We start from the raw sequence: 115,343 nt of genomic DNA on the forward strand, positions 1-115,343 counted from the left end.
TGCCGCCCTGGAACACCTTGGCGACAAATGTGCCGCCCGGCGCCAACACATCGAGCGCGTAGTCGGCGGCTATTTCGACGAGTGCAATGATCCGCAGATGGTCGGTCGGCTTGTGGCCCGTTGTCGGTGCCGCCATGTCCGAAAGGACGATATCGGCCTTGTGCCCGCCCAGAAGGTCGAACAGGGCCTGAGGCGCGTCCTCGTCGGTAAAATCCTTTTGCAGCAGCGCGGCGCCTGTCACGGGGTCCATTTCGAGATAGTCGATGCCGACCACGCTGGGGTTTTCGGGATCCGATTTGACCGCCTTGACCGCCACCTGACACCAGCCTCCGGGCGCCGCCCCCAGATCGACCACCCGCATGCCGGGTTTCAGCAACTCGTATTTTTCGTCGAGTTCGAGCAGCTTGTAGGCCGAACGCGCCCGCCAGCCCTCTGCGCGGGCCTTGGCCACATATGGGTCGTTGAGCTGGCGTTGCAGCCACCGTGTGGATGAGGTGGTGCGCTTCTTGGCTGTCTTGACGCGGGTCTTGAGATCGCGGTCACCGCGACGGCCTGCGCCCTTGCCGGTCGGCTTATTTGGCATTGCTGGCTCCCCTGCGCCTGCGTCCGGGCCGGCCGCGCATCCAGACGCGATCCTCCGACATCATTGAAATCAGGATGCCCTCGCGCAACCCGCGATCGGCAACCCGTATGCGCTGGCACGGCCATTCGCGCCGGATTGCCTCAAAAATGGCGCAGCCGGGAATGACCAGATCGGCGCGTTCCTTGCCGATGCAGGGATTGGATGTGCGCTTGTCGTAGCTCATGGCCAGCAACACACGCATCGTGGCATCAACATCGTCGGCATGCATCCAGAGCCCGTCGACCTTGGAGCGTTCGTAGCGTTCAAGGCCGAGATAAAGCCCGGCGAGCGTGGTGACCGTGCCCGACGTGCCCAGAAAATGCACCGGATGGCTGGCCAGCATGCCGCGCAGTTTTTCGCGGCCGCGAAAATGGCGAAGCTGGTCGGTGACGTGATTGACCATGGCCTCGAAGATTTCCGGCGTCACATCGACACCACCGAATTTTTCGGCAATCGAAACAACGCCCACGGGCAAGGACTGCCATGAGCGAATGGACGCCGCCGTCTTGCCCTGATTGCGCGGGCGCCCGCCGCGGAAATCGAGCCAGGCAAGTTCGGACGACCCGCCGCCAATATCGAACAGGATGGCGCCGGGCGCATCGGTTTCAATCAGATCGGCGCAGCCGGTTACGGCCAGTTCGGCCTCGGTTTTGCGATCGACCACTTCGAAGGTCATCCCGAGTTCGCGCTTGACGCGGGCGAGGAATGCCGCCGAATTTGTGGCCGAACGGCACGCTTCGGTGGCAATTATACGCGCCCTCACACCATCATGCTGGGCAAGCTTGCTCTTGCAGATCCTGAGCGCTTCAATCGTTCGGTCCATGGCGGCTTCCGAGAGCCGCCCGGTCTGGCTCAGCCCCTCGCCCAGCCGCACAATGCGCGAAAACCCGTCAAGGACGCGGAATCCGTTTTCCGTCGGGCGGGCGATCAAGAGGCGACAATTGTTGGTTCCCAGATCCAGCGCCGCATAAGTGGGCGCGCGCTTTTTGCGTTGCCCTGCGGATTTGGGTTGGGACGTCCACCGCGTTGCCCGCTTGGCGCCCGGTTGCGCCTTGGCGTCTTCGCGTTCGTGCCGGACAGGCTCATTGGCGCGCTCGCGCAGAGACGCAGGAGCCGCCGACACGGCGGTGGACCGACTTGAATCGGTCAACTCGGTTCTCCGTACCGCCCGGTCGCCGGTTGGAGCACAAGGCAGGCAATTGGCCCGCAATGGCTCGAAGGAAAGGCGCCCGAGGCAGATCATTTCAGTTTCGGATCAACGGTAGTCCATCATGGCCGTCAACGCAACGATTGCCGCATTCCACCTCGTTCGTGCCGATGTGCCCAGATATCGCCATAAAACTCCAGTTTATGCCCGCATCACGGGAGAGCGCCCCAAGTGAGCGTGGCCGCGCGCAGCGTCGCGATGTAATGAGCCCGCCAGCATGGCGAAATAATCCCGCATCGGTTCGTCTGCCTGTCGCGCGGATGTTGTGCCGATGACTTGACCACAACACAGACCGGCCGCGTCAGTGCATTGGCTTTACGTGCCGGGTCCAACCAAGGACAAAACTAAAGTGATGCGTATTGTTTTGCCGCTTCTGCTTGCTCTGTGCGCCGCGTCGGCCATCGCCGTTCCGGCCAGCGCCCGCGACCCCCAGACAGTCATAAATGTCATGCTCAGCGAATTGGGGAGCGTGCGCCCCTCGGGTTGCCCGGGCCGCTGGTGCGCCTGCTATCTCGATACCGTTCTGGCTCGCGCCGGGCTGCTTCCTACCGGCTCGAACAAGGCACGCGACTTCGCCCATTACGGCGAGCAGGCCGATCCCGGCGCAATCGGCGCGATCATGGTGATGTCCAACCATGTGGGCGTGGTGGTGGGCGATTGCGGCAACGGCCAGGTGCAGATCGTTTCCGGCAACTACTCCAACACGGTTGCGCTTGGCTGCTACAGCCCCAGCCGCGCCATCGCCTGGCGTGCCCCGGTCACCCACTAGCGCCGATAGCCGCCCCTGGCGCATCCCGTCGCCGCGTGACAAAGAAGTGAAATTGCGGGCTTGAAATCGCCACCATGTGCCGCTAAACAAGCGCCACTTCCTTCGGCGGCCTGCCGAAGCGAACCGCGCGGGCAAGCCCGCCTCTGCTGGGGAATAGGTTAACGGTAGACCCACGGACTCTGACTCCGTTAGTCCTGGTTCGAATCCAGGTTCCCCAGCCAAAACTTTCCAGAAAACTAAACGTCCCAACAAATTAGCGCCAACGCCGCCCCCCAGATCGCGTGAGTTTCCACCGGTTTGGCCATGGGAATAGCTGCTGCAGCGCCCCGCGACCTCGCTGCAACTCGTGCAGAGTTGGCCATAACTCTGATTGTGCAGGCGGGAATGGGCCGAGGCGCTTTTGTCGACTGCGCGTCCTCCGGATCCGTCAGACTTCTGCCCGATCATCAAGAAGGTGAGTTGCGCAGGCTGCATCTGTGATTACGACATTGACATGCCCGGCGGCAACGACCGCGCGCATGATGGCGTGCTTATGCTGTCCGCCCGAGGCGACGATGCGGGTGGGGATTTTCCTGAAATCGTCGAGTTCCGGTGACATGACCTGATGGTTGAGCGGGTGGTCGATCTGCCGCCCTTCGCTGTCGACATAGCGGCCGATAACATCGCCTACGGCGCCGGAACTCACCAGATCATGGGGGCTGACACCGTCGGGAAGGCCGTAACGGACCTGTAGCGACTTGTCCGAAACATCACCGACGCTGACCAGTCCCACATCGGCATTGCAGATTGCCTGGAGAGCCTTGCGGAAGCTGCTCTGGGCAACGATGGCCTCGCGCGCCTCGGCGCTGTCCATATAGATCGGGGCGACCAGGTAATTGCCGCTGGCTCCAAAACGTTCGGCAAAGCTGCGCACGATCTCAAAGGTGTTGATCTCGGTGCCGTGGGTCAACCCGCCCATTATCGAATAGACTTCGAGGCCTTCGAAGTTCTGCGGCCGGGCCGACATTATGGTCTCGCGAAGGGTGGTCCCCCAGCCAAGGCCAATGGCGTGCGGTTTGCGGGCATTGATCAGCCGCGTGAGATAGTCGGCAGTTGCCTTGCCCAAAACCTTGTGCACGAGCGTCGGTTCGGACGGGGTGGGCACAACGACCGCGGCCTCCAGCCCGAACCGGTTGCACAGCCGCGCTTCGAGTTCGGCGCACAGGCTGAGCGGAGAGTTGAAATGCACAGAGACCAGGCCCGTCTCGTGCGCCTGCGCCAGCATTTCGTTGACACGCCTGCGCGTCAGATTCAGCCGCTCGGCGATGCCCGCCTGGGTCATTCCCTCGACATGGTAATACCACGCCGCCTGAACCATGAGATCTTCGCTCTCGTCCTGCATCGTCATCCCTCTTTGTTACATATGTCACGCGACCGTAACATATGTAACGTAACGGTATCGAGCGACCGCAAGGCGGCATGAGTTCAATTGCCGTGAACGGCGAAAAATTCAACCCGTTTCATTCAGGGACGGATCGAAACAAGGACAAGGACGATGAACACGATTTTCAAGGGCGCCGCTCTGACGGCCCTCGCGGGATCGCTTGCCGTGATGGCGCTGCCCGCACTGGCCCAGGACAAGACGACCATCGAATGGTGGTACGCCAATGGCGGCCGCATCGAAGAGGCCATTCAGGACATGATCGCCGACTTCAACACCACTCAGGACGATTTTGAAGTCGTCGGTGTCCGCAAGGGCAATTACGAAGAAACCTTCGCCGCCATGATCGCCGCCTATCGCGTTGGCCAGCATCCCACCATCATCCAGGCCACCGAACGCAGCTTCCTCACGATGCTCTATTCGGACGCCGCGGTTCCGGTGAACCAGCTTATGGCCGAGCAGGGCTATGATACCGACTGGAGCGATTTTATTGCCCCGGTCGCCGATTTCTACGTGGTCGATGGCGCGCCAGCCGCGCTGCCGTTCAACTCCTCGACCGGCATCATGTGGTTCAATGCCGATCATTTCGAGGCAGCCGGGTTCGACAAGCCGGCCGAAACCTGGGACGAATTCGAAGAACAGCTCTACGCGATTAAGGACCAGGGCATTTCCGAATGCGGCATGGTGCTGAACTCGGATTTCCCCTGGAGCCTGCTCGAGGGCTATTCGACAATCAACGACTACCCCTTCGGGACCGAAGCCAACGGCTTTGACGGGCTTGGCACCGAATATGTCTATAACACCACCCCGGTGGTCCAGCAGGTCGAGCGCCTCAAGCGCTGGATCGATGACGGGATCATCCAGCTCTCGGGCAATGGCATGTCGCCCGCCCAGCTGTTCAATTCGGGCACCTGCTCGACATGGTCGGCCTCCACCGCTTCCCATGCCGGCGTCGAGGCCGAAGCCCAGTTCAACTGGAGCGCCACCCTTCAGCCGCACGAAGCTGGCGTCGAACCGCACAATTCCAACATCGGCGGCGCGGCCCTCTGGGTTCTCCAAGGCAAGGCAGACGAAGAATATGCAGCAGCTGCAGCCTTCATCGACTTCGTTGCCCAGCCCGAAACCCAGGCCTGGTGGAGCGAACAGACCGGCTATGTCCCAGTCACCAACGCGGCCTACGAGCTGATGGCCGATCAGGGCTTTTTCGAGGAATATCCGACCCGCGAAATCGCGTTGCTCCAGCTCACCCGTCACGAACCGACCGAAAACTCGCGCGGCATGCGGTTTGGCAATTCCAATCAATGGTGGGCCGTGCTGCTCGAGGAACTCGAAGCGGTCTGGACCGACCAGAAGTCTGCACAAGACGCGCTGGACAGCTCGGTTGCCCGTGGCAACGAAATCCTGCGCCAGTTCGAGCAGCTCCATGCCGGCAGCTGACGTCCTCATCCCTGCAGGGGTGCCGAAAGGCACCCCTCTCTTCGACGGCCGCCGCCTGTTCGAAAGGCTCACGCGGTCCAGCGAAGACGGCCTCAAGCGCGCGCACTTCAAGAACCACTGGATCGCTGCGGCGCTGCTCTCGCCGCAACTGATCATCCTTTTGTTCTTCTTTTTCATTCCCTCCTGGAAAGCACTCTCACTCGCTTTCGTCCAGGTCGACCCGTTTGGCGGCAAATCGCTGTTTGTCGGCTGGCGCAATTTTACCGAGCTGTTCGCGAGCCAACCCTACCGGAATAGCGCCTGGCTGACCTTCTGGTTCACCATCGTCCAGAACATCGCGACGCTTGCACTGGCCGGCGCATTGGCGTTCGCCACCGACCACATCATTCGCGGTCGCTTCGCCTATCGCAGCATCCTGTTACTGCCCTACGCCATCGCGCCGGTGATCTCGGGCGCCATCTGGGCCTATCTGTTCAACCCGACCGTCGGCCCCGTCGCCATGGGCATCCACGCCATGGGCCTGCCCTGGGACCCGAACCTGCGCTCGGGCGACGCGCTCATCCTGATCACCATTTCGGCGGTCTGGAAGCATATCTGTTACGATTACATATTCCTCGTGGCGGCCATGCTGGCCGTGCCGCAATCCCTGCGCGAGGCAGCCGCCATTGACGGCGCCGGCCAACTCAAGCGGTTCTTCACGATCTCGCTGCCCCTCATCACGCCCACGATCATGTATCTGTTCATCATCAACATGGTCTACGGCCTGTTCGACACCTTCCCGATCATCGATGCGGTAACCAGCGGCGGCCCCGCAGGCTCGACCACAACGCTGGTCTACAAGGTCTATCAGGACGGCTTCGTCATGCTCAATCTGGGCTCTTCGGCGGCCCAGTCAGTCATCCTGATGATCCTCGCCGTCACCTTCACCGTGCTGCAGTTCCGCGCCATGGACCGCAAGGTCAACTACCAGGTATAGCCATGATCGAGCGTAGTCCCATCCTCACCGTCGTTTGCCACATCATCCTGATCGTCGGCGCGATCATAGTTTGCGCGCCGCTTTATTTCGCCTTTGTGGCGGGCTCGCACACCGGGCAGGCCATCCAGCAGGTGCCCATGCCGATCGTGCCGGGGGAGATGTTTTTCGAAAATCTGGCGATTGCCTGGGAAACTGCCGATTTCGGGCAGTCTTTCCTCAACACGCTGATCGTTACCAGCGGCATCGTCGTGGGCAAGATCGTCCTTTCGATCCTTGCCGGCTTTGCCATCACCTATTTCCGGTTTCCCTTCCGGCTGACGGCCTTCTGGCTGATTTTCATGTCGCTCATGCTGCCGGTCGAGGTGCGCATCCTGCCCACCTATGAATCGGTAGCCGACGTGGCCGGGCCGATCCGCTGGCTGATGGACATCACCGGCATCTCGTTTCTGATCGAAATGCTGACCGGATACACAATCGATGCGCGCTTTAACTGGAACCTGGTCAACACCTATCCGGGCCTGACCCTGCCGCTCATCGCCTCAGCAACGGCGGTGTTCCTGTTCCGGCAATTTTTCATGACTGTGCCCGAAGATCTGTGCGAGGCCGCCAAGCTCGACGGTACCACGCCCATGAAATTCCTGCGTGATATCCTGCTGCCTCTCTCGCTGCCCAACATCGCCGCGCTGGCCATCATCCTCTTTGTCTATGGCTGGAACCAGTATCTCTGGCCCCTGCTGTTCACGACGCAAAAGGACATGATGACCGTCATCATCGCCCTCAAGGGTCTGATGCCCGGGCCAAACGATCCGGCAGCCTGGTGGAGCTATGCCATGGCCGCCTCGTTCGTCGTCATGCTCCCGCCCACCGTCGTCATTCTCGTTCTTCAGCGCTGGTTCGCCAGAGGGCTGGTGGATTCGGGAAAATAATCTCAACCCAAAGGTTCTCAAAAATGACTCAGATCGTAGGCCATCGCGGTGGCCGCAATCTCTGGCCGGAAAATTCGCTGACCGGCTTTCGCAACGTGCTCGGCACGGGCGTCGATGCCGTCGAATTCGACGTGCATCTCTCCGATGCCGGCGAACTTCTGGTGATCCACGACGCGACGCTGGACCGCACGGCGGAGGGCACCGGTCCGGTGCGGCTCGTCACCCCCGAACAGCGCCGCGCGCTGCGCCTGAAGGACAGCCCCGACACCCTGCCGACCCTGGCCGAGGTGCTCGAAGTGCTGGCCGAAGGCAGTTGCCATCTCCATGTCGAGCTCAAATCCGACGAAACGGGCACCCCCTACCCCGGTCTCCCCGAGCGGGTGGCTGCAACCCTTATCCGGTTCGGACTGGCCGGCAGGAGCCATATGACCAGCTTCAACCTCGAGGTGCTGGAGGCCTGCAAGGCTACCGCGCCAGCCATTCCGCGGCTCTGTTCGGTCAACCACAAATCGGCCCAAGCGCTCGGCCTCGAGCAAACGCTGCGAGCGGCTTTAGATCGCGCCGACATCATTGCCATCGAAAAATCCCTGCTCGCCGAACACTGGGACGCGGTTCTCGCCATGGTGCCGCTCGAGCAACTCGGCGCCTGGGTGCCCAATAGCGAAGAGGATATCGGGTTCTGGCTCGAGCGCCGCACCGGCTATCTGACCTCGGACGATCCTGTGCTCGCCCTGTCCATCAGAGACCGGCTTGCCCTTTCGGCCTGATCGCCGACAGCAATTGTGTGGAGACCTTCGTGCCTTTATTGAACCGCCGCCTTTTTCTCGGCACCGGCCTGGCCGCCGCCGCTGTTTGGCCCAGCCTTGGAAGCGCGCGTGCGCAGACTTTCGATACCGATCCGTTTACGCTCGGCGTGGCATCAGGCTGCCCGACACCCGACGGCGTCATCCTCTGGACGCGGCTGGTCTTTCCGGTCGAGGCGGTCCCGCTTGCCGATCCCTTCGCGCCGATCCCTGAAGTCGCCATCCCCCCCATGGATGTTTTCTGGGAAGTGGCCGAGGATGAATCGTTTTCGCGGCCGGTGCGCTCCGGCATCTACCGGGCGGTTCAGAAATGGGGGCATTCGGTCCATGTGGCAGTGACCGGACTTGAGGCCGACCGCTGGTATTTCTATCGCTTCCGCTGCGGCAATGCCGAAAGCGGGGTCGGGCGCACCCGCACTGCGCCCGCCGCCGACGCGACCAATGACCGTTTCACCTTCGCCTTCGCGTCGTGCCAGCAATATGAGCAGGGCTATTACAGCGCCTATCGCGACATGGCCCAACGCGACCTCGATCTCGTCGTCCATCTGGGCGATTATATCTACGAGGTCAGCTACGGCAGCCATCTCGTGCGCCGGCACGGCAATGGATGGCCGCCAACCCTTCTAAGCGAATACCGGGACCGACACGCCCAGTACAAGTCCGATCCCGACTTGCAGGCCGCCCACGCCAATTTCCCCTGGCTGGCCGTCTGGGACGACCATGAGGTCATCAACAATTACGCCGATGACGACGCCCCCAATGTCATCGGAGGCGAAAAATTCCTGCGCCAGCGGGCTGCGGCCTATCAGGCCTGGTACGAGCATATGCCCGTTCCACCCATTGCTGGCCGCGACTTTTCCAATTTCACAATCTATGGCCGGCACGGGTTCGGGCGCTTGCTCGATATCGCCATGCTCGACACCCGCCAATACCGCTCAGTACCGCTTGAAGGCTCCGATGATGCGCCCGAGCGCACCATGCTCGGTGACGCGCAGGAAGCTTGGTTCGATGCCACCCTTGAGGCCTCGCGGGCCAAATGGACGGTCATCGCCCAGCAGACGCTGCTCTCCGAACGCGACACCAAGGCAGGAGACGCAACCGGCTATAATCTCGATGGCTGGGACGGATACCACTCTGCCCGCACCCGACTTCTCGACTCGGTGCGCGCCTCGGGGGCGGCCAATCCGCTGGTCATCGGTGGCGATCTGCATGCGTTTTACGCCGCCGACGTCAAAGAGGATTTCGAGGACCCTGACAGCTCCACCCTCGCCACCGAATTTGTGACGGGGTCGATCACCTCCGATGGGCCCTCCGAAGCAAGCATTGCAACGGCGCTGGCCGAAAACCCGCACCTCAAATTCGCCAGCAGCCGCGAGCATGGCTATTCCATTCTCTCGCTCTCGCCCAAACAGGCGCAGGCCGATTTCATCGCGGTGTCCGATCGCAAGGACCCCAACGCCAGCGCTGCGATCTTTCAGAGCTTTGCCGTGCTGGACGGAATGGCGGGAGTGAACCGCCTATGACCCGGCCACTCGATCTCGTCATTTTCGATTGCGACGGCGTGCTCATCGACAGCGAGCCGATCGCCAGCCGCACGCTGGCCCGGTCCCTCAGCGCCGCCGGACTTTCAATGACCGCCGAAGAGGCCCATCGCACCTTCACCGGCAAGTCCGAAAGCGATTTGCGCTTCCATTTCAAGGCGGCGGGCATCAGCGCGCTCGATACCCTGTTTTCGAGCTGGCATTCCGATGTGTACGCGGCGTTTGCGCGGGAATTGCGGGCGATGGCCGGAATAGAGCCGCTGCTGCGGGCCCTCGATGTCCCCAAATGCGTTGCCTCGAACAGCACAATGGCACGCCTCGAAAGGAGCCTCGGACTGCTTGAGCTATGGGATATTTTTGCCCCTCATATCTTCAGTGCCGAAATGGTCGCCAGGCCCAAACCGGCGCCCGATCTGGTGCTCTACTGCCTCGCAGCTTTCGGGGCCCGCCCGGAGCGCTCAATCATGGTCGACGATAGCCATCATGGCATCCAGGCCGCCTGCGCCGCCGGGGTCAAGGCCATCGGTTTTGTCGATCCCAACGATCCGCGTCCCGACCGGCGTGAAGTGTTGCTTGCGGCCGGCGCCGCCGGCGTGGCCGTGGGCACGCAGGATCTGGCCGCACTGATCATCGCCGATCTGGCGCCCTCAACCCTTTAGAGACGGAAACTGCAAAATGGCGAGCATTGCAATCAATCAGGCCCGGAAAGTCTATTCGGGCAATGTCACGGCCCTGCACGGCATCGACCTTGCCGTCGAGCCAGGGGAGCTCATGGTTTTGGTCGGCCCGTCAGGCTGCGGAAAATCGACACTTCTGCGCATGATTGCCGGTCTTGAAACCATCACCAGCGGGACGATCGCCATTGACGGGCGCGTGGTCAATACGGTCGAACCTGCCGCCCGCGACATTGCCATGGTGTTCCAGAATTACGCGCTCTATCCGCATATGAGCGTGCGCGGCAATCTCGAATACGGATTGAAGAACCGCGGTGTCGGCAAGCAGGACCGTCAGGCGCTCGTGGCCGAGGCCGCCCGCATCCTCGAACTCGAACCCTATCTCGAGCGCCGCCCGGCAGCGCTATCCGGCGGGCAACGCCAGCGCGTCGCCATGGGTCGTGCCATTGTTCGCAAGCCCCGCGCCTTCCTGTTTGACGAACCCCTCTCCAATCTCGACGCCAAGCTGCGCGGCCAGATGCGGGTTGAAATCCGCCGGTTGCAAAAAGCACTCGATACGACGGCGATCTACGTCACCCACGACCAGCTCGAGGCCATGACCCTGGCCGATCGCCTCGTTGTCATGAACGGGGGAAACATCGAGCAGGTCGGCACACCCACCGAACTCTATGAACGGCCCCGCACGACCTTCGTTGCGCGCTTCATCGGCTCACCGGGCATGAACCTGCTCAATTCGGCAGCGCTTGCCGCGCAAGGGTTCCGACTACCCGATTTTCTCCCTCAATCGGGCTGCACCATCGGCATTCGCCCTGAAGACATCTTGCTCGACGACGAGACCGAACCAGGACTGGCTCTGAACGGCCGAGTCGAGGCCGTGGAAATACTCGGCAAGGAATCACTGGTCTATTTGGCTCTGGGCGGGATGGAGGATCTGGTTACCGTGAGGGCTGTTGGCAGTCGATGGCACACCGGGGCAACAGCGACACTTCATCTGCCCTATGCTCACCTCCATCTGTTCGACACTGACTCCGGTGAGCGTTTCGATGCGCGTTAGGTGAGGCCATCGATCTGGTTGGGGCTTTGATCGCGCCCGCCAAGGCGCAGCGTAGGGCGCGCAAGCGTCCTCACCTGAAATACGTCGAGGATTTTTTGCCGATATGGCGGACTTCGGATCAGTCAGAGCAATTGAACACGCGGTCGCTCTCTTCGGAGAAGGCCCCGGCAATTCACTCCGATCGCCGCTGCTGCGGCATCAGGGAGTTGCGTGACGCGAGCTTTCCAATAATTCTGGTCCGACACGGGGACCAGTTTCACGGAGATCTTCTTGGGCATCGACTATGACTATTGCGTCATTGGTGGCGGCATTGTGGGAGTGGCAACGGCCCATGCGCTGGCCGATCGTTTTCCCGATGCGGGCGTGGTTCTTGTGGAAAAGGAGGCCGAACTCGGCCGGCACCAGACAGGACACAATAGCGGGGTCATACATTCCGGAATCTACTACGCGCCAGGGAGTCTGAAAGCCAGACTGTGTGCGGAAGGCGAGCGCCGGACCAAAGCGTTTTGCCGTGAACACGGCATCGCATTCGAAGAGCGCGGCAAGCTGATTGTCGCAACAACTTCTCTCGAAGAACAGCGCCTCGATGCCCTTTGGCACCGCGCCAAGCTGAACGGTATCGTGACTGAATCTCTATCGGCAGGTGACATCGCCGAGCGCGAACCTCATATCGCGGGCACAAAGGCCCTGTTTGTTCCCGCCGCGGCGATCGTGGACTATCTCGAGGTGGTCAAAAAGCTGGCTGATGCCTTTGTCAAAATGGGCGGCTCGCTCCTGCTCAACAACTCCGTTATGGCCATATCAGAGGATGACGATGCGGTTCGGGTGGAGCTCAACGACCGGACAATTCGGTCGAACAAGTTGGTCGCTTGCGCAGGCCTGCAATCGGATCGCCTTGCCAGAATGGCAGGGCTCAATCCGACCCACCAGATCGTGCCGTTCAGAGGCGAGTACTATAAAGTCCGTCAGGAGCGCTCCGACCTTTGCCACGCCATGATTTACCCCGTTCCCGATCCCGACCTGCCGTTTCTGGGCATCCACCTTACCCCGATGATCAATGGACGTCTCACGGTCGGCCCAAATGCCGTGCTGGGATTTGCGCGCGAAGGCTATCCGAAATTTTCGGTCTCGATCCGTGACATCGCTTCATATGCCAGTTTTCCCGGCTTCTGGCGCTCAATCAGGGCAAACCTGAAATCCGGTGTCGCCGAAATGATGGATTCGGTTTTCAAGGCGCGCTATCTGCGCGCCTGCCAGAAATACTGCCCCTCTCTTGATCTGGACGACCTGCAGCCGATGAGCGCGGGAATCCGGGCACAAGCGGTAGCGACAGACGGAACGCTCATCCATGATTTTCTTTTTCTCGACAGCCCACGACAGCTTCATGTCTGCAACGCGCCCTCCCCGGCCGCAACATCGGCCTTGCCGATCGCCGACATGATTGTCGACCGACTACAGGCCGACCGTCCTACCGCCACCTCACGCCGATAAGAGCGCTTCTCTGCTTGTCAAAGGTGCTGCCGCACAGAAATTCAGCACGCACTTGCTTCAGATACACTAATGTGCGCGTTCTCGCGGAAACCGCAAACAAAGCAGCTGTTGCTGACCTGCGCGCCGCCAATGCCGACGTCCGCGACAGAGCCAATCAGAAGGAACACGCTGCGTTCCTGATCGCAGACCGCGAGTTCCACCACGCGATCTTCCGTCACGCCGATATCCTCGAACTCTGGCCGATCCTGCGCCGCCACAGTGGCCATCTCGACCGCCTGCGCATGCTCAATCTGCCCAATATCGGCATGGAACGTGTCGTCGCCCTGCATGAAAAAATCATCGACGGCATTGCTGCCGAAGACCCCGCGGCCGCCATCGAGGCCATGCGGGAACACCTCTCCAAAACGCTTTCAATGCTTGATTGGGTCGGCCAGCAATATCCTGAATATCTCGAAATCTGATTGCAGCTATCTGTTTGCGCCATCAGCCAGTGACACATCCTGTGGGACGGCCCGCCTCACCTGCCCGTGTCGCGCCATGCACGTTGGGCTAGCAGGGCCGCTTCCACGCGATTGCGCACCTCCAGCTTGTCGAAAATGTTCGAGAGGTGGAACTTGACCGTCTTTTCCTGCACCTCGAGGGTCTTGCCGATCTCGGCGTTGCTGAAGCCCTGGCTGACGAGCCGGAGAACCCGGGCCTCCTGATCGGTCAGCTTGGCAATAGCCTCCTGCTCGGGCGAGAGGGCATGGATCTGTTGCTGGCTCATGAGATCGCCAAGCAGCCGAGGCGATATCTGCACGCGACCGTCAAAGATCTCCTTTATGGCATGGAGCAACTCGTTCGCCGTGGTGCCCTTGAGCAGATAGCTAACGGCACCCAGATCGAGCGAACGGGAAACGTCATTGACCCTTGCCGATGCCGTTAGCATGACAACCAGCGTGTTGGGACTGACCTTAAGCACGTCGGCAATGGCATCTACGCCACCTGTTATCATGGCCACGTCCAGCAGGAGCATATCGGGCCGATGGCGCCCAGCAAGCGTAACTGCCTCGGTGCCGTCTTCGCCTTGCGCGACCACATCGAAATCTGGCTCGAGTTCGAGTGTCTGTGTCAATCCCGACCGGAAGATCGGATGATCGTCGACAATGACGATACGCCGCTTAGACATGAGCCGCCTGTCCCCGCAGATCAATCGACATCTCGAGCACACTGACCTCGTCCAGCCGCGAAAAGCGCAGTTCGCCACCAAGCGCGTTGATCCGGGCCTTGAGCCCCTTGAGGCCGATCCCCGGCAGGGAAACCGACCCCGGTGTTGACTTGCGTCCATAAGACACCACCCGGATATCCAACATATCCCGGGCATCCAGGGTTGCCTCTACCCGCGCGTTGTCGCCGACGCCGTGACGATAGGCATTGTTGAGCCCCTCCTGAACAAATCGAAACACACAGATATTGATCGACCGGTTGGATCGGCTCGACCGGTCCGGCCGTGCGTCACCCAATGCCAGATCGGCCTCTACCGTCATGTTTGTCCTGTCCTTGTGGATATGAATTGCGTGAGCAACCGCATCCGCCAATGTCCCTTCCTCGATCTGGGGCAAGACCAGACCGTGGGCGATATTGCGCACATCGTTGAGGGCCGACGTCAGATTGGTTTCGATTTCACCAAGCTCCGAATACAGAGCCTCCCGAGTTTTTGCCCTTCGGGCCTTTTCGACCTTGAGAACCGCGTAGCTGATCAACTGACTGGGTCCATCGTGAAGATCGGCTCCCAGCGCGCTGAGAAAATGGTCATTGTGTTCGGTCAGCAGACGAGAGGCTGAAAGGGCCTGTTCGCGCAGAGCCTGGTTGCGGTCGGCAAGAATCTGGGTTTGCACCAATTGCGCAGACAGGGATTTTTCCTGCCGCTCGAGCCTTTGGGAAGCGCGCCAGACCAGCGCGAACAGCGCCAGATAGAAGGCAAGACAGGCAAAGCCCACCGCGGCCCAACTGCGGATCGAAGCGGCGGCCAGTGTCTCCCCGATATCGCTCGAGGCTTCGTGAATTTCCGACACGGCAATAATCTCTCCATCCGCACCGTGTATCGGGGTGTAGATTTCAGTATATGTGCGCTGGAATCCACGCGAGACGTGCTCTTGTGCCGAAAGGTCGGTCTCAAGCGCGACCACCATGCCATTGAAGGCCCGCACGGCGCCGGGCGGCAATTCGAACTGCTCACCGATCAGACCTTCGGAATTGGAATAGAGCACCGTCCCGTCGGCGCGCCAAATGTCCAGATAAGGAACCCGATCGGCAAATGCGCTCGTATCGAACAGACTGTCGAGTTGGGCATGCGCCTCGTCAGTGATGTCTCCCCCACTCCGCAACTCCCCCAGATGACTGACGATGGAACTGTCGACGAACAGAGCCGTCGCCACTGCCCGATGATAAAGCGCGTTCGAGCGCACGAAGTTCGCGATGACCGTTCCAGTGATGATCATGACCACAATCATCACAGCGCCGCCCGCCAGGCTGAACTGCTCAATCAGGCTGCGCCGGCCCCACAAACCGAGCCAAAGCCTGTGCCACGAGCCCGGCGGTCTCGCCACCGTTTGTGCGTGTTCCAAATCCTCCCCCACTCCCGTCAAGCCGCTCGATGCCGTCTGAATGGTACATCCTCCAACTACTGAATTACTTCAGTTTTACCACCGCAGGCAAACATTCCTTGACAAAACGCAAGTGAAACCCGGAACGCTGGACCAAGGTCCAGTATAATTTCGGACCTAAGCCCCCCTACTCCGTCAGACCATCTGTCATTACCTAAGGCCGCCATTTCAGCGAACATCCAGTCCAAGATGAACAATTTGGGCGTGGTGCAACCACGACAAAGGACAGGGGACTGAAATGGCTAAGCTCGATCGGAACGACCTCGACTTCATTCTCAAACAAATCAAGATCGCCGAAGAACATTCGGCGCTGATCGAACAAGGTGTCGATCCGCGCGAAGCCCTTGAGCAACTGGTCTCAAGCCCGTTGCTGCCCTTCGGGCTCCGTACGGTTGATGGCAGCTTCAACAATTTCCAGCCCGACATGATCCAGTTCGGTGCGGGCGACGAAGCCATGACACGGCTGTTGACACCCGATTACAATCCGGCCGAAGCCAACCCGCGCACCGGCCAGCCCACCAGCTATGAGCAGTTCGACGGCTCGGTTTACGACAGTCAGCCGCGCGTCATTTCCAATATCATTACCGATCAATCGATCGACAACCCTGCCGCCATAACCGCAGCTCTCGCCTCGGTCGGCATCACTGGGGCCGAGGCCCTGCAGATCACAGGCTCGGTCATGGCGCTGCGCGCCGAGGCCCTCGCGCTGCGCGCCGCCATCGGCGATGCGCAAGCCGATGCGCAAGCGGCGTACGATGCCGCAGACGCGGCGCTCACGGCCGCGATTACGGCCCAGACAGACGCGCTGGCGGCTTACGATCAGGCCGTCGCAGATCACGCCGCTGCGCAGTCTGGTGCCGACGGTGCCGGCGCCGCGCTGACATCGGCCATCGCCGCGCGGGACGCCCATCTTCCCACGGTGACCTCGGCCCAAGCCGATGCGGCCGCCAAGCTTGCTACGATGCAGACCGCCCAAACAATGGCGGCGACCACCCAGGACGCGGTAACGCTGGCTGCTGCGCAGCTTGCATCCGCCCAGGCGATCGAGGCTGCGGCCTTGGCGACATTCCAGGCCGATCCCACGGTGGCCAACGCCAACGCCTATGCCGCGGCAGTCGACGTCCGCGAAGATGCGGCCTTGGCCCATGGACTGGCTGTCGAGGCCGACGAGGACGCCGATGCTGCCCTGCTTGAGGCACAGGCCGAGCACACGGCGGCAGTAAATGCGGTGCAGGATGCACTTACAGAGCTTCAGCAGCTCGAGGCGGATGTGGATCTGGCCGAGGCCAATGCGCAATCGGTCCAGGCGCAGCTCGATCTGGCCAATACAGCCCTTCAGGCCGCCACCGAGACTCTCGAACAGGCAGATGAAGCCGTGGCGGCCGCAACCGCCGCACGCGACGCTGTTCCCCTTGGCGAAGCAGCAACCGCAGCCGCCAAGGCCGCCGCCGATGCGGCCGATGCCGCCACGATTGCCGAATTGACCGAACACGGCGTCAGCATGGATGAGGCCAACGTGTTCATCAAGAACATCGCCGCCGACCTGGGCGACACAGCCTCCTTCAATGGCTTCATGACGATCTTCGGCCAGTTCTTCGATCATGGCCTCGACCTCACCGCCAAGGGTGGATCGGGCACGGTTTACATTCCGTTGCATCCCGATGACCCGCTCTACGATCCGGAAAGTTTTACCAATTTCATGGTTCTGACCCGCGCCACCAACGAGCCGGGCGCCGATGGAATTGTGGGCACCGAGGATGACGTCCGCGACCACCGCAACGAAACCACACCATGGACCGATCTCAATCAGGTCTATACCTCAAACCCGTCGCACCAGGTTTTCCTGCGCGAGTATGTCATGGTCGATGGAAAGCCTGTCGCAACCGGTCTCATGCTCGAGGGCGAAGCGGGTGGACCGCCGACCTGGGCCGATATCAAGGAGCAGGCCCGTGAAATGCTGGGTATCGCGCTCGATGACCTCAACGTTCACAGCGTTCCCCTGCTCGCCACCGATCTCTATGGTGAATTCCTGCGCGGGGCCAACGGGTTACCCCAGATCGTAACGGCGAACGGCCTGGTCGAAGGCAATCTTGATGCACCCATCGACGCGCTGGACAGCCTGAGCGCCGGACGGGCCTTCCTCAACGACATCGCGCACAACGCGGTGCCGGGATCCTATACGGTCAGCCAGGGCGCTGGCGGCACCGTCACCGGCATCAAGACAGCTGATCCCGATGATGAGATCGGCAACGAGATCATTCCTAACATGTTTGGCGGCAACGCCACATATGACGACGAATTGCTTGACAAGCATTTCATCGTCGGCGACGGGCGGGGCAATGAAAACATCGTGCTGACTGCAGTGCACACGATGTTCCATGGCGAGCACAATCGCCAGGTCGATGCCATCAAGGCCAGCGTGATTGCAGAAGGCGATCTTGCCTTCCTCAACGAGTGGCTGCTTGTCGAAGTTACCGAAGTTCCGGCCGATCTTTCGTCGCTCGTCTGGGATGGCGAGAGACTTTTCCAGGCCTCGCGGTTCTCGACCGAAATGGTCTACCAGCACCTTGTGTTTGAAGAGTTCGTCCGGGCGATCGCACCGCAGATCGATCCCTTCGTGTTCTCCAACAGCGTCGAGATCGATGCGGCCATCTATGAGGAGTTTGCCCAGGTCGTTTACCGTTTCGGCCACTCGATGCTCGCAGAGAACGTCGAGATGCTCAAATTCGCCGGTGGCGCCGCATCGCCCGAAGAGATGAGCCTGATCGACGCCTTCCTCAACCCGATGGCCTTTGCCGAAGCGGGAGCCTCCGCCGAAGAAGCTGCGGGTGCGATCCTGCGGGGTATGACCCGTCAGGCCGGCAACGAAATCGACGAATTCATGACCGGCGCGCTGCGCAACAATCTTGTCGGCCTGCCACTCGATCTGGCAGCACTCAATATTGCCCGCGCACGGGAAACCGGCATTCCATCGCTCAATGAAGCGCGGCGTCAGATCTATTCGCAGACCAATGACTCCTATCTCAAGCCCTATTCAAGCTGGGCCGACTATGCCCAGAACATCAAGAATCCCCTCTCGATCGTCAATTTCATCGCCGCATACGGCACCCATACGTCCATTCTTGAGGCGACGACGGCCGAGGAGAAGCGTGATGCCGCATGGGCGCTGGTGTTCGGCGAAGAAGGCGCGCCGGCCGATCGGCTGGACTTCCTCAATTCCACGGGAGCATGGGCGACCCAGGAAACCGGCCTCAATGCCGTCGATTTCTGGATCGGGGGCCTGGCCGAAGCGCTGATGCCGTTTGGCGGAATGCTCGGCTCGACCTTCACGTTCGTGTTCGAACTGCAGATCCAGAACCTGCAGAACGGGGACCGCTTCTACTATCTCAGCCGCACCCAGGGCCTCAATCTGCTGACCGAACTGGAAAGCGACAGTTTTGCCGACCTGATCCGGCGTAACACGGACACCGAAGATACGGGCCTGCATATCAATGGCTCCGCCTTCCAGACGGCCGATTACGTCATCGAAATGGACCAGTCCAAGCAATACAACGAGGGGCTGGGCACGGCCGATCCGACGCGCGAAACCGACGTCATCTCGGCCGTTACAGGTACCGATTCCCTGGTCGTTCGCCGTGATCTCGACAATGACGGCGATATCGACTTCATCCAGTACACCGGCGGAGAACACGTCGTTATCGGCGGCACCAATGAGGACGATTCGATCATCGGTGGGGCCGGCGACGACACCATCTGGGGTGAAGGCGGCAACGACACCATCGAGGGCGGATATGGCGTCGACCACATCCATGGCGGTGACGGCGACGACATCATCACTGACAGCGGCACCGATATCGGCGATGCCGATGTGATCAAGGGTGAAGGTGGCGATGACGTCATCAATGGCGGCATGGGTCTCGACCTGATCTTTGGCGGCGATGGCCAGGACGTTCTCTCCGGCGGCTCTGAAGACAAGGCCATTTTCGGGGGCCAGGGTGACGATTTCATCCGCTCCGCGTCCGGCGGCGGCGGGGTGATCTTTGGCAACGAGGGCAGCGACTGGATGGAAGGTCAGGGCAATATGAACACCCTGTCCGGGGACAATTCCGAATTGTTCTTCAATTCGCGCGTCATCGGTCACGACATCATGCTCTCGGGCGAAAACGATACCGATTTCGATGCCGAATCCGGCGACGACATCATGGTTCAGGGCATCGGCATCAACCGCAGCAACGGCATGGCGGGCTTTGACTGGACAACGTTCCAGGACAACAACTACGCCGCCGATGCGGACATGAACGTGTCGATCTTCGTCAACCAGCAGAACAACATCCTTCGCGATCGCTACGATCTGGTCGAAGGACTTTCGGGCTGGGACCATGATGACAAGCTCACCGGACGCGAAGTGGTGACCGGGGCTTATGACGCCTTTGGCAATGCCGCCCAGGTCGACCCGGACGCCCCGATCGAAAGCTTCTCCAACGCATTGCTGGAAAAGAACCTGCACCTCATCGACGGGCTGGCCGATCTTGTCGCCCATCTCGAACGCTTCGAGGTCTGGAACCCCCACAATCTCGACATACCCACCGACGAAGAGGCCGATGACGGGGCTGTGCCCACTGTGATCGACCCGAACGGCCTCCATGAGACCGCAGTCATGGACACATCGGACGGCTCGGACATTCTGCTTGGCGGTGGTGGCTCGGATGAAATCCGCGGCATGGCGGGCAACGACATCATCGATGGCGATAAATGGCTCAGCGTTCGGATCGCCATCAGCGACGAAAACGGCGTCGAGTTCGCAACGGCTTCGCGGCTTACGGGTCAGGTTCATGATCTGACCGGCAATGTACTCTTTGAAGGGCAGACGCTGGAATCCCTTCTCTTTTCCCGCGAGATCCGTCCCTCGCAGCTGGAGGCCAAACGGGAAATTCTCGACGGCGGACAGCAGGGCGACATCGATACGGCCGTCTATTGGGACGTTCTCGAGAACTACGAGATCACCCGCAACGACGACGGCAGCATAACCGTCGACCATGTGGAACAGACCGCAGGGGCCATCGATCCGGCCTCGGGCCGCAACCTCGAAGCCGAAGGCACCGACCGTCTGTTCAACATCGAACAACTGCGATTTGCGGACGGCACCTTCACCATCGACCAGTTGCTGCCACCGCCCAACAGCCCGGCAACCGGCTTGCCGGTCATCAGCGACACGACCCCGACCGAAGGTCAGGTTCTCACTGTCGATACCTCATCGATCGCAGATGCCAACGGGCTGGGAGCGCTGAGCTATCAATGGCAGGTCTCGGACGATGGCGGCACCAGCTGGCAGAACATCTCCGCCGTCGTCGGGGGAACGTCGGCGCAATTTGCTCCCAATAACGGCCTGTTCGGACTGGGTGGCCAAGTCGGAGACATTCTCCGCGTCCAGGTCAGCTTCACCGACGCTCTGGGCAATCCCGAAGTGCTGGTGTCGCAAGCGACGGCGGTTGTCGGCGAGGACTGGGACGGCACGCCGCTGTTCAACAACACCTTCGATGGCACGGCGGGCGACGATATCGCCGATGGCGTCAATCCGCAGAACTTCGGGTTCTTTACTTTGGGTGGCAACGACACCCTCAATGGCAATGGCGGCAATGATGTGCTCAACGGCCTCGGTGGCAATGATGCCATCAACGGCGGTGCCGGAGACGACATCATCAATGGTGGTGCTGGTACCGATACCATCACCCAGACCAGCACGGACGGTCGCGACCGCATCAACGGCGGTGCCGGGACGGACAATTATGTCCTGAACGGTGTCGCGGGTTCAGAAACCTTCCGCATCTATGCGGTAACCGGTGCGCAGAACGCGGCCATAGCCGCAGCGCTGTCCACTTCGCTGGGCGTCTCGTTCGCAGCGGGAACAGAAATCGTCGTAACCCGGACCGTTGGCGGGGTCGAAACGCTTATCGCCGAACTCGACAACATCGAAGAAGTCCGGGTCAACACTCTCAATGTCACCGTAGACAACAACAATGGCGGGCTCGACACGGGGGGCAATGGCGGCGACACCATCGAGGTAGTGGGCAATTTCAACCCGACCAGCCTCGACTTCAGCACCATCACGATCGATGGCATGGCCGGAAACGACATTGTCGATATCACCTCTCTTCAGTCCGAGCACCGCATCGTCTTCCGGTCCAACGGGGGCAATGACACCATCGTGGGCGCACTGCGGCCCCAGGACGTCATCGAACTGCCCGAAGGGACAACCGAGCACACATCATCAACCGCGGATGGCGTCACCACGATCAGCTTCGGCGAAAACACCGTCACCTTTGCAACGCCGACAGATGGTGATCCGGAGGTACGCACGGCAACGGGCCATGAGGATGCAGAAGAAGACGACCATAGCGACGACGACTGCAATTCCGACGACGATGACGCCATCCAGACCCCCGATGCCGGAACACCGCCGACTGCTGCGGGACCAATTGTCGGCAGCGCTTCTGCGGACGTGCTCGTCGGCACGATGGGCAAGGATCTGATCTTTGGCCTGGGCGGCGTCGACTATATCGTCGCTGGCACCGATGCCGACACCATCCGCGGCGATGAGGGCGACGATTTCATCTACGCCGAAGAAGGACGAGACGTGGTCTTTGCCGGTGACGACGACGACGATGTGTTCGGCGGCGGCGGCGATGACGCCCTCTATGGCGAGGATGGAGACGATTGGATCTCAGGCGACGCCGGCCACGACATGCTCGATGGCGGCATGGGCGACGACACCGTGTTTGGCGGCGGCGGCACTGACATGTTCATCGCCAGAAATGGTGACGGCGACGACCACTACGATGGCGGCGCCGGCTCGGATACGCTGGACATGGGTTCGATGACGGGCAATCTCAGCGTTGACCTGGGAACCGGGACCGGTGGCCGCGGCAGCGTTGTCGGCACCAACTCGGGCACCGATACCCTCTATGGCATCGAGAATGTGACAACGGGTTCGGGCAGCGACACGATCACCGCCAGCACGGCCGTCAACGTGATGGACGGCGGATCGGGTGAAGACATCTTCGTCTTCAGCTCCATTGCCGCGGCAGACGGTGACACCATTGTGGGCTTCGAGGCCGGCGACCGGCTCGACCTCTCTGGAATAGACGCGAATGGTGGCCTCGCCGGGGTACAGAGCTTCACGCTGGTTTCTGGCCAGGCCAGTGCTCCTGGACAGCTGACCGTCAGTCATGAAAGCCGCGAAGACGGCGACTTCACAATCGTCTCAGGCAACACCGGCGGCGATGAGGACCCCGAATTCCGGATCGAGCTGACCGGAAATCACGCGCTCACGGCCTCGGACTTCAACATCTAGCACGTCCCTGTCCGGGGTGGGATCACCCGCCCCGGACACAGCAACCAATGCCGGGCCGCGTTGCTGATCGAAAAGCAGCGGCTCCATCAAGAAGGGGGAATTGCGATGGCCAAGTCCAAAGCCGACAACCAACTCGCCGAGCATCGCGGAGACGACATGCTCAAGAGCCGATTCAAGGGCATCGGCGTTTTCGTGTTCTGGATATCGGGCATAATCAACGTCTTGGCGTTGACCGGCTCGTTCTACATGCTTCAGATCTATGACCGGGCGTTGACGAGCGGTTCGATACCAACCCTTGTCGCTTTGTCGGTGCTTGCCATCGGGCTGTACCTCTTTCAAGGCGTGTTCGACGCCATCCGCAGCCAGATTCTCGTGCGCATGGGCGCCCGGTTCGACAAGATGCTGGCGCCGATAGCCCACAAGGTGAGCGTGGACATGCCCCGCTTCGGCTTTTCCACGTCCGAAGCCCTCGAACGCGGGCGTGATGTCGATACGGTCCGCAGTTTCATGGGCACGCAGGGGCCCGGCGCACTGTTCGACCTGCCCTGGGTGCCGCTCTATCTGGTCTTTGTATATTTCCTCCATCCCATGCTGGGCAACGTGACGCTTGGCGGCATCGTCTTTCTGGCCCTCCTCACCGCGCTGACTGAACTCAAATCGCGCAAACTCACCCGAACGGCGCAACAGGCGGCCGTCACGCGCAACACCATTGCCGATTCCAACGCCCGCAATGCAGATGTCATCAGGGCGATGGGATTTTCCGGGCGTGCGGTGGCACGCTTCAATGCGGCCAACGACCAGCATCTGGACCTTCAGACCCGGGCGAGCGATGTCGTTGGGACCTTCAGCGCCTTCTCGCGGGTGGCGCGCATGCTGCTGCAATCGGCCCTTTTGGGGCTCGGCGCCTATTTCACCATCCAGGGGCAGATGTCGGCCGGCGCCATCATCGCCGTTTCGGTTGCGTCCGGACGAGCGCTGGCGCCCATCGACATGACCATCGGCAACTGGAAGGGCATCGTTGCCGCGCGCCAGGCGTTCGGCCGGCTGCGCGACACCATGATCGCGCTCGATACGGCGGACAAGCCTCTTAATCTGCCAGCCCCATCGATGGCGCTTTCGGTCGAAAAGATCACCGTAGCCGCCCCGACCACCGGCCAGATCCTGCTCTCGGAGGTCTCGTTTAACATCCAGGCCGGACAAGCACTCGGCATTATCGGCCCCAGCGGCGGTGGTAAATCCACTCTGGCCAAGGCCATCGTGGGCATCTGGCCGACCCTGCGCGGCGGCGTTCGCATCGACGGCGCGGAACTGGGCCAGTGGGATGAAGAAGTTCTCGGACACCAGATCGGCTACCTACCCCAGGAAGTGTCGTTGCTCGATGGCACGGTGTTTGAAAATATCTCGCGCTTCGCCCCCGAACGCGATTCCATGGCCATCGTCGAGGCAGCACAGGCCGCCGGCGTGCACGATATGATCGTACGCCTTGCCGACGGCTACGATACCCAACTCGGCCCTATGGGCACCGCCCTTTCGGCCGGCCAGCGCCAACGGATCGGGCTGGCACGCGCGCTCTACGGCAAACCGTTCATGGTCGTGCTCGATGAGCCCAACGCCTTCCTCGATGCCGAGGGCGAAGCCGCGCTCAACACTGCTGTGCGCAGCGTACGCGAACGCGGTGGCATCGCCATCGTCATCGCGCATCGACCAAGTGTGCTGGCCGAAGTCGGGCTCGTTGCCGTCATTCAGAACGGCAAGCTCTCCAATTTTGGTGCCAAGGAGAAAGTGATCGGCGGGCCACGCGCTGTCCGGACCGACGAACCGGCCTCCGATCCTGTCAGGGCCACGCAACCTCTCAAAACGGCGGGTTGATCATGACAATCGAGGTCAAGGGAACACGATCGGAAACACAGGCCCAGCCGCCTTCGGAAAAATTCGATTTCTTCAATCCAAAGCGGCGCCTGACAATGCTCCCGGTTCATGCCGGGGCCGTCATCATCATGATGGCACTCTATGTCCGCAGCTTTTTCGACACCGCGGTGACAAGGAGCGCAGCGGAACCCTCTGGGGCAAAAAACAAACCCGAACCGGAGCCCGATGAGCACAGAATGCGGGAACACGCCAACGAGCGTGACCACTCGGATCGGGATGGATCTTCGCGGGCCGGGCGGGTCGCTGATTTCGGCAAGGACGACTCCAGTCACACGATCGACTGGTCGCCCAACGTCCTGCTCGCAGACACAACCACACCGTTCCAGTTCACTCAATTTTCATTCGAGATTGCCGGACTTTCAGCATTTCCGTCAGCCTACGGCATCGTGTCGTCCAACGATAACCGGCAGACGCAATCGCCCGGTAATGTGGTCCCATTTCCAACCGCTGCCGGTCCCGGAAGCGATCGGAACGAGCCCGGCGACGAGAACACCGACCCGCCCGAGGCCACAAAGCCCAATCGCGCCCCGAGGCTCGACGGCCCCGTGCGGCTCAACGATGTCTTTGCCGGTCAGGCTGTCCTGTTCAGTCTCTACCACCTGCTTTGGGGGGCAACCGATCCCGACGGAGATCAGCTCGCCGTCGGAGATGTCAGTGCAGATGCCCTCTCGCTCGAGGCCGTCGAGGGTGGTTGGCGCGTGACGACCGAGGCTGGCATGCTTGGCCCGGTGACGCTGACCTATTCCATCACGGATGGTGAAGCCGTGGTCTGGCAAACGGCCCGTTTCGATATCGTGCGCAAGACCCAGACCCTTACGCCGGGCAATGATCTTTTTGTCGGATCCCCTTTCGACGATGACATCGACGCCCTGGCCGGTGACGACATCATCGACGCCATGGGCGGCAATGATCTTGTGGTCGGGGGCTCCGGCCATGATCACATCATGGCCGGAGCGGGCGATGACGTTCTATATGGCGGAACGGGCAACGATATGATGTTCGGCGGCGAGGGCGACGACATCCTTTACGGCGGCCATGGCGCCGACCGTCTTTTCGGCGATCAGGGCGACGACACCCTCTATGGCGAAGACGGCGACGATTATCTCGACGGCGGCGAGGGCGACGATATTCTCGAAGGCGGCGCCGGGCACGATTTTCTTTCCGGCGGCACGGGCCACGACGTCCTCGTCGGAGGGGCCGGCAACGATCGTTTGCACGGAAATGACGGTGATGACTTGCTCGATGCGGGCACCGGCAATGACCGCCTCGAAGGCGGCATCGGAAACGATGTCCTGCGCGCAGGCGCGGGCGATGACGTTGTCGAGGCCGGCCAAGGCAACGATGTCGTTATCGGAGGGGCCGGAGACGACACCAATGCCGGTGGTGAGGGCTATGATGTCCTCGATTATTCCGAAAGCGCCGAAGACCTGCTTATTCACACAGGAACGGGCCAGGCGAGTGGCGATTCCATCGGCGACGATGAGTTCAACGGCTTTGAGGAAATTACCGGAGGAGCCGGCGACGATCTGTTCGTGATCACCGGATCGGCGCATGTGCTATCCGGTGGTCGCGGTCGGGATACGTTCGTTTTCGAGGTTACCGACGACAGCCCCATCATGAGCGACGATCTGGTTCATGACATTTTGGATTTCGTTGTCGGCGATCGGGTGCGGGTGCGTGATTACGACATCAGCCGGGACGTCCGCGCCACAGAGCGTGACATGTTCCGCACGGTCTATGGCGATGATGACGACAACTGGTTGCGCTCGGAGTTCCCGCTGCTCGTCACCCACGACCAGGTCGATGGAACCGACGTGACGGTCGTGGCAGCCGACATCAATGGAGATGCGGTCATGGACTTCACCCTCAACATTTTCGGTCTTCATCTCAACTACGCCAACGACACCCTTTCGGCATGAGTAACGCGTACCCAGGAGCCAGATCATGAGTGCCATCGAAATCGCCAACCTCAATCATCGGCGCGCCAGAAGCGGCGCTGACGACAAGCGCTACTCGTTCAGGGGTCGGGTGGTGTTCGCTACCATCTTCGGCGTTCTTCTCATTGGCGGGGTCGGTGGCTGGGCGGCTACCGCCCCGCTCTCGAGCGCTGTCATCGGGGTCGGCACCGTTCTCGTCGATCAGGACATCAAGCTCGTCCAGCATCCCGATGGGGGCGTAGTCAAATCCATTGCCGTCCGCGAGGGTGACTTCGTCACCGAGGGGCAGGTGCTTGTCCGCCTCGATGACGCGCAGATCCGCGCCGAGCGCACAATCCTTCAAGGACAGTTGTCGGAACTCGAGGTACGCCGCGCGCGCCTTTTTGCGGAGGCCAACAGTACGCCCGACATGACGCTTTCTGAAGAATTGCTGACCGCCTTTCCCGCCGTCGCCCAAATCTTTGAAGGCGAGCAACAGGTCTTTACGGGCAATCTGGCGCGCCACCAGTCTCAGCGTGAGCAACTGGCTCTCCAGATCGATCAGCTCAACCAGGAGATCGAAGGCCTCGAATTCCAGGTCACCGCCACCCGTTCGGAACTCGAACTTGCCCGCGCCGAACTCGACCGATTCCGTCGACTGGCCGAAAACAACCTTGTCGAAACGGCGCGGGTCTCCGCCGCCGAACGGGACGTGGTCAGGCTTCAGGGACAAACAGGTGACCTCAATACGTCCATTGCCCGGGCGCGCGTGCGGATCGCCGATGTCGAACTTCAGATTCTCGATCTCGATGGCACGCGTCAGACCGAAGCCCAGCGCGAATTGCGCGCCGTAGAGGCCCAGATCGCCGAAGTCGAGGAGCGCCTGGGAGCCGCCGAAGCCCAGTTTGCGCGCACGGAAATTCTTGCAACCGCAACAGGCGTGGTCAACGAACTCAACATCGCAACCATCGGCGGCGTTATCTCCCCCGCCGAGCGCATTGCGACGATAGTGCCCGAGGATGCCGATCTTACCATCGAGTTCCGCGTGGCGCTCAACGACATCGACCAGATCCATGTCGATCAGCCGGCGACACTGCGCTTCAGTGCCTTCAATCACCGCACAACGCCCGAAGTCGAAGGCACGGTCACCAGGATATCCGCCGCCGCCCAGCAGGACACCCAGACCGGCGAAAGCTTTTACGTCGCCCAGGTCCATGCCCAGGACCCCGAAGTGGCGCTCGGTGCAGGCCAGCTCGTACCCGGCATGCCGGTAGAAGTTTTCGTCGAAACCGAGCGACAGACAGCGCTTGCTTACTTCCTCAAGCCGTTCACCGATCAGGTCACACGCGCCTTCCGGGAAGAGTAAGACAATCAAGTTTTGATTTTTGTCAAAAAGGCCTAGTCCAAGGTCCAGATTAATTTTCGATAATTAATCAACTTTCAAGGAACAGGTCTCCGGTTGCTTATTTACTGTTTGTTTACGGTCAAATATAGTTTTCTATATGAGGAGGGGCAGAAAAAACCAAGGGGGAGCGGTGATGACACATCGTCTAAAGCTGGCATTTGCGGATGATCACCCGGCAATGTTGCGCGGACTTGTTTCCGTGTTTGAAGACTATGCCGAATATGAGGTGATCGCGACCGCCGTCACAGCAGACGACGCGCTCGAAATCGTGAAACTGCAGGCGCCGGACGTCATCTTCCTGGATCTGTCGATGCCGGGGGATGTTTTCGGAACCATCAAGTCGATAGCAAGCGGGCACCCGCAAACCAAGGTCATCATCTATACGGCTTTCTCCAGCACGGAGTCGGCAGTCAAGGCGATGGACATGGGCGCTATCGGTTTTGTGCTCAAGGGCGGCCCCATGGCCGAGCTCACAGAAGCGCTTCGGTCCGCGGTTTCCAGCGATTTGTATATCAGCCGACAGTTCGCATCCAGCGTGCTCACCGGCCTGCGCGAACGCAGCAAGCGGCGTGAGATCAACGACGCCGTTCGGCTAAACCTTCGCGAAAAGCAGATCGTCGCCCATCTTTTCGAAGCGCAAACCAACAAGGAAATCGCTCGTCACCTCAATCTGAGCGAGAAGACGATCAAGCACTACATGTCCAGCCTCATGCAAAAGCTAAAGGCCCGCAATCGCGTGGAAGTCGTGATCGCCGCCCGCCGCCAACAAGAGGCCCAAAGCCCCAGCGCCACGCAGTAAGGCCTTTGTTTCTATCTGGGTTGGTCGCCCGACACCTGCCGCCTGTTCATTCGGTCGGAGACCTCGAGCCGTTCAGGATTTGCTTGAATCAAATCCTCGGCTCTAACCCCTTGTTTTGTCGCGTGTCCGAACCGCAAAACCGTGCCACTTTTGCTGGACACGCTCTAGAACGCGTGCCGCAGGAGGGGAACGGGATCGATTTCGGGAAAGAACGCCGTCTCGAACCGCTCGACAGGTGCAAGGCAGGGATCTGATCCTGCATTGCCGGCAAGCGCTGCGTGCAGCGTGAAGGGCGGCAGCAGGAAGACGAAAAGAAATGCCCAAAGGGGGTAGCGCATGGCACCGGTTCTCCGGCTTTATCCAACGGGATGAAGCGGAAACATCATGACCCCTGGTGAACCAACGGGCGCTTTAAGAAGTCGGTTGCATTTTATCTTGTGTTGCAGATGGAGGCGGGAGCAGGAGCGCACCTTCATGTGACGCCGTCTGGCTGAAGGCGATCGAGAGTACGGATTCGAGCGTCAGATAGGATCTTACCAGCCTGAACACCACATATTCGGGCAACCCGATCAGTGCGCCGATCCGGCCATTGGCCAGAGCCGCAAAAGCCGCCATAAGCGCTGGGGCACCCAGAACGACAGCGACAACCGCCTGAATGGTCAGCGGGCTGAGGGGGTTGAACCCAGTGAAATAGTAGAGCACGCCAAAGATCACCAACGGCACCGTCATGGCCCGGCGGCCTGAATTGAGCAGCATGAAGGGCAAGATGATCTTGCCACGCACCGAGGGCATCCAGCCGTCCAGGTAATCGCGGTTGCGCGAAGAGACATGGTAGACCGAGCGGAACCAGCGCATGCGCTGCTCGCGCAGATGCTTCCAGCTTGCGGGCACCTCGGAAACATAGGTCACGGTCGGGTCGCCGACGATGCGAAAGCCCATCTCGCCGATGCGCAACGACATGTCGGTGTCCTCCCCGTTCATGCCGCCGGTAAAACCCCCGGCGTCGCGCACGGCCTCTGTCCGATAAACGGCAAACATGCCCGGCACACCGACAATGGCGTCAACCGCTCCGTGCGCCACCTGATAATAGCCGTGCTTGAGCAGCGTTTCGAGATTACGGGCCCTATCGAACTTGCCGGTCCCCGGAGCAATCGGCAGTCCTCCCACCACACCGACATCGCCGCGCCAGAAATGGCGCACCGCGCGCCAAACCGCAGCAGGGGAAACCTGGGTATCGGCATCGATACGGATGACGATTTCGGTGGCGGTCAGGCCGATACCCGCATTGAGCGCATTCGACTTGCCTGGCACCGGCACGTCCACCACCCGCCCGTGCAGGTGCGGCATCTCCGCAAAGGTTCGCGCTGCCATTTGGGCGGTCCCGTCAGTCGAGCAGTTATCGAGCACCAACACATGCACGGCGCCGTCATATTGGGCGGCCGCTTTCTCAAGCGCGGCCAGCGTGTGCGGCAGGATGTGGGCTTCGTTGTGGGCAGGAATGATGACTGTCACCGGCGGACAATATTTGGGCCTGCGCCGTATCAAGGCGCGGATCGTCCCGAGTACGTAAAGCAGGAAGAACAGCACCGGCAGGAACAAGAAGACCCCCGGTCCCGTCCCTCCCAGCAGCGCGACGGAGCGAAGATCGCCCACCAGAGGCAGATCAAGCGTGTCGATCCACAGCGAAACTGCAATCGCCGCCCCCACGGCCAGCACGATCATGACGAACGAGGTCGCCTTGAAGCGCGCACTGAAGGGCGCGAAAGGAGCTCTGCGGGGCATCGTTCCCTGGTCGAGCAGGCGGATCGAAAAGATATAAAAGCCGAACAGCCCGGAGAGAATTTCAACCACATGGATCGAATAGACGAAGCCGGTCAGTCGATAGGCCGCTATGTTGATGAGATCGAATGCAGCGCAAACAACGATGTAATAGAGCGTGACTTCCAGGAAAAAACGGAGCCGCTGGGGTGCTCTGGCGCCAACCACAGCCGAAAAGGCGACGATGAACGAAACGATAAAAATGCGTAGGGGAATGGAGTGGGTGCCCAGATAGGGCGAGAACACAACGTCGCCATTGGGGAAAAACGTGGCAAACGGTTCGGCGCTGACAACGGCCAGCAAAGTCGCGGCCATCGCAGTGAAAATCAGCAACAGGCTCGGCGCCGCCCAGACGGATAGCGGCCGCGTCAGTTTTGCCGGCGCGCTGTCCACCGACCAATAGTCGTGATCCCGTGAAGCGCGCTGCAGCATGGTCAGAGGTCGATCAGAATGACCGCTGCGTTGTCATCCAAACGTTCGATCAGCGCAGCGGCGCGCGGGTCGGCAATCGCGATCAGGATTGGGTCCCTGTCCCCATCGGGTACCGCCAGCCAGATCGTGTGCGCACCGGCCCCGAACTCTCCGGCAAGACGCAGCGCCGATCTCAGGCCATCGGCTGTGGTGATTTCGATGCTGGCGGTCGCGGTATCGCGTTCCGTGCCAAACACAGCGTCGCTCCCGGCCGGCAGGAAGCGTCCCAGCATCGCAGCGGCAGTGCGCGCTTCGCCGCGCGTCAGCGGGGTCGTCACACCGAGCCCGATGGCCGGTTCTGCGGCCAGCGCACGCACCATTTGCGGCCAGCCGCCAGTGGGCTGGACACCTTGCGGGGTCAGGCGCGAGGTGGGCAGCAATTGGGCCTGGGCATCGGGGCCGACCCGGCAAATGGAATCATTGGGGGTGGTGTCGATAAGTTCGACAAGAATGGTGTTCGACAGGGTCTGGATACCGGACGGCAATGTCACATCGAGAGAAATGGTATCGCCCTGCCCGTTAAAGCGCCCGGTCTCGAGCAGATTGCCATTGAGCGAAACGCGCACCACCCAGTCATTGCCTGGAGCAAGCGTCGACGTCTTGAGCTCAAGGGCAAAGCGCCGTGGCATCAGGCCGCCGGGCAGATCGGCAAGGGCGTAAGGGATTGTCCAGCGCCGCGAGCCGCGGAAATTCTTGAGCAGGGTTTCGGCCGAGAGCTTGTCGACGGTTACTGGCCATGCGTCGGGCACGGGCCGTATCGCTGCCGGCATGCGCGCCGCAAGCACCCCTTCGATCCCCGCTTCCCCAGCTATCGCTACATGGCCCTCGGCGTCGAGCGCGAGAGCTGGCTGGGTGCCTTGTGCCATGACGATGTCGGGCACTGTGTCATTGGCGGCAAACCGCACTTCCATACCCTTGCGGGCGAAATCCTGCCGCGCCCAGATCGCCAGCGCCTGTGTGCCTGTCTCGGCTCCCAGGTCCAGCCAAGCGGGATCGGACATCGTGGCAATCCTGACAGCCCTTGTATCGACCGGGTCGTCGGTCAACAGGGCCAGCCCGCTGTCATCGCTCAGGGTGACCGCCGCGCCTGAATTGGCGGCATCCGCCGGGCATATCTGTCCCGTGCTGGTCGTACCGCGTCCCTCGAATGTCACGACCACGACATCGGACAGCAAATCGTTCTGTTCGAGGGCGATTTCGACTTCGTGACGTGACTGTCCCGGATCGAGCACCACTTCGCCCCGGCGTACGCCATCGACGTTGATGGTCATGCGCCCGTCGCCTTGCATGCCCAATTGCACATCAAAAGCGAGGCGAAGCGCGCCGGCAGTAAAATTGACGCCGGCGGGCAAAGCAAAGCGGATTTCGGTCGAATCGGGAAAGCCGGCCAATCCGATCCATTGATCGGCTCGGGGGCGAGGAATCCAGATTTCGGTGGCGGACTCCTGCTCGGCCGATTCGGGTTCCGCGACCGATAATTCCAGCTGCGGCAGTGCCGCTGTGTCGACGGCCGAGGTTAGCCGGCCCAGCACATCGCTATCGCGCGTATAAGCCACCGCGAGGCCGACGATCATGAAGCTCAGAACTGCGATAAACAGCAGCCGCAGAAGGTCTTTCATCGCTGGGCGATTTGCGGTGCGTCGAGCTGCGAGATTTCACGCTCGGCCCGGCCGGACCACAGCGCCGTTGCCGGAATCGTGTTGAGATTGGCCCGCTCGATAAAGCGCAGGGCAATATCGACGGTCTCGGTCAGCAACGCATCGCGCAACAGGATCGGCTCGAGGCCCAGGTTTTTCAGCGTTGCGTTGGAGACGACCAGATCGTTTTCGGCCGCCTCGCCGCGCGGATTATCGACATATTCGATGTCCGCCCCGGTGAGTTCGGAAACCAGTTCGGCAAGATCGCGCACGCGGCGGGTTTCAGCGACCTGATTGATGATACGGACCTGCTCGCCGGCAGCGGGCGGATTGGCCAGCGCCAGGGCAATGCAGCGTACGGTGTCCTGAATGTTGATGAAGGCACGGGTCTGCCCGCCCGTCCCATGGACGGTCAGCGCATGGCCGGCGGCGGCCTGCATCAGAAAGCGATTGAGTACGGTACCGAAATCGCCGTCATAGTCGAAGCGGTTGATGAGTGCGGGAGCGAGGCGGGTTTCTTCGGTCTGGGTGCCCCAGACGATGCCCTGATGCAGATCGGTGATCCGCAAATGGTCATTGCCGGCATAGAACTGAAACATCAACTGATCCATGGACTTGGTCAGGTGATAAATGCTGCCCGGCTTGGTGGGATAGAGGATCTTGCGTGGATAGCGGGCGCCATCGGGGCCATCGATCGTGACGTCGAGATAGCCTTCGGGAATTTCCAGCCCATCGCCCCCGTAACCATAGACCCCCATCGTCCCGAGATGGACAAGGTGGGTGTCGAGGCCCAATTCGGCCATCGCCGCCAGCAAATTGTGGGTGCCGTTTACATTGTTGTCGACAGTATAGGCCTTGTGCGCGGCGTCACGCATCGAATAGGGCGCGGCACGCTGCTCGGCGAAATGCACGATTGCATCGGGCCTTACCGAGGCCAGCAAGCGGCGGAGTTCGGGATAGTCTTGAGCGATGTCGAGTTCGACGACGTCGATATCGTGCCCGCTGACATCTTTCCAGGTGTTCAAACGTTCATCGATGCTGGCGATCGGTGTCAGACTCGGTGCATCAAGTTCTTTCGCAATAGTACGGCGCACGAAATTGTCGACGATGACGACTTCATATCCAAGAGCCGAAAGATGAAGCGAAGTCGGCCAGCCACAAAAGCCATCGCCACCGAGAACAAGAACCGTTTTGGACATAGAAGAGGCCTTCCTTCGCAAAGCCTTTCAACTCCGCGAACTGAAAATTCGTCTGACGGTTTCAGCTGTCCCCCAAGACTATTGGCTCGTGGCCAATGTACGCGCTTTTACAAAACCAGCCCCGTTGATAACCCTTACGCGATTTAACTCAAGTTGGGATTTTGTGAACGGTACGTTCTTGTAGCCAGTCAAATCGGCCAAAGTCGGCCAGAAAAAAGGCGCCACCCTGGGGCAGCGCCTTTTTTTCAAGTCCTGGTTTCTTCAGATCAGTGCCCGGGCACCGGCTCGGCGCCCATGGGCTGTGCCGGCGGGCGGCGAATGAAAAATGCCGCCACGATCGCAAACATCGAGATGATTGCGCCGCACAGGAACGCCAGTTGAATTCCCTGCGCCATGGCCGGGAGAGCCTCGGCGCCATCGGCGACCAGGTCGGCAGTACGCAAGGTCATAAGCGAAACGAACAATGCGATGCCTGCCGCGCCGGCGACTTGCTGGATGGTGCCGATCACCGCGCTGCCGTGGGAATAGAGATGCCGGGGCAGCGAACCCAGGCTTGAGGTGAACAGCGGGGTAAACATTAGCGCCAGCCCCAGGCTAAGCGTGATGTGAAGCCCGAGGATGAAATAGATCGACGTGAACTGATCCAGCGTCGTCATGCCCCAGAGCACCCCGCTCACCAATGTGGCTCCCGGTACGAGCAGCACTGTCGGCCCGAACCTGTCGAACAGACGGCCAACGAAGGGCGACATCAGGCCCATGACCAGACCGCCCGGCAGCAAGGTCAGCCCGGTCTGGGATGCATCGAGCCCCAGCACGTTTTGCATGTAGATGGGCAGCAGGATGAGTGAGCCGAACATGGCCATCATTGAAATGCCCATCATGATGACGCTGACCGTGAACACCGGCGTCGCGAAGGTCCGCAGGTCGAGCAGCGCTGCCTCGCGCTTTTGCAGCGCAAACTGACGCGCGATGAACAGGCCGAGCCCGATGACACCGACGACGACCGGCACCCATACAGGGAACACCGTCGCACCGCCGCCATGGGAGGCGTCACCGCCCAGGCTGCTCAAGCCATAAACCAGCCCGCCGAACCCCAATGCCGAAAGGATGATCGACAGCACGTCGAGCGGCGCCCTTGAGGGCGTCGTCACGTTCTGAATCCGGGTGGCACCGAGGGCCAGGGCGGCAAGCGCAATGGGCAGCACCAGGAAGAACATCCAGCGCCACTCGAGGTGCTCGAGAATGAAACCGCCAATGGTCGGCCCCAGGGCCGGCGCCACGGATATGACGATGGAGATATTGCCCATCGTGCGGCCCCGCGATTCAGGCGACACAAGGTTCATGACAGTGGTCATCAGCAGCGGCATCATGATCGCCGTGCCGCAGGCCTGAATGATGCGCCCCACCAGCAACACCTCAAAGCCCGGCGCCATGCCCGAAAGCAGAGTGCCGGCGCTAAACGCGGACATGGCCAGGATAAAGACCGGGCGCGTGTTCAGCCTTTGCAGCAGATAGCCAGTAATAGGAATGACCACCGCCATGGTCAGCATGAACGCCGAGGTCAACCATTGCGCCGCGCTGGCGCTGATCTCCAGGTCCACCATGAGATGGGGAATGGCCACGCTCATGATGGTTTCGTTGAGGATCACCACAAAGGCCGAAACCAGCAACAGGCCAATGACGAGCCTGTTGCGGGCTGTATTGTCGGGTTCGCCCAAAGGCGCTTGGGGCGCGGATGCGCCGTTCACATCGGTCGGTGACATTGGATATCTCTTAGTCTGGCGGGCCCGCCGCTCCAGCGTGCACGCAAAATTGGGCCGTGTTCCTTCAGCCCGTTGAAATGGAAAGTCAAGCCATCGGCTTTCACCCCCCTTATTCGCCGCGCGCATGACGAACGAATAACGCTTGCCCTCTCCCCCATATCGGCCTTCACTGAACGAGCTGCCCATCGGGCAGCCACACTGTCAGAACAGGGCCGCGGTGCCGACTTGGGGGAGTTGGAGCGACTCGAAACAAAGGATGAGGATTATCATGCATTTTCTACGTCACGGTGGAGCACTGTTTTCCGCCGCTCTCCTTTCGTCAGTACCCGTCTGGGCACAGGACGCTCCCCAACCAGAAGATACGACAGCCATTGCCGATAACGAATCCGTGATGGCAGAGGATTTCATGATCGCCTCGGCCCATCCGTTGGCCACACAGGCCGGTTACGATGTTCTCGCCGCTGGCGGTTCAGCGGCCGATGCAGCGGTCGCTGTCCAAACCATGCTCGGACTGGTCGAACCGCAAAGTTCAGGGCTGGGCGGCGGCGCGTTCCTGCTCTATTGGGACGCAGCAAGCGGCGAACTCACCACTTACGACGCCCGCGAAAAGGCGCCGCTGGCGGCCGATGGCGATTACTGGCTCGACGAGAATGGCGAACCCATGGCCTTCATGGACGCTGTGATCGGTGGGCGCTCGGCCGGAGTACCGGGCACACCGATGCTGCTCGAAACCCTCCATTCCGATCACGGCACCATGGATTGGGCCGAATTGCTCCAGCCCGCCATAGATACCGCCGAAAACGGCTTCACCGTGACCCAGCGCATGGCGGATTCGGTTGCCGGGGCAACCGGGCTCGATACGTTCGTAGAAGCATCCGAGTATTTCCTGCCCGGCGGCGAACCGATTGCCGAAGGCTCGACGCTGACCAACCAGGCGTACGCCGACACGCTCAAGCTCTACGCCGCCGAAGGCGCGGCGCCTTTTTATACCGGCGAGATCGCCGAGGACATCGTTGCGGCGCTCAACACCAACATCAATCCCGGGATCCTTACCATGGAGGATTTCGAGGCCTATGACGTGGTCATGCGCGATCCCGTCTGCATGGACTATCGTGGCTATGAAGTCTGCGGCATGGGCCCGCCGTCCTCGGGCGCGTTGACCGTCGGCCAGATCATGGGGATGCTCGAACCGTTCGACATTCCGGCTATGGAAGATGGCGTTGAATTCCGTCACCTGTTTGCCGAAGCCTCGCGTTTGGCCTTCGCCGATCGCGGGCTCTATCTGGGCGACAGCGACTTCGTCGATATTCCCGAAGGCTATCTCGATGATGCCTACCTGGCCGAACGCAGCGCGTTGATCGATGCGGAGACATCCATGGGCAGAGCATCCGCCGGCGTTCCTCCGGGATGGGACGAAGCCCTTTTGGCGTCCGATATCGAGCGCCCGCGCGCCGGGACTTCACATTTCGTCATCGTCGATGCCGATGGCAATGCGATTTCGGCGACAACGACAATCGAGAGCGGTTTCGGTAGCCGGGTGATGACACGCGGCTATCTGCTCAACAACGAGCTCACCGACTTTTCGTTCGCACCTGAGGCCGATGGCGCGCCCATCGCCAACAGGGTCGAACCTGGCAAGCGCCCGCGCTCTTCGATGGCCCCGACCATTGTTCTTGAAAACGATGTGCCGGTGCTCCTGACCGGTAGCCCCGGCGGGGCGGCGATTATCCACTATACGGCGCTTTCGCTGGTCTCACTGCTTGATTGGGACATGGATCCGCAGGAGGCAATCGATCTGCCGCACGTGACCAATTTCAATGGCGGCACCAATATCGAAGAGGGCGAGGGTTCTGCCGAACTGGCCGGCGGACTGGAAGCTCTGGGCCATGAGGTCAATATCACCAACCTCAACTCCGGCCTGCACGTCATCAAACTCACCGATGAGGGCCTGATCGGCGCCGCCGACAAGCGCCGCGAAGGCGTCGTGATGGGAGACTGATCCCTGTCAGCGCTGGCGGGCCCTGGTCCGCCAGCCGCTTTCGTCAGCCGCCTCTCCACGGGTCATCCCGAGGCCACAGACGGAGGCGAGGCAAAACGGTCAGTCAAAACCAAATGTCATTCTGTCATTTCGGCATTTATTGCCGGACCCAGCCAAGGCTTTGCCCCAAACAAATCCGGTCGCGTGTATATCACCGTCCCGGTGACTGCCCGCCCAGAGTAATTGTCAACTCCTTGGCCGCCTCGGCGATCAAGCGTCCAAGCACATGCAGACGTTCGTCACTGACGCGCACCGCAAGCCCTGAAATCGAAATGGCACACAGCGCTTCGGCCTGTGCGTTATAGACCACCGCCGCCGCGCATCGGAGCCCGGTCACGAACTCCTCATCGTCCAGCGCATAGCCGCGCTCGCGGATGGCAGCGATGTCGGCGTGCAACTGCACCGGCCGCGTTATCGATTTTTCCGTCACCTTGTGCAGACCGTGTCGTGAAATTGCCGCATCGATGTCGGCGTCGGGATAGCTGGCGAGGATCGCCTTGCCCATGCCTGAATTGACCACGGGCGCCCTGCCCCCGACCCTGGTAATGGCGCGCATAATTTCCCGGCTTTCCACCTGGGTCAGCACCACGACCTCCCCGTCATCAACTATGCCGAGATTGACCGTTTCGCGGGTCTGGTCGCGCAGGCGACGCAGAAGCGGCAAGGCTGGTGCCACGAAATTGCGCTGGCGCACGAACGCCGAGCCGACGGTGAACGCACCGCGTCCCACGTGCCACATGCCATCGGAGCGGTCGAACTGCACAAAGCGGCGCTGTTCGAGCGTTGTCAAAAGCCGGTGTACTGTGGAAACCGAAAGGCCGGTGCGCTTGGCAAGATCGGTCAGCCGGTAACCTTCCTCGTCCTCACCCAGAACTTCGAGGATGGACATGGCACGATCGATCGACTGCACGATGCCCGAGCGGGGCGGCGGGCTGGTTACCATTTCATTCATGGCCACGTCCTTTCCAGCATTTGCCTGCCTTTATCGCATCCACAATACCCGATGCCCCGACAATAGGCGTATTTTGCCCACCAACCAGTCACAAGCGGCGACACCCCCCATGCCCAACCGATCATTCGGCCGGGTGTCATAAGCGGCCTGCTCCTTCGCTCCAGCTGGGCAAAAGCACTTTGGTCCCTTCAAACCAAAAGGGCCCGCCGAAGCGAGCCCTTTCCGATCGTGCGTCTTGCAATGTCAGCGCTTGCTGGCAACCTTGCCGGCAATGGCCGCCGCAGGCGGCGTCCAACCATCGAAAGAGAGATCGCGTTCGCCCTTCTCGTCGCGGATCGAGGTCTGAAGCCCCATCTCGTTGAGCAGGCCCAGGAAGGGCTGCGGCGGCAGTTCCTCGACATTGACCATCTTGTGGCAATCCCATGTGCCCTTGGCGACAAGGATCGCAGCGGCCACCGGCGGAACGCCGGCCGTATAGGAAATGCCCTGGCTGCCCACCTCGTTGAACGCTTCCTTGTGGTCGGCGACGTTGTAGATGAAGACCTCGCGGTCCTCGCCGTCCTTCTTGCCCTTCACCAGGTCTCCGATGCAGGTCTTGCCCTCATAATTGGGCGCCAGCGATGACGGATCGGGCAGCACGGCCTTGACCACCTTGAGCGGCACCACTTCGAGCCCTTCGGCCGTTGTCACAGGCTGCTCGGAGAGCAGGCCGAGTGAATTGAGCACCGTAAAGACGTTGATGTAGTGCTCGCCGAACCCCATCCAGAAGCGGATATTGGGAACGTCGAGATTGCGTGACAGCGAATGGATCTCGTCATGGCCGGACAGGTAAGAGGTGTGCGAGCCCACGACCGGCAGATCGTCGGTGCGCGAAACCTCGAACATCTTGTCGGTCTGCCACTGGCTGTCCTGCCAGGAATAGACCACGCCGGTAAATTCGCGGAAGTTGATTTCCGGGTCGAAATTGGTGGCGAAATACTTGCCGTGCGACCCGGCGTTGATGTCGATGATATCGATTGAATCGACAGTGTCGAAATACTCGTCCACCGCCAGCGCCGCATAGGCATTGACGACACCGGGATCGAACCCGGCGCCCAGAATTGCCGTCACGCCGGCCTTCTCGCACCGCTCGCGCCGCTTCCATTCGTAATTGCCGTACCAGGGCGGCGTCTCACAAATCTTTTCGGGCTCTTCATGGATGGCCGTGTCGATATAGGCCACACCCGTTTGGATGCACGCCTCGAGCACGCTCATGTTGATGAAGGCGGAGCCGACATTGATGACGATCTGCGACCGTGTCTTGGCGATCAGCGCCTTGGTCGCGTCGATATCGAGCGCATCGAGACGATGGGCTTCTATAACACCGGGCTTTTTGAGGGACTTCTTTTCGAGCACGCTCGAAACGATGGCCTGGCATTTGTCCAGCGTGCGCGACGCGATATGGATGTCGCCCAGCACGTCATTTGCCATTGCAGCCTTATGGGCGACGACCTGCGCCACACCTCCAGCACCGATAATCAGCACGTTCTTTTTCAATTTTCACGAAACACCTTTTCAGAGGTTGAACCAAGCTACGCACGCTGTTCGAAATCGGGATCTCACCCCAGGTTACGACAGGCTCTGCGCGTAGTCCTCAAACGTGAACTCTTTTACGAGTTCCACTTGCCCGTCCAGGTGACGTACCGCGATAGACGGCATCTGGACCCCGTTGAACCAGTTCTTCTTGACCATGGTGTAACCGCCGGCATCGAGGAACGAGATGCGGTCCCCAGCCTTGAGTTCGGTCTCGAACTGGAACTCTCCAAAAATGTCTCCGGCAAGGCAAGTTTTGCCGCAGACAATATATGTGTAGGGCCCCGTATTGGGGGCTACATTCGTGTATTCGCTATAGGTCAGCAGATCGAGCATATGCGCTTCGGTCGACGAGTCAACGATAGCGACGTGCTTGCCGTTATAGACGACGTCCAGCACGGATACTTCGAGCGTGGTCGATCCGGTGACCGAGGCCTCGCCTGGCTCCAGATAGAGCTGGACACCAAAGCGCTCGCTCATTTCCCGCAGCCGCGCGGCGAGCTTGTCGATCGGATAATCGGGGTTTGTGAAACGGATTCCGCCGCCAAGACTAACCCATTCCAGATCATGCAGAATTTCGCCGTAACGGTCCTCGATGGTCTTGAGCAGCATATCAAGGCTGTCGTACTCATCGTTCTCACAGTTGAAGTGGAACATCACGCCCGAGATGCGGTCGAGCACGGGGTTGACCCGCTCCATGTCCCACTCGCCCAGCCGCGAAAACGGCCGCGCCGGATCGGCGAGGATGAAGTGAGAATGGGACACGCCCGGATTGAGCCGCAGCCCGATCGCCTTGCCCTGCGCCTTTGCCTTGTCGGCATAGCGCTCGAGCTGGTTGACCGAGTTGAAGATGATCTTGTCGCAGTTGTTGATCGCCTCATCGATCTCGTGGTCGGCCCAGGCCACCGAATAGGCGTGGGTCTCCCCGCCGAATTTTTCGCGGCCGAGCTTGACTTCATTGAGCGATGAGGAGGTCGTGCCGTCCATGTGTTCGCTCATGATGTCGAACACCGACCATGTCGCGAAAGCCTTGAGCGCAAGCACGCATTTGACGCCGGAAGCCTGACGCAAATACGATATTTTTTCCAGATTTCGGAGAAGTACCGATTTGTCGAGCAGATAGTAAGGTGTCTGTAGCGTCAATTCTTGCGTTCGAACCTCCTTGGTCCCCAAGGGTGGGGATGAAAGCGATCAGCCTTAAGGCCATAAAAAAATCCGCGCCGGACGACACGCGGAAGACGGCTCATTTAGCGATTGGAGGTTCCGGACACAAGTCCTCACCCGGAAAATTTTCAGAGTCTTTTCCGGCGGGCAATCTCATGGTCTATAGCGCGCCATGAAAAAACTCTTCGTTATCGGCATTGGCACTGGCAATCCCGAGCATCTGAGCATGCAGGCCATCGCAGCGCTCAATCGGACAGATGTGATCTTTATTCCTACCAAGGGCGAAGAGAAATCGGCGCTGGCCGCGATCCGCACAACCATCTGCGAACGCTACATCTCGCGCCCTTACGAACTTGTCGAATACCCCATTTCAGCCCGCAACGAGGCCATCGGCGATTACACCCAACGGGTGCTCGACTGGCACGATCTGATCGCCCAAAGCTATATCGAAATGTTCGCCAAAGCCCCCGAAGACGCCACCGGCGCCCTCCTGGTCTGGGGCGATCCCGGCCTGTACGACAGCACGCTGCGCATCCTGGAATTGGTCAAGGCAAAGTCCGATCTCGCCTTTACCATCGAGGTCATCCCCGGCATCACGGCAATTGCCGCGCTGACCGCGGCTTTTACCATCCCCCTCAACACCATCGGCAACCCGGTGACCATCACCACGGGGCGCAAGCTCGCGGCGGGCTGGCCCGAGGGGTCCGATACGGTCGTTGTTATGCTCGACGGCAACAAGACCTATGCCAGCATCGACCCGAGCGACCTTCATATCTATTGGGCCGCCTATGCCGGGATGGACGACCAGCTCCTCATCGAAGGCCCGCTTCTTGACGTTCGCGACCAGATTTCGGCGGCCCGCGATGCCGCCCGCGCCCGGCACGGCTGGATCATGGACATCTATTTGCTGCGGCGGACCTGACAGGGCCGCCGCAAAGTCCCGCCAACCCCTATCTCGCCCCGCCTGCGCTTGCTATGAGACGCACATGACAGCATCTCCAGCACCGCGCGGCGCCTGCCCGACCCTAGAAAACCCCATGGCGGTGGCCGATGGCCTGCTCGCCCGCTTTCGCCCTGAAACAGGGCTTTCGCCCGACCAGCTCACGGCGCTGGCCGACGCGGCGGACACGCATGGCAACGGGCTGATCGAGGTCACGGCGCGAGGCAATCTGCAGGTGCGCGGGCTTTCCGAATCGTCGGCCGCTCCCTTTCGCGACGCGCTTGCCAATGCCGGTATCGCCGCCCAGCCCGCGCCTGCCATCGAAATCTCCCCGCTGGCCGGCGACGATCCCAAGGCCATGGCCGATCCACGCCCGCTGGCCCGCGCCCTGCGCGCCGTCTGCAACGATGCGCTCGCCCACGGCTCGCTTTCGCCAAAGCTTTCCATCGTGCTTGTCACCGGCGGACAGGTCCTGCTCGATGGCCTCAAAGCCGATATCCGGCTCATCGCCCGCCCCGATGGCTGGGCGCTCGAATTGGGCACCGACACGCTGGGCGAACTCAACGAAGCCGATATCCCCACAGCCGTGGCGGTCATACTTGAGGCGCTTCAGGCCGAAGGCCCGCGAGCCCGCGCCAGCGATCTTGCCGCTCCCCCGATTGCCGCGAAAATCGAAAACCTGCGCCCGCTCACCCATTCCAGCGTCCGTCCATCGAGCTACATGGTCGGCCCCCTGAGCCTTTCGGACCATGCCCCGGCCCTGCGCGTCGGCTTGCCCTTTGGCCAGGTGCGCGCGCGCCAGGTTCGCGATCTGGCCCAGATCATGGCCGAACAGGGCGTGGCGGAAGCGCGCACGGCGCCGGACCGCTCGCTCGTTCTTGTCGGGTTCGATACCTCGACCCTGCGGGCCCTCGCTCCGGCCCTTGCCCGTGTGGGCTACTGGACCCGACCCGATGCAACCGGGGTGAAACTCTCGATCTGCTCGGGCGCCGAAGATACCGACGCGGGCGTCATTCAGGCTGCCGAACTGGCGCAGGGATTTTATTCCGCCGCACCTGAACTGATCGACGGATCGTTCCACATTCACGTTTCCACCTGTGCCAAAGGCTGTCCCCATGCGGGCCGTCCGGGCATTGTGCTCGATGGCAGCCAATTGACGCTTTACCGCGCACCCGACGCCAAACCGCTTGCAACGCTCGATCCTGCCGCTATTGAAACCGGCATCGTTTCTTTGGCCGATCGAATCCGCGATACTCGCCAGCCCGGCGAGACGACGCTTTCGGTTCTTGGCCGGCTGGGGCAGTAATGACGCAATATGACTATATCCGCGATGGGCAGGAGATCTACCGCCAGTCCTTCGCCACCATCCGCGCCGAAGCCGACCTTTCGCGCTTCTCGCCCGCCGAGGCCGAACTCGCCGTTCGCATGATTCACGCCTGCGGCATGGTCGAGGCCGCCAACCATTTCCATTTCGCCCCCGGCTTCGTCGAAGCGGCGCGCGGCGCGCTCGAACGCGGCAAGCCCATTTTCACCGATGCCGAAATGGTGGCGCGCGGCGTCACCCGCGCTCGCCTGCCGGCGGACAATGAAGTGATCTGCGAGATCAACAATATCGAGACGCCGTTTCTGGCGCAGGACCACGGCAACACCCGCTCCGCCGCCGCCATCCACATCTGGCTGCCGCGCCTTGAAGGCGCCGTGGTCGCCATCGGCAATGCGCCGACGGCCCTGTTCCATCTGCTCGAACTGCTGCGCGACGGCGCGCCAAAACCCGCCGCCATCATCGGCATGCCGGTCGGTTTCGTGGGCGCGGCAGAGTCAAAACAGGCACTTAAAGACAATTCTTACGGTGTTCCTTTCGCCATCGTCGAAGGCCGTCTTGGCGGAAGCGCCATGACCGCCGCCGCGCTCAATGCGCTTGCGAGGCCCGGCATATGAGCCAGACACAAGGCAGACTGATCGGGGTGGGCACCGGGCCGGGCGATCCCGAGCTTTTAACGCTCAAGGCCGTGCGCGCCATTCTCGATGCCGATGTCGTGGCCCATTTCCTCAAGCGCGGCCGCCCCGGCAATGCCCGCGCCATCGTCGCGCCCCACTGGCCGGAAAACGCCATCGAATTGCCGCTGGAATATCCGGTCACCACCGAAGTGCATCGGCACGATCAAAGCTACAAGAGCCAGATCGCTGCGTTCTTTGACGATGCGGCGCTGCACATCGCCCACCATCTCGATCAGGGCAAGACAGTCGCCGTGCTCTCGGAAGGCGATCCGTTCTTTTACGGCTCCTACATGCACATCCATGTGCGCCTTGCCCCCGCCTACCCCACAGAGGTGATCGCGGGCGTCACCTCGCTTTCCGGTTGCTGGTCGCAGGCGGGCGTGCCGCTCATGCAGGGCGACGATATTTTCACCGTGCTGCCCGGAACGCTCGATCTTACCGACCTTCAAACGCGTCTCGGCTCAACCGATAGTGCCGTCATCATGAAGGTCGGCCGCAATCTGCCCAAAATCCGCGAGGCGCTCAAAGCCGCCGGCAAATTCGACAGCGCCATCTATGTCGAGCGCGGCACCATGGACAACGCAGTCGTCCTGCCGCTTAAGGACCGTGACGATAGCCCCGCCCCCTATTTCAGCCAGATCCTGGTTCCCGGCTGGAAGGCGCGCCCATGAGCGGCACGCTGTACGTCATAGGCACGGGTCCGGGCAGTCCCGAGCAGATCACGCTCGAGGCGCAGGCGGCCATTGCCGCATCGAGCCATTTCTTCGGCTACAAGCCCTATATCGAGCGGCTGAACTTGACGCCCGATCAGGTCGCCGTGCCCTCGGACAACCGCGAGGAACTCGACCGCGCCCGCGCAGCGCTTGCGCTGGCCACGGAGGGAAACACGGTCGCCATGATTTCGGGCGGCGATCCGGGGGTCTTTGCAATGGCCGCCGCGGTCTGCGAGGCAATCGACACAGGCGCACCCGAGTGGCGTGGCATCGAACTTATCATCGTCCCCGGCGTCACCGCCATGCTGGCAACAGCGGCCCGGATCGGCGCCCCGTTGGGCAATGATTTTTGTGCCATTTCGCTTTCGGACAATCTCAAGCCGTGGGCGATCATCGAAAAGCGCATCCGCGCCGCCGCCGGCGCCGGTTTTGCTATCGCATTTTACAACCCCATCTCGAAATCGCGGCCCTGGCAACTGGGCAAGGCGCTTGAAATCCTGCGCGAAGTTCTGCCCTCTGAAACGGTGGTGTCGATTGGGCGTGGCGTGGGAGTGCACCGAGGGTCCATTGGGCATCAGGCGCTCTCCGAGGTGAAGGCCGAGACCATCGACATGTCGACCTGCCTTATCGTCGGCAATGCCCTCACACGGGTGATCGAACGCCCCGAAAAGCCCGATCTCATTTACACGCCGCGCTGGGTGCCCGAACATGGCTGACCGCTGGCTCACCATCGTCGGCATAGGAGAAGACGGGCTCGACGGTCTCACCGATCTCACCAAGTCGTTGATTGCCAATGCGGAAGTGGTGTTTGGCGGCGAGCGGCATCTGCGCCTCGTGCGCAACATGAACCTTGCCGAACAGCGCCGCTGGCAGAGCCCGATCGAAACCTCGATCGAAGAAGTCGCCCGGCTGCGCGGCCGCAAACGCGTCTGCGTGCTGGCCAGTGGCGATCCGTTTCATTACGGCATCGGCGCTACTCTGGCCCGCCGCATTCCGGCGGCAGAAATGCTTGTAGTTACAAGCCCTTCCTCGTTCTCCCTCGCCGCCGCCCGCATGGGCTGGCCGCTGCAGGACGTGACCACATTATCTCTGCATGGACGCCCCATCGAGCTCGTTCTGCCGCACCTCCATCCCGGCCGGAAAATCCTCGCCCTGACCTCCGATGAGACCGAACCGGCCCGGATTTCCGCGCTTTTGACCGGGGCCGGGTTTGGCCGCAGCGCGGTGACGGTACTCGACGCCCTTGGCGGCCCGCACGAGAAGGTTCGCACCACGCTCGCGCAATCGTTCGATCTCGAAAACATAAGTCCGCTCAATGTTCTGGCAATAGATATTCTCGCGGACGAAAATGCGCGTATTGTTCCGCTCACGCCCGGCCTGCCCGATTATTGGTTCAGCCATGACGGGCAGATCACCAAGCGCGAGATCCGGGCACTGACCCTTTCCTCCCTTGCGCCGCGTCGTGGCGAAATGTTGTGGGATATAGGGGCGGGTTCGGGTTCGGTCGGCATCGAATGGATGCTGTCGGACCCCTCGCTTTCAGCCATCGCCATTGAGGCCGATCCCGTGCGCGGTTCCCGTATTGTGGACAATGCAGCGCTCATGGGTGTTCCGGGGTTGACAATCAGAGTCGGACGCGCGCCGCAAGTCCTTGAAAAACTTGAACAACCCGATGCAATTTTTATCGGGGGCGGCGGAACCGACGATGGCGTCGTCGATGCCGCGATCGCGGCTCTCAAACCCGGTGGCCGTTTGGTCGCCAACGCAGTAACCTTAGAAATGGAAGCGCTTTTGGCGCTACTTCATCAGCAGATGGGCGGCAGTCTTGCCCGCATCCAGGTCGCCCGCGCCGAACCGCTGGGCACCATGAGCGGCTGGCGCCCCGCCATGCCGGTCACCCAATGGGTGTGGGTCAAATGAGCGTCCATTTCATAGGCGCCGGTCCCGGCGCGGCGGACCTGATCACGGTGCGCGGGCGCGACATCCTAAGCCGTTGTCCGGTCTGCCTTTATGCCGGTTCGATTGTCCCAAAAGACCTGCTCGACTGGTGCCCCAAAGATGCCCGTCTGGTCGATACCGCCCCCCTCTCGCTCGATGAGATCGAGGCCGAATATCTCGCCGCCCACGCCGCCGGTCTCGACGTCGCACGCCTGCATTCGGGCGATCTATCCATGTGGAGCGCCGTCGCCGAACAGATCCGGCGCCTCAGCATCCATTCCATCCCCTACACCCTCACCCCGGGCGTTCCGGCATTTGCCGCGGCAGCGGCGGCGCTGGGCCAGGAACTGACGAAGCCTGCGCTCGCGCAAAGCCTTATTCTGACCCGGGTTTCCGGCCGCGCCTCTGCGATGCCGGAGCGGGAAACGCTTGCCAATTTCGGCGCCAGCGGCGCCACCCTCGCCGTCCATCTGGCCATCCATGCGCTCGATGACATCGTTGCCGAACTTACCCCGCTTTACGGCGCCGATTGCCCGGTTGCCATCGTCGTCTGGGCGAGTTGGGATTCCGAAAGAATTGTCCGGGGCACGCTGGGCGATATTGCAGGCAAGGTTGCCACCGACCCCATAGAGCGGACGGCGATCATCTTCGTTGGCCATACCCTTGCCGCTGAGGGGTTTTCCGACAGCTCGCTCTACGATCCCGCCTATCAGCGCCGGTTCAGGGGACGAGACTGACCGACAACGCGTCCACGGCGTCGTGATGGCTCAGGAAAACCCTGCCGTTGAGATGGTCGAGGAAATCGGAGCGTTTGAGCCGATCCATCACCGGCCCCTTGACCTCGGAAAGGTTGAGGCCAATGCCTTGTTCCTTGAGGCGAATATTGATCGCTTCGAGGCTTTCAAGCGCCGACATGTCGATTGCATTGACCGCCGGACACATCAAGATGACCTGCGTTATGCCCGGTCTGCCGGAAATCTCGCGTGCGATCCGCTCTTCGAGATAGCGCGCATTGGCAAAATAGAGGCTCTCATCGACCCGCAGCGCCAGAATATGCGGATCGGTCCGAACGTCATGGCGGTTGATATTGCGGAAATGCTCGGTTCCCGGTACCCGGCCAACAATCGCCATATGAGGACGCGAACTGCGGTAGAAAAACACCAGCACCGAGGCCGCAACACCAAGGGAGATACCGGTTTCCACTCCGAAGATCAGTGTCCCTGCAAGGGTTGTCGCAACGGCTGCAAAATCGGCTTTTGAATAGCTCCAGGATTTTTTCAGGATCGAGAAATCGACCAGCGCCAGCACCGCCACGACAATCGTCGCAGCTAGCGTCGCCTTGGGCAAGAGTGCCAGAAACGGGGTCAGCAAGAGCGTTGCAAGGGCAATTCCGACAGCGGTGAACATTCCAGCCGCCGGGGTTGCCGCCCCGGCGTCGTGGTTGACCACCGAGCGCGCAAAGCCGCCGGTCACCGGAAATCCCGAACCGAAGGCCGATGCGATATTGGCTGCGCCAAGCCCCACAAGTTCCTGATCGGGATCGATGCGCTCGCGTTTTTTGGCGGCAAGGGTCTGGGCTACCGAAATCGACTCCACGAAACCGACAATTGAAATGATAAAGGCAGGAACGATCAGGGCGCTGACAATATCGAGATCAAGATCGGGAAGCGACAACAAGGGGATGCCCTGCGGCACCTCGCCGACCAGAGCCACCCCTTTTGTACCGAGATCGAAGGCCGCGGAGGCGGCAATGGCCAGCAGTACCACAACCACGGGCGCGGCCCGAACGGCAAGAGTAGCGATTGTCGAAGGCAGACCCACCGAAACCAGCATCCCCTTCATGCCCGTCCGCACCCAGACCAAGGCTGCAAGCGAAGCCGCGCCCACCGCAAATGTATAGGGATTGAACTGTTCAAGATGCCCGGCAAGAGAGGCCAGCAATTCGGGCATGGCATGGCCCGTGCTGGAAATACCAAGCAGACCCCCGACCTGGCTCGTCGCAATGATCAGGCCCGACGCGGTGATGAAGCCGGAGATCACCGGATGAGAGAGGAAATTGGCGATAAAGCCCAAACGGAATAGTCCCATAAGGGTAAGGATGCCGCCAGAGAGCAGAGCGAGCACTATGGCTGCACTGGCATAATCGGCAGTTCCTTCCTGTGCGATGCGCCCGATGGCCGCCGCCGTCATTAGCGAGACGACAGCGACAGGGCCGACGGCCAGCGATGTCGAAGAGCCAAAAACGCCATAGGCCACAAGCGGCAGGATGGAGGCATAGAGCCCGACTTCCGGCGGCAATCCGGCCAGCAGCGCGTAAGCAAGCGATTGTGGGATCAGCATGATCGTAACGATCACAGCAGCCAGAAAATCACGACCGAACTTGTCCCGCGAATACCGCCTGCCCCAATTGAGAATGGGGACGTATCTTTCAACCATGTCCATGCGCCCTATTGGTCGAGCGTGGCGTAAAGACTGCCGGCACGGGCACCCGAGCGGCAATAGCCGAGAACAGGCCCCTCGATATTGGCCATTGCGTCATGAAAGCGGATGATCTGGCCCTCCGTCAGTGGGCCGGATACCGGTACGTGAAAGGCCACAAGTCCTGCGGTTCGCGCGGCGGCCTCGATCTGGGCAAAGCTTGGCTGACCCGGCTCTTCCTCATCGGGACGAGCGCAAACGATGCCTACAAACCCCATATCCTTGAGCGCTTCGATGTCGGCGGGCATAATCTGGCCCGTGATTGAAAAACGGTCGTCTATCTTCTTGATGTTCATGGAAATTACCTCGCGGTCTGGGGTTCACGGTTGGTCAGAAACTGGCGCGCGCTGCGCGCCAGCACGATGCCGCCAATCATCGCGGCAACGAAAATGAAGGCGTCGGGCTCTCCGAGGCCAAGCGCCGGAATCGAGCCTCCGGGACAAAACCCCGTAATTCCCCAGCCAATGCCGAAGATCGCCGAGCCGGCCACCAGTGGCAGGTCGATCTCCCTTGACGTCGGCAGATGGAAGGTCTTGTCAAAGACTGGCGCGGGTCGCTTGAGGACGAAGAAGTATCCGATGGCGGTCACGGCCAGAGCGCCACCCATGACCAGAGCCAGGGACGGATCCCAACTACCGGCAAAGTCGAAGAAATTGAGAACCTTGGCTGGGTTGGCCATGCCCGAAACCGCGATCCCGGAGCCAAAGATCAGCCCGATAAGGCCGGCAAAAACAATCCTGCGCATCACAGACCTCCGAGTATGTGGCGAATGACAAATACCGTCGCGGCGGTTGAGGCCATAAAAACGACGGTGGCCACGATTGAACGTGGCGAGAGACGGGCAATGCCGCAAACGCCGTGCCCCGAGGTGCAGCCAGAGCCGAAATAGACCCCGACGCCTACGATAAGCCCGCCGACAATCAGCCAGGGCGCGGGGACCGGGCTATGGAAACTGACGACATCGCCGAAAATGGCAACGATAGTGATCGGGGCGACAATGGTGCCGCCAAGAAATGCCGCCCGCCAACCCCAATCGGCGCCCATTGGGGGAATGACAGCGGAAAGAATGCCGGTCATGCCCGCAACGCGGCCGTGGAGCGCCATGAGCAGAACGGATGCCAGCCCGATCAGCGCCCCGCCAAACAGCGAGAGCAGTGGAGTGAATTCGGTCATCGAATATACCTTGATAGACTTAGGACAAAGGGAGGAAGATCATTGTGCATCCGGCCCGCAGAACAGGTCGTACATGGTGGACACGATTGCTTTTGCCCTGGGGTCGGCCAGCCGGTAAAAAACGGCCTTGCCGTCCTTGCGGCCCTCGATCATGCCGGCGCTGCGCAGTTCGGCGAGTTGCTGGGAAAGGCCGGGCTGCCGGATATCGAGCAGACCCTCGAGCTCACGCACGCTACGCTCACCCTCGACCAGCGCGCATACAACGAGCAGACGGTCCCGGTTCGCCAGTTTCTTGAGAAATGCGGTCGCTTCGTCGACCCTGCTCTTTATTACCCTCCTCTGGGAGGCGAGCTGTTGTGTCCCGGTTGCGATCACCATGGAGCCCCTCCCAACGCGTCGAGCGGGATCTTGAGATAGCGCCTGCCATTCGATTCAGGTTCGGGCAGCCGCCCGCCATTGGTATTGATCTGCAGGGCGTGCAGGATCAGTTTTGGCATGGGAAGGGTCTTGTCGCGAGCGTCCCGAACCGCCTTGAAAGCATCCATGGACTTGCATTTCGACATGTGAATGTTGGTGGCCTTCTGCTCTGCTACCGTCGATTCCCAGCGCGGTTCACGGCCACCGGGCTGGTAATCGTGGCCAGTAAAAACGCGGGTCTCTTCGGGCAGGGCCAGAATGGCCTGGATCGAATTCCAGAGCGCTTGCGAACTTCCGCCAGGAAAATCGGCCCGGGCCGTGCCACTATCGGGCATGAACAGCGTATCGTGAACAAAAGCGGCATCGCCGATCACATAGGTGATGGACGCCAATGTGTGTCCCGGTGAAAACATCACCCTTGCCGAAATGTTGCCGACAGTGAACTCTTCGCCATCGGCGAACAGCTTGTCCCACTGACTACCGTCGGCCCTGAAATCGGGCCAGTTATAGATACCCTTCCAGAGCTTCTGGACATCGACGACCTTTTCGCCAATTGCGGTTTTTACGCCAGTTTTTTCCTTGAGGTACTGGGCCGCAGAGAAATGATCGGCATGGGGGTGGGTGTCCAGTATCCATTCGAGCTCGTACCCCTTGCCCTCGATGAAGGCGAGCAATTTGTCGGCCTGAACGGTGCCTGTGCAGCCGGATTTTTCATCGTAGTCGAGAACCGGATCTATAATGGCGCACTTCCCGGTTTCCGGGTCGGCGACCACATACTGGATAGAAAATGTGCGCGGTTCAAAAAATCCGGTGACTTCGGGTCTTGCAGACATAGGCAGGTTTTCCTGGACGGTCAGATATCAACTGCCTCCCTAGATAATAATGATTGCATTTTCTTGCAAGCAAAAACCTGAAACTTAACGTTTCGGTCCGGTTCGTCTATTCAGCTGCCGCCGCCATCACCTTGTTGCGCCCCGCTGCCTTGGCCGAGTAAAGGGCGCCATCGGCACGGCGAACCAGGCCCTCGGGTGTCGTTGGCCCTTTTGACAGATCGTATTCCGCCACACCGAGGCTGGCAGTAACCGCACCGCCTGGATCGTCGGCACTCGCCTCAGCAATCGCATTGCGAATGCGCTCAGCCACAGCCCGGGCGCCGGTCAGATCGGTATCAGGCAGGATGATTGCAAATTCTTCGCCGCCATACCGCGCGGCAAGGTCGGACGGGCGGAGCAGACTGGTCTTTATGGCGTTCGCCACCAAAATGAGGCAGCGATCGCCAGCCTGATGGCCGTACACGTCGTTGAAATGCTTGAAGCGATCCACATCGAGCAAAACAAGGCTGAGCGGCGTCCCGGCGCGTCCGCACCGCGCCATGTCACGCTCCAGCACCTCATCGAACACCCGCCGATTGGCGAGCCCGGTCAGTGGGTCAGTCGATGCCTGCCGGGACAGATCGGCATTGGCTTCGAGGAGAGCGCGTTCTGCCAGTTTGAGATCCGTCACATCGGTAACAATGACAACTGCGGAATCATTGCTGGCTGGCTGGTTGCGCAGTTGAAGATAGGTGCCATTGAACAGTTCGACGGTCACCACATTGGGCACGCGAAGCAGGCTGCCGACCCGTTCGGCCCAACCCTCGATATCGTCTTCGGGAATACCGAGCTGTTCGCCTGCGCGTGCGCATTCGAGCAGGATTTCGTTGATGTGCCTGCCCGGCACGCGTGCATGCGCCGACCGCGGAAACGCGTCCCGATACTGGTCGTTGCAAAAGACGAGATACCCGTTGCGATCAAACAGCGCGAGGCCGTCGCTCATTTCGGACATGGCCAGCGAGAGACGGTCGCGGCTTTCGGTCAGTTCGCGTTCGAGTTTTTTAACAGCCGTTGTATCGACGGTCATCCCCGCCAGCCCGACAATCCGGCCATCCTTGCCGGTCAGGGGGACCTTCGAGGTTTTGTACCAGCGCCACTGCCCGGAGTTGTCGACCACCTCTTCCTCAAAATCAAGCAGTGCGGTCCGGCTCTCCATGATGGCGCGTTCCTGCTCATGGAGTTCTTCAGCCCGCGCCCGATCGGTAGTATCGAAATCTGACCTGCCGATCATTTCCGCCGGCTCGGAATATCCATGGTGATGGACCACCGCTTCGTTGACCGTGAGAAACCGACCATCGGTGTCCTTGACGTAGAGGAATTCAGGGGCCTGAGCGAGGGCGGCCCGCAGAATGGACCGGTCGTAGCCGGCCCGGCGGGCGGCAAGTATGGTGAACCCCATCATGAGGGTTGCCAAAAGCGTCAGGACCGTACCAGGCACAACAAGATCTCTGGCCTCCTCCAGGCTGACAACCCGTGTCAGCAGGAAAACAACCAGCAGCAAAAGCAGGGCCATGGCGGCGGCCAACAACACGATCCAGAACGGATTGGGCAAAGGAGAGCGCGCCGCTGAACGAACGCCAAGTCCCACAAGAGCGGCGGTACCCAGATGGAAAAAGGCCAGCCCGACCCCTGCCCCGCCTTCCAGCAGTCGGAACGCTCCGGACATGAGAATGGCAATGATGGCCACAACCGGGCCGCTAAAGAACGCACCGACCGCCACAACGCAGGTCCTGAGGTCGTAAACTACGCCCGGCACGATCTCGACGGTCAAAAGCATCGTGGAAACGGCTGCGCTGCCGACCAGAAGTCCGATGCACAGCTTGCGAATGATCCAACGCTGCTTGTCCAGCCAATCGGACGCCAGAGACCAAATGGAGGAAAACAGGGCGACGACCGCCAGGTTGGCAATGAGGGGTTGCCAGATTTCGGACACGCTACGCACAAACCTCTCGGTCGTTGTCGGAGCCCCCGCAGTGATTATGCCCTACCCCGCTCTTCGTGCAACCGGCGTTATACAAATCGTTAAAATACCGGTTTTTACTGTGATCGACCGGAAAAATTCGGTACCGCTGCCACGCCCTTATGGCCATTCAACCGCCCTTCGGAGATTCCATGTTGCCCGGATTTTTCAAGCAGCACTTCTCATCCAGCCGGCTTAAGCGCTTGCGCGATTTCGTTTTCGCCGAGCAGGCGGTATTGATCGCCATCGGCATTGCCGCCGCTCTGGTCTTTGCGTTTCTCGAAGTCGCCGATGAAGTGAGTGATGGAGAAACCCACGAGATCGACATCGCCATTCTCGAGATATTCAGGGTTCCGGGCGACCCCAACCAGATGATCGGGTCATTCCAGTTTCAGGAGGCCGTGCGCGATATCACTGCACTCGGCAGCTTCTCGGTTCTGACGATCGTCGTTTCCAGCGTCGTGATCTATCTGCTGCTCACACGCCGTGCGGCTGCGGCGGTCCTCGTTGCCGGCGCGGTCATCAGCGGCGCGTTGCTTTCCGATCTGCTCAAGGAATTTTTCGACCGGCCCAGGCCAGAATTCTCGGCGGTGGCGGGGGAATTGTCGGCCAGTTTTCCCAGCGGGCACTCGATGATCTCCGCCGTAACCTATCTCACGCTCGGCGCGCTGCTGGCGCGATTATCGGAGCGATGGCGGGAAAAGATATTCTTTTACGGCGTCGCCATCGTTCTGACGATACTGGTCGGCACCTCCCGTGTCCTTCTGGGCGTTCACTACCCGAGCGACGTTGTCGCCGGTTGGGCGCTGGGGGCAGCATGGGCCCTCGCAGCAACCGCTCTCGCCTCCCTGCTTCGCCGCCGGGGTGTCGTCTGACCTTGCTACCCAGTTTTACGGGCAAAAGTACCGTTTTTGCGAATCCGGTTCGGCGATTGCTTGCTGTTTGCCTGCACGCGAACTAGCGGTACTATCGATAAAAACAAAACCCTTCCGTGGGAGGAGGAGCGAAATGCGCGCGCTCGCTTTAGCTGTTCAGGCCATTGGTGGCTTGAACCGGCTCGTCGGCACCGTCGTTTCATGGCTGGCGGTTGGCGTTGTCGCCATCTGTTTTGCGGTGGTTGTCCAGCGATACATTTTCAACACGACCTTTCTGTGGATGCAGGACCTTTATGTCTGGCTGAGCGGTGCGATGTTCACGGCGATTGCCGGGTTCGCACTGTTCCGTGACGATCACGTCAGGGTGGATATCTTCTACCGGCCGGCCTCGACCAAACGGAAGGCCCTGCTCGACATCGTCGGTGTCGTCATCTTCCTGCTTCCGTTCATGTACGTCGTCTGGAACTGGGGCTGGATCTATGTGATGCGCTCCTGGAGCTTTTTCGAGGCATCCCAGAACATCGGTGGTATGCCGGGACTGTTTGTTCTCAAGACTTTCATTCTGGTTTTTGCCGCTCTGGTCGGTTTGCAAGGAGTAGCGATGGTCGCGCGCGCCATCCTGGTGCTCGCCGACAAGGAAGACCTGCTTCCTCCGCTGTACCGCTACAAGGTCGAGACCGACGAGGAGACGCCAGTTGTCTAGCATTCTGATTGGTGAGGTTCTCGCGGGCCTCCTCTTTTTCGGCGTCATCGGCTTTCTGCTGCTGGGCTTTCCAGTGGCCTTCACGCTGGCGGGCACATCGCTGATCTTTGGCGTGATCGGGTATTTCTTCGGCGTGTTCGACTTCTCGAACATGGGTAACCTCATGGGCCGTTATATCGGCTACATGACCAATGAAGTGCTGGTGGCGGTACCGCTGTTTATCTTCATGGGCGTGATGCTTGAGAAGTCCAAGATTGCCGAGCAGCTACTGCTGACCATGGGCAAGCTGTTTGGCCGTCTTCGCGGCGGGCTCGGCATTTCGGTCATTGTCGTGGGCGCATTGCTGGCGGCCTCCACCGGTGTCGTGGGGGCAACAGTGGTCACCATGGGGCTCATATCGCTGCCGGCCATGCTTCGGGCGAAATATGACCCCAAGCTTGCTTCGGGTGTGATCTGCGCGTCCGGCACGCTGGGACAGATCATTCCGCCCTCGACGGTATTGATCTTCATGGGCGACATGCTCTCATCGATCAATGCGCAGGTGCAGATGGAGCAGGGCAACTTTGCGCCCGTGCCCGTAACCGTGGGCGACCTCTTCGCCGGCGCGTTCATTCCCGGCCTGATGCTGGTCGGGCTCTACATCTGCTTTATGATCTACAAGGCAATCACCGAACCGGAAAGTTGCCCGGCAACTCCCATGACCGAGGAAGACCGCAAGGGCATCGTCAAGGATGTGGTCGTTGCGCTGGTCCCGCCCCTGCTTCTCATTCTTCTGGTGCTCGGCTCCATCCTCACCGGCATAGCCACGCCGACCGAGGCAGGCTCGGTGGGGGCTGTGGGCGCAACGATTCTGGCTGCGTTGCGCTGGCGGCTTTCATTCAGGGTTTTGCGCGATGCCGCCATGGCTACGGCAACAATCACCTCGATGATCTTCATTATCCTGTTTGGCGCTTCAGTCTTCTCCATCGTGTTCCGCGTCATGGGCGGCGACAATCTTGTGCACGAGTTCCTGGCCAATCTTCCGGGCGGAGCCATCGGGGCGATGATCGTTGTCATGCTTATCATGTTCGTGCTCGGGTTCATTCTCGACACGTTCGAGATCATCTTCATCATCATACCGATCACTGCGCCGATCCTTCTGGCGCTCGGCATAGATCCGATCTGGCTCGGTGTGATGGTGGGCGTGAACCTGCAGACCAGCTTCATGACGCCGCCTTTCGGGTTCTCTCTATTCTACTTGCGGGGGGTCGCGCCAAGCAGGGTGACGACCGGCATGATCTATCGCGGTGCACTTCCCTTCGTGGGGCTGCAAATTTTGGCGATAGCCTTGCTGTTCATTTTCCCGCAGTTGATTACATGGTTGCCGTCAGTCAACTGATTGGGGCGAACCGATCGAGTCCAAGGGCCCGTCGACACAGTCGGCGGGCCCTTCGTTTTGGCAGCATCCGCATCTCTGGAGCGCGCCGACAAAAAAGGGTCCGAACCGAGGTCCGGACCCTGATGCTTGAGGCTATAGAGGGGATCAGTCGAGCGTAAAATACTGCTCGCGGGCCCGCAGGAAGAGCGAGTCGGTGCCGTCGGTCTTCTGGCGGACGATGTTGAAGGCCTCGACATAGCTTTCTGCAACGCGCTTGGTGAGCTCGTCGCCATTGTCACGGATGTCGGTAAGGATCTCCTTGGCCGCGACAGCGCCGGCTTCCATGATTTCCTCAGGGAACTGGCGCACCGTAACGCCGTGGTCGTTGACCAGCGTCTGAAGGGCGCGCGGGTCGTTGGCGGCGAAGTCGGATGCGACTTCGTCATATTCGGCCTGACAGACGAACTTGACGAGTTCCTGCAGATCCTGCGGCAGTTCCTGATACTTGGCCTTGTCGACCACCAGCTCGGTCGCCAGTCCCGGCTCGATAAAGCTGGGGAAGTAATAGTTCTTGGCGATCTGGTAGAAGCCAAGCGCAAGATCGTTATAGGGGCCAACGAATTCGGCCGCATCGAGCGTACCGTTCTGCAGTGCGGCGAAGATGTCGCCGGCAGCCAGATTGGTAACCGAGGCGCCAAGCTTTTCCCAGACCTGGCCACCGAGGCCGGGAGTGCGGAAACGCAGCCCCTGGACGTCGGCGACGCCGGTCAACTCGTTGCGGAACCAGCCGCCGGCCTGTGTACCGGTGTCACCCGAGAGAAAGCCCTGAACGCCGAACTGGTCGTAGATGTCGTCCCAGATTTCCTGGCCGCCCATGTGGCGAACCCATGCGGCGAGTTCGCGGTTGGTCATGCCGTAGGGAACGCCAGTGAAAAACGACAGGCCCTGGCTCTTGTTCTGCCAGTAGTAGGCGGCGCCGTGGCTCATCTCCGCCGAACCGTCGATGACGGCATCGAGCGCCTGAAGACCCGGAACCATTTCACCAGCAGCAAAGACCTGAATCGACAGACGCCCACCCGAAGCGGCGGTGATCCGATCGGCGAGGCGCTGCGCGCCAACGCCCAGGCCAGGGAAATTTTTGGGCCAGGTGGTGACCATACGCCAGGTGATATTGCCTTGAGCGATGGCCGGCGCAGCCAGCGTTGTGGCTGCCGCTGCGACACCTGCGGTCGCCGCGCCGGCCTTCTTGAAGAAGTCGCGTCTTTCCATAAAATCCTCCCAATGGTGCATTTTGCACCGGATAGAAACGGTTAAAAGGCTGCACTTCGAGAGCTGCCACCGTTTTTTCGAGCGCATCTTCGAAGCGCAGGGCAAAAAAGACTGCATTTGCCTGCCTCCGTCGAGGGCCCGGTTCCTCAGGGTACCTGCTTTATTCACAAAGGCTACCCAGTTTTACGCAGTAGATGATAATGGACGCGCGCGCTATCGGCTACAATCGCCCGTGGCCGGCCAACGATCCGGTTGGAGGAGAGTTTTACCAATGCAGTTCAGGCACCAGATTCTGGCGCTCGCCATCGTTCCGCTGATCCTTGCCATCGTTGCCATAACCTGGCTGGTGACATGGCAGTCGGCCAGCCTGGCGCGCGCGAGCATTGATACGTTCGAGCGCAATATGGTCCAGGCCAAACAGGACGAGCTGCTTAACCTGACCAACATGGCATTGTCGGCAATCGATGGCATTTATCACGACGCGGAGCCGGACGATGAAGCGGCAAAGTCCCAGGTCAAGGCCATCCTCAACGCGCTCGATTACGGCGAGGACGGATACTTTTTCGTTTATGACTATGACGGCGTAAATATCGTTCACCCCAGGCAGACATACCGGCCCGGCCAGAACTGGCTGAACCTGACCGACCCCAATGGCGATCGGGTGATCTACAATCTGATCGAAAAGGCCAAGGAGGGCGGAGGGCTCCATTCCTATCTGTGGGAAAAACCGTCGGCCGGAACCATTGCCGAGAAGGTCTCTTTTGCCGTTGGCCTGGATAAATGGGAATGGATGCTGGGCACCGGCGTCTATCTCGACGATGTCTTCGCCCAGACCGCCGCCGCCCACGAAGACCTCCGCAACACGATCAATTCAACCTTCTTTACGATCGTCCTTATCGCGGTCCCTGCGGTGCTGCTGGTGTTCGGGAGCTGGATGGTGCTCAACCTCCACGAACGCAGGTTGGCGGACAGCAAGCTCAAGGAATTGACCCAGCGCGTCATCGATACGCAGGAAGAGGAGCGCACCCGCATCGCGCGCGAGCTTCATGACGGCATCTCGCAAATCCTGATCGGTGTGCGCTACGCCATCGACCTGGCGAGGCGAAAGGTGGAGAATGGCGCCGACGGTGCCTCGGACGCCATCGGCAAGGGCGCCGATGCGCTCAACGGGGCGATCAAGGAAGTACGGCGTCTCAGTCACGATCTGCGTCCAGGCGCCCTCGACGATCTGGGGCTTTCAGCGGCGCTCGAGGCTCTGACACACAATTTCGCCGAGCGCACGGGGATCAAGGTCACGCTCGAGGCTGTTGCGTTCAAGAACATGCTTCTGCCCGAGGCCCGTACAGCACTTTATCGTGTGGCCCAGGAGGCGCTGAACAATATCGACCGCCATGCCAACGCCAGCGAAGTCACGCTCGCCCTGTCGAGCCCTCACGGTCGTGTCCAGATGGTCATTGTCGACAACGGCAAGGGCTTTTCGCGCGATACGGGCACAAAACGCGGATTGGGCCTGCGCAACATGGCGGAGCGCATGGCGCATTTCGGCGGCACAATGCTGGTAGAACCCTCCCCCAACGGCACGACGCTCAGGGCCACTCTTCCCAAATCCGTGTTCATCCGCCAGTCAAAGCTTGCCGAGGTCGCATGAGCGTTCCCAAACCCATCAAGGTCCTCCTCGTCGACAATCACCCCCTGGTGCTCGACGGGCTCAAGGCCATTCTGGAAACTTACGACCATATCGACGTGGTGGGCGCTGCGCTCAGTGCACGCGCCGCCCTCGACATCGCTCGCAAGGACGAACCGGACGTGGTTCTCATGGACATCAACATGCCCGAGCTCAACGGTCTGGACGCGATAGAGTTGTTCAAGGAACAATCCGCGGCGACCAAATTGTTGATGCTTTCGATGCATGACAGCCGCGAGTACATCTCGACATCGGTGATGTATGGCGCCTCGGGCTACATCCTCAAGGACGTTTCGACCGAGGAGATCATCGAAGCCATAGAGACTGTGGCGGCGGGCGGAACGTTTTTTTCTACCGGCGTCTCCGATGTGTTGCTCGAGCGCGGCGACAAAGCCCAAAAGAGCAAGGCGCTGACGACTCGCGAACAGGCGATCCTGCTGCTGATTGCGGCGGGAAAATCCAACAAGGACGTGGCGGCAACCCTCGATATTTCTGCCCGGACGGTCGAAACGCACCGCAAGAACATCAAGAAAAAGCTCGGCATTGCCACCACCGCCGGGCTGACGCGCTACGCCATCGAGAATGGGCTCGTGGGAGGATAACCGCGAAGTCGTGACCGCACCCGGCACACAAAGCACTTGGCCATCGGTAACAAAACCGACATGGTCGGGCATCTGACTCGCTGACCTGGACCGCCTATGGCCGCCTATATCCTGCGACGCCTGCTTTTGATGATACCGACGGTATTCGGGATCATGGTGGTGTCGTTTCTCGTCATCCAGTTTGCACCGGGCGGGCCGGTGGAACAGGCGATTGCGCAATACTCGGGAACTGACGTTTCCGCACTGTCGCGCATTACCGGAACGGCGCAGGGCGATTTTTCCGGTCAGAGTGGTCTCGACAACAGCGCGGCCAGCAGTTCGGACAGTGAGCCGCAAGGCGTATATCGCGGCGCACGCGGCCTTCCGCCGGACTTCATTGCACAACTTGAAGCCCAGTATGGTTTTGACAAGCCGCCGCTCGAGCGGTTCTTTTCGATGATCTGGGATTTTCTGCGGTTCGATTTCGGGGAGTCGTACTACCGGGACATTTCGGTGATCGATCTGGTGGTCGAAAAGATGCCAGTGTCGATTTCGCTCGGGTTCTGGATGATGCTGATTTCGTACGGCATCTCCATACCGCTGGGGATTGCCAAGGCGGTACGGGACGGGTCGCGTTTCGATGTCTGGACCTCGGGCGTGGTCATTATCGGCTACGCCATTCCAGGCTTTTTGTTCGCCATTCTTCTGATCGTACTGTTCGCTGGCGGGAGCTTCTGGTCGCTCTTTCCATTGCGGGGACTGACTTCATCAGGATTTGCATCGATGCCCTGGTATCAGCAGATCCTCGACTATGCCTGGCATCTCGTCCTGCCCATCGCGGCGATGGCCGTGGGGGCCTTTGCGACATCGACCCTGCTGGTCAAGAATTCGTTTCTCGATGAGATCCGCAAGCAATACGTCGTGACAGCCCGTGCCAAGGGTCTGACCGAGAACCGGGTGCTCTATGGCCATGTTTTCCGCAATGCGATGCTGATCGTGATTGCCGGCTTTCCCGGGGCATTCGTGGGCGCGTTCTTTGGCGGGTCGCTGCTGATCGAGACGATCTTCTCGCTCGACGGCCTCGGCCTACTCGGCTTTCAGTCGGTCGTGACGCGTGACTATCCGGTGATCTTTGCCACACTCTACATCTTCTCGCTTGTGGGCCTGGTTCTGGGCCTGATTTCCGATCTCACCTATATGTGGATCGACCCGCGCATCGATTTCGAGTCGCGAGAGGTTTGAGCTTGGCCATCTCGTCGATAAACCAGCGTAGGCTTGCCAATTTCCGTCGCAACAGGCGCGGATATATCTCGTTCTGGATATTCCTGATCCTTGTGATCGCCACCCTTTTTGCCGAAGCCATCAGCAACGACAAGCCGCTGCTCATCTCCTATCAGGGCGAACTGCTATTTCCTGTGGTGATCGATTATCCCGAAAGCAAATTCGGCGGGTTTCTGGCGGTGACGCAATATCGATCTTCGGTGATCCAGAACGAGATCGAAGAGAACGGGTGGGCGCTCTGGCCGCTGTTCCGGTTTTCCCATCGTACGGTCGATACCGCCCTGCCCGGTCCAGCGCCAACGCCACCGAGCTGGCTGATGAGCGAAGAGGAAAACTGCGCGCGCTATCGTCAAGGCGTTGACGATCCGGGGTGTATTTTCGGCAACATGCACGTTCTGGGCACTGACGATCAGGGGCGCGATGTGCTGGCGCGGCTGATTTACGGGTTCCGCATTTCGGTGCTGTTCGGGCTGACGCTGACCATCCTGTCTTCGGTGGTCGGGATCGTGGCGGGAGCGGTGCAGGGCTATTTCGGCGGCTGGACGGATTTGCTGTTTCAGCGCTTTATCGAAATCTGGACCTCGATCCCCTCGCTCTACCTGCTGCTCATCATTTCGAGTGTCATCGCCCCGAGCTTCTGGGTGCTGCTCATCATCCTGCTGCTGTTTTCCTGGGTTGCCCTGGTCGGGGTGGTGCGTGCGGAATTCCTGCGCGGGCGAAACTTCGAATATGTCAACGCCGCCCGTGCGTTGGGGGTAGGCAATCGGACGATCATGTTCCGGCACCTCTTGCCCAATGCTATGGTCGCAACCGTTACCTTCGTGCCCTTCATTCTTGGCGGATCGATCACGACACTGACGGCGCTCGATTTTCTGGGGTTCGGTCTGCCCCCGGGCTCTCCCTCGCTTGGGGAACTTCTGGCGCAGGGCAAGAACAACCTTCAGGCGCCCTGGCTTGGATTGACCGGGTTCGCGGTGATTTCGGTGATGCTGAGTCTTCTGGTCTTTGCCGGAGAAGCGGTGCGCGACGCTTTCGATCCACGCAAGACGTTCGGGTGATGGCATGACCGATCCGATGCTTTCCATCCGCAATCTCGATGTTTCCTTCCAGTTGGGGGAAAGGCGGATCGATGCCGTGCGGGACGTCAGCTTCGACATCGCACCGGGGGAAACGCTGGCACTGGTTGGGGAATCGGGGTCGGGCAAATCGGTAACCGCATTGTCGGTGTTGCGGCTGCTGCCCTACCCTTCAGCGTCCCATCCCAAGGGCCAGATTCTGTTCAAGGACACCGATCTGCTTACGGCGGGCGACAAGATGCTCCGCACCGTGCGTGGCAATGAGATTTCGATGATTTACCAGGAGCCGATGAGTTCGCTCAATCCGCTCCACACCATCGAGCGACAGGTCAGCGAAGTGCTGTCCGTGCATCAAGGGCTGGGTCGGAGCGCAGCACGCAAACGCGTGCTGGAACTCCTTGATGCTGTGGGCATTCCTGAGCCTCAAACGCGCCTCGCGTCTTTCCCGCATCAGCTATCGGGTGGCCAGCGCCAGAGAGTGATGATTGCCATGGCGCTGGCTTGCGAACCCGCCTTGCTTATTGCCGATGAACCGACAACCGCGCTCGATGTAACAGTGCAGGCACAAATTCTCGATCTGCTCAAATCGGTGCAACGGCGGATGGGCATGGCCATGCTGTTCATCACCCACGACCTCGGGATCGTGCGCCGGATGGCCGACAAGGTCTGCGTGATGCAAAATGGCGAAATCGTCGAGAGAGCCGATACCGAAACGCTGTTTGCCCAGCCCCAGCATGCCTATACCAAACACCTGCTTTCGTCCGAATTATCCGGCATGGAGCCAGGTGTCGCCATGATTGGCAAGCCGGTTATGGCAGTGAGTGACCTCAAGGTCTGGTTTCCCGTAAAGCGCGGGCTGTTCAAGCGGACCGTCGGCCATATCAAGGCCGTCGACGGGGTCGATCTGATCGTCAGGCGTGGCGAAACGCTTGGCGTGGTGGGAGAGTCCGGATCAGGAAAAACCACGCTGGGGCTCGCCATGCTCCGCCTGATTTCATCGGAGGGAAGGATCGTTTTCCTGGGCGACGACATCGCAGGAAAGAAGTCGCGTGCAATGCGGGACTATCGCGCCGATATGCAGGTGGTCTTTCAGGATCCCTACGGCTCGCTTTCGCCGCGCATGAGTGTTGGCGACATCATCGCCGAAGGCCTGGCCGTCCATTTCCCACACATCAAGGCGCGGGAGCGGGACGAGAAGGTCAAGGCTGTGCTGACCGAAGTCGGGCTGGAGCCGGAAATGCGGCATCGCTATCCGCACGAATTTTCCGGCGGGCAGCGCCAACGGGTCGCCATTGCCCGAGCGCTGATCCTCGAGCCCAAATTCATCGTATTGGACGAGCCGACATCGGCGCTCGACATGAGCGTTCAGGCGCAAATCGTCAAGCTCCTGCGCGACCTGCAGGCGCAGCATGGGCTGACCTATGTTTTTATTTCGCACAATCTGAAGGTTGTGCGGGCGATCGCCAACGCGATCATCGTGATGCAGGATGGAAAGATCGTGGAACGGGCTGAAACCGAGACATTGTTTGCCGCGCCCGAGCACCCCTACACGCGTACGCTGCTGGCGGCCGCACTCGATGTGGCCATCCAATGAAATATTATCGCGGCCGCCATCGCCGTGACGCATGAAACTTGCGCCGCGCATGGCCCGCTCCCGCAAAAGTGGTATCCACTTTTGGACAAAGCACACTAAGATCGACAGGAAACCACCTTCGCCTTGAGAGGGGATCAAAGCCATGAAGACCTTTGTTGTTGCCGCTGCGCTACTCGCCGTCTTGCCGCTTTCGACCACGGCATTTGCACAGGAGGAAGAGGGCTGGGTGCACGCCGTCGCTCTCGATGGCACACCCAAATACGAAGCCGGCTTCGAGATGTTCGACTACGTCAATCCCGATGCGCCCAAGGGCGGAACGGTCCGGCTTTCAGCCCTTGGCGGGTTCGATACCTTCAATCCAATTCTGTCGCAGGGGGAGGCGGCCACCGGACTGGGGCTCGTCTACGAGACACTCATGACGCCCAGTTCAGATGAGAGCTCGGTTTCCTACGGATTGCTGGCAGAAGCCTTGCGCTATCCTGAGGATTTTTCTTCCGTAACCTTTCGGCTCAATCCGCGCGCGCACTGGCAGGACGGCGAACCCGTCACGGCCGAAGATGTGCTCTGGAGCTTTGAGCAGGTGGTGGAGATTTCTCCCATCTATTCGGAATATTACGCCTCGGTCGACGATGCCGAGATCACCGGCGAAAGCGAGATCACGTTCTATTTCAGCGAGACTGGCAACCGCGAGTTGCCTTACATCATGGGGCAACTTCTGGTGCTGCCCAGGCATTGGTGGGAGGGGGAGAATGCGCAGGGCGAGCCCCGCGACATCGGCGCCTCAACTCTCGAATTGCCAATGGGATCTGGCTCCTATGCCCTCTCCAGCTTCGATGCCGGCAGGACGGTGACCTTCACGCGCGATCCCGACTATTGGGGCGCAGATGAACCGGTCAATGTGGGAATGTCCAATTTCGACGAGTACCGCATTGAATACTTCCGCGACACAACAGTCATGTTCGAAGCCTTCAAGGCCGATGAGTTCGACTGGTGGACCGAAAATATCGCGCGGCGCTGGGCCACGGGCTATGACTTCCCGGCCGTCAATGACGAGCGTGTCGTGCTCGAGACCTTCGAAAACGGATACAATGCCTCCGGCGTGATGTGGGGCTTCGTGCCCAATCAGCGCCGGGAGAAATTTCAGGACCCGCGGGTTCGTGAGGCGCTCAATTACGCTTTCGATTTCCAGGAATTGAACCGGACGCTGTTTTACGAGCAGTATCAGCGCATCGATTCCTATTTCTTCGGCACTGACCTCGCCGCACCTGACGGCCCGCCAGCAGGTCTCGAGCTTGAAATTCTCGAGGAGGTGCGGGACCTCATTCCAGCCTCGGTGTTCGATGCGCGCTTTACCAATCCCACAGGGGGCACCGAGCAAGCTCTTCGCGACAATTTGCAGGAAGCGCTGAGGCTGTTCAATGAGGCAGGATACACGCTCGATGGGACGCAGTTGGTCGATGCCAATGGCGAGCAGTTCAGCTTCGAAATTCTCTCTTACGACAACACCATCGAACCGGTGGCCTTGCACTGGGCCGAAAATCTAAACGCGATCGGCGCCAATGTGACCCTGCGGGTCGTCGATACGCCTCAATACACAAATCTCGTGCGCTCGTTCGATTATGACGTGATCTATACGCGCTGGGCGCAATCGCTCTCTCCCGGAAATGAGCAGCGCTATTTCTGGGGCTCTTCATCGGTCGATGAACTCGGTTCGCGCAACTATGCGGGCATCTCCGATCCGGGTGTCGACGCGCTGATCGACAGAATCGTTCTGGCGCCGGACCGCGAAACCCTGGTTGCAGCCACCCATGCCCTTGACCGGGTCTTGCTGGCGATGAACAACGTGGTGCCCAGCTATACGATCACCTATGCCCGCACGGCACGCTGGGATCGGTTCAGCCATCCCCAAACCCTGCCCGAATTCTCAATCGGTTTTCCCGATGTCTGGTGGTGGGATGAGGAAAAGGCGGCTGCGACCGGCGGCAATTCCCAATAATTGGAATGACCCGCGCCGCGCAGGTCATCAAACACAAGCTCTGGAAAGTCTGACCATGGCTCAGGACGTCATCGTCATCGGCGCCGGTATCGTCGGCGTATCGACCGCAATTCACCTGCTTCGGCGCGGTCGAAGCGTGTTGCTCATCGACAAGAGCGAGCCGGGCCGGGAAACCTCGTTCGGCAATGCCGGCATCATCCAGCGCGAGGGGGTTCGTCCTCACGCCTTCCCGCGCGATCTGGCAACATTGATGCAGGTGGGGCTGCACCTTTCGACCGCCGCACGCTACGATCCGTTTGCCCTGCCCCGCGTCACGCCTGCCCTTATGCGCTATTGGTGGAAATCGTCACCCGGTCACTACAGCCATGTGGTCAGGAGTTACGCACCTCTGATCGCCCGGTCGATCGAGGAACATTCCGACCTCATCACAGCCTCTGGCGCCGAGGACCTGGTCATCAGGAAGGGTTGGTATCTGGCGTTCAGGACCGACGAGAAACTCAAGGCCGAGGCGGCAAAGGCAAAAAAGGATCTCGAGCTCTATGGCATCAATCACAAGGTGGTCGATGGCACCGAAATGGCCCGGATAGAGCCTGACTTTACGGAGCGGCTTGCGGGGGCGATCCACTGGACCGATCCATGGACAATCCGCAATCCGGGCGCTCTGGTTGCCAAGTATTTCGAATTGTACAAATCGATGGGCGGCCAGTTTCTTGGCGGAGAGGCGTCGGGACTCGAACAGGACGGCAACAACTGGTCCGTTACGGTCGCAGATACCCGTCATAGCGCGCCCGAAGTCGTTGTCACACTTGGCCCCTGGGCGCCCGAAGTTCTCGAGCCGCTCGGGTATCGGCTGCCGCTGTTTGTCAAGCGCGGCTACCACATGCATTACGGCACCCAGGATGGTGCGATCCTGAACAACTGGCTTATCGATGCGGAAATCGGGTATTGCCTGGCGCCGATGGAAAAAGGGGTCCGTCTTACCACCGGGGCCGAGTTTGCGCTGCGCGATGCAGCGCCTACCCCCATCCAGCTTGGCCGCGCCGAAGCCAAGGCACGGGCACTTTTCCCGCTCGGTGAGCGGCTCGATCCGCAACCCTGGAAAGGGGCCCGCCCCTGCACCCCCGACATGATGCCGATCATCGGGCCAGCGCCAAAGCATCGTGGCCTGTGGGTGGGTATAGGCCACGCCCACCACGGCTTTACGCTGGGCCCGGCCACCGGGCACCTGCTGGCCCAAGCCATGACGGGGGAAAAACCGGCAATCGACATCACCCCTTTCGCAATGGATCGGTTTGCGGGAACGGTTCCGAGATAGGCTAGCTGGTCGCGCTCAGTTTTGGCTCAGTCTTCCTGGGAGTGAGCCGCGTGATCAACTCTAGCGCATCTCTTGCCGGGAGGGGCCTTGAGAACAGGAAGCCCTGAATCTCGTCACATCCGTGCGAGCGAACAGCATCGAGTTGGGCTTCGGTTTCGACGCCCTCGGCTGTCGTTGCCATGCCCAGACTGCGCCCCAAAGCGATAACGGCCTTGATGATCTCGAAGTTGGCGTCGGTGGATCCGACGTCTTCGATGAAAGAGCGGTCGATCTTGATCTTGTCGAATGGAAAGGCGCGCAGGTATGAAAGCGAGGAATAGCCAGTTCCGAAATCGTCCATTGAAATGCGGATACCCATGGCGCGCAGGGCGTGGAGGGTTTCCAGGGTCTGATCGGAATCGCTGAGCAGCACGGATTCCGTTATCTCAAGTTCGAGGCGGCTTGCAGGCAGGCCCGCTTCTTCCAGTGCGCGCTGCACGCATTCCAGCAGCCGATGGCTTTTGAATTGCACCGACGAAAGATTGACTGCGACACGGATATTGGCGGGCCAGGTGGCCGCTGTCAGGCATGCCTGCTTGAGCACCCATTCTCCCAATTGCACGATGAATCCGATCTCCTCGGCCACGGGGATGAATTCGACCGGCGAGATGAAGCCCATCTCCGAATGCTCCCAGCGCAACAGGGCTTCCATGCATGAAATCCGGTTGCTCTCCAAGTCCATGAGCGGCTGGAAAACCAGCCTGAATTCGTCGCGGGTCAGCCCCAGCTTCAGTCCGCTTTCGATGGCGCGACGATGTTGCATGGCCGCGTCCATGCCCTTTTCGAAAAAGCGATAGTTGCCTCGGCCATCGCTCTTGGCACGATACAGGGCGAGGTCGGCATTTTTCATCAGCGTCTCGCCATCCGCGCCATCGGTGGGTGCGACCGCAATGCCGATCGACGTGCCTATAATGACACGATGCCCCTCTATTTCCATGGGCTGGCCGATCGAAGCAATCAGGCGCTCGGCGAGAGCGGCGGCATCGTTTGGGCTCTTGAGCGGGCCGGCCAGCATGGAGAATTCATCGCCACCCAGCCGGGCCGCGCATTCATGTTCCCGCTTTGCGTGGTTGATCCGTATCGCGACTTCCTTGAGAACCGCATCGCCCACGCCGTGTCCGAGCGTATCGTTGATGATCTTGAAGTGGTCGAGGTCGAAGCACAGCACTGCCATGGTTTCACCGCGACGTATGCGGGATTCCGCCATAGCCATTTCTTCGGCAAACAGCGTGCGATTGGGCAGATCGGTCAAGGCATCGTGGCGGGCCAAGTGGTGAATGCGTGCCTCGGACCGCCGCTGCTCGGTGATGTCCTGATGGGTTTCGACCCAGCCACCATCTTCCATTGGCTGATGCACCAGCGAAATGATCTGGCCATTCTCGAACTCGCAAATATCCACGCTGCGCTTTCGATCAGTAATCGTTTGCACGCGACGCTGAAGAAAGGCCATGGGCCCATCCTTGGGACGCATGCCGTTCTCGAAGCGATAATCGAGAATGTCTGTCAGCAAGGTTCCGGGCTGTTGCAGGCCCTGGGGAAGATCATAAAGCATTGCGTAATTGGCGTTGCAGATAACCAGCTTGTGATCTGCATCGATCATGCACAGCCCGTGGGCCATATTGTCGACGGCGGTTTCGAAGCGAACCGCCTGTCGGGCCAGATCGGCTTCACGTTTGGAAAGTGCCGTCAGATGATCGTGCGCATCGGTGATGTCCTCGTGAGTGACCATCCAGCCCGTCCCATGCCGACCAGTATAGGTGGTGCGGATCGTACGATCACGAAGATGCTGCTCATATTGAATCGGTGTCTCGCGACGCTTTTGCCGTTCGAATCGGCCCAGCATCGCTTCGTGGAGCTCGTCGACGCTGTAGCCGAAATAATTTCCGGCATCGATTACTGCACGGCAGCAATCGCGGAGCGTCATGCCCGCTGCAAGCGCGTCGGGTGGCAGACCGAATGTCCAGGCGTAGCGGGAATTGAACAATTCGAGCGTCAGATTTTCGCTCCAGACGCACAACCCATAGGGCATGGACTCCAGAGCCGCATCCACCGCATGCGTATTGCTCATCCCCTTGCCATCCGGCATCCACTCGTCCCCCAAACCGTCCCCAAAACTGGTCGGGCATCATGGGGCGCACCCCTGAAACAAGAATGAATCCTGTTGGTGAATTTGCGGATTTCACACTGAACGCCGCCAGTCGGTTAATCGCCGGTTACGGAACCGAGTGGCGGGTTCCGCGTTTCATGCCTGCATTCAATGTCTTTCTTGCTTAAGCATTTTTTGGAGAATTTGATGAGCCGCAATACGCTTTATCTTCTGCTTGGCGCCCTGGTCGTTGTGGTTATCGGCCTTGCCATTTACGCCTACCAACAGGAATCCCAGCCTGACGGTGTTCAAATCGAACTCAACGACCAGGGCCTGTCCGTCGAGGGCAACTGACCCCAGTCGGTTCGGTTGGCATTTGGCATAATGGCGCTTTTCCCTGACCTTGTGTCCCGCTATTGAGTGCATAAAGATGCTCAATGGTGGGAGAGGCGGGCGAATGGGTTTTACGGCGCAGACAATTGAAGAGCTGAAGGCACGTGCGAAGCGACGCGTACCTCGGATGTTTTTCGACTATGCCGATTCCGGATCGTGGACCCAAAGCACCTACTTCGCCAACGAAGCAGACTTTTCCAAGATAATGTTTCGCCAGCGTGTTGCCGTCGACATGACCAATCGCTCGCTGGCCTCGACAATGATCGGGCAAGACGTCGCGATGCCTGTCGCCATAGCGCCCACCGGTTTTGGGGGTATGCAGCACCCCGACGGTGAAATTCTCGGCGCCAAAGTGGCGCGCGCTTTCGGCATACCGTTCACTTTATCAACGATGAGCATCTGCTCGATCGAGGACGTTGCAGAGGCTACCGATGGTGCCCCGTTCTGGTTCCAGCTCTATGTGATGCGCGACCGGCAATTCATGTATAATCTGATCGACAGAGCCAAAGCCGCCAATTGTTCGGCCCTGGTCCTGACGCTCGATCTGCAAATCCTGGGGCAACGGCACAAGGACGCGCGCAACGGACTTTCGGCCCCTCCCCGTGTGAATCTCAACACCATCTGGCAATTGGCCTCCCGGCCGCAATGGTGCCTGTCGATGCTCAGAACACGACGTCATACCTTCCGCAATATCGTGGGCCATGCCGATAATGTTGGCGACATTTCTTCTCTGGCTTCGTGGACGGCCGAGCAATTCGACCCCAAGCTCAATTGGTCCGATATCGAATGGATCAAGGAGCGCTGGGGCGGGAAGCTGATATTAAAGGGCATCATGGACGCCGAAGATGCGCGCATGGCGGCCGCTTCGGGCGCGGACGCGATCATCGTGTCCAATCATGGCGGACGACAACTGGACGGCGCACCATCGTCCATAGCGGCCCTGCCTGGCATCATTGAAGCCGTGGGAGACAAAATCGAAGTTCATATGGATGGTGGCATACGCTCGGGTCAGGACGTCATGCGAGCACTGTGCCTGGGCGCCAAGGGCGTCTATATTGGACGCCCCTGGCTCTATGGTCTTGGCGCCGGAGGCGAAGCGGGGGTCGAACAGGCGCTCGATATCATCCGCAGGGAACTCGACGTTACCATGGCGCTTTGCGGGGAGCGGGACATCCGCAATGTGGGCGAACACAATCTTATAAATCCGGGTGTCTTTTCATCATGATGCGCGCTTATCTTCCCGCCCTGCCCCCCCATATTATCGAGCGGGCCGTCAAAGCTGCATTTCTTGAAGATCTGGGAGAGGCGGGCGACATCACCTCCCAGGCAACGATCGGCCCGGACGCAAAGGCGGTCGCGACCATCAATGCGCGCGGTGTCGGCGTGATTTGCGGGCTCGAGTGCGCGATTGCCGCGTTTTCGCTGATCGGACCGGGCCTGGACACAACAAGATTTGTTGCCGATGGCTCCGTGGTCGCGGCGGGAGAGGCCATTCTTGAGGTGCGCGGCAATGCGCGCAATCTGCTGGCAGCCGAGCGCACCGCGCTCAATTTTCTGACCCATTTGAGTGGCATCGCAACTCTGACCCGAGACTTCGTGCTCGAGACCAAGGGCACCAACGCCCACATCTGCTGCACGCGAAAAACGACGCCGGGCCTACGAGCGCTGGAAAAATATGCCGTCCGCTGTGGCGGCGGCCACAATCATCGCTTCGGTCTGAACGATGCCATCCTCATCAAGGACAACCATATTGCCGTCGCTGGCGGCGTATCTGCGGCGATAGCGGCTGCTCGAGCCTTTGCTGGTCATCTTGTCGCGATTGAAGTCGAAGTCGATACGCTCGACCAGCTCCAGGATGCGCTGGACGCCGGTGTGGCCGCGATCCTTCTTGACAATATGGATCAAGACACACTGGCCCGGGCCGTTGCCATCACGGCAGGACGGTCCAAGCTGGAGGCTTCGGGCAATGTTACGCTTGAACGCGTTGCCGCCATCGCCCGGACCGGCGTCGACTACATCTCGACCAGCCGGATCACAAGTGCATCGGTCCCGCTGGACCTTGGGCTCGACATAAGCATCGATTAACGCCGTTTTCTCATTCGAGCGTAAGAACTTTCATCGTACACGAACTGATCGAGGTGCGGCTCTTCGTCGTATATCTTGGCAAGCGCGGCGGCTTAATATATAGCGCCATCATATTCTCGTTCGGCATATGATTGATAGAACATGAACGTTCGTACCCTATGCCTCTCCTTCCTCTATACTCAGGATGCGAGCGGCTATGAAATTCGCAAGCTTTGTACCGAAGGCGGCGGCGCTTATTTCGTCGAGGCCAGCTTCGGCTCGATCTATCCCGCGCTCGCCAAGCTCGAAGACGATGGGCTCGTAACCTCGCGGATAGAGCATCGGGATGGAAAGCCATCCAAAAAAATCTATTCCATTACCGAGGCCGGCCGGGCTGCATTCTGTGATGCGCTGCATGAACCTTTGGGAGACGATATCTTTCGCAGCCCTTTCCTGCTTTTTGCCCGTTTTGCGCACCTGCTTGATGCCGATCTGGTCAGATCACGTATCGAGGACAGGCTCGCCTATCTCGATTCCCAGATTGCCGAGCTCAAAGAGCTGCAACGGCAGGCCGACTCCTGTGACGACACGAGCCATGCCAACGACGCATGGGTGATCGGCCATGGCATAACCTGCCTTGAAGTTGCGCATCGGCATCTCCATACCCACATGAATGCCTTAATTGCCTCAGCGCGACCAAATCAAGCGCGCCTCGGGCAGCAAGCAGCAGAATAGAGGGCGCTGTTTAATGCAATTTCTTAAATCTTTCGGTTTGTCACTTTTCATTCTTGCCGGCGCCGCCATTTGGCTGGGCACCGGGTCGTTCGTGATGGGCGGACAGGGCCCTGGAAACGGCGAACGCTCGATTATCGGCTTGATTGAAGGCGATGATCATGGCCCAATTTCGACGGCGTTGGCTGAGGCCGGCGTGCTTCCCGAACATTCCGAGGAGGAAGTCGAAGAGGCCCGGATGACGGTTGCCGAGCGGGTGGCCGAGACGAACGGCGCTTCGGGTGCCTCGGTATCGGTTCGCACACAGACGTTCGAGCTCCAGCAAATGCCAATCGAAGTCACGCTGCGCGGCAGGACGACGGCAGCAGCCAATGTTTCGGCGGTCGCCGAAACCGCGGCGGTAGTGGAAACGGTCCACGTCGAGAAGGGTGACCAGGTGGAAGCCGGTGATCTTTTGTGCTCACTGGCGCCCGGAACACGCGCCGCGGCGGTCGCTCAAGCCGAAGCCGCTCTTGCGCAGGCGGAAGCCGGGCTTGCCCAGGCGCAACTCGACCTTGAAACCAACACTTCGCTGCGCGAACGGGGCCTGGCACCGGCCAATACGGCAAATTCGGTTCAGGTCGCTCTGGCCGGCGCCGAAGCGCAGGTTTCTTCGGCTCAGGCCGCGCTCGACAACGCCCGGGCCGAACTGGATCGTACGGAAATCGTAGCCGAGGTCTCGGGGCTGGTTCAGGCGCCCATCGCGACGCGCGGTTCCATGCTCTCGCAGGGCGGTGTATGCGCGACAATCGTTCAACTCGATCCCATCGTCTTCTCGGGGTCGGTCGCTGAAGCCAATATTACGCTGGCCCGGACGGGACTTGCTGCAACATTGCACACGGTGACCAATCAGGAAGCTACCGGTGAAGTGACATATGTGGCGGCCAGTGCGGACGACGCGACACGGTCTTTCCCGGTCGAAATCGAGTTCGACAACCCCGACTTTTCGATCCGCGAAGGCGTTACGGCCACCGCAACGGTCAATATGGGATCGATGCCGGGGCATCTGTTGCCTCAGTCGGTTCTGACATTGAACGATGAGGGCGTCTTGGGCGTAAAGTCCGTTCAGGACGGCATAGTCGCCTTTACTCCCGTTACAATCGTTTCAGACACCAGGGACGGCGTTTGGGTAACCGGGCTGCCCCAATCCATTGACATCATTACCATCGGCCAGGAATTCGTGATCGATGGGCAGACCGTGCAAACCGGGCAGGAAGCTGTCTCGGATGATACCACGGGTACCTCTGAAGAAGGCGCACCTGCATGACCAGCTTCATCGAGCGCATCCTGCGCATGCCCCGCGTCGTGATGACAATCATGGCGCTGCTGTTGCTCGCTGGCGGGCTCTCCTACTCGGTTCTGCCCAAGGAGAGCTTTCCGGCCATCGATGTCCCGTACCTCTATGTCTCGATAAGCCAAACCGGGGTATCGCCTCGCGATGCCGAAAACCTTCTGGCCAAGCCCGCCGAAGAAGAACTCAACGGGCTGGACGGCCTGGTGAACATGACATCGACTTCGACCACCGGCCACGCCTCGGTCATCCTCGAATTCGGTGCCAATGTTGAAACGGACCAGGCGCTGATCGACACCCGTGCCCGTATGGATGCCATCAGGTCCAACCTGCCCGATGATGCCAGCGATCCGACGGTGAACGAAATCGACATGGTTGGGTTCCCGATCATCTCGGTGGCCGTTTATGGCGATGTGCCCGAACGCGAGCTCGTCCGCCGCGCCGAAGAACTCCAGACGGCTCTAGAGGGTATTGGCGCGGTGCGCGAAGTCACCTTGTCGGGCGCGCGCGACGAAGTGGTCGAGGTGACAATCGATTTGATGCGCCTGGAGGCCTACAACCTCACGGCCAACCAGCTGTTCGATGCACTGGCCCGCAACAACCTCGTTGTCGCCGGCGGCACGATCAACACGGGTCAGGGTTCTTTCAGCGTTGAAGTGCCCGGCCTGATCACCAGTGCGCAGGACGTCTTTGAGCTTCCCATCAAAACGGATGGGAACAATGTCGTCACATTCGGCGATATAGCAAACGTCACGCGCACGCTCGAAGACGCAACCGAATACACCAATGTCAACGGATCCCCTGCCCTGATCCTTGGGGTGAGCAAGAAAGCGGGCACCAACATTATCGAAGTCTCGGACAGCGTTCGGGCGTTGACCGAGGAGACTGCCGCCAACTGGCCGCAGGGCGTTGGGCACAGCTTCTTTCTCGATCAGGCAGAAACGACGCTCGGCCTGTTCCGGTCGCTCGAAGCTGCGGTCCTGACGGCCGTCGCGCTGGTGCTGATAACCTGTATCGCGGTCTTGGGTGTGCGTGCGGCGTTCATGATCGGCATGTCGATCCCGCTGTCGTTCATGATCGCATTTCTCTACATGCAGATGACCGGGATGACCATCAACATGATGGTCATGTTCGGGCTGGTTATTGCTGTGGGCGTCCTGGTCGACGACCCCGTGGTGGTCGTCGAATATGCAGAGCGAAAGCTGCAGGAAGGTGTCTCCAAGAAGGAAGCCTTCATTCAGGCGATGCACAAGATGTTCATACCGGTGATCGGTGCAACGGCAACGACGCTTGCCGCATTTGTGCCCTTGCTGTTCTGGCCCGGTATCATCGGCAAATTCATGACCGATCTTCCCACGATCGTGATTGTCGTTATGTCCGCATCGTTCGTTTCGGCCCTGATCTTCATGCCGGTTATCGGCGCGGCCATTGCCTCGAGCCATGTCGATCCCGAGCGCAAGGAACAAGCCGATATCGTCATGTACCCCGAGAAGTTCCACCCCAAGAAGGTAAAGGGACCGACCGGGCTTTACGTGCGCATGATGTCAGTTCTCCTGCGATGGCCAATCCCAACGCTTCTGGTTGGTTTCGGTATCGTGTTCGGCGTGTTTTTCGCCTATGCCGCCAACCCCACCGGAACCGAGGCGTTCCCGGCTTCCGAGCCTGAATATGCAACCGTCGCCGTGGTGGCCCGGGGCAATTATTCGCCGCAGGAAGTTCGTGACATGCTTGTCGAGGTGGAAGACGAATTGATGGAGGTTCACGGCATCCGTGACATCATCATGCAATTCGGTACGACCGGCGCGATGGGCACCATGCCACCCGATACCATCGGCAATTTCCAGCTTCAGCTCGTTGATTATAACAACCGGGTGCCGGCCGAGGAAATCTTTACCGATATCCGTGAGCGCGTTGCCGACATTTCCGGTCTGCAGGTTCAGGTCCTCGCCACCGAGAGCGGTCCTCCGGCCGGCAAAGACATCAACATGCGCGTGGAAAGCACCAACTACGACACGCTGGCGCCGACCGTTGAACGCATCCGCGACTATCTGGAGACCGAGCTACCCAATACCGCCGATATCGAGGACGGTCGCCCCTCACCGGGGATCGACTGGCAGGTTACCGTGGATCGCCTGGAAGCAGCTCGATACGGCATCGGGGTGCGCGAGCTGGCGCCCTACGTGCAACTTGTCACATCGGGCGTCAATCTGGGCACCTATCGCGATCAGGAAACGGGGGATGAACTCGACATCAAGGTCCGCCTTCCCGAGGATGAACGCACGCTGGATGCGCTCGATTCCATGCGGATTGCCACATCGCAGGGGATGGTGCCGGTTTCCAACTTCATTGAGCGTCAGGCCGTACCCAAGGTCGCCAATATCGAGCGGCGCAATCAGGTCTATGTAATGCCGATTGCAGCCAATCTGGTCAATCTGCCCGAAGGTGTCTATCCCGCTACCCGGGTGGCCGAGTTGCAGGCCTGGCTGGACGGGCAGGAATGGCCCGATGGCATTACCTTTGCCTTCGGCGGTGCCGAAGAGCAGATGGGCGACGCCAACGCGTTTATCGGTCAGGCGTTTGGTGCCGCATTGTTCCTGATCTTCCTGATCCTGCTGCTCGAGTACAACAGCTTCTATCAGGTGTTCGTAACACTCTCGACCGTGTTCATGTCGGTCGCCGGTGTCCTTTTGGGCATGCTGGCAACGGGTATGAGCTTTTCGGCCATCATGACCGGGCTCGGGGTGGTGGCGCTCGCCGGTATCGTGGTCAAGAACGGCATCGTTCTGATCGATACCTATAACGAGTACAACCGCGGGCAACAGGTCGAGCCGGTCACGGCAATGCTGCTTACGGCAGCGCAACGCGTCCGTCCGGTTCTGCTCACCGCGTTCCTGACTGCTCTGGGTGTTATTCCCATGTGGGCCAACGTCGAGTTCGACTTCCTGCGGCGTGAAATCGTCGTTGGCGGCATTGCGGGTTCGTGGTTCATCCACCTTTCGGCCGCCCTGGTGAGTGGGCTGTTCTTCTCGACCGCCCTCACACTGATCATGGTACCTGTGATGATTACAGCACCGAAGGTCATCAAGGGTCAGGTCGGCAGCGTGTTCAATTGGGTTCGTGGGCGCAGGGCCAATGACGCTATGCCTGCCGGCTTTGACGGCATGGCGATCGAGGTCGCCGGCGATGACGCGTCCCGACACATTGTCACCAAGGATACAGAACTGATCGAGCGCAACGAGAATGGCGTCACGGTTCTTTCCAGACGGCCCGCAGCCGAATAGCAAAAGGCCCCGCCAGTGCGGGGCCTTTTTTATTCTACAGCTGTTCGGAAGGCTTTCGCACGACAAACCCGTCGGGATCTTCCTGAGCTGCCCGAAGACGCTCGCTGGCTTCGGCGGCCTCACGCTGGCGGTTCCACATCTGGGCATAAAGGCCATTGCTGGCCAGAAGCTCATTATGCCTGCCACGCTCGGCGATCACGCCATCGCGCAACACGATGATTTCGTCGGCATCGACGACGGTCGACAACCGATGCGCTATGACAAGCGTAGTCCGTCCCCTGGCGACCGTATCAAGCGCGGACTGGATCTCGCGCTCGGTATGGGTATCAAGCGCCGAGGTCGCCTCATCGAGTATCAGTATGGGTGGCGCCTTGAGAATTGTGCGGGCAATCGCCACGCGCTGTTTTTCGCCGCCCGAAAGCTTGAGGCCGCGCTCACCAACCTGCGTTTCATACCCATTAGGCAGACTGTCAATGAAATCGCCGATCTGCGCCATCCGCGCCGCCTCCCGCACCTCCTCGTCGGTGGCGTCGGGGCGGCCATAGCGAATGTTGTAGGCAATTGTGTCGTTAAACAACACGGTATCCTGAGGCACCATGCCAATAGCGGCACGAAGTGAAGCCTGGGTCACGTCCCTGACATCCTGTCCATCGATCGCGACCCGGCCTGAAATCACATCGTAAAAGCGATAGATCAGCCGCGAAATCGTCGACTTGCCCGCGCCCGAGGGCCCCACGACAGCGATGGTCTTGCCCGCCGGCACCTCAAAGCTCACACCCTTGAGTATGGGACGGTCCGGGTCGTAGTGGAAATAGACGTCCTCAAAAGAAAGGACCGGCCCGCTGATTTCAAGCTGGTTCGCGTCCGGCTTGTCCTCGATCTCCGGATTTTGATCGAGCAGAATGAACATGGCTTCAATGTCGGCCAGGCCCTGGCGTATCTCGCGATAAACAAATCCGATCTGGTTGAGCGGCCTGTAAATTTGCATCATGAAAGTGTTGAGGAGCACGAAATCACCCACGGTCAAATCGCCGCTCATCACGCCAAGCGCTGACATGACCGAAAGGGTAATCATCCCGATCCAGAAGATGACCCCCTGCCCGAAATTGAGCCAGCCCAGCGAGGTCCAGATGCGAATGGCGGCGCGCTCGTAGCCGGACATGGCCTTGTCGAAACGGGTTGCCTCGAGATCCTCGTTGCCGAAATACTTGACCGTCTCGAAGTTGAGCAGGCTGTCAATCGCCTTGGCGTTCGCGTCCGTATCACTCTCGTTCATGTCCCGGCGGATGGCGATGCGCCAGTTCGAAGCGCGCACGGTAAAAACCATGTAGAGAACCACGACAGAGGCAAGGACCAGCACATAGGCGATGCCAAACAGCCAGCCGAAGATCACACCGACAATCACGAACTCGACAAGCGTCGGGGCCGTGTTGAGCATGGTGAAACGCACTATGGTCTCAATGCCCTTGGTGCCGCGCTCGATGACCCGGCTCAACCCGCCGGTCTTGCGCTGCAAATGAAAGCGCAGCGAAAGGCGGTGCACATGGGTAAATGTGCGGTAGGCGAGCTGGCGCACGGCATTCTGCCCCACCGAGGCGAACAGAATGTCCCGCAATTGCTGGAATCCGGTATCGACGATCTGGCCGATGCCATAGGCAACAACGAGGATGATGGGCACGGAGAGCCCGAGCAGGACCGCGGTTTCAGGCCCGGAACTATCCAGCGTGTCGATGATACCCTTATAGGCAAACGGAACCAGCGTACTCGCTACCTTCGCCAGCAACAGAGCGCCGATTGCAAGTAAAGCCCGCATCCGCAGGTCCGGTCGATCGGCGGGCCATATATAGTCCCAAAGGTTGCGAATCGTGGAAAGCAAAGCGCCTTCGTCGGCGCTGACGGTTGATCTGGGCGCCTTGGCCATCAAAAATGCTCCGGTATAGAGGAGGGACGGCTATCGGAACCGCCAGAGACAGATTCAGGACGCTTGAGCCGGCTGGCGGTCACAGAGCAGGCCTGACGCATCCAACCCGGCGACATAGTCGCCCACCGCCCGATTGAACGCCGTGAGCCGATCTGTCCGAACGCAATAATTGTTGCGGGTGCCCTGTGCACGGCGTTCGATTATGCCTGCATCGAGCAAGACCTTGAGGTGTTGGGAAACGGTGCTTTGCGCCAGTGAAAGGCAGTCGGTCACATCGTTGCAGCAGCAGTTTTCCGCGCGCTTCGCCAGGATACGCAAAATCTCCAGCCGAACAGGATGCCCCAAGGCCCGCATCAATATAGCAATATCGTCTTCATGCATGACTACAGCTTCCATCGTAATTTAACGATAGAGGAAATGCGGTACCGGTGCAAGCCAGCACCAGCGGGAGCTGAGCGGAGAATTACATTTCCCCGCACAAACGATCATTGCCGGGAGGAGGCGGCGTCGTCCGCCTCTCCGATGACTTCATCGGTGCCCGGGAGGTCAAAGACCTGACCCGGATAGATAAGGTCAGGATTGCGGATCTGGTCGGTGTTGGCCTCGAATATCTGCGTGTATCGAATGCCTTCGCCATAGACCCGACGCGCGATGGTCCACAGATTGTCGCCCTGCCGGATGATTGCCAATCCCGTTGCCGTTCGATTTCCGTCGCTCACGCCAACCAATGTCGGAATGGCAGGTTCAACCGTTTCAGCAGGTTCGGCGGGCTCGACTGATCCCGTCGGCTCGACTGTCTCAGCCGGTTCCGCGCTCTGGGCCGGTTCGGCCGTTGGCGCGGGAGGTTCTGCTGCGTCGGAGGTGACGGGTTCTGGAGCATCTGGCGTCTCGACATCCCCACTGGCCGACAGGTCTGCTTCCTGGCTCTGCGCGGGGCTGGCGCCAACGGTCTCGGTTTCGCGCTGTTCAGCCACGACAATGTCTTCGTCAACAGCCTCAGGAAGTTCGAGGATGAAATCGACCTCGGCACGCCCAACCACCGAACCATCCTCGGCAAGCATATCGATTCGAATGCGCTGGTTTTCCTGATCGAGTACATCGATCGCTTCAATGAGCCACCGGCCATCGCTGACTTCGGTCGAACCCACGATGGCGTTATCGACATAGAGTCGAACAGTCAGTCCATCCTCACCCGCACCGGCAAAGAAATTGCGATCCCCATCTATTTCCACCGCGTCGATGGTCGGTGCGGCAAATGTCTGCTGAGGAGGCGCAGCGACGGCTGGCTGCGCAGGGGCAGGACTTTCGAGGTCTTCAGCAGGTTCTGAAACAGCCGCTGCCGCTCCGTCGGATGGCTCTTCGCCAGATGGCGCTGAATCGAGCTCGACAGCCGGTACAGCAGCGTCTTCTTCGGCTGCAACCGCCACCTCGGCATCATCGGATTCAGCCAGCGGCGGCGTGACATTGGCAGGCCGGGCGGCTGGCACTGGCTCTTGACCTTCGGTCGAGGGTACCGGCTCTTGAGCCGGTGGAGCAGGCTCATCCGCCGCGGCGACAGCCACAGGCGCCGGCGCATCCTCGACAACATCACCTTCGTCCTGAGGCGCTGTTTCGTCGGGCGAGGTCGTCTCTTCGTCTTGCATCGGTGTGGTGGCGGGCACAGGAGCAGGCTGCTCCTGAGGCGCAGGGGCGGACTGCTCATCAACCGATTCAGCCTGCTGTAGGGGGGCAGTCATAGGCGCAGCAATTGCGGTTTCCTGGCTGGGTTCCGCCTCATTCGCTTCGATATCGGAAGCGGGGCTCTCCTCTTGCTCATTTCCCGCCTCAACAGGAACCTCAAGCGCTTCATCCGCTGCCGTTTGGCCATCCGCGTCCTGATCGGCAGTCATTTCGACGTCCGGCTCCGCTGCATTCGGGGCGGGCGGATCGGCTTGCGGGCTTTCCATATCGGCTTCGGCAACCGCTAGGGTCTCCGGGCTTGTTTCGGGCTCTGGCGACTCCGGCACAGCTTGTTGTTCGGCCGCTGCAACCGTCGGGTTATCGAGCCCCTGCAATATTTCGCTCGCCTCGCCCGGCGCCGATGCGATGACCAGAGGTTCGCTGGTTCGGTCGTCCTGAACGACAACGATAACCGACGTGTCGGCAAACCGGTCCGTTTCAACATCGAGAATGCGCAGTTCGACACCGCCCGTCGGCAGCGGAGCGTCGGTCACGAAGGCAAAGTCGCCTGAGGTCTGCGCCGTCTCGGCCCCGATCTGGTCCTCATTGGCAAAAATACGGACTTCGCCGGATGGCGTCGCGCTGCCGGCAATCACTGCGGAACCGTCGGGTTCAACACGAACGAGGCCGAAGGCGGGCATTACAGCCTCTGAAACGCTGGTCGCTGTCTCCTGGCTCCCCGCCGCATCCGCCGCTTCACTGGTCTCAGCATCAGATGATGCCTGCTCTTCCACGGGGCCGCTGGCAAGTTCCTGTGCTGTCTCGCCGTCACCAGTTGTCGCGGCCGATCCGCCAAAGAACGTCTCGTTCATGCAAATTGGGAAGTCGCCGCGCTGAAGGCAGGCAATCGTACCCGGACCGGCGATCACGCCTATTGTGACGATGACCGTCGCTGCGGCGGCGCCGACTGCGAGAACGATGGGAGAGATGGGACGGGCCAGTGGAGCCTCCGTAAATGTTTCCCGGCCGCCGCATCGGCCATGTCTGCGATTCGTAGCTGCGAAACAGTCTTTTGAACTATAACGGCTAGGCCGTCTTCATCAACTTATAGGTGAACGACTCATACAGGGCCTCGAAGGAGGCATCAATGATGTTGGGCGACACGCCAACGGTGAACCACCGCTCGCCGGTATCGTCCCGACTTTCTATCAGCACACGGGTGACCGCGCCCGTGCCGCCGTCCAGGATACGCACCTTGAAATCAACGAGTTCGAGATCGTCGATCCGGTTCGAATACTTCCCCAAATCTTTACGCATGGCCAGATCGAGCGCGTTGATGGGACCGTTTCCTTCGGCAACCGACATGAGAATTTCGCCCTCCACATCAATCTTGACCACCGCCTCACTCACGGTGACCATTTCACCCTTGGCGTTATGGCGGCGTTCGATCGCCGAGCGATAGCTCGTTACATCAAAGAATTTCGGCAGCGTTCCCAACATCTTGTGGGCCAGCATAAAAAACGACGCCTCTGCTCCGTCGTAGGAATAGCCGCGGGCTTCGCGCTCCTTGACCTGCCGCAGCAACTTGTCGAGGCGGGGATCATCCTTGGCCATTTCGATGCCGAACCGCTTCAGGGTGGTCAGCAGATTGGATTTTCCGGCCTGCTGAGACACCATGATGAGCCGTTCGTTGCCGACACTTTCGGGGACAACGTGCTCATAGGTCGTCGGGTCCTTGGCAATTGCGGAGGCGTGGATTCCCGCCTTGGTGGCAAACGCCGAGGCACCAACATAGGGTGCCTGCCTGTTGGGTCCGCGATTGAGAATTTCATCGAACGCGCGCGAAACACGGGTCAATGTCTCGAGCTTTTCAGCCGTCACGCCCGTATCGAAGCGCTGGGAAAACACAGGTTTGAGCACCAGCGTGGGAATCAGGGTTACCAGATTGGCGTTGCCGCACCGCTCGCCGAGGCCATTGAGGGTGCCCTGGATCTGCCGCACGCCGGCCCTGACCGCTGCCAGCGAGTTGGCCACTGCCTGCCCCGTATCATCATGAGCATGGATGCCGAGTTTGTCGCCAGGGGCGATGGTCAGGACGTCGGCCACGATCTCTTCGATCTCGGAGGGCATCGTGCCGCCATTCGTATCGCACAGGACGATCCAGCGTGCGCCCGCATCAAGGGCTGTCTTGACGCAGTCGAGCGCGTAGGCGCGATTGGCCTTGTATCCATCGAAGAAGTGCTCGCAATCGACAAAGGCTTGCTTGCCAGCGTCCCTCGCAGCCTGAACGCTTTCGGCGAGGCCCTTGAGATTTTCCTTGGTTGAAATACCCAAAGCCAGTTTGACCTGATGGTCCCAGGCCTTCGAGACGTAGCAGACAGCATCGGCGCTCGACCCGATAAGATCGGCAATACCCGGATCGTTCTCGACCGACCGCCCTGCCCGCTTGGTCATGCCAAAGGCAACGAAATCGGCGTTTTCCGTCCGTTTTTCAGAAAAGAACGCGGTATCGACCACGTTGGCCCCGGGATATCCCCCTTCGACGTAATCGATACCCAACCCGTCAAGAAGCCGGGCGATGGCAATCTTGTCCTCAAGCGAGAATTCGACACCGGTCGTCTGGGCACCGTCGCGCAGGGTGGTGTCGAAGAGATAAAGGCGTTCTTTGGTCATGTGAGGTCGATACTTCTTGAAAAATGTCAGGTGGGCACGTGACAGACCGCTTCGATGTTGTGGCCGTCCGGGTCGAAAACGAAGGCGCCGTAATAATCGGGGTGGTATATTTCGCGAACACCGGGAGCACCGTTGTCGCGGCCGCCTGCGTCGAGCGCTGTTCTATAAAAAGCCTCCACATCTGCCCGCCATTTTGCAACGAACGCAATATGGACCCTGCCCGTGCAACGCCCACCCGACTGGATCCAGAATTCGGGCTTTTCCTCGCCAAAGCCAGCGATCATGCCACCGGGAATTTCAAATTCCCGCAGCCGTCCATAGCCCAGCGTCGCAAGAACGGAATCGTAGAAATTCCGTGATGCCCGATAATCGGCGACCGTCAATCCGAAATGGTCGATCATGCTCATATGGCTCCTCCCTTATGGCCAATGGTCAGTATCGTGGTCTGGATGCTGAAAACTCTTCATCGAGGCGTAGGCGGACTCAGCCTCGGGCGTATCGGCCAAGGGGCTGGCTGGGACAAGTGGCAGACCTGAAATCGTGGGATGCATCTTTTCGCTGGCATAGGCCACGTCGAATGCGAAGTCCTCGGGCACATCAAAGCAGCCTATGGCCAGCGCCGTTCGATTTTCAGTCCATTCAAAGGTCAGCGGCGCGCCACAGGACGGACAGAAGCCGCGCTTGGCCACCGACGAGCTTTGAAAGCGGGAGGGCTCTCCACGCGTCCATTCAAGAAAGGTGTTTTCAACGGCCACATAGGCGCCGAACAGACCGCCGGTTGCTTTCTGGCACATGCGGCAATGACAGATCGATGTATCGATCACCGGACCGGTGACCCGAAACCGTATGGCGCCGCACTGACAGCCTCCGGTGCGAACTTGGCTCATTGCTGCCTCGGCCTGGCTTGCCAATCGGGCGTGTCGTGATCGGGATGCTGGTGGTTGGTAGCCTTGATGGCCGAAGCCCAGGCCTCCCGGTCGGTCTCGGTCGCGCCACCATCTTCTATGGACGTGATCGTTTCAAACCACGACACCGCCCCTTCCGTGCCGGTATTGGCACCTGGTGGGAACGCGCTCGGATTATCGAGCGAACCGATCATGAGGTTGGTACGGCCATTGTTGACGTCGTGATAGAACAGCGGCGTGCCGCAATTGGCGCAAAAACCGCGTTCCACATTCTCCGAACTGCGCCAGATCGCCGGCTTGCCGCGGGTCCATACCAATGTATCATCGGGTGCTGCGACGAGCCCGGCGAAAATGCTTCCCGACGCCTTCTGGCACATGCGGCAATGGCAAAGATGCGAATTGTCGAGCATCTGGGTGGAATGATAGCGCACGGCGCCACACTGGCAGCCACCGCTGACCTCCATATCGATGCGGTTCAAAGCGTATCCTCCTTTGGCGGCCAGGATTCCGTATCGTGGTCGGGATGCTGGTTGGAATGGATACCCGACATGAAATCACGCCATTCATCGGTTGTCTCGCGCACCGGTAGCGTGGACAGGTCCTCGAAAAAGGACATCCTGTCGCTCAGATTGACCTGAATTTCAGGCGGCACTTTTTCCGGTTCGTCAAAGGCGCCAATGGCCAACTCCAGACCGAACTTGGTCTCGTAGGCCAGCGGCGTTCCACACTCGCCGCAAAACGCACGACGCGCGGCGTCGGAAGACTGGAACCATTTGGGTTCGCCACGCGTCCAGTGCCCATCATGGGAGGTGACCAGAGGACCGAAAAAACTTCCGAACGCCTTCTGGCACATGCGGCAATGGCAGATCGAGCCGCGGCCCACCAGTTTGGTGGCAAAACGCACGGCACCGCACTGGCAACCGCCGGTCAGGGTTTCACTGGCTTCGATGGCGCTCATCGCTTGATCTCCCATTTGGTGCGGCGTTCGCCGGATTCGGGGTCTTTGTAGTCCATCAACTGGATGCCATCTTCGAGCAGTTTGTTGCGGATGGCGTCGGCTGTGGCGAAGTCTTTGGCATTGAGGGCCGAAAGCCGATCTTGAACCTTTTGGCGCGTTGCGCCCAGCTTTGCCTCTTCTTGTGCCAGCAGTCCGTAGGGCGTAAATCCGAAGAAATGTAACGTAGCGGCCAAGCAATTGCTCGCACTGCCCTCACCCTTATTTGCCTTGCGCGCTATCGCATCAAGAACGGTTGTTACACGGCTGAAATTTAGGTCGTTGGCGAATTCAGCAATGGCCATTGCATCCGGCGCCGCATCCCTTCCAGAATCTGCAGCGCGCTGCCAACTCACCAGCTTGTTTTCGGCCTCCTCCAGCCGCGCCACCGAAAAATCGATCGGCTCACGGTAGTGCGTCATCAGCATCGCCAGCCGCAGCACTTCGCCCGGCCATTTGCGCCCGCCGAATTTCTCTGTTTCCAGCAGGTCGTGAATTGTGACGAAATTGCCCTCCGACTTGCTCATCTTGCGGCCTTCGAGCTGCAGATAACCGTTGTGCATCCAGTAATTGGCCATCATTTCGGTGCCGTGTGCGCAGCGCGACTGGGCGATTTCGTTTTCGTGATGGGGGAAGATCAGGTCCAGCCCGCCACCATGAATGTCGAAGGTTTCACCCAGAAAGGCTTGGCTCATGGCCGAGCATTCAATGTGCCAGCCGGGGCGGCCGCGGCCCCAAGGGCTGTCCCAGCCCGGCTCATTTTCGCTCGAGGCCTTCCAGAGCACGAAATCGGCGGGATTTTCCTTGTGACTTTCAACGGCGACGCGGGCGCCGGCGATGTTGTCTTCGAGATTGCGGCCCGAGAGCTGACCGTAATCGGCCATGGAGGAAACGCGAAACAGCACCTCGCCGCCAGCCTCATAGGCATGGCCCTTGGCGACCAGCCGTTCGATGATAGTGACCATGCCCCCGATGTGTTCGGTGGCGCGCGGTTCGACCGAAGGCGGCAAGCAGCCGAGCGCGGCCACGTCCTTTTCGAACTGGGTGGCCGTTTTCTCGGTCACCTTGCGGATGGCTTCGTTGAGCGGCAGATCGGGGTAATCGCGCAGCGCGCGGGCGTTGATCTTGTCGTCGACGTCAGTGATGTTGCGCACATAGGTTACATGGTCTTCACCATAGACGTGGCGCAGCAGGCGGAACATCACATCGAAGACGATCACCGGGCGTGCATTGCCGATATGGGCAAAGTCATAGACCGTCGGCCCACACACATACATCCGCACATTGTCCCGATTGATGGGGACAAAGTCCTCTTTGGTGCGGGTGAGCGTGTTGTGAAGCTTCAGGGTCGGCAGTTGCGACGGCATAAGGTGATGTCCCCAGGCGCAAGAGTTTACGCTGCTGGCAGCGGGTCCACTCCTTTGTGCCGGGAACATGAAAACCGCGCCGCCAACTTTACGTTAGCGGATAATGGTGCAGCCAATAATGCAGGTCAGGCCATTGGTTTTCATGGGCCGCACAATGGACGGGAACAAACCCCAAATCAAGCATGAAAATAGGGGCGGCGCCGACACGCCACCCCCAGAACGAAGACTTTGGAGTTTAGTCAGAAAGTGACTTCCATCCGAGTGCGGATGAACCGGAACCACTGCCCGTGTTCCGATGATTGAGACTGGCACGGTATCATCGCGCCGACCATCCCGATCACGGAAAGTTTTAGAGAGGCGAAGTTTTCGCGGCCGGCCGGCACTGCCAAGCCGCTAGCGGCCGCGAGACCTGACGTGTTTGGCGCTCCTGTAAGCTCTGACTATCTGCCCGACTCCAAGAGCTTTACCGATTGCTCGATAGAGCCGAAAACCGAACGGTTTTCGTTGTCCACAGCGTTGATCCGCACAATGTCATCAAGGGCGAGGAACGGCGTGCGAGCCTTGCCGATCTTGCTCTTTTCGGCCGTTCTGGCTTCAGCGATGCAGCCAAAACCTATGCCGTCATGCTTGAGCGGCAATATCTCATCATGGGCGTTGGCGACGGTTCCGGACCCGATGATGGTGCCCACGCCGAGTTCGCGCGTCTGCGCGGCCGCAACGATCAGATCGGCGAAATCGAAGCGCATGTCTCGGCCCGCATTGGGCTGGCCATAAAGACTGTTGTTGACGTGAATGCGCACCTTGAGATGGAGCCGGTTGTCCTTCCAGCTCTCGCCCAGCTCGTCGGGGGTCACAAAGATCGGGGCGAAACTGGTCGCGGGCTTGGCGTGGAAAAAACCGAACCCGTTCTGGAGGTCGTTGAGAACCAGTTTACGCAGGGAAACGTCATTGCATATTCCGATCAGCCGGATCGCGGCGCTGGCATCCTCCCGGCTCGGGCGCATTGGCACATGCCCGATGACGACCACCGCCTCCGCTTCGAAATCGACAGCGAGCCCGTCCTCGGGCACGACAATGGGCGCCATGGGCGCAACGAAACTGTCCGAGCCGCCCTGATACATCAGGGGGCGTTCGTCCTGCAGTTCGGTGTCGTGGCTCCCCTTGAGGGTGCGGACCCTGTCGAGATGCACCATATAGCCCGAGCCGTCGATCCACTGGTAGGCTCGAGGCAATGGTGCCAACGCCTCGCGCGGGTCGAACGCCATGCCGGCGATTTCGCCATTGTTAAGCTGATCGCTGACGGCATGGAGAATCGGGGCGCAACGTTCCCACTCGTCGAGCGCATCCTGCAGGTTGGAGGCTATGCGCCCCGCAGACGCGAAACGGGCAAGGTCTTTTGAGACGATGACCAGATGTCCGTCGGGACGGCCGTTGCGCAGCGTGGCGAGTTTCATGAGTGGATAAGACCGGAAGTGATTGGCATTGGCCGCTAAGATGGCCCATACCTTGGCACAGTTAAAGCCTTGCGTTGAGACAAAAGCCTGATAAGCGGATCGCAAAGGTCGCAGCGGGCACCACATGGACGGTATGATTTCAGTTCGTTGTTCTTTTGCCGGGTGGGTGCGCCTGCTGATCGCCCTTCTGGCCTCTCTTGCCTTTGTTTTTGGCGACATGTCCGCCGCGATGGCGCAAAATCAGAATTGCGGCCAGATCACCGCCATCCTGCGCGGCATCGAGCGCAACCAGATGTTTCAGAGTTTTAACGGCATTGCCCGCGAGCTCCAGAACCGACAGGTCGAGGTGCGTCAGGCCGAAAGCCAATGGGTTGCATCGGGCTGCCAGCAGCTCCTCAATGCCGGGCAGGCGCTATCGGGTCAGTGCCAATCGATTGCCCAGTCCATTACACTTGGCCGCAGCCAGGTCGAACAGCTGACCTCAATGGCTCAGGAGGGCCAGACTCTGGCCCAGAACTACCAGCAGGTCATGGCCGATTATCAACGATATGGCTGTGATACCGGCCAGTCGGGAGTCACCTTCGGCAATGAGGGAACGCGGGGCGGCCTGCTCGACGATATTTTCGGTGGCGGATACGATTACATCGATGGCTCCTACAATCCCTGGAGTACGCAGCAAACCCGTCGCACGGTCTGCGTGCGCACCTGCGACGGCTTTTACTGGCCGATCAGCTTTTCCACCACCGACGACTATGTCGCCCAAGACGCCATTCGCTGCCACGAGATGTGTCCGGGGACCGAAGTTGCCCTTTTTTCATACAGAAATCCGGGGGAAGAGCCCGAAGACATGATTTCGCTGTCCGGCACGCCATACCGTTCAATGTCGTATGCGTTTCGCTTTCGCGAAGAAATCGATACGAGCTGTTCGTGCCAGACGCGAGAAACGGTCGGGACGATTGCCTTGAACAATCAAGGCGAGCAGTCGCGTGCGATTATCGATTTCGGCGACCTGGAGTTTCCCTTGCCGCAACCCGACCCGCGGGGCACCCAGCAAGCTCAAGCAGTCGTGGCTGACTTGATTTACGTGCCCTTGCCGCGCCCCCGACCCCGGGCCGATGGCACTGCCGATCCCATGCTCGCGCAGCCCGACCTCGAGGGACCGAATATGCGTGTCGTGGCCTTCGGCGACAAGAACGTCAGGATAGTCGGGCCAGAGACACCTTACGTCCCAGAACCGGCAGAAGAGCCTTAAGCTCAGGGCCCTCGTGCCTGCCGGTCAACGCCAAGCGCAGCGGCAGAAAAAGCGCCTTACCCTTGCGGCCCGATTTTTCCTTGAGAAGGCCGGTCCACTGGCCCCATGTCTTTTCGTCCCAGGGCTCGTCGGGCAAGGTTTCACGTGCAAGGGAGATGAAGTGCCTGTCTTCATCTGCAATGATCGGATTGGCGTTGACCACGACATCCTCATAGAGCGGAACGAGTTGTGACAGTCGGGAAACGTTGTCGCGCAGGGCAAGCCATGCCGCTTGGGTCATTCCACCGATATCGTCCAATCGCTCACGTACTGTGGCAAAATCCATTGCATGGACGATGCGCGCATTGAGGGTTTCGAGTTCTGCGGGATCGAAGCGCGCCGACCCGTGCGAAATCATCGAGAACTCGAGCTTTTCGGCAATTGCATCGAGATCGGGATACGGTTCGACCGGCAGCGACGTGCCGGTGATCGACGCCATGATGGCAACCGCCAACGGCTCATAGCCATCCTCGCGCAGCTGGCTCAGCGAGAGCGAACCCAGCCTTTTAGAAAACCCCTGCCCCTCTGCATCGGTCAGAAGATTATGGTGGCCGAAAACCGGGGCGGGCGCGCCGAGCGCTTCAAAAAGCTCGATCTGCGTACCCGTGTTGGAAACGTGGTCTTCGCCCCGAATGATATGGGTAATGCCCATATCGATATCATCGACCACCGAGGTAAAGGTGTAGAGATAGCTGCCATCCTCGCGGATCACCACGGGGTCGGACATGGAACCGGTATTGACTGTCTGGCTGCCCTTGATGAGGTCTTCAAAGGCCACGGCGCGGCCATCGAGCCGGAACCGCCAATGCGGTTTGCGGCCCTCGGCCTCAAGCCTTGCCCTGTCCTCGTCCGTCAGGTCGAGCGCAGCACGATCATAGATCGGCGGGCGCCCCAGAGCCCGGGCGCGCTTGCGTTTGCGGTCGAGTTCGTCGGCCGTTTCATAAGCAGGGTAGAGCCGCCCTTCGGCGATCAATCTCTCGCGTGCGGCATCATAGAGCGGCAGTCGGTCGGACTGACGAACCTTCACCTCGGGAACAATGCCCAGCCATTCGAGATCGGCTTCGATGCCCGCGGCAAAGGTCTGGGTCGAGCGAGCGGTATCGGTATCATCAAAACGCAGGATGAATTTGCCGGCATTCTTTCGCGCGAACAGCCAGTTGAGAATCAACGGGCGCGCATTGCCCAGATGCAGACGGCCGGTGGGCGACGGCGCGTAGCGGACAACAACGCTCATCGGGCGACACTCCCGTCTCGATAGCCCGAAGTGATGGGATATTTCCGCCCGATGCCGAAAGCCTTGGGCGTAAGCTTGGGGCCAGGCGCGGACTGGCGACGCTTGAACTCGGCGATATAGATCAGCCGTTCGATGCGCTTGACCAACTCGGCATCGAACCCCTTGGCAACGATTTCGGCCAGAGAAAGCTCATCTTCAACCAGCGCTTCGATGATCGCGTCGAGCACGGGATATGGCGGCAGCGAATCCTGGTCGGTCTGGTCGGGTCGCAGTTCGGCGCTCGGGGCCTTGGAAATGATTTCGGGGGGAATGACCACGCCGGACGGGCCGCGAACGTCGGTGGGATAATAGGAATTGCGCCATTCAGCCAGCCCATAGACCTGCATCTTGGGCATATCCTTGATCGGATTGTAGGCGCCATTCATATCGCCATAGATCGTTGCATAACCCACAGCCATTTCCGACTTGTTGCCCGTGGTGATCAGCAGCGAACCGAGCTTGTTGGAAACCGCCATCAGGATGGTGCCGCGCATGCGCGATTGGAGATTTTCCTCGGTAATATCGGGTGCGCGACCCTCAAAAACCGCGGCAAGGCTCTCGTTGATCGCATCGACCGGCGCACCGATCGGTACGATGTCATAGCGCACCCCAAGCGTTTCCGCGCACGTCTTGGCGTCGCGCAAACTGGCTTCCGAGGTGTAGCGATAAGGCAGCATCAGGCAGTGAACGTTTTCGGCGCCCAGCGCATCGACGGCCAGTGCCGCGACCACTGCGGAATCAATGCCGCCCGACAGTCCCAATACCACAGACTTGAAGCCGTTCTTATGGACATAGTCGCGCAAACCGAGCATTGCGGCGTGCCACGGGGCTTCGTTGACCGGCACAAGTTCGGTCACATGTCCCTCAACGCAATGCCAGCCTGCTTCCCCTTTGCGCCAGTCCGATATCACCATATCGGGCACGAAACTCTTGCCCTGAAAGGCGAGTGAGCCATCTACATTGATGCCAAAGCTCGCCCCGTCGAACACCAGTTCGTCCTGACCGCCGATCTGGTTGGAATAAAGGATCGGCAGTCCGGTTTCCTGAACGCGCTGACGCACCAGATCGAGCCGCAACCGCTGTTTGTTACGCCAATAAGGTGAGCCGTTGGGGCAGAGCAGGATTTCCGCGCCGCTCTGGGCAAGCGCCTTGCAGACCGGCTCATGCCAGACATCCTCGCAGATCGGCACGCCGACCGACAAACCCTTGATCGTCATCGGCTCCGGCAATTGGCCTGCCGTGAAATAGCGCTTTTCATAAAAAACATCGTCATTGGGCAATTCGACCTTGTTCCGGCGATCGATGATCGCCCCATCCTCGGCCAGAACAACGCTGTTGTAGAGCTTACCGTCGGTGCTCCAGATTGTTGGCAGCAACACGGAGATGTTGAGGCCCTTGGTTTCGCGTGCCAGGGCCCGCGCAGCTTCCATCGCTTCAGTCACGAACTGGCGCTTGAACAGCAAATCCTCTGGGAAATAGCCGGTCAGATAGAGTTCGGTGAACATCAGGATGTCGGCGCCCGCCGCCTCGGCCTCTGCCAGCGCCCTGCGTGCAGTGGCGAGGTTTTCGGCAATTGCACCGACTTTGGGGTTCAGTTGAGCGAGAGCAATGCGGAGCGTATCGGTCACGAAATTCTATGTCCGGCGGTCATGAGAAGCGCGCCAGACTTATAGTGCGCAGCGATCGAGAGCAAGGCGGCGCAAGACAAAGCCGGGCTGCGAAAGCGCCCGGCCTGGTCGTATCGAAACGGGCGCAGCTAGAATGAGGCGGTCAACTCGACCACTGGGCCCCAGCGGAAGCTTTCAACGTATTGTTCGCCAGGCTGATCGCTGGTCACGTACCCGTTGAGATAGGTCGCACGGGCACCGCCGCGAATGATGAAGTTTTCCGTGACATGGAATCCGGCCATGACTTCTCCGGCGGCACCATAAAGAGAGCCATTGACGTTGGAAAGCGTCGTTACTGGCGTGCCGCCATTTCGAAACGAGCCGGTCACCGATGCGTAGGGAATGATGGCGGCTTCCGCCGATATATCGAAAATATTGTTGAACTCGGCCTGCCCTGCGACACCCAGCCGTAAACCATGCACGATGGGTCCCGAACCCTCGGGAGATTCGTCGGCATACATGTACCCACCGAAGACACCGGCTTTCACGCTTCCGGTATCGAGAGGCAGGTATCCGAAGTCGGCATTGATATAGCCCACGCGGCCGGTATTGTAGTCACCGCCGTTCGGCGCAAATTCGCCGTCCGTTATGGCACCGTAGCCGATATGACCCTTCACATAAGTCGAGGTGGAGTGGTCGTCTATCCGGCCATGAACTTCCAACGCATGCGAAGTATCATTCGCCGAATAATTGGTGCCGCCCAAATTGAACGACTGCCCGCCCATGCCATAGAAATACCGAATCCCCGCCTCGAAATCGAGGCTGTCCTCCTGCGGCATCATATCGACGGGATAGGCCGGCTTGAATACCGGATCCGGCTGCACGCCCCAATCGGCGGCGGTCGCCTGCCCACTTGCGGCAGCAACCAGGAGGCCCATGGCAAGGCCTGTGAGAAGACGCGACATTGAGCCCTCCGAACGACGCGAAACAATTCAGTTCATCTTGTTTATGAGCCCATTAGGGTTAACGTTGGCTAAATGCCCGCCGTCAGAAGGCGCTGAGCTTCGAGGACCGGAGCAACCATAAATGGCGCCAGGGCGACGATCGCTATGCCCATCGCCAGGGAAGTCATCAGTCTTCGCTCCTCAAGCCATTCATAATGCTGCGGGAAGACCGCAGACCATACGAGCCCCGCGCACAGTGGTGGTATTGGGAGGACATTGAGCACCGCAAAGCCCACCGCGATGCGGACGGTCCTTTCGATAAGGCCATTGATGGCCAGGGCCAATGGATTTTCTGGCAGAAGCGTGAAAACCATGGGTCGCAAAAGCCATAGCGCCCAAGCAAAAATGACAACCCCCATAAGCGAGAGCGCGACAATGATCGGCACGCTCCAGGGCCCAAGGCGAAGCGCCTTGGGTGCGAGCCGCACCGGGCGGCCCCAGCCAAATTGCGAAATCACGATCGTGACCAAGCCAATAAGATCGCTTTGGCGGAACGGGTTTAGCGACAGGCGACCGTCATATGTCGGCCCCCGATCACCCATGGCTCGCGCCAGCAGGACCATCAGGATGCCGTGCACCGTGACCACAATGGCGGCGGCCATGACGCGCGTGAGAATTCGCTCCGCCGAGAGATCAATCCCCAACACTTCACACCTCCTCCTCCACAACAACAATCACGCCCAACATAGCCGCTCGGTGTCAAGTCATTCTATTTGTAATATTATAGAAATCAAATAATAATATTATAATGTCTAATATAAACAGATTGCCATTTAAAATTATGCCGTCTAGTTTTTCGAAGTAGGAGTTATTCTGTTCAGAAGACGAAGAACTGGAAGGGGAGAAAAAGATGCTCGATGCGGTTTTTCCGGCGAACGTGGTTCGAATACTCGGCGGCACGGGTCTATTGTTCGCACTCGGGTGTGCAGCCTTGGCGTCCGCGCAGGAGAGCGGCCACACTACGGCGGGTGCGGCCGCTTCGGACGGTGAGTGGACCACATCCGAGCAGGTCGAGCGCGGCGCACAGCTTTATGAACAGCGCTGTTCGACGTGCCACGGAGATGCGATCGTTTCCGATTTTGCGAGCTACCCCAACGCGGGGCTATTCTTCGGCTTCGTTTCGACTGCAATGCCGGCGGACGCGCCCGGCAGTCTTCCCCATCAGCAGTACGCTGACATCATCGCATACCTTCTTTCAGCAAATGGAATGCCTGTCGGCAGCACCGAGCTGCCACCAGATCAGGCAATCCTGAGCGAAATCAAACCATCAGAACTGGATTCGGGCGAAGGAGAACAAGCGCCCTGAATGACGCGCGATCCGGCAAGCGCGGCCCTGCAACTTCACACGACCTTGGAGGAGGTTTTCCCATGAAGAGATATTTTTCTGCTTGCGCCGTTTCGCTGATAGCGCTGGCGGTGAGCGGTCCGCTCTGGGCCCAGGATGCCGGGCGCGATTATGAGCCCGTGACAGACGAGATGATTCTCGATCCCGACCCCGCCGATTGGCTGCAATGGCGACGGACGGTCAACAACTGGGGACATAGCCCTCTCGACCAGATCAACCACGACAATGTCGGAGATCTGGAGCTGGCCTGGAGCTGGGCGATGGGCGAGGTCGGACAACAGGAAGTCGTGCCGATCGTACACGACGGCATCATGTTCCTGGGGACCAACAACAACTATGTCGAAGCAATTGATGCCGAAACGGGCGATCTGATCTGGTCCTACACACATGAACGGCCCGAATTCGAGGGCGGCTATCACAACAACCAAGCCATGCGTCAGAAAAACTCCATCGCGCTTTACGGAGACAGCGTGATCCTGACCACAGTCGACGCCAAGCTCATGGCGCTCAATGCCATGACTGGCCAGGTCGAGTGGGAAGTTCAGGTCAACGATTGGGAAAAGGGCTACAGTTTCACCGCCGGACCGTTGGTTGCCGACGGCAAGGTCTTCACAGGCACGTCGGGGTGCTCGATCGTCGGCACCGCCGGCGCCTGCTACATCACTGCCCATGATGCGACCAATGGCGAGGAACTCTGGCGCTTCAATACGCTCGCCGATGAAAGCAACCCCGCGTTCGAGGAAAGCTGGGGAGGCATACCGCAAGAAAATCGCTGGGGCGCGTCGCCATGGGCAACCGGGTCCTATGACCCTGAGCTCGACATGGTCTATTACGGCACGGGCATGCCGATACCCTATGCAGAGATAACCCGGGGCACGGGCGACAATGATGTGCTTTATACAAACTCGACCCTGGCAATACATGCCGATACCGGCGAACTTGCCTGGTACTTCCAGCACCTGCCGCGCGATAACTGGGATCTGGATTCCCCGTTCGAACGGATGATTGTGGAGACCGAGGTCGATGGCGAGATGCGCAAGCTGGTCGTCACCACCCCAGGCAAGAATGGCATCACGTTCGGGCTCGACGCCGAGACGGGCGAATTCGTATGGGCCGAAGAAACGATCTACCAGAACGTTGTCTCCGGCATCGACGAGGAAACCGGGCGCGTCACCGCCAACACCGAGATCATTCCCACCGAATTTGGGGAGCCCTATACGTTCTGTCCGGCCATTGCCGGCGGTCGCCTCTGGCAGGCAACCGCATACAGCCCGGATTCCGAGCTGTTCTACCTGCCAGCCGGCAACACGTGCCAGACGATCGCGGCGCGTGAAATGGACGAAGTGTCTCCGGGCTCGGCCATGGGTCTCATTCAGGGCTTTGGCAACTCAATCGCTCCAGACGCGACAGGCATCGGTGCCCTGCACGCCCTCAATGTCTCGGATGGCGAATCAGCGTTCGCCGTACAGCAAGGGCCGCGCTTCACCAGTTCAGTTCTTGCGACAGGCGGGCGACTGCTGTTCGTGGGTGACGCCAACCGCTACGTCAAGGCGCTCGATGACACCACAGGCGAGACATTGTGGCAGCACAGGCTGCAAGCCCCGATCGGTGGCACGCCCGTCACCTACGAGGTCGATGGCACGCAGTATGTGGTCATCGCTGCTGGCCAGAGCAACCAGACCGACGCCGGCATTACGCCGGGCGGGCTGACCAATCCGCGGCTTGGCGGTAACTCGATCCATGTGTTTCGCCTGCGTAACCAGGCCGAATAGTTCGCCAACCCCACTAAGTTTCCGGAGCCTTTGGGCTCCGGAAACATCGTATCACCTCAAAGCGACGGGAATGACCAATGATCGTACGCTTGATCAAATCCATCGCCATGGCGACTGCGGTTACGGTTGCCGTTTGTGGGACTCTGTCGGCGCAGATTACAGACGGCCTCGACTTTTCCGAAATCGAGCAATGGCGACTGCGAACGGACAACATCCTTCGTTTCTGCCAACTCGAGAGCAATCCGACGGCGGCGGTTGACAGTCGGGTCGGGGAGGCCATAGCCCAGCGTCTCTTGCTCAACGCCAGCTTTGCCGTGTTGGGCGACAATTACGGCATCGGCGGCGAATATGCGGCCCAGGACATATATGTTAATTTGGTCAATGACTGCGACATCATCCTTGGCATGGGAATCGGGGCAGGTCTTTACCCTCCCGAGTTTACCACCACCCGACCATATGTCGGCTTTGCCTATGTCGGCGTTGCACGAGCCGGTTCGATCTCGAACCTGTCCGAAATTTCCGAGGCGGCCAGCATTGGAGGGCCCGTCGGTTCATACGGATTTACCGCGTTGACCCGCTATGTTGCGACACTTCCGTCGACGCGGAGACCACGACTTCTGCCCTACGGCGAAACCAACCTGATGCTAACTCGCTTAAGGGATGAAACGATCGACGCAATGGTCATTTACGGACCAGTACTCGCCGAGAGGCTGAAAAACAGCTCCGCTCAGGACATTGCCACGTTCGACCTGGCTCCACAGGCGCCGGCAACCGTCAACATCGGTGGTCTCATGCTTTCTGATAACACCTACCTGCGCACAACCGTCGACGCGGCCATTGCCTCAATGATCGCAGACGGAACGATCGAGACCATCGTTGCAGATGCGGGCTTCGCCAATTTGCCCTTCTCGGCGGGCGGCTATTGAGGGGCGGCCAGCACAGCTCCCCGCCCCCAATGCTCAATACCCGACGGCCTTGGCCGTGCCATTGGTCCGTTGGCCGTGCATTTCCTCGGCAATCAGGAAGGCCAGCTCGAGTGCCTGGCTGGCGTTGAGGCGCGGGTCGCAATGGGTGTGATAGCGATCCGACAGTGAGGCTTCGGTCACAGCCGATACGCCGCCGGTGCATTCGGTGACATCGCGGCCTGTCATTTCCACATGCACGCCGCCAGCGATGGTGCCCATTTCCCGGTGAATATCGAAGAACGATTTTACTTCCGAAAGAATGCGGTCGAATGGACGCGTTTTGTAGCCCGATGATGCCTTTATGACATTGCCATGCATGGGATCACAGCACCAGACGACCGTACGTCCTTCCGATTTGACCGTTTCGATAAGACGCGGCAGATGCTCGTCGACCTTGTCCGAGCCAAACCGCGCGATCAGCGTCAGCCGACCGGGCTCGTCCTTGGGATTGAGCAGGTCCATGAGCCGCTTGAGATCATCCGACGACATGGACGGCCCGCACTTCACCCCGATGGGGTTGTTTATGCCGCGGAAATATTCGGCATGAGCATGGTCGGGATTGCGGGTTCGATCGCCAATCCAGATCATATGGCCAGACGTGGCGTACCAGTCATTGGTGATGGAATCCCGACGCGTCATGGCCTGCTCATAACCGAGCAGCAGCGCCTCGTGGGAGGTGAAGAACTTGGTTTCGCGCAGCACAGGCGTGTTTTCCGGGCTCAATCCAAGCGCGCCGAGAAACTCTATCGCATCATCGATCTTCTGGGCGACTTCCTCATAGCGCGGAAACCAATTGGAATCCTTGACGAAGCCCATTGTCCACTCGTGCACGCGCGAGAGATTGGCAAAGCCACCGGCGGAAAAGGCGCGCAACAGATTGAGTGTCGCCGCCGACTGCCGGTAGGCCTCGAGCTGGCGGTTGGGGTCCGGGATGCGCGCTTCAGGGGTAAAGTCGATTCCGTTGATGATATCGCCCCTGTATGAGGGCAGTTCCACGCCGTCGATGGTCTCGGTATCGGCCGAACGCGGCTTGGCAAACTGGCCGGCAATTCGGCCGACCTTGACCACGGGCTTGGATGCACCATGGGTCAGAACCACTGCCATCTGCAGGAAAACGCGGAAGAAATCGCGGATATGGTCCGCGTGGTGCTCGGCAAAGCTTTCGGCGCAATCGCCGCCCTGCAACAGGAAAGCGCGACCGGCGGCGACATCGGCCAGATTGGCCTTGAGGTCGCGTGCCTCGCCTGCAAAAACCAAGGGGGGAAACGAGGCGAGCCGGGCCTCGACCGATTCAAGCTCTGTCTGGCTCGGATAGGTCGGGACCTGCAGGATCGGTTTCGTCCTCCAACTGTCAGGTGTCCACGTGCTCATCGTTTCACTCGCTTAAAAGATGGTTCGCCTCCCCGAGAAGCCGGGAAGGTGCGGCGGTTTACCAACTACAGCCCCTCATGCCAAGTATTCTATGGTCGAACACGGCTGACGCGGACACGCGCAGGTCTATGGGTTGCGCTTTTCGCCATCGACCATGCGATAGCTGGGGGATTTGAAGGTCACCAGCTCTTCGGCCGCCGTGGGGTGTACGGCAATGGCGTGGTTGAAATCGGCCATGGTTCCACCCATCCCGAGCGGGATGGCCACCAGCTGGATCATCTCACCGGCCCCCGGGCCAAGGATGTGACATCCCAAAATCCGGCCACTATCGGTCTCCGTGATCAGCTTGAGCAGCATTTTTTCCTGTCGGTCCGACAGCGTGTTCATCATCGGCCGGAAGCGGGCAATGTAGATATCGATCGAACGGTAGTGCTCGGCGGCATCCTGCTCGCTCATCCCCACGGTGCCGATCTCGGGCTCGGAAAACACCGCGGTGGGGATCAAATGATAGGGCACGGTGGTTGGCGTGTTGTTATAGACCGTCTGGGCGAAAGCAGCGCCCTCGCGGATAGCCACCGGCGTCAGAGCCGCCCGACCGGTAACGTCCCCGACCGCATAGATGGAGGGCACCGAGGAGCGGGAATATTCGTCCACCACGACCGCTCCGGTCTGGTCGAGTTGCACGCCCGCTACCTCAAGGCCGAGGTCGCTCGTATTGGGATGGCGGCCGGTGGCAAACATCACCTTGTCGAAGGTCGCTTCCTCGCCATGCGAGAACGAAACGCATACGCCCTCCCCGTCCTTGCGCAATTGTGAGATATGGTAGCCGTAGCGAATGCGCACACCGCGTTCCCGCAGCGCGTCCTCAAGGCCATCGCGCACGTCATGATCAAAGCCGCGCAGGATCTTATCCCGGCGATAGACCAGCGTGGTGTCGACTCCCAGGCCGGAAAAGATCGTCGCAAACTCCACAGCGATATAGCCGCCCCCTTCGATCAAAATCGTTCTGGGCAGCTTTTCGAGATGGAAGGCTTCATTCGATGTGATGCCCAGGTCGCTGCCTTCGATGTGGGGCTTGAACGGAGCACCGCCGGTGGCGATCAGAATCCGCTCGGCCTCCAGCTCCTCGCCGGTTGATAGCTTAACCGAATTCGGGCCAGTCACCGTGGCGCGAGCCTTGAAGACTTTCACACCAGAACCATCAAGCAGCGTCTCATAGATTTTTTCGAGCCTGCCGATTTCCTTGTCCTTGTTGGCCAGAAGGGTCGGCCAGTCGAACGAGGCATCGACGGTCCAGCCAAAGCTCGGGGCCACGTCGAAAAGATCGCCGAAGCGGGATGCGTAAACAAAAAGCTTTTTTGGAACACAGCCACGGATGACGCAGGTGCCGCCGTAGCGGTATTCCTCGACGATTGCGACCTTGGCTCCCAGCTGCGCGGAAACCCGCGCCGCGCGCACGCCTCCCGAGCCCCCACCGATAACGACCAAATCAAACTTCTCGCTCATGGGGACCCCGCGCCGCTGCTGTGTTTCGAGGAAACGATATAGGCGTCCGTAGCGTACAAAAAAACCCCCGTCCTGTTGGACGGGGGCTAAACCAACCGTGAAGAGCCAGACCTTATTGCGGCGCAGCTTCCTCTTCTTCGGGGGCGGGCGCTTCGACCTCGGGGGCATTGTATCCCTGGTTGCGCAGTTCAGTGCGCACACGCGAGAGGAACTCGTTGCCCGTGTTGCGGCTCCACACACCCAGTGCCAGTTGAAGATCCTCGTTGATGCCCGCATTCTGGCTCAGCAGCTTCTGGCCGACCGGCGTTTCATAAAAGCTCACAATCTCTTCGAGCTCTTCGAGCGAAAAGCGGATGGCATAGATGCGCGCGAACTGATTGTAGAGCGGATCGCGATTAACGAGATAGCCGTCATACACTGTCTGCAGCGCATTGATCAGCGGATCACGCAATGACGGGTCTTCCTGAATCATCAGGCGCATGACCCGCAAGCCCATCTCGACGAGGGTGCGTTCATAGAGCTGCGCGGAATCGGTCATGTCCACATATTCGCGCGCCTTTGCGAGATGCTCGGGTGAAATTTCCTGTTGCGCATGGGCAGGAGCTGCCGCCACCAGTGCGGTGCCGGACAGAATAAGCGCCGCAGCGAGCCGGCGCAGAGTGGGCAGGAAAGTCATTGTGCGTACGGTCCCTTACGAAAACGGGTTATGATTTCACATGCTCGGAGAGCTTGATCGTCCCCCCGGGCGTAGCAAGATAGGCGTCGGAACACAAATCGATGAACAGCCCGTGCTGGACGACACCGGGAATTTCGAGCAGTGCCAAAGAGAGAGCTTTTGCGTCCGAAATACGGCCAAAAGATGCGTCCACGATATAGTGGCCACCATCGGTCACAAAGGTCTCACCGTCGGCTCTTTTCCGCAATGTCTTTCCACCCTGAGCGCCGAACCGGGCCATCACGCCAGCGATCGCCCTTTCGGTCGCGGCAAGGCCGAAAAGATTGACCTCGATCGGCAGGGCGTATGCGCCCAGCGTATCGACGAGCTTGGTTTCATCGGCAATCACGATCATGCGCGCCGAGGCCGCTGCCACGATCTTTTCGCGCAGCAACGCTCCGCCACCGCCCTTGATGAGCTGGAAGTTCCGGTCGATCTCGTCGGCGCCATCAATCGTAACATCAAGACGGTCGATATCGTCGAGCGTGGTCAGAGCAATGTCGAGTCCGCGCGCCTGCGCCGCGGTCACCTCCGATGTCGGCACGCAGATGCACTCAAATCCCTTTGCCACTTCCGCGCCGAGCAGATCGACAAAATGTTTGGCCGTCGAGCCCGTGCCGAGCCCGATCCGCATGCCCGAACGGATTTCGGACATGGCCGCCTGGGCCGCCTTGCGCTTGAGGTCTTCACTCACGTTCTGAAATCTCCCGGTTTTGCCTCTAGAACGGCAGTTCGAGGCGCCTGTCAACGCTACCAAGGTCGATGCAGGTCATATCGGATGCGAAACTCGGGTTTTCGCTCCATGCAATAGGGCCTATATTCTTGCGATGACCAATCACGTACCCCAGCGCCCGCTCGTCGACAGTTTTGGCAGACACGTCACCTATCTCAGAGTTTCGGTGACGGACCGCTGCGATTTTCGCTGCACCTATTGCATGGGCGAAGACATGGTTTTCCTGCCCAAGAGCGAGGTGCTCAGCTTCGAGGAAATCCAGGAGGTTATCGGCGCATTTGTCAGACGCGGTGTTCGCAAGGTCCGACTGACGGGCGGAGAGCCGTTGGTTCGCCGTGACATTATCAAACTCATCGAAGCGCTTTCGGAAAGCCATCTGGCGCAAGGCGAACTCGACGAGTTGACGCTAACGACCAATGGCAGCCAGCTCGCACAGCATGCCGGGCGCCTGGCGGAGTTGGGCATTCGCCGGGTCAATGTCTCGCTCGATACGCTTGATGGCGAAAAGTTTGCGGCGATAACCCGGCGCGGACGCTTGCCCCAGGTTCTTGACGGCATCTATGCGGCGCGTGATGCGGGCCTGTCGGTCAAGCTCAACATGGTGGCGATCAAGAGCGTCAACGAAGACGAAATCCTGCCCATGCTCGAGTGGGCCCATTCCGAAGGGTTCGAATTGACCCTGATCGAAGAAATGCCGCTCGGCGATGTTGCCTTCGAGCGTGCCGACACTCACCTGTCGCTGCGCACGGTTCGCGACAGACTTGCCGAGCGCTTCACGCTCACGCCTATTGCCAAGCGCACCGGCGGACCGGCCCGCTACATGCGGGTGGAGCAGACCGGCGGCACCATAGGGTTCATTACTCCGCTGAGCCACAATTTCTGCGAAAGCTGCAATCGGGTGCGACTGACCTGCACCGGGCAACTTTACATGTGCCTTGGACAGGACGATCGGGTCGATCTGCGCGCGGCGCTGCGCGAGGGCGGCCCGGACGGGCTCGATGCCGCGCTTGATCGCGCGATGATCCTCAAGCCCAAAGGCCATGACTTCGTGATCGAGCGCCGCTCTGCCCCGGCCGTCGGCCGGCACATGTCGGTGACGGGCGGCTAGTCCCCCACGACCGCGAACTCGAGCGGCAGGGCCGTCGTATATTTGATCTGCTCCATGGCAAAAGACGAGCTGACGTCGGACAGCGCGATTTTGGAGATCAGCTTTTTATAAAAGATGTCATAGGCCTGAATGGACGGTACGACCACGCGCAGCAGATAATCGACGTCCCCGCTCATGCGGTAGAACTCGACGACTTCGGTAAAATCCTCGACGACGGCGGCAAACTTGCGCAACCACGCATCGTTGTGCTCGTTTGTCTTGACGGCCACAAACACTGTTACGCCCGCGTTGACCTTTTCGGGATCGAGCACGGCGACGCGGCGCTTGATGACCCCTTCTTCCTCCATTTTCTGGATGCGGCGCCAGCATGGTGTGGTGGACAAACCGACCTTTCGGCCGATTTCCGCCACTGGCATCGTGGCATCCTTTTGCAAAAGCTGGAGAATTTTGCGGTCGAGTTTGTCGAGCGCCATGAAAGCCCCTGAAATAGTATTCTTATAATCAACGAAAATTTCCAGCATTCTGGAAAATCGTCCGCCTCAGCGCGACATTTGACGTGCCGGCATTGCCCATGTCAAGGCAAACAACCCCCGGGGCTCAGCCATCGGCCCGTCCGTCCTCATACCCTCGAACCGGCCAGTCAGCGGGGCTCCGGTCAACTATGGTGAAAATTGCGTCTAACTGGGTGGTGCAGTTCAACGTCCTGTTAACCACGCGTAGCTTAGCGTTGAGTCTCGCGTACAGGTTAGTCCGGTTTATGCTGACCTGATGAGTAGTTGAGTAGCGTAACGAGAGTTCGATGGCGTCCAGCCAGCCTAACCGTGCAACCGAAGCGCCGCGTCGGGGAGAATCGCGCCGTACGGTTCAGCGTGCCGTCCTCGATGCACGCCAGAAGTTGACCTCAAGTTCAGGCACGCGGGCCACTTTCGATTATGAGTTGCTGGCCGAATATGCCAACGCCCGGCTAACGAGCCTCCTTCCCACACTGGTGCTGTTGAGCATCCTCTCGCTCGCCGCAATCTTGTGGATCGATCCGATCATCGCCGCGCTCTGGGCCAGCGTCGTCGGCGTTGCCAATCTCGGTATCGCCATGATCTGCCGGCGGTTCCGAAAGCAAGGCTCGTCCAAGTTCAATCCCCGCCGTTGGACGCAGACCTTCATCATCGCCGAAACGATCACCGGTCTGTCCTGGGCCACGCTGCCGGTCCTCACCATCAGCGGCGGCGGGCAGGATATCCAGATCATCATCTTTGCCATGCTGCTGGTCGGAGTCGCTGCAAACGCCGTTGCAACGCGCACCCTGCCCAGCGCCACCCTGGTGACCACGTTCCCCGGAACCGTGAGTGTGGCCGCCATGCTCATCTGGAGCGGCGGCACGCTCAATTATGCGATGTCGGTTGTTGCCATCGGGGCGTTCTTCTTTTTTCTGTTTCTCACCCGCCAGCTCTACAAGTCCGAAATCGGCAATCTTGAACATCAATGGGAAAAAGATGCTCTGATCCTCGAGCTTGAGGAAGCGCGCACGATGTCGGATGAAGCCCGTCGGCATGCCGAGCAGGCCAATATTGCCAAGTCGCGCTTCCTTGCCACCATGAGCCACGAGTTGCGCACGCCGCTCAACGCCATCATCGGATTTTCCGAGGTGCTGAAATCGGAACTGCTGGGAGCTCACGCAGTGCCCCAATACAAGGAGTATGCCGGCGATATTCACGCCAGCGGGCAGCATCTTTTGACCCTCATCAACGAATTGCTCGACCTGTCGCGGATTGAAGCGGGGAAATACGAGCTCAACGAAGAGGGCATCTCGCTTGCCGATATTTCCGACGATTGCCGCCGCATGCTCGAAATCCGGGCCCGTTCCAAGAATGTCGATCTTCAGTTCGAGGCTGGCGATTCGCTGCCTAAGATCTGGGGCGACGAGCGCGCCGTGCGTCAGGTGGTCCTCAACCTTCTCTCGAACGCCATCAAGTTCACTCCACAATCGGGTAAGATCGTTCTGACCGTGGGGCGGTCGACAGATGGCGGGCAATTCATCTCCGTGGTCGACAACGGCCCCGGAATTCCCGAAGAGGAAATCGAAACCGTCTTGTCGTCTTTCGGTCAGGGATCGCTGGCGCAAAAGACCGCCGAGCAAGGGGCCGGCCTCGGTTTGCCCATCGTCCAGAAGATCATGGACCTTCATCAGGGACGGTTCGATCTGTTCTCCAAGCTGCGCTTCGGCACCGAAGTGATCGCCACCTTCCCCCGAGCCCGCGTCATGGAAGGCATCGCGCCTGTGGTCGAGCAGCGCAACAGGCTTGAGATCTACTCGGAAGCTTCCTAGACCGCCCGCAAGTCCTCGATCAGAGCACCGGCCAGGCCGATTTCGGCGTCGTGAGGTTCATCGCGGATTGTCTCGGCCAGCCCTGCTTCATACCATTCCTTCATTGCGGGCAACTCCAGAAGTCGTTCGCAATAGGCCAGCGACGTATCGCTGAGCTTGAGATCATAGGTCTGGACGCGGAAAGCGACCGGGCAAAAGAACGCATCGACCGCTGTAAATGTCTCGCCAGCGAGAAACGGTCCGCCGAAACGTGAAAGGCCCTCGCTCCAGAGTTCGTCCATCCGGTCGAGATTGGTCTGCAGCGCACCGTTGATCTCGTGCATGCGCACCCTGACACCCACATTCATCCCGCATATATTGCGTAGGGTGGCAAAGCCCGAATGCATCTCGGCCGCTGCCGAGCGCGCCCACGCGCGCGCCGCCCGATCCCCCGGCCAAACCTGGGAATAATCTTCGGCGACATATTCGGTGATCGCCAGCGAATCCCAGACCGTCAAATCACCATCCACGAGGCACGGCACGAGACCGGTCGGGGAAAATTTGCGGAATTCCTCATAGCTGGAGGCCTGGAGAAAGGGCACGAAGCGCTCATCGAAATCGATCCCGAGCGTTTTGAGCAGAACCCAGGGCCGCAGCGACCAGGAGGAATAATTCTTGTTGGCTATATAAAGCGCGTACATGGCATTTCTCCGTCAGAATGGCCATCACTTATCGGGTTACGCACCAGCACAAAAAGCACCAGTCGAAGAGGATTTCGCAGTTCCGCTCAGCTCAGTTTTTCGTCTACGGCGGCCTCAGCAAAGGTTGCCATGTTCTTGTGCACATGCAGGGCCGTCTTGCACAGAACGGCGGCCAACGCGGCACCGCTCCCCTCCCCCAACCGCATACCCAGGCCGAGCAGCGGCTTTGCGCCCATCTTTTCGAGTGCCCGTGCATGACCGCCTTCGGCCGAAACGTGACCGAAAAGGCAGTGATCGATCGAAGCGGGATTGACAGCGTGGGCAATGGCAGCAGCGGCTGTGGCCACAAAACCATCGACGATCAATGGCACCTTCTGATGGCGGGTGGCGATGATGGCCCCAACCATGGCGGCGATTTCTCGTCCGCCCAGATTGGCGAGAATCTCAAAGGGGGTATTGAGGCGCCCCGCATGGCGGGCCAGCGCCCGGTCGACGGCATCGGCCTTGCGCTTGAGGCCCGCATCGTCAACGCCGGTGCCACGTCCGACCCAGTCGGCGCCCGCGCCGCCATAAAGGGCCGCATAGATTGCTGCAGCGACGGTGGTGTTTCCGATTCCCATTTCCCCGATGCACAGAAGATCGACCTCACCCGCAATGGCTTCCATGCCGTAGGCAATGGTCGCAGCACAGGTGCGCTCGTCCATGGCGGGCACAACCGTGATATCCCCGGTCGGCACGTCCAGCGCCAACTCGAACACCCGCAGATTGATTTCATGGAGGGCGCAAATCTGCGAAATCGCCGCCCCGCCCTTGGTGAAATTGTTGACCATCTGCTTTGTCACATCGCGCGGGAATGTCGATACGCCCTGCTCTGTCACTCCGTGATTGGCAGCAAAAATCGCAACCATGGGATCTTCAAACGTAGGCTCGGGTTTGCCCTGCCAGCGGGCCAAATGCTCAACCAGAAATTCCATCTCGCCGAGCGATCCGGCGGGTTTGGTCAATTGCGCGTCGCGTGCCCGTACCGCCGCGACCGCCGCCTCGTCGCCGTCCGGGCCAAGCATCAGGAGATCATGGAAATCGGTGAAGGCTTGGGCAGACATGGTCGCTCCCGGATTCGGATGATATGAGGGTGCTCCTTTTGGGACGAAAAGAGGAAAAACGCAATTGAGTGATGCCGACAACAGAGGTGGCTCTTCGAACGACGAGTCTTCTCGTCATGGCGCTGATCTGACCTCCGATCTGGTCATGGCGTTGCGCTTTTTTTCACGCCTGCCGACCGGCACGCGTTTACACACCGTGCCCAATCTCGATCGCATTGCACGCATCTTGCCCCTCGCCAGTCTTCTGATCGGGCTTGGCCCTGCCTGCGTGCTGCTGCTCGGCGTTGCGGGCGGTATTTCACCCCTTTTTGCGGCAATTGCCGCCGCCGCCTGCTCGGCCATCGTGACGGGCGCCATGAGTGAGGACGCGGCAGCCGATGCAGCCGACGGGCTGTTTGGTGGCAGCACGGCCGAGCGCCGGCTGGAAATCCTTAAAGACAGTCGCCACGGCACTTATGGCGTGCTGACCATTGTGTTTATCGTCGGCCTCAAGGCTGCAGCGCTTTCGGCGCTCGCCGTTCATGGCGGCCTTGCCGTCGCAGCCCTATGGCTGGCCGCAGGGCTGCTCGCCCGGTCTGGCGGGCTTTATGTCGCGATGGCCCTGCCGCCCGCCCGCACCGCGGGTGCTTCAGCTTCGGCGGGCCGGCTTTCGCGGAACGCTTTCGGTCTAGGGCTCGTTGTTGCTTTCGTCGTTGCTCTCGTACTGGCGGTTCCATTCGTATCCCCTCTGGGCCTTTTGGTCGCAGGTGTTATTGCTGCGGTCGTTGCCCTTGGGTGGACACGGCTTTGTGACCGGCTGGTCGGCGGCCAGACAGGCGATCTTATCGGTGCTTTGCAGGCGCTGCTTGAAATTGCCCTATTGGCAGCCTTTATGACTATGATCGCCGGTTGAACCCATTTGGACGGTCCATGCTCTTTGTTGCTTTCGCCATTCTGATCGTGGTCGGCCTTGCGGTCGCCATCAGCGCCGACGCTGGTGCGGTTTTCGGACTGACGCAGACCCAGACGGCGAGTGCGATACCGCTCGTTGTGATCGGAACGCTTGTTGCCAGCGCGGTGGTGGGACGCCGACACAAGCTCGGCGAAATCCTTTCAGGGTTCGTCATCTGGATCGCAATCGGCGGGATTCTGGTGCTCGGTTATACCTATCGCGGTGATATCGAGCGGATGGGTCAGCGGGTTTTCGGCGCCCTGCAGCCGGGTGCCGCCATCGTCGACCCGCAGACGGGAAACGTCCATATTTCCCGCTCGTTCGGCGGCAGCTTCAGCATCGATACCACCATCAATGGCACCGAGGTGCCCATGATCTTCGATACCGGTGCCAGCGCCGTCGTCCTTTCCCATGCCGATGCGGTTTCTGCCGGCATCGATACGAAAAGTCTGCGCTATACCATTCCCGTTCAGACCGCTAACGGCACCGGCACCGCAGCATCGATCCGGATCGATCAGATCGAAGTGGGCAACATTGTCCGGCGCAATATCCGCGCCTTTGTGGTCGAGGACAACGCGCTCGAGACCTCACTTTTGGGCATGACGTTCCTGGAAACCCTGTCGCGTTACACGGTCAGTCAGGATTCGCTGGAGTTGCACGATTAGCTTCGGCGCCCAACCCGAATGCTTCGGCCAGTACATCAAATACGATGCGGATGCGTGGGCTGGTACGCAATTCCCGATGCACGGTGAGCCATACCGGTGCCCGCAAAGGCTCCATGTCGGGAAGAACGCGCTCAAGATCGGAGAACTGGTCGGCAGCGTCTTTAAATGTCAGCCCGACCCCCAATCCGCGCCGGATCAACTCCAATCCCACGAGTGAGCTGACGCATAGCCAGCGAAAATTGCCGCGGGTAACCGGTATGCCGCGCTTGTTAAGCTCCTGATCGACCGAATCGTCGGGCGCATAACCGATAAACGGCGCTTCCGCGAGGTCGCCGGCTTGGGCCGGGCGTCCAAATTTTTCGATAAACGATGTCGCAGCATAGAGCGCAAGTTCAGTGTCGCGGCATCGGCGCGCGATGAGATCGTCATGGTCGGGCTGAACGTGCCGAATTGCAATGTCGGCCTCGCGGCGCATCAGGTCGTCGACCGAATTGGAGGCAATGATTTCAACCTCGATTCCCGGTGCGATCGAATAGAGTTTCTGCAGAATGGGCGGCAGAACATGGGCGGCCAGGATGTCGACCGCGGTGATCCGCACACGCCCTTCCAGAACCTGGGATTGCGAGGACGCCGTTATCGCCAACCGATCGGCCGCAGCGCCCATGGCCCGCGCATGCTCTGCCAAGTGTCGCCCCGCTTCGCTCAGTGTGAGCCGTCGCCCCACCCGCTCGAACAAAAGCAATCCCAGATCGGCTTCAAGAGCGGCTATCTGCCGGCTCAGGGTGGGCTGTGTCAGCCCCAGATCCCGGGCCGCAGCCGACAGCGATCCCGCCTCGATGGTTGCGAGGAAGGCCCGCATCTGATTCCAGTCAAGGCCCGATAGCGTTGCGCTCATGCAGGAATGTATAACACTCGTGCAAAATTGGGCAATTTCTCTATGAGCATGACTGAAGTAATCTGTTCAACGTCAAACCGGCTCGAGGGGCACCATGGCTGCGACAAGCAGGTTCTGGGACAGGACCGCAGACAAATACGCGCGTCTGCCGATCACCCATGTAGAGGACTACGAAACCAAGCTTCGGGTCACTCAAGACTATTTGCGCCCCGATATGGAACTGCTCGAATTCGGCTGTGGCACGGGTGGCACCGCTATACGGCATGCACCCTTCGTGGCCCACATACGGGCGATCGATTTTTCCGAGCGCATGCTCGAAAAGGCCCGGCAGCGTGCCAACGAAGCGGGTGTCGAGAACATCACTTTCGAGCGTGCCGATATCACCACTCTGGCTATCCCCGACCGGCCCTATGACATGGTACTCGGCCTTAGTATTCTGCATCTGCTCAAAGACCCCGATGCGGTTATCGCCAAGGTTTACCGCATGCTGGCGCCGGGGGGATATTTCGTCTCCAGCACGGCGTGCCTAGGCGACAATATGGGATATTTCAAGATGTTGGCCCCAATCGGCCGTGCGACGGGCCTGCTTCCGATCCTCAAGGTCATGAGCACCGAAGAGGTCATCGCCAGGATCAGGCTGCCCGGTTTTGAAATCGCCCATCGCTGGAAGCCTGGCAAGGACCGGGCGTTGTTCGTTGTGGCGCGCAAGCCGGCGTGATCGGGCTCACGCGACGCGAACGCCGGCGGACCGATCAATCTGGGCGAATGCCGCAGCAATCACTTCTGGCCCTGCCCCAGGCTTGCAAGCCTCGACACTCAGAATCTGCCGGAAACGACGGGCGCCGGGAAGACCATTGGCCAGCCCGAGCATGTGGCGGGTGATCTGGTTGAGGCGTGTGCCTTTGCCCAGATCGATTTCCGCATAAGCAGTCATGGCCGTCTCGATATCGTCGAGCGTCGCTGGAGCTCGCTTCTCGCCGAATATTTTTGCGTCGGTGACGCCCAAAATCATTGGATCATGATATGCGGCGCGGCCGAGCATCACGCCGTCGGTGTGCCGAAGGTGAGTTTCGCACTCATCGAGCGACTTGATGCCGCCATTTATCATGACCGGAAAATCGCCCAAGCGCTGTTTCAGTCGATACACGCGATCATAATTGAGGGGCGGTATATCCCTGTTCTCTTTGGGCGAAAGTCCCTTGAGCCAAGCTTTGCGGGCATGGACGTAAAGCGCCTCAATGCCCGTCGGAAGCACGGCATCGGCAAAACGGTCGAGGTCTGCCTCGATGTCCTGATCGTCAATTCCGATGCGGCATTTTACCGTAATCGGGGTATCGGTCACATCCGCCATGGCCACCAGACACTGGGCCACCAACCCAGGAACGCCCATTAGACAGGCGCCAAATTGTCCCGATTGCACCCGGTCGGACGGACAGCCGACATTGAGGTTGATTTCGTCATACCCGAACCGGTCGCAAATCCTGACGGCCTGGGCCAGCTCAATCGGATCGGACCCACCAAGCTGAACCGCAACCGGGTGTTCGCTGTCATTATACCCAAGCAACCGTTCAGCATCCCCATGCACCAGAGCCGCGCTGGTCACCATTTCCGTGAACAACAGCGCGCGGGAGGTCAACTGCCGGTGAAGATACCGGCAGTGACGATCCGTCCAGTCCATCATCGGTGCAATGGAGAATTTTCGATGTTTTTCAATCACGTAAAGATATTTCCTAAATCACACCGAGATTGGACCGACTGACATTGCAGGCTTCGGTGATATATATGCCTTTCTCCACCCGATTTTTCAAAGTGTTACCACCTCAATGTCGCTAGACACAGCCTTTCTGCTTATGGCTCAGTACAACGGCAAAACCCTCATTCCGCTCGTAAGCCTGAATCAAGTGAGATTGGCATCCCCCTGGTGCGAATTGAAAGGACTCAGAAGTGCGCCAAGGGCATTCATCTTAATGACTTGGCCCCACACCTCGGCAAACGGCGTGACATCGCACTGTCCGAGTTGCGCGCTTTCCGCCGGAACACTTCACAGGAATAGAAAACGTATAAGCTCAGGGGACAGCTTCGCGCCCTCATTCCGGTCGTCCGGCGCCCCATTCTTGCAATTCGAGTGGGAGGCGCCCTTTCGAGCCAGAGATGCGGCTTTGGCAAAGGCGGCACAAGGTTGCGCTGCGCCGGCGGGAATCTTAGGAGCTCTCCGATCGCGTCAGGCAATGCATGCCATTGGCCTATTGGCAGCACGTCTTACAACTCGGTGGCCGCGTGCTCATAGAGAAGGGCGGCTTGCCAGGCGGCGCCCAGGGAGTAAGTGGCGCGTGCGGTCGATCAGAAGGTTGGCGGCGTGTTCACCCAGACAACCCGCGTAACACTTTCGCCGGGGTTCCGATATGAATGCGGTAGGTTGGACCGGAAGAAAAACGAGTCTCCAGCCTCCGCGATGTAAGACTGACCGCCGACTGTGAGTTCAAGTTGGCCCTCGATAATGTAGCCGAGTTCCTCGCCCTCGTGCTTCAAGCCATCTTCGCTGCCGCCACCGGGTTCGATAATGTGGACATTGCCTTGCAGCAAATACCCCGACGAATAAGGCACGAGGCGTTCGAGCAGGATACCGGTTCCGCGCCGGACCTGATCGGTTTCAATGACAGGGCGATCATTTGCTTTGGTTATGACGCCGAACTCTTCGTCCCCCGAAAACAGCTCAGCCAGATTGCTGCCCAAAGCGGCGCCGATCTTGTGCAACATGGTCAGGGAGGGATTTGCCTTCTCACCTTCGATTTTCGACAGCGTGCTGACCGAGCATCCGACCTTAAGCGCGAGTTCCTTTAGGCTCAGCTCTCGCAGCAGTCTCGCGTGCCGGATTTTCGCGCCAATGCGGGTCTTGTCGGTGATGGCCAGTTCTGCTTCCGGTTCATTCGAAACATCGGACTTGGCTCTGGAAAGGGTAACAGGTGCCGAACCCAATGCGGGGCGCCTTTGGCGTGTCATCTGGCCATTCCCTTACCTGATCTGAACGCGAAATTGTTCCGCAGAATTACCGGATGTTTGCAAGTGCCTGATCGGCAGACATGGTCCATCCGAAAGCTGTCCGGATACAGCTGAGGGCTGCTTCATGCAAGCTTTCACCGTCCATGGTATCCACGCAGTCCTCAATAGCGATCGCCGCAAAATCTCGCACGCATGCGGAAACGGCGGTCGCCAGCACGCAGCTATTGGTGTTCACGCCGGTGATCAGAAGCGTGTTTATCCCATTGCGTGTCAGACAAAATTCCAGTTCGGAGCCGATAAAGCAATCATAGCGGCGCTTGGAGTCGATGACCCAGTCGCGATCGTCGAGGAGCTCGGGCATGACCTGGACACCCGGCAGGCCGGCCAGATTGTGCTTGAGCACGTTCTTACGCGTCGCCGTTGGATCTTCGGCGCGGGTCCGCCAGAACGGATTGGTGCGGATTTCTTCGACCGAACGATACATGGTCAGCAAATGGATGACCGGAATATTGGCCGCCCGTGCGTTGTCGAAAAAGATCCTGTTTGCCTCGATGATGGGACCGCACCGCTCGGTCGCGAGCGGCATGGTGGCAACTTCGGGGTCCAGATGGCCACGGTGCAAGTCAATGGCCACAACAGCAGGGCGAATTTCGTCGACGCCAAAATTCATGCTCAAAACTCCAGTCTGGTTCAAGTCAGCGGGCCAGTTCGGGCAGCCACATGATCAATTGAGGAAAATAGGTGATTGCCAACAGCGAGACGATTGCGACGCCGATAAACGGCAGCACCGCTCGCATGATCTCGGCATAGCTGATTTTGAACGTGCTCATGCCGATGAAGATGTTGAGGCCAAAGGGAGGTGTGATCATGCCGATGGCCAGGTTGAAAACGATGATGGCGCCCAGATGAACTGAATCGACGCCTACAGCCATTGCGGCGGGTGCAATCAGCGGGCTGATGACAATCACTGCCGAATTGGGATCAATGAACATCCCGATAATCAGAACCAGGACATTGATCGCGGCGAGGACGACGACGCCCGGCACCTCGCTCATCATGGCGGCAAGCATCGCGGGAACACGTTCCAGTGTCATGAACCATGTCATTGTCGACCCTGCGGCGATCAGGATAAGCAGGGTAGCAATCGTGATGGATGATCCCTGGCTCAGTCGGAAGAGCTCCCTAAGCTTCAGTCGCCGGAAAACCAGCGTTTCCACAATTGCGGCATACACGCATGCGGCAGCGGCGGCTTCTGTTGGTGTAAAAATGCCACCATATATGCCGCCGAAGATCAGGATCGGCAGCCCCATCGGGATCAAGCCGCGCTGGAGCGCCCGCAATTGCTGACGGAAGGGCATGCGTTCCTGCCGCCCGAGCTTGTGGCGCACAGCATAGATCACGCAATAAGCCGACAGGCCGATAACAAAAATGAGGCCCGTGCCCAGGCCCGCGAGAAACACCTGTGAAACGGATACGGAAACCTGCACCGAATAAAGGATCATCGCCACGCTGGGCGGGATCAGCATCGAAAGCGTGGATGCCGTCAAAATAAGGCCGACGGAAAAGCTGCGGCTATACCCATGGCGCAGCAGGGAGGGATAGACGATCGGTCCAATAGACACCACCGCCGCAGCGCCGATGCCCGAGATGGCACCAAACATTGCACAGGTGAGCACGGTGGCAATGGCAAGGCCGCCGGTAATATGGCCCACAAGACTTTCCATGAGCCGGACAAGACGTTCGCCGATTTCACCGCGCGAGATGATGTCGGCGGCGTAGACAAAAAGCGGGACGGCGAGAATGGAAAAAACGTTCACGCCTTCTACGAGCCGCTGCGCCAGAACCACGGGTGGCATCGCTGGACCAAAAAACTCGAAGCCGACCACGGTGCCTGCAAGCAGCGCAAGAAAAATGGGTGCTGAGGCCAACAGCAATGCGATGGCGCTCAGAATCAGGACGCTCGACGCCATTACAACTTTCCTTCAGGAGCAGCTTTAACCGCTGCCGCTTCGACTTCGGGGAGCGAGAAATCGGAAACCTTGGGTTGGGCGAGGCCAGTGATCGTGGCAAGCAATGTCTGCAGGAAGGCGACGCACATCAGCCCCATGCCCACCGGAATTGAGAGATAAAACCAGCCGCGCGCGAGCGGCACGCTGCTCATGCGTTGACCGGACGAGAAAATTCGAACGGTAAGCTCATAGCCGAGCACGAAAAAATACGCTGTAATGAGGATGCCCAGACAGCAGATCACCATGACGAGGATTTTCCGGGTCGCTGGTTTCAGCATGATTGCGAGCACATCGATGGCGATGTGGGCTTGCGTTCTGACGAGCAGATACGACCCAAGAAACGTCATCCA

The 115,343-nt window shown here is 59.8% G+C and carries 98 protein-coding genes and 1 tRNA gene (2 of these 99 cut by a window edge); 50 read left to right on the top strand and 49 right to left on the bottom strand.

What is annotated here, in order from left to right; translation table 11 throughout:
• Both V6617_RS11985 and V6617_RS11990 read right to left on the bottom strand, forming a co-directional pair.
• Nucleotides 1-583, bottom strand: partial view of an RlmE family RNA methyltransferase gene (locus V6617_RS11985; protein ID WP_338607195.1) — the 5' portion only. 134 nt of this gene lie to the left of the window's left edge; only the first 583 of its 717 coding nucleotides appear in the window; the start codon lies at nt 581-583; the stop codon falls past the left edge of the window.
• Nucleotides 573-1,772, bottom strand: a complete 1,200-nt coding sequence (locus tag V6617_RS11990; RefSeq protein ID WP_338607196.1) for a Ppx/GppA phosphatase family protein — start codon at nt 1,770-1,772, stop codon at nt 573-575. The genes V6617_RS11985 and V6617_RS11990 overlap by 11 nt, the downstream gene beginning before the upstream one ends.
• 406 nt (nt 1,773-2,178) lie before the next feature.
• Here V6617_RS11990 and V6617_RS11995 point away from each other — a divergent pair, with 406 nt between their 5' ends.
• Complete coding sequence (locus tag V6617_RS11995) at nt 2,179-2,598, top strand: hypothetical protein (RefSeq protein ID WP_338607197.1); 420 nt, start codon at nt 2,179-2,181, stop codon at nt 2,596-2,598.
• A 147-nt stretch (nt 2,599-2,745) separates the two neighbouring features.
• Nucleotides 2,746-2,819 (top strand) — tRNA-Gln (locus V6617_RS12000).
• A gap of 206 nt (nt 2,820-3,025) precedes the next feature.
• Here V6617_RS12000 and V6617_RS12005 read toward each other — a convergent pair.
• Entirely contained in the window at nt 3,026-3,979 is a 954-nt protein-coding gene (locus V6617_RS12005) for a sugar-binding transcriptional regulator (RefSeq protein WP_338607198.1), read from the bottom strand.
• 153 nt (nt 3,980-4,132) lie between these two features.
• Here V6617_RS12005 and V6617_RS12010 point away from each other — a divergent pair, with 153 nt between their 5' ends.
• The 9 genes from V6617_RS12010 (at nt 4,133) to V6617_RS12050 (ending at nt 13,381) form a co-directional block, all read left to right on the top strand.
• The gene (locus V6617_RS12010) at nt 4,133-5,455 is read left to right on the top strand and encodes an extracellular solute-binding protein (protein WP_422394779.1); all 1,323 of its coding nucleotides are present in this window, start codon (nt 4,133-4,135) and stop codon (nt 5,453-5,455) included.
• Entirely contained in the window at nt 5,442-6,431 is a 990-nt protein-coding gene (locus V6617_RS12015; protein ID WP_338607199.1) for an ABC transporter permease subunit, read from the top strand. The genes V6617_RS12010 and V6617_RS12015 overlap by 14 nt, the downstream gene beginning before the upstream one ends.
• Before the next feature lie 2 nt (nt 6,432-6,433).
• Complete coding sequence (locus V6617_RS12020) at nt 6,434-7,357, top strand: ABC transporter permease subunit (protein ID WP_338607200.1); 924 nt, start codon at nt 6,434-6,436, stop codon at nt 7,355-7,357.
• Between the two features lie 23 nt (nt 7,358-7,380).
• On the top strand, nt 7,381-8,124 hold the full coding sequence (locus V6617_RS12025; RefSeq protein ID WP_338607201.1) for a glycerophosphodiester phosphodiesterase family protein: 744 nt from the start codon (nt 7,381-7,383) through the stop codon (nt 8,122-8,124).
• Between the two features lie 29 nt (nt 8,125-8,153).
• Nucleotides 8,154-9,683: an alkaline phosphatase D family protein gene (locus V6617_RS12030; RefSeq protein WP_338607202.1), complete on the top strand. Its 1,530-nt coding sequence runs from the start codon at nt 8,154-8,156 to the stop codon at nt 9,681-9,683.
• Nucleotides 9,680-10,360 (top strand): HAD family hydrolase, encoded by a 681-nt coding sequence (locus V6617_RS12035; RefSeq protein ID WP_338607203.1) that lies wholly within the window; start codon nt 9,680-9,682, stop codon nt 10,358-10,360. Before V6617_RS12030 ends, V6617_RS12035 begins: the two co-directional genes overlap by 4 nt.
• Nucleotides 10,361-10,376: 16 nt before the next feature.
• A complete protein-coding gene (ugpC, locus tag V6617_RS12040; protein WP_338607204.1) occupies nt 10,377-11,429 on the top strand; it encodes a sn-glycerol-3-phosphate ABC transporter ATP-binding protein UgpC in 1,053 nt (350 codons plus the stop codon).
• Between the two features lie 276 nt (nt 11,430-11,705).
• Nucleotides 11,706-12,920 carry an L-2-hydroxyglutarate oxidase gene (gene lhgO, locus V6617_RS12045; protein WP_422394830.1) on the top strand — a complete coding sequence of 405 codons (1,215 nt, stop codon included), beginning with the start codon at nt 11,706-11,708 and terminating at the stop codon, nt 12,918-12,920.
• Between the two features lie 71 nt (nt 12,921-12,991).
• Complete coding sequence (locus V6617_RS12050) at nt 12,992-13,381, top strand: FCD domain-containing protein (RefSeq protein ID WP_338607206.1); 390 nt, start codon at nt 12,992-12,994, stop codon at nt 13,379-13,381.
• Nucleotides 13,382-13,437: 56 nt separating this feature from the next.
• On the opposite strand, the gene V6617_RS12055 is transcribed toward V6617_RS12050, so the two are convergent.
• Together V6617_RS12055 and V6617_RS12060 are read right to left on the bottom strand one after the other, a co-directional pair.
• Nucleotides 13,438-14,088 (bottom strand): response regulator transcription factor, encoded by a 651-nt coding sequence (locus tag V6617_RS12055; protein ID WP_338607207.1) that lies wholly within the window; start codon nt 14,086-14,088, stop codon nt 13,438-13,440.
• Nucleotides 14,081-15,400 (bottom strand): sensor histidine kinase, encoded by a 1,320-nt coding sequence (locus tag V6617_RS12060; protein WP_338607208.1) that lies wholly within the window; start codon nt 15,398-15,400, stop codon nt 14,081-14,083. The genes V6617_RS12055 and V6617_RS12060 overlap by 8 nt, the downstream gene beginning before the upstream one ends.
• Nucleotides 15,401-15,803: 403 nt before the next feature.
• Here V6617_RS12060 and V6617_RS12065 point away from each other — a divergent pair, with 403 nt between their 5' ends.
• From V6617_RS12065 to V6617_RS12085, 5 genes are all read left to right on the top strand, one after another.
• Entirely contained in the window at nt 15,804-22,916 is a 7,113-nt protein-coding gene (locus tag V6617_RS12065) for a peroxidase family protein (protein WP_338607209.1), read from the top strand.
• Nucleotides 22,917-23,021: 105 nt separating this feature from the next.
• Nucleotides 23,022-24,785, top strand: a complete 1,764-nt coding sequence (locus V6617_RS12070) for a type I secretion system permease/ATPase (protein WP_422394780.1) — start codon at nt 23,022-23,024, stop codon at nt 24,783-24,785.
• 2 nt (nt 24,786-24,787) lie between these two features.
• Nucleotides 24,788-26,764 carry a cadherin-like domain-containing protein gene (locus V6617_RS12075; RefSeq protein WP_338607210.1) on the top strand — a complete coding sequence of 659 codons (1,977 nt, stop codon included), beginning with the start codon at nt 24,788-24,790 and terminating at the stop codon, nt 26,762-26,764.
• Nucleotides 26,765-26,789: 25 nt separating this feature from the next.
• Nucleotides 26,790-28,127 (top strand): HlyD family type I secretion periplasmic adaptor subunit, encoded by a 1,338-nt coding sequence (locus V6617_RS12080; protein ID WP_338607211.1) that lies wholly within the window; start codon nt 26,790-26,792, stop codon nt 28,125-28,127.
• Nucleotides 28,128-28,344: 217 nt separating this feature from the next.
• On the top strand, nt 28,345-28,965 hold the full coding sequence (locus V6617_RS12085) for a response regulator transcription factor (protein ID WP_338610711.1): 621 nt from the start codon (nt 28,345-28,347) through the stop codon (nt 28,963-28,965).
• Between the two features lie 164 nt (nt 28,966-29,129).
• Here V6617_RS12085 and V6617_RS12090 read toward each other — a convergent pair whose 3' ends face one another.
• The 5 genes from V6617_RS12090 to V6617_RS12110 form a co-directional block, all read right to left on the bottom strand.
• Nucleotides 29,130-29,303 (bottom strand): hypothetical protein, encoded by a 174-nt coding sequence (locus V6617_RS12090; protein ID WP_338607212.1) that lies wholly within the window; start codon nt 29,301-29,303, stop codon nt 29,130-29,132.
• A 73-nt stretch (nt 29,304-29,376) separates the two neighbouring features.
• Complete coding sequence (locus V6617_RS12095; RefSeq protein WP_338607213.1) at nt 29,377-31,215, bottom strand: glycosyltransferase family 2 protein; 1,839 nt, start codon at nt 31,213-31,215, stop codon at nt 29,377-29,379.
• A gap of 2 nt (nt 31,216-31,217) precedes the next feature.
• Nucleotides 31,218-32,873, bottom strand: a complete 1,656-nt coding sequence (locus tag V6617_RS12100; RefSeq protein WP_338607214.1) for a hypothetical protein — start codon at nt 32,871-32,873, stop codon at nt 31,218-31,220.
• Nucleotides 32,870-34,090 carry an NAD-dependent epimerase/dehydratase family protein gene (locus V6617_RS12105; protein ID WP_338607215.1) on the bottom strand — a complete coding sequence of 407 codons (1,221 nt, stop codon included), beginning with the start codon at nt 34,088-34,090 and terminating at the stop codon, nt 32,870-32,872. The genes V6617_RS12100 and V6617_RS12105 overlap by 4 nt, the downstream gene beginning before the upstream one ends.
• Nucleotides 34,091-34,356: 266 nt before the next feature.
• Entirely contained in the window at nt 34,357-35,853 is a 1,497-nt protein-coding gene (locus V6617_RS12110; protein ID WP_338607216.1) for an MDR family MFS transporter, read from the bottom strand.
• A gap of 268 nt (nt 35,854-36,121) precedes the next feature.
• On the opposite strand from V6617_RS12110, the gene ggt reads away from it, so the two are divergent.
• Entirely contained in the window at nt 36,122-37,852 is a 1,731-nt protein-coding gene (ggt, locus tag V6617_RS12115; protein ID WP_338607217.1) for a gamma-glutamyltransferase, read from the top strand.
• Nucleotides 37,853-38,042: 190 nt separating this feature from the next.
• Here ggt and V6617_RS12120 read toward each other — a convergent pair whose 3' ends face one another.
• The 3 genes from V6617_RS12120 to V6617_RS12130 all read right to left on the bottom strand — a co-directional run bounded on the left by V6617_RS12120 (nt 38,043) and on the right by V6617_RS12130 (nt 41,558).
• On the bottom strand, nt 38,043-38,843 hold the full coding sequence (locus V6617_RS12120) for an IclR family transcriptional regulator (RefSeq protein ID WP_338607218.1): 801 nt from the start codon (nt 38,841-38,843) through the stop codon (nt 38,043-38,045).
• Between the two features lie 243 nt (nt 38,844-39,086).
• A complete protein-coding gene (locus V6617_RS12125; RefSeq protein WP_338607219.1) occupies nt 39,087-40,379 on the bottom strand; it encodes a saccharopine dehydrogenase family protein in 1,293 nt (430 codons plus the stop codon).
• 72 nt (nt 40,380-40,451) lie between these two features.
• Nucleotides 40,452-41,558, bottom strand: coding sequence for a carboxynorspermidine decarboxylase (locus tag V6617_RS12130; protein WP_338607220.1), 1,107 nt, complete (start codon nt 41,556-41,558; stop codon nt 40,452-40,454).
• 193 nt (nt 41,559-41,751) lie between these two features.
• Between V6617_RS12130 and cobF the strand changes: the two genes are divergently transcribed.
• From cobF to cobM, 7 genes are all read left to right on the top strand, one after another.
• Nucleotides 41,752-42,501 (top strand): precorrin-6A synthase (deacetylating), encoded by a 750-nt coding sequence (cobF, locus tag V6617_RS12135; RefSeq protein ID WP_338607221.1) that lies wholly within the window; start codon nt 41,752-41,754, stop codon nt 42,499-42,501.
• Between the two features lie 64 nt (nt 42,502-42,565).
• Entirely contained in the window at nt 42,566-43,825 is a 1,260-nt protein-coding gene (locus tag V6617_RS12140; RefSeq protein ID WP_338607222.1) for a hypothetical protein, read from the top strand.
• Nucleotides 43,825-44,457: a precorrin-8X methylmutase gene (locus V6617_RS12145; protein WP_338607223.1), complete on the top strand. Its 633-nt coding sequence runs from the start codon at nt 43,825-43,827 to the stop codon at nt 44,455-44,457. The genes V6617_RS12140 and V6617_RS12145 overlap by 1 nt, the downstream gene beginning before the upstream one ends.
• A complete protein-coding gene (locus V6617_RS12150; RefSeq protein ID WP_264224868.1) occupies nt 44,454-45,188 on the top strand; it encodes a precorrin-2 C(20)-methyltransferase in 735 nt (244 codons plus the stop codon). Before V6617_RS12145 ends, V6617_RS12150 begins: the two co-directional genes overlap by 4 nt.
• Complete coding sequence (cobJ, locus tag V6617_RS12155; protein ID WP_338607224.1) at nt 45,185-45,946, top strand: precorrin-3B C(17)-methyltransferase; 762 nt, start codon at nt 45,185-45,187, stop codon at nt 45,944-45,946. Before V6617_RS12150 ends, cobJ begins: the two co-directional genes overlap by 4 nt.
• The gene (cbiE, locus tag V6617_RS12160; protein ID WP_338607225.1) at nt 45,939-47,150 is read left to right on the top strand and encodes a precorrin-6y C5,15-methyltransferase (decarboxylating) subunit CbiE; all 1,212 of its coding nucleotides are present in this window, start codon (nt 45,939-45,941) and stop codon (nt 47,148-47,150) included. The genes cobJ and cbiE overlap by 8 nt, the downstream gene beginning before the upstream one ends.
• Complete coding sequence (gene cobM, locus V6617_RS12165) at nt 47,147-47,905, top strand: precorrin-4 C(11)-methyltransferase (RefSeq protein WP_338607226.1); 759 nt, start codon at nt 47,147-47,149, stop codon at nt 47,903-47,905. The genes cbiE and cobM overlap by 4 nt, the downstream gene beginning before the upstream one ends.
• On the opposite strand, the gene V6617_RS12170 is transcribed toward cobM, so the two are convergent.
• The 7 genes from V6617_RS12170 to V6617_RS12200 form a co-directional block, all read right to left on the bottom strand.
• Nucleotides 47,889-49,610: a SulP family inorganic anion transporter gene (locus tag V6617_RS12170; RefSeq protein WP_338607227.1), complete on the bottom strand. Its 1,722-nt coding sequence runs from the start codon at nt 49,608-49,610 to the stop codon at nt 47,889-47,891. The two genes, cobM and V6617_RS12170, sit on opposite strands and share 17 nt — an antisense overlap.
• Nucleotides 49,611-49,615: 5 nt before the next feature.
• Nucleotides 49,616-49,942, bottom strand: a complete 327-nt coding sequence (locus V6617_RS12175; protein WP_338607228.1) for a TIGR01244 family sulfur transferase — start codon at nt 49,940-49,942, stop codon at nt 49,616-49,618.
• Nucleotides 49,943-49,947: 5 nt separating this feature from the next.
• On the bottom strand, nt 49,948-50,391 hold the full coding sequence (locus tag V6617_RS12180; protein WP_338607229.1) for a YeeE/YedE family protein: 444 nt from the start codon (nt 50,389-50,391) through the stop codon (nt 49,948-49,950).
• Nucleotides 50,391-50,819, bottom strand: a complete 429-nt coding sequence (locus V6617_RS12185; RefSeq protein WP_338607230.1) for a YeeE/YedE family protein — start codon at nt 50,817-50,819, stop codon at nt 50,391-50,393. The genes V6617_RS12180 and V6617_RS12185 overlap by 1 nt, the downstream gene beginning before the upstream one ends.
• 39 nt (nt 50,820-50,858) lie before the next feature.
• Nucleotides 50,859-51,197, bottom strand: coding sequence for a metalloregulator ArsR/SmtB family transcription factor (locus V6617_RS12190; RefSeq protein ID WP_338607231.1), 339 nt, complete (start codon nt 51,195-51,197; stop codon nt 50,859-50,861).
• The gene (locus V6617_RS12195; protein ID WP_338607232.1) at nt 51,191-52,069 is read right to left on the bottom strand and encodes an MBL fold metallo-hydrolase; all 879 of its coding nucleotides are present in this window, start codon (nt 52,067-52,069) and stop codon (nt 51,191-51,193) included. Before V6617_RS12195 ends, V6617_RS12190 begins: the two co-directional genes overlap by 7 nt.
• 106 nt (nt 52,070-52,175) lie before the next feature.
• Complete coding sequence (locus V6617_RS12200) at nt 52,176-54,050, bottom strand: diguanylate cyclase (protein WP_338607233.1); 1,875 nt, start codon at nt 54,048-54,050, stop codon at nt 52,176-52,178.
• 170 nt (nt 54,051-54,220) lie between these two features.
• Here V6617_RS12200 and V6617_RS12205 point away from each other — a divergent pair, with 170 nt between their 5' ends.
• The 3 genes from V6617_RS12205 (at nt 54,221) to V6617_RS12215 (ending at nt 57,024) form a co-directional block, all read left to right on the top strand.
• Nucleotides 54,221-54,943, top strand: a complete 723-nt coding sequence (locus V6617_RS12205; protein WP_338607234.1) for a phosphatase PAP2 family protein — start codon at nt 54,221-54,223, stop codon at nt 54,941-54,943.
• Between the two features lie 133 nt (nt 54,944-55,076).
• The gene (locus tag V6617_RS12210) at nt 55,077-55,646 is read left to right on the top strand and encodes a TRAP transporter small permease subunit (protein WP_338607235.1); all 570 of its coding nucleotides are present in this window, start codon (nt 55,077-55,079) and stop codon (nt 55,644-55,646) included.
• Nucleotides 55,639-57,024 carry a TRAP transporter large permease subunit gene (locus V6617_RS12215; RefSeq protein ID WP_338607236.1) on the top strand — a complete coding sequence of 462 codons (1,386 nt, stop codon included), beginning with the start codon at nt 55,639-55,641 and terminating at the stop codon, nt 57,022-57,024. Before V6617_RS12210 ends, V6617_RS12215 begins: the two co-directional genes overlap by 8 nt.
• A 144-nt stretch (nt 57,025-57,168) precedes the next feature.
• On the opposite strand, the gene V6617_RS12220 is transcribed toward V6617_RS12215, so the two are convergent.
• A complete protein-coding gene (locus V6617_RS12220; RefSeq protein ID WP_338607237.1) occupies nt 57,169-58,272 on the bottom strand; it encodes a TRAP transporter substrate-binding protein in 1,104 nt (367 codons plus the stop codon).
• 271 nt (nt 58,273-58,543) lie between these two features.
• Between V6617_RS12220 and V6617_RS12225 the strand changes: the two genes are divergently transcribed.
• The 7 genes from V6617_RS12225 (at nt 58,544) to V6617_RS12255 (ending at nt 67,799) form a co-directional block, all read left to right on the top strand.
• Nucleotides 58,544-59,920 carry a cache domain-containing protein gene (locus tag V6617_RS12225; RefSeq protein ID WP_338607238.1) on the top strand — a complete coding sequence of 459 codons (1,377 nt, stop codon included), beginning with the start codon at nt 58,544-58,546 and terminating at the stop codon, nt 59,918-59,920.
• Nucleotides 59,917-60,558 (top strand): response regulator transcription factor, encoded by a 642-nt coding sequence (locus V6617_RS12230; RefSeq protein WP_338607239.1) that lies wholly within the window; start codon nt 59,917-59,919, stop codon nt 60,556-60,558. Before V6617_RS12225 ends, V6617_RS12230 begins: the two co-directional genes overlap by 4 nt.
• Nucleotides 60,559-60,654: 96 nt before the next feature.
• Nucleotides 60,655-61,779, top strand: coding sequence for a microcin C ABC transporter permease YejB (locus V6617_RS12235; protein WP_338607240.1), 1,125 nt, complete (start codon nt 60,655-60,657; stop codon nt 61,777-61,779).
• Nucleotides 61,780-61,781: 2 nt separating this feature from the next.
• The gene (locus V6617_RS12240) at nt 61,782-62,876 is read left to right on the top strand and encodes an ABC transporter permease (protein WP_338607241.1); all 1,095 of its coding nucleotides are present in this window, start codon (nt 61,782-61,784) and stop codon (nt 62,874-62,876) included.
• Between the two features lie 4 nt (nt 62,877-62,880).
• The gene (locus V6617_RS12245) at nt 62,881-64,488 is read left to right on the top strand and encodes an ABC transporter ATP-binding protein (RefSeq protein WP_338607242.1); all 1,608 of its coding nucleotides are present in this window, start codon (nt 62,881-62,883) and stop codon (nt 64,486-64,488) included.
• A gap of 142 nt (nt 64,489-64,630) precedes the next feature.
• Nucleotides 64,631-66,484 carry an extracellular solute-binding protein gene (locus V6617_RS12250; RefSeq protein ID WP_338607243.1) on the top strand — a complete coding sequence of 618 codons (1,854 nt, stop codon included), beginning with the start codon at nt 64,631-64,633 and terminating at the stop codon, nt 66,482-66,484.
• A gap of 55 nt (nt 66,485-66,539) precedes the next feature.
• Nucleotides 66,540-67,799: an FAD-binding oxidoreductase gene (locus V6617_RS12255; protein ID WP_338607244.1), complete on the top strand. Its 1,260-nt coding sequence runs from the start codon at nt 66,540-66,542 to the stop codon at nt 67,797-67,799.
• 1 nt (nt 67,800) lies between these two features.
• On the opposite strand, the gene V6617_RS12260 is transcribed toward V6617_RS12255, so the two are convergent.
• Nucleotides 67,801-69,906 carry a putative bifunctional diguanylate cyclase/phosphodiesterase gene (locus tag V6617_RS12260; RefSeq protein WP_338607245.1) on the bottom strand — a complete coding sequence of 702 codons (2,106 nt, stop codon included), beginning with the start codon at nt 69,904-69,906 and terminating at the stop codon, nt 67,801-67,803.
• A gap of 225 nt (nt 69,907-70,131) precedes the next feature.
• Here V6617_RS12260 and V6617_RS12265 point away from each other — a divergent pair, with 225 nt between their 5' ends.
• The 6 genes from V6617_RS12265 (at nt 70,132) to V6617_RS12290 (ending at nt 77,724) form a co-directional block, all read left to right on the top strand.
• Entirely contained in the window at nt 70,132-70,278 is a 147-nt protein-coding gene (locus tag V6617_RS12265) for a hypothetical protein (protein WP_338607246.1), read from the top strand.
• Nucleotides 70,279-70,381: 103 nt separating this feature from the next.
• The gene (locus V6617_RS12270) at nt 70,382-71,542 is read left to right on the top strand and encodes an alpha-hydroxy acid oxidase (protein ID WP_338607247.1); all 1,161 of its coding nucleotides are present in this window, start codon (nt 70,382-70,384) and stop codon (nt 71,540-71,542) included.
• Nucleotides 71,542-72,402, top strand: coding sequence for a carboxylating nicotinate-nucleotide diphosphorylase (nadC, locus tag V6617_RS12275; protein WP_338610712.1), 861 nt, complete (start codon nt 71,542-71,544; stop codon nt 72,400-72,402). Before V6617_RS12270 ends, nadC begins: the two co-directional genes overlap by 1 nt.
• A gap of 141 nt (nt 72,403-72,543) precedes the next feature.
• Nucleotides 72,544-73,116 carry a PadR family transcriptional regulator gene (locus tag V6617_RS12280; RefSeq protein WP_338607248.1) on the top strand — a complete coding sequence of 191 codons (573 nt, stop codon included), beginning with the start codon at nt 72,544-72,546 and terminating at the stop codon, nt 73,114-73,116.
• Between the two features lie 13 nt (nt 73,117-73,129).
• Nucleotides 73,130-74,419 carry an efflux RND transporter periplasmic adaptor subunit gene (locus tag V6617_RS12285; protein ID WP_338607249.1) on the top strand — a complete coding sequence of 430 codons (1,290 nt, stop codon included), beginning with the start codon at nt 73,130-73,132 and terminating at the stop codon, nt 74,417-74,419.
• Nucleotides 74,416-77,724, top strand: coding sequence for an efflux RND transporter permease subunit (locus tag V6617_RS12290; RefSeq protein ID WP_338607250.1), 3,309 nt, complete (start codon nt 74,416-74,418; stop codon nt 77,722-77,724). The genes V6617_RS12285 and V6617_RS12290 overlap by 4 nt, the downstream gene beginning before the upstream one ends.
• Before the next feature lie 34 nt (nt 77,725-77,758).
• On the opposite strand, the gene V6617_RS12295 is transcribed toward V6617_RS12290, so the two are convergent.
• The 10 genes from V6617_RS12295 to V6617_RS12340 all read right to left on the bottom strand — a co-directional run bounded on the left by V6617_RS12295 (nt 77,759) and on the right by V6617_RS12340 (nt 88,697).
• Nucleotides 77,759-79,645 (bottom strand): ABC transporter ATP-binding protein/permease, encoded by a 1,887-nt coding sequence (locus tag V6617_RS12295; RefSeq protein ID WP_338607251.1) that lies wholly within the window; start codon nt 79,643-79,645, stop codon nt 77,759-77,761.
• 54 nt (nt 79,646-79,699) lie between these two features.
• Complete coding sequence (locus tag V6617_RS12300; protein WP_338607252.1) at nt 79,700-80,026, bottom strand: metalloregulator ArsR/SmtB family transcription factor; 327 nt, start codon at nt 80,024-80,026, stop codon at nt 79,700-79,702.
• Between the two features lie 104 nt (nt 80,027-80,130).
• Nucleotides 80,131-82,176, bottom strand: coding sequence for a LysM peptidoglycan-binding domain-containing protein (locus V6617_RS12305; protein ID WP_338607253.1), 2,046 nt, complete (start codon nt 82,174-82,176; stop codon nt 80,131-80,133).
• Nucleotides 82,177-82,390: 214 nt separating this feature from the next.
• Nucleotides 82,391-83,977 carry a citramalate synthase gene (gene cimA / locus V6617_RS12310; protein WP_338607254.1) on the bottom strand — a complete coding sequence of 529 codons (1,587 nt, stop codon included), beginning with the start codon at nt 83,975-83,977 and terminating at the stop codon, nt 82,391-82,393.
• A gap of 26 nt (nt 83,978-84,003) precedes the next feature.
• A complete protein-coding gene (locus tag V6617_RS12315) occupies nt 84,004-84,378 on the bottom strand; it encodes a VOC family protein (RefSeq protein WP_338610713.1) in 375 nt (124 codons plus the stop codon).
• An 18-nt stretch (nt 84,379-84,396) separates the two neighbouring features.
• Nucleotides 84,397-84,864 carry a GFA family protein gene (locus V6617_RS12320; RefSeq protein ID WP_338607255.1) on the bottom strand — a complete coding sequence of 156 codons (468 nt, stop codon included), beginning with the start codon at nt 84,862-84,864 and terminating at the stop codon, nt 84,397-84,399.
• Nucleotides 84,861-85,361, bottom strand: a complete 501-nt coding sequence (locus V6617_RS12325) for a GFA family protein (protein ID WP_338607256.1) — start codon at nt 85,359-85,361, stop codon at nt 84,861-84,863. Before V6617_RS12325 ends, V6617_RS12320 begins: the two co-directional genes overlap by 4 nt.
• Complete coding sequence (locus tag V6617_RS12330) at nt 85,358-85,840, bottom strand: GFA family protein (protein ID WP_338607257.1); 483 nt, start codon at nt 85,838-85,840, stop codon at nt 85,358-85,360. Before V6617_RS12330 ends, V6617_RS12325 begins: the two co-directional genes overlap by 4 nt.
• Nucleotides 85,837-87,243: a cysteine--tRNA ligase gene (gene cysS, locus V6617_RS12335; protein ID WP_338607258.1), complete on the bottom strand. Its 1,407-nt coding sequence runs from the start codon at nt 87,241-87,243 to the stop codon at nt 85,837-85,839. Before cysS ends, V6617_RS12330 begins: the two co-directional genes overlap by 4 nt.
• Before the next feature lie 440 nt (nt 87,244-87,683).
• A complete protein-coding gene (locus V6617_RS12340) occupies nt 87,684-88,697 on the bottom strand; it encodes a fumarylacetoacetate hydrolase family protein (RefSeq protein ID WP_338607259.1) in 1,014 nt (337 codons plus the stop codon).
• Between the two features lie 133 nt (nt 88,698-88,830).
• Between V6617_RS12340 and V6617_RS12345 the strand changes: the two genes are divergently transcribed.
• Nucleotides 88,831-89,949 (top strand): DUF2865 domain-containing protein, encoded by a 1,119-nt coding sequence (locus tag V6617_RS12345; RefSeq protein ID WP_338607260.1) that lies wholly within the window; start codon nt 88,831-88,833, stop codon nt 89,947-89,949.
• On the opposite strand, the gene gltX is transcribed toward V6617_RS12345, so the two are convergent.
• The 4 genes from gltX to V6617_RS12365 all read right to left on the bottom strand — a co-directional run bounded on the left by gltX (nt 89,894) and on the right by V6617_RS12365 (nt 94,519).
• A complete protein-coding gene (gltX, locus tag V6617_RS12350; RefSeq protein ID WP_338607261.1) occupies nt 89,894-91,222 on the bottom strand; it encodes a glutamate--tRNA ligase in 1,329 nt (442 codons plus the stop codon). The genes V6617_RS12345 and gltX overlap by 56 nt on opposite strands.
• On the bottom strand, nt 91,219-92,889 hold the full coding sequence (locus V6617_RS12355) for an NAD+ synthase (protein ID WP_338607262.1): 1,671 nt from the start codon (nt 92,887-92,889) through the stop codon (nt 91,219-91,221). Before V6617_RS12355 ends, gltX begins: the two co-directional genes overlap by 4 nt.
• Before the next feature lie 128 nt (nt 92,890-93,017).
• The gene (locus V6617_RS12360) at nt 93,018-93,833 is read right to left on the bottom strand and encodes a hypothetical protein (RefSeq protein ID WP_338607263.1); all 816 of its coding nucleotides are present in this window, start codon (nt 93,831-93,833) and stop codon (nt 93,018-93,020) included.
• A 68-nt stretch (nt 93,834-93,901) separates the two neighbouring features.
• On the bottom strand, nt 93,902-94,519 hold the full coding sequence (locus V6617_RS12365; protein WP_338607264.1) for a hypothetical protein: 618 nt from the start codon (nt 94,517-94,519) through the stop codon (nt 93,902-93,904).
• Between the two features lie 203 nt (nt 94,520-94,722).
• Here V6617_RS12365 and V6617_RS12370 point away from each other — a divergent pair, with 203 nt between their 5' ends.
• The 3 genes from V6617_RS12370 (at nt 94,723) to V6617_RS12380 (ending at nt 97,915) form a co-directional block, all read left to right on the top strand.
• Nucleotides 94,723-95,178: a cytochrome c gene (locus tag V6617_RS12370; protein WP_338607265.1), complete on the top strand. Its 456-nt coding sequence runs from the start codon at nt 94,723-94,725 to the stop codon at nt 95,176-95,178.
• A gap of 62 nt (nt 95,179-95,240) precedes the next feature.
• Entirely contained in the window at nt 95,241-96,989 is a 1,749-nt protein-coding gene (locus tag V6617_RS12375; RefSeq protein ID WP_338607266.1) for a pyrroloquinoline quinone-dependent dehydrogenase, read from the top strand.
• A gap of 77 nt (nt 96,990-97,066) precedes the next feature.
• Nucleotides 97,067-97,915: a transporter substrate-binding domain-containing protein gene (locus tag V6617_RS12380; protein ID WP_338607267.1), complete on the top strand. Its 849-nt coding sequence runs from the start codon at nt 97,067-97,069 to the stop codon at nt 97,913-97,915.
• A gap of 33 nt (nt 97,916-97,948) precedes the next feature.
• On the opposite strand, the gene V6617_RS12385 is transcribed toward V6617_RS12380, so the two are convergent.
• The 4 genes from V6617_RS12385 to rpiA all read right to left on the bottom strand — a co-directional run bounded on the left by V6617_RS12385 (nt 97,949) and on the right by rpiA (nt 102,201).
• Nucleotides 97,949-99,325, bottom strand: a complete 1,377-nt coding sequence (locus tag V6617_RS12385; protein WP_338607268.1) for a class II 3-deoxy-7-phosphoheptulonate synthase — start codon at nt 99,323-99,325, stop codon at nt 97,949-97,951.
• A 126-nt stretch (nt 99,326-99,451) separates the two neighbouring features.
• On the bottom strand, nt 99,452-100,831 hold the full coding sequence (gene gor, locus V6617_RS12390) for a glutathione-disulfide reductase (protein WP_338607269.1): 1,380 nt from the start codon (nt 100,829-100,831) through the stop codon (nt 99,452-99,454).
• Nucleotides 100,832-100,943: 112 nt separating this feature from the next.
• Nucleotides 100,944-101,507 carry a DUF2059 domain-containing protein gene (locus tag V6617_RS12395; RefSeq protein ID WP_338607270.1) on the bottom strand — a complete coding sequence of 188 codons (564 nt, stop codon included), beginning with the start codon at nt 101,505-101,507 and terminating at the stop codon, nt 100,944-100,946.
• A gap of 28 nt (nt 101,508-101,535) precedes the next feature.
• Entirely contained in the window at nt 101,536-102,201 is a 666-nt protein-coding gene (gene rpiA, locus V6617_RS12400; RefSeq protein ID WP_338610714.1) for a ribose-5-phosphate isomerase RpiA, read from the bottom strand.
• A gap of 172 nt (nt 102,202-102,373) precedes the next feature.
• Here rpiA and moaA point away from each other — a divergent pair, with 172 nt between their 5' ends.
• On the top strand, nt 102,374-103,387 hold the full coding sequence (moaA, locus tag V6617_RS12405; RefSeq protein WP_338607271.1) for a GTP 3',8-cyclase MoaA: 1,014 nt from the start codon (nt 102,374-102,376) through the stop codon (nt 103,385-103,387).
• Here moaA and V6617_RS12410 read toward each other — a convergent pair.
• Complete coding sequence (locus V6617_RS12410) at nt 103,384-103,860, bottom strand: Lrp/AsnC family transcriptional regulator (RefSeq protein ID WP_014130061.1); 477 nt, start codon at nt 103,858-103,860, stop codon at nt 103,384-103,386. The genes moaA and V6617_RS12410 overlap by 4 nt on opposite strands.
• A 326-nt stretch (nt 103,861-104,186) precedes the next feature.
• On the opposite strand from V6617_RS12410, the gene V6617_RS12415 reads away from it, so the two are divergent.
• Nucleotides 104,187-105,710 carry a HAMP domain-containing sensor histidine kinase gene (locus tag V6617_RS12415; RefSeq protein WP_338607272.1) on the top strand — a complete coding sequence of 508 codons (1,524 nt, stop codon included), beginning with the start codon at nt 104,187-104,189 and terminating at the stop codon, nt 105,708-105,710.
• Here the strand turns inward: V6617_RS12415 and V6617_RS12420 are convergent.
• Entirely contained in the window at nt 105,707-106,390 is a 684-nt protein-coding gene (locus V6617_RS12420; RefSeq protein ID WP_338607273.1) for a glutathione S-transferase family protein, read from the bottom strand. The two genes, V6617_RS12415 and V6617_RS12420, sit on opposite strands and share 4 nt — an antisense overlap.
• An 86-nt stretch (nt 106,391-106,476) precedes the next feature.
• Nucleotides 106,477-107,493 (bottom strand): nicotinate-nucleotide--dimethylbenzimidazole phosphoribosyltransferase, encoded by a 1,017-nt coding sequence (cobT, locus tag V6617_RS12425; protein WP_338607274.1) that lies wholly within the window; start codon nt 107,491-107,493, stop codon nt 106,477-106,479.
• A gap of 64 nt (nt 107,494-107,557) precedes the next feature.
• On the opposite strand from cobT, the gene V6617_RS12430 reads away from it, so the two are divergent.
• Nucleotides 107,558-108,385 (top strand): adenosylcobinamide-GDP ribazoletransferase, encoded by an 828-nt coding sequence (locus V6617_RS12430; RefSeq protein ID WP_338607275.1) that lies wholly within the window; start codon nt 107,558-107,560, stop codon nt 108,383-108,385.
• Nucleotides 108,386-108,402: 17 nt separating this feature from the next.
• On the top strand, nt 108,403-109,089 hold the full coding sequence (locus V6617_RS12435; protein ID WP_338607276.1) for a retropepsin-like aspartic protease family protein: 687 nt from the start codon (nt 108,403-108,405) through the stop codon (nt 109,087-109,089).
• Here the strand turns inward: V6617_RS12435 and V6617_RS12440 are convergent.
• A complete protein-coding gene (locus tag V6617_RS12440; RefSeq protein WP_338607277.1) occupies nt 109,058-109,984 on the bottom strand; it encodes a LysR family transcriptional regulator in 927 nt (308 codons plus the stop codon). The two genes, V6617_RS12435 and V6617_RS12440, sit on opposite strands and share 32 nt — an antisense overlap.
• A 94-nt stretch (nt 109,985-110,078) precedes the next feature.
• Here V6617_RS12440 and V6617_RS12445 point away from each other — a divergent pair, with 94 nt between their 5' ends.
• Nucleotides 110,079-110,702 carry a class I SAM-dependent methyltransferase gene (locus V6617_RS12445; RefSeq protein WP_338607278.1) on the top strand — a complete coding sequence of 208 codons (624 nt, stop codon included), beginning with the start codon at nt 110,079-110,081 and terminating at the stop codon, nt 110,700-110,702.
• Between the two features lie 6 nt (nt 110,703-110,708).
• On the opposite strand, the gene dusA is transcribed toward V6617_RS12445, so the two are convergent.
• Nucleotides 110,709-111,665, bottom strand: coding sequence for a tRNA dihydrouridine(20/20a) synthase DusA (gene dusA / locus V6617_RS12450; RefSeq protein ID WP_338610715.1), 957 nt, complete (start codon nt 111,663-111,665; stop codon nt 110,709-110,711).
• Between the two features lie 240 nt (nt 111,666-111,905).
• Here dusA and V6617_RS12455 point away from each other — a divergent pair, with 240 nt between their 5' ends.
• Nucleotides 111,906-112,037 carry a hypothetical protein gene (locus V6617_RS12455; RefSeq protein ID WP_338607279.1) on the top strand — a complete coding sequence of 44 codons (132 nt, stop codon included), beginning with the start codon at nt 111,906-111,908 and terminating at the stop codon, nt 112,035-112,037.
• 287 nt (nt 112,038-112,324) lie between these two features.
• Here V6617_RS12455 and V6617_RS12460 read toward each other — a convergent pair whose 3' ends face one another.
• The 4 genes in view from V6617_RS12460 to V6617_RS12475 are tightly spaced (at most 46 nt apart) and all read right to left on the bottom strand, a layout consistent with a single transcriptional unit that may run on beyond the window.
• Nucleotides 112,325-112,984, bottom strand: coding sequence for an XRE family transcriptional regulator (locus V6617_RS12460; protein ID WP_338607280.1), 660 nt, complete (start codon nt 112,982-112,984; stop codon nt 112,325-112,327).
• A 46-nt stretch (nt 112,985-113,030) separates the two neighbouring features.
• A complete protein-coding gene (locus V6617_RS12465; protein ID WP_338607281.1) occupies nt 113,031-113,654 on the bottom strand; it encodes a cysteine hydrolase in 624 nt (207 codons plus the stop codon).
• A 25-nt stretch (nt 113,655-113,679) separates the two neighbouring features.
• On the bottom strand, nt 113,680-114,954 hold the full coding sequence (locus V6617_RS12470) for a TRAP transporter large permease (RefSeq protein WP_338607282.1): 1,275 nt from the start codon (nt 114,952-114,954) through the stop codon (nt 113,680-113,682).
• Nucleotides 114,954-115,343 carry the 3' portion of a TRAP transporter small permease gene (locus V6617_RS12475; RefSeq protein ID WP_338607283.1) on the bottom strand. The gene runs 168 nt beyond the window's last position, so 390 of the gene's 558 nt are visible here — the last part of the coding sequence; the start codon falls outside the window, past its right edge; its stop codon occupies nt 114,954-114,956. The genes V6617_RS12470 and V6617_RS12475 overlap by 1 nt, the downstream gene beginning before the upstream one ends.

This window comes from Pelagibacterium nitratireducens, from assembly GCF_037044555.1.
Taxonomy (GTDB): Bacteria; Pseudomonadota; Alphaproteobacteria; order Rhizobiales; family Devosiaceae; genus Pelagibacterium; species Pelagibacterium nitratireducens.

Coding starts and splice junctions, on each gene's coding strand:
- V6617_RS12015 (WP_338607199.1), top strand. CDS start 5,442: ATGCCGGCAGCTGACGTCCTCATCCCTGCAGGGGTGCCGAAAGGCACC.
- dusA (WP_338610715.1), bottom strand. CDS start 111,665: ATGATGGACTGGACGGATCGTCACTGCCGGTATCTTCACCGGCAGTTG.
- rpiA (WP_338610714.1), bottom strand. CDS start 102,201: ATGTCCGAAATCCGTTCGGGCATGCGGATCGGGCTCGGCACGGGCTCG.
- V6617_RS12445 (WP_338607278.1), top strand. CDS start 110,079: ATGGCTGCGACAAGCAGGTTCTGGGACAGGACCGCAGACAAATACGCG.
- cobJ (WP_338607224.1), top strand. CDS start 45,185: ATGAGCGGCACGCTGTACGTCATAGGCACGGGTCCGGGCAGTCCCGAG.
- V6617_RS12080 (WP_338607211.1), top strand. CDS start 26,790: ATGAGTGCCATCGAAATCGCCAACCTCAATCATCGGCGCGCCAGAAGC.
- V6617_RS12250 (WP_338607243.1), top strand. CDS start 64,631: ATGAAGACCTTTGTTGTTGCCGCTGCGCTACTCGCCGTCTTGCCGCTT.
- V6617_RS12230 (WP_338607239.1), top strand. CDS start 59,917: ATGAGCGTTCCCAAACCCATCAAGGTCCTCCTCGTCGACAATCACCCC.
- V6617_RS12370 (WP_338607265.1), top strand. CDS start 94,723: ATGCTCGATGCGGTTTTTCCGGCGAACGTGGTTCGAATACTCGGCGGC.
- cysS (WP_338607258.1), bottom strand. CDS start 87,243: ATGCCGTCGCAACTGCCGACCCTGAAGCTTCACAACACGCTCACCCGC.
- cobF (WP_338607221.1), top strand. CDS start 41,752: ATGAAAAAACTCTTCGTTATCGGCATTGGCACTGGCAATCCCGAGCAT.
- V6617_RS12100 (WP_338607214.1), bottom strand. CDS start 32,873: ATGAAAGACCTTCTGCGGCTGCTGTTTATCGCAGTTCTGAGCTTCATG.
- V6617_RS12055 (WP_338607207.1), bottom strand. CDS start 14,088: ATGTCTAAGCGGCGTATCGTCATTGTCGACGATCATCCGATCTTCCGG.
- V6617_RS12180 (WP_338607229.1), bottom strand. CDS start 50,391: ATGCGCAGGATTGTTTTTGCCGGCCTTATCGGGCTGATCTTTGGCTCC.
- cimA (WP_338607254.1), bottom strand. CDS start 83,977: ATGACCAAAGAACGCCTTTATCTCTTCGACACCACCCTGCGCGACGGT.
- V6617_RS12420 (WP_338607273.1), bottom strand. CDS start 106,390: ATGTACGCGCTTTATATAGCCAACAAGAATTATTCCTCCTGGTCGCTG.
- V6617_RS12140 (WP_338607222.1), top strand. CDS start 42,566: ATGACAGCATCTCCAGCACCGCGCGGCGCCTGCCCGACCCTAGAAAAC.
- V6617_RS12470 (WP_338607282.1), bottom strand. CDS start 114,954: ATGGCGTCGAGCGTCCTGATTCTGAGCGCCATCGCATTGCTGTTGGCC.
- V6617_RS12085 (WP_338610711.1), top strand. CDS start 28,345: ATGTTGCGCGGACTTGTTTCCGTGTTTGAAGACTATGCCGAATATGAG.
- V6617_RS12035 (WP_338607203.1), top strand. CDS start 9,680: ATGACCCGGCCACTCGATCTCGTCATTTTCGATTGCGACGGCGTGCTC.
- V6617_RS12465 (WP_338607281.1), bottom strand. CDS start 113,654: ATGAATTTTGGCGTCGACGAAATTCGCCCTGCTGTTGTGGCCATTGAC.
- V6617_RS12295 (WP_338607251.1), bottom strand. CDS start 79,645: ATGGCCAAGGCGCCCAGATCAACCGTCAGCGCCGACGAAGGCGCTTTG.
- moaA (WP_338607271.1), top strand. CDS start 102,374: ATGACCAATCACGTACCCCAGCGCCCGCTCGTCGACAGTTTTGGCAGA.
- V6617_RS12175 (WP_338607228.1), bottom strand. CDS start 49,942: ATGAACATCAAGAAGATAGACGACCGTTTTTCAATCACGGGCCAGATT.
- V6617_RS12285 (WP_338607249.1), top strand. CDS start 73,130: ATGCAATTTCTTAAATCTTTCGGTTTGTCACTTTTCATTCTTGCCGGC.
- V6617_RS12210 (WP_338607235.1), top strand. CDS start 55,077: ATGCGCGCGCTCGCTTTAGCTGTTCAGGCCATTGGTGGCTTGAACCGG.
- V6617_RS12065 (WP_338607209.1), top strand. CDS start 15,804: ATGGCTAAGCTCGATCGGAACGACCTCGACTTCATTCTCAAACAAATC.
- V6617_RS12300 (WP_338607252.1), bottom strand. CDS start 80,026: ATGCATGAAGACGATATTGCTATATTGATGCGGGCCTTGGGGCATCCT.
- V6617_RS12235 (WP_338607240.1), top strand. CDS start 60,655: ATGGCCGCCTATATCCTGCGACGCCTGCTTTTGATGATACCGACGGTA.
- V6617_RS12265 (WP_338607246.1), top strand. CDS start 70,132: ATGAGCCGCAATACGCTTTATCTTCTGCTTGGCGCCCTGGTCGTTGTG.
- V6617_RS12320 (WP_338607255.1), bottom strand. CDS start 84,864: ATGAGCCAAGTTCGCACCGGAGGCTGTCAGTGCGGCGCCATACGGTTT.
- V6617_RS12440 (WP_338607277.1), bottom strand. CDS start 109,984: ATGAGCGCAACGCTATCGGGCCTTGACTGGAATCAGATGCGGGCCTTC.
- V6617_RS12410 (WP_014130061.1), bottom strand. CDS start 103,860: ATGGCGCTCGACAAACTCGACCGCAAAATTCTCCAGCTTTTGCAAAAG.
- ugpC (WP_338607204.1), top strand. CDS start 10,377: ATGGCGAGCATTGCAATCAATCAGGCCCGGAAAGTCTATTCGGGCAAT.
- V6617_RS12145 (WP_338607223.1), top strand. CDS start 43,825: ATGACGCAATATGACTATATCCGCGATGGGCAGGAGATCTACCGCCAG.
- V6617_RS12340 (WP_338607259.1), bottom strand. CDS start 88,697: ATGAAACTCGCCACGCTGCGCAACGGCCGTCCCGACGGACATCTGGTC.
- V6617_RS12345 (WP_338607260.1), top strand. CDS start 88,831: ATGATTTCAGTTCGTTGTTCTTTTGCCGGGTGGGTGCGCCTGCTGATC.
- V6617_RS12070 (WP_422394780.1), top strand. CDS start 23,022: ATGGCCAAGTCCAAAGCCGACAACCAACTCGCCGAGCATCGCGGAGAC.
- V6617_RS12255 (WP_338607244.1), top strand. CDS start 66,540: ATGGCTCAGGACGTCATCGTCATCGGCGCCGGTATCGTCGGCGTATCG.
- V6617_RS12435 (WP_338607276.1), top strand. CDS start 108,403: ATGCTCTTTGTTGCTTTCGCCATTCTGATCGTGGTCGGCCTTGCGGTC.
- gltX (WP_338607261.1), bottom strand. CDS start 91,222: ATGAGCGTTGTTGTCCGCTACGCGCCGTCGCCCACCGGCCGTCTGCAT.
- V6617_RS12270 (WP_338607247.1), top strand. CDS start 70,382: ATGGGTTTTACGGCGCAGACAATTGAAGAGCTGAAGGCACGTGCGAAG.
- V6617_RS12105 (WP_338607215.1), bottom strand. CDS start 34,090: ATGTCCAAAACGGTTCTTGTTCTCGGTGGCGATGGCTTTTGTGGCTGG.
- ggt (WP_338607217.1), top strand. CDS start 36,122: ATGCATTTTCTACGTCACGGTGGAGCACTGTTTTCCGCCGCTCTCCTT.
- V6617_RS12075 (WP_338607210.1), top strand. CDS start 24,788: ATGACAATCGAGGTCAAGGGAACACGATCGGAAACACAGGCCCAGCCG.
- V6617_RS12025 (WP_338607201.1), top strand. CDS start 7,381: ATGACTCAGATCGTAGGCCATCGCGGTGGCCGCAATCTCTGGCCGGAA.
- V6617_RS12020 (WP_338607200.1), top strand. CDS start 6,434: ATGATCGAGCGTAGTCCCATCCTCACCGTCGTTTGCCACATCATCCTG.
- V6617_RS12375 (WP_338607266.1), top strand. CDS start 95,241: ATGAAGAGATATTTTTCTGCTTGCGCCGTTTCGCTGATAGCGCTGGCG.
- V6617_RS12205 (WP_338607234.1), top strand. CDS start 54,221: ATGTTGCCCGGATTTTTCAAGCAGCACTTCTCATCCAGCCGGCTTAAG.
- V6617_RS12225 (WP_338607238.1), top strand. CDS start 58,544: ATGCAGTTCAGGCACCAGATTCTGGCGCTCGCCATCGTTCCGCTGATC.
- V6617_RS12120 (WP_338607218.1), bottom strand. CDS start 38,843: ATGAATGAAATGGTAACCAGCCCGCCGCCCCGCTCGGGCATCGTGCAG.
- V6617_RS12245 (WP_338607242.1), top strand. CDS start 62,881: ATGACCGATCCGATGCTTTCCATCCGCAATCTCGATGTTTCCTTCCAG.
- V6617_RS12195 (WP_338607232.1), bottom strand. CDS start 52,069: ATGTCTGCAAGACCCGAAGTCACCGGATTTTTTGAACCGCGCACATTT.
- V6617_RS12460 (WP_338607280.1), bottom strand. CDS start 112,984: ATGACACGCCAAAGGCGCCCCGCATTGGGTTCGGCACCTGTTACCCTT.
- V6617_RS12005 (WP_338607198.1), bottom strand. CDS start 3,979: ATGCAGGACGAGAGCGAAGATCTCATGGTTCAGGCGGCGTGGTATTAC.
- V6617_RS12170 (WP_338607227.1), bottom strand. CDS start 49,610: ATGGACATGGTTGAAAGATACGTCCCCATTCTCAATTGGGGCAGGCGG.
- V6617_RS12330 (WP_338607257.1), bottom strand. CDS start 85,840: ATGAGCGCCATCGAAGCCAGTGAAACCCTGACCGGCGGTTGCCAGTGC.
- V6617_RS12280 (WP_338607248.1), top strand. CDS start 72,544: ATGAACGTTCGTACCCTATGCCTCTCCTTCCTCTATACTCAGGATGCG.
- V6617_RS12290 (WP_338607250.1), top strand. CDS start 74,416: ATGACCAGCTTCATCGAGCGCATCCTGCGCATGCCCCGCGTCGTGATG.
- V6617_RS12095 (WP_338607213.1), bottom strand. CDS start 31,215: ATGCTGCAGCGCGCTTCACGGGATCACGACTATTGGTCGGTGGACAGC.
- V6617_RS12185 (WP_338607230.1), bottom strand. CDS start 50,819: ATGACCGAATTCACTCCACTGCTCTCGCTGTTTGGCGGGGCGCTGATC.
- V6617_RS12260 (WP_338607245.1), bottom strand. CDS start 69,906: ATGAGCAATACGCATGCGGTGGATGCGGCTCTGGAGTCCATGCCCTAT.
- V6617_RS12380 (WP_338607267.1), top strand. CDS start 97,067: ATGATCGTACGCTTGATCAAATCCATCGCCATGGCGACTGCGGTTACG.
- nadC (WP_338610712.1), top strand. CDS start 71,542: ATGCGCGCTTATCTTCCCGCCCTGCCCCCCCATATTATCGAGCGGGCC.
- V6617_RS12190 (WP_338607231.1), bottom strand. CDS start 51,197: ATGGTGATCGCAACCGGGACACAACAGCTCGCCTCCCAGAGGAGGGTA.
- cobT (WP_338607274.1), bottom strand. CDS start 107,493: ATGTCTGCCCAAGCCTTCACCGATTTCCATGATCTCCTGATGCTTGGC.
- gor (WP_338607269.1), bottom strand. CDS start 100,831: ATGAGCGAGAAGTTTGATTTGGTCGTTATCGGTGGGGGCTCGGGAGGC.
- cobM (WP_338607226.1), top strand. CDS start 47,147: ATGAGCGTCCATTTCATAGGCGCCGGTCCCGGCGCGGCGGACCTGATC.
- V6617_RS12305 (WP_338607253.1), bottom strand. CDS start 82,176: ATGAACGAGACGTTCTTTGGCGGATCGGCCGCGACAACTGGTGACGGC.
- cbiE (WP_338607225.1), top strand. CDS start 45,939: ATGGCTGACCGCTGGCTCACCATCGTCGGCATAGGAGAAGACGGGCTC.
- V6617_RS12150 (WP_264224868.1), top strand. CDS start 44,454: ATGAGCCAGACACAAGGCAGACTGATCGGGGTGGGCACCGGGCCGGGC.
- V6617_RS12395 (WP_338607270.1), bottom strand. CDS start 101,507: ATGACTTTCCTGCCCACTCTGCGCCGGCTCGCTGCGGCGCTTATTCTG.
- V6617_RS12385 (WP_338607268.1), bottom strand. CDS start 99,325: ATGAGCACGTGGACACCTGACAGTTGGAGGACGAAACCGATCCTGCAG.
- V6617_RS12060 (WP_338607208.1), bottom strand. CDS start 15,400: ATGATCATCACTGGAACGGTCATCGCGAACTTCGTGCGCTCGAACGCG.
- V6617_RS12090 (WP_338607212.1), bottom strand. CDS start 29,303: ATGCGCTACCCCCTTTGGGCATTTCTTTTCGTCTTCCTGCTGCCGCCC.
- V6617_RS12220 (WP_338607237.1), bottom strand. CDS start 58,272: ATGGAAAGACGCGACTTCTTCAAGAAGGCCGGCGCGGCGACCGCAGGT.
- V6617_RS12315 (WP_338610713.1), bottom strand. CDS start 84,378: ATGATCGACCATTTCGGATTGACGGTCGCCGATTATCGGGCATCACGG.
- V6617_RS12415 (WP_338607272.1), top strand. CDS start 104,187: ATGGCGTCCAGCCAGCCTAACCGTGCAACCGAAGCGCCGCGTCGGGGA.
- V6617_RS12360 (WP_338607263.1), bottom strand. CDS start 93,833: ATGTCGCGTCTTCTCACAGGCCTTGCCATGGGCCTCCTGGTTGCTGCC.
- V6617_RS12010 (WP_422394779.1), top strand. CDS start 4,133: ATGAACACGATTTTCAAGGGCGCCGCTCTGACGGCCCTCGCGGGATCG.
- V6617_RS12110 (WP_338607216.1), bottom strand. CDS start 35,853: ATGTCACCGACCGATGTGAACGGCGCATCCGCGCCCCAAGCGCCTTTG.